The following is a 115,343-nucleotide window of genomic DNA, read 5'->3' on the forward strand; positions in this document are numbered from 1 at the left end:
CGCCGCTCCCGTTGTGGGCAATCGTTCCGCAGGGCGGAACGGGTGGGCACAACCCACGACGTACGGTGCCCTCGCGTCGTACCCGGACCCCGTCTCAGGGCGGCGCCCAACGCAGAAGGCCCACGGCCAGTCCCGTCAGGGACGTCTCCGGGTCCAACCCTGATGACCGGCGCCGCGAGGCATGTGACCATCGGTGGCATGCCGGAAGCCGCCGCCCCCACCACCGCCCCGCGCCCCCTCCGCAAGCTCTACCGCAGCAGCGACGGCCGCTGGCTCGGCGGAGTGGCGAGGGGCCTCGCCGGGCACCTCGGCCTGCCCGTCGGCTGGGTGCGGCTCGTCTTCGTCGGCCTGTTCATGGCGGACGGCCTGGGCGCCCTGCTCTACGCGGCGTTCTGGTTCTTCGTCCCGCTCGGCGTCGGCGGCGTCGACGCCGAGCGCCCCCCGGCGGTCACCACGGAGACGGCCCCCGACGGTCGCCGCAGACTCGTGGCCCGCAAACCGGACAAGGGCCAGATCGTCGCCCTCCTCGCCATGGTCGTCGTGGCCATGGTCTTCGTCGGCAACGTCGACCTGGGCGGCCCCGCCAAGGCGTACCTGTGGCCGGCCCTGCTGGTGGGCGCCGGTGTCGCCCTGGTCTGGCGGCAGGCGGACAACGCGCGGCGGGCCCGCTGGATGGAGGTCGGCCGGCGCCGCCGCACCCTGACCCTCCTGCGCTCGGCGGCGGGCGTCCTGCTCGTCGGCACCGGAGTCACCGGCATCTTCGTGCTGCAGGGCTCGGCCGAGCACCTCGGCTCCGTGCTCCAGGCGGCGCTCGCCGTCCTGGTCGGCATAGCCCTGCTCGCCGGTCCCTATCTCGTCCGCATGACCCAGGACCTGTCCGAGGAACGGCTGATGCGTATCCGCGCACAGGAGCGGGCGGAGGTCGCCGCACACGTGCACGACTCGGTCCTGCACACGCTGACGCTGATCCAGCGCAGCGCCGAGAACCCCGGCGAGGTCCGGCGCCTGGCCCGCGCACAGGAGCGCGACCTGCGCGCCTGGCTGTACAAACCGGAGGGTTACGGCAAGTCCGCGGAAGACGCAGCCGAGGAGCCGGACACGCTCGCCGAGGCGGTACGGCGCAACGCCGCCGAGGTCGAGGACAAGCACGGCGTCCCCATCGAGGTCGTGGTCGTCGGGGACTGCCCGCTCGACGAGAAACTGGGCGCACAGATGCAGGCCGCGCGGGAAGCAATGGTGAACGCCGCCAAGTACGGTGGCGAGGGCGGGGCGGTACAGGTCTATGCCGAGGTCGAGGACGGGACCGTCTTTGTGTCGGTCCGGGACCGGGGGCCGGGCTTCGATCTCGACTCCGTCCCCGAGGACCGGATGGGCGTACGAGAATCGATCATCGGCCGTATGCAGCGCAACGGCGGTACGGCGCGGTTGCGTGCCGTGCCGGGCGGCGGCACCGAGGTCGAGCTGACCATGGAGAGGGCGGAGAAGACGTCATGAGCGACGTGGCGGGGGCGAACGAGCCGATCGGGACGAACGATCCTGCGGAGCCTGCCGCGGGCGCGGCCGGGCGTCGCGTACGGGTCGTCCTGGTCGACGACCACCGTATGTTCCGCACGGGAGTCCAGGCCGAGATCGGCCAGACCGAGCAGACCGGGGTCGAGGTGGTCGGCGAGGCCGCCGACGTCGACCAGGCGGTCGCGGTCATCACCGCGACGCGCCCGGAGGTGGTGCTGCTCGACGTGCATCTGCCCGGTGGCGGAGGCGTCGAGGTGCTGCGGCGCTGTGCCTCCCTGATGGCCGACGCGGAGCGGCCCGTCCGGTTCCTGGCGCTGTCCGTCTCGGACGCCGCCGAGGACGTCATCGGCGTCATCCGCGGCGGCGCACGCGGCTATGTCACCAAGACCATCACCGGCAGCGATCTGGTCGATTCGATCTTCCGCGTGCAGGAGGGCGACGCGGTCTTCTCACCGCGTCTGGCCGGCTTCGTCCTCGACGCGTTCGCGTCCACCGACGCTCCGCCGGTCGACGAGGACCTGGACCGCCTCACCCAGCGCGAACGCGAGGTGCTGCGGCTCATCGCCCGCGGCTATGCGTACAAGGAGATCGCCAAGCAGTTGTTCATCTCCGTGAAGACGGTCGAGTCGCACGTCTCGGCGGTGCTGCGCAAACTCCAGCTCTCCAACCGCCACGAACTGACCCGCTGGGCCACAGCACGCCGCCTGGTCTGACCAGCCGCGCCCCTGAAGGGGCGCGGGGAACTGCGCGACCAGCCACGACGGCGCCGCAGATGATCGACGGCCCATCGCGGCAAACGGCACTCCCAGCGGAGCGTTCAGCTGCCGAGCGCCCTCTTCAGCTCCGCCTTGTTCATGCTGGAGCGCCCGTCGATGTTGCGCCGCTTCGCCTCCGCGTACAGCTGGTCGTACGTCGGTTCCTGCGAGCCGGAGCGGGACCGCTCTCCGCCGCGCTTGGACGGGGACTTGTCCTGCGTAGAACTGCGGCTGGCGGTGCGGGACTCGCCGGATTGCGCGCGTTCCTTGTTCACCGTGCGGGCCGCGATCTCCTTGGCTCGCTTCGTGCTCTCTCCGCGCTGTTCGGCACTCTCCTTGATGTGCTCGTACTGGCGCTCTCGTTTCTGGCTGGATCCTCTTGGCATGATCTTCACCTATCTGTCTCTCTCAGGCGGCTTTCTTCCGCCGAGTGGCCTTGCTCAAGGCGTCGATGAGTTCTTCGCGGTTCATCCGGGAACGGCCCGGAACCCCGATTTCCGTGGCCCGCTCGTAAAGCTCTTCCTTCTTCATTCTCCTCAGTTCCGGCCCCGCTTCCCGCTTCGCTTTCCGGACGGCCGACGGACTGCCGCCGGCAGCCTTCTTGCGTCCTTTACCGCCGGCCCTTTCCCCGGCCCGGTCGATGCTGGCCTGAAGGGCCTGCATGAGGTCTACGACATTGGTGGCCTCGGGAGGCGCCTGCGCGACCGCGGTCTCCTCGCCCTGGCGCTTGGCCTCGACGAGTTCCGCCACCTTCTCCTCGTACGTGTCCCGGTATTCCTCCGGATTCCAGTCGACCGAAAGACCGTCGATGAGGCGTAGCGCAAGGTCCACTTCCTTCCCGGATTCCTTGCCGGACAGATCCATACCTTCCGGCAGGCCGGGCACGGTCTCCTGCGGATCGCGTATTTCGTCGGCCCAGTGCATGGTCTGCAGGACGAGGACGCCGGGCTGGGCCCGCACGGCCGTCAGATACTGCTTGCTGCGCATCACGAACGTGGCGATCCCGGCACGGTTCGATCTCTCCAGGGCCGTGCGCAGCAGCTGGTAGACCTTCACGTACTCCTTGCCGCGCGGCCCCAGGTAGTAGGTCCTGTCGAAGTACACCGGCTCCACGTCGTTCAGGTCCACGAAGCCGCTGATCTCCACCAGCTGGGACTTTCCGGGGGCGATCCGGTCGAGCTCCTCGCGCTCGACGACGACGTACTCCGCGCCCTCCTCCTCGTCGCCGAGCGGGTACCCCTTGACGGTGTTCTCAAAGGGCACCTCCCGGCCCGTGCGCTCGTTGACCCGCTTGTTGCGGACCCGGTCGGAGGTGCCGCGCTGCAGCAGGCGGAAGTGCGTGGTGTGGTCCTCGATGGCCGTGTACAGCGATACGGGGACCGTCACCAGGCCGAAGCTGAGGACGCCCGACCAGATCGCTCGCGCCATCGCGGATCACCTCCGTTCCGCGTCGGGAGAACGAGAAGCGGTCAGCCCCCCGGAGTGATCCGGCCGCGCCAGGCGCCCGTTTCGTGGCCGCGCTCCTCGATGTAGTGCTTGAAGCGCTTCAGGTCACCCTTGGCCCGGCGGCTGATGATGCCCGCCATGTCGGCGGTCTTCTCCGCGACACCATGGGGCTCGACGTCAAGGGCGAGGTTGATCCGGGTGTGCGTGTCGTCGAGGCGCTGGAAGGTCACCACGCCCTTCTGCTTCACCTCGCCGGACGTGGTGCGCCAGGCGACCCTTTCGTCGGGGAGCTGGTCGACGATTTCCGTGTCGAACTCCCTGCGGGCCCCGGCGACATTCGTCACCCAGTGGTTGTGCCGGTCGTCGATCTGCCTGACCTGTTCCACGCCTTCCATGAAATTCGGGAACTCCTCGAACTGCGTCCACTGGTTGTACGCGGTGTGCAGCGGGACGTCCACGTCGACAGACTCCATGGTCGTGCTCATGGGGTGTCTCCTCCTTTCGGCGGGGACCGCTCCGGCGATCCTGGACCGCTCCGGCGATCCCCCTGAGCAACGGGAATCGTCGGTATTCGGCTTCCCCTAAGAGGAGGGCCTAACCAAGTGGGCTTGTCCTTGTTCGCGTCGATATGCGCCGGGGGGTATGGGGCGCGGATGCGCTTACGGCGGCTCTGCCGCAGTCGTCACCGGCGCCGCTCCGCCCCCCGGTGCCGTCGCGCTACGCCTCCGCGCCATCGCCGCTACGCCACCCGCGCCGTCGCGTCGCCACTACGCCACCCGCGTCGCCCCCGCGAACGGCATCTGGTCGATGGGTGCGATCCGTACCGGTGCGCTCGGGTTCGGGGCATGGATCATCCGGCCATTGCCCACGTAGATGCCGACATGGCTCACGCTCGAGTAGAAGAAGACCAGATCACCCGGGCGCAGTTCGGAGCGCGGGATGCGCCGGCCCGCGTCGATCTGGGCATACGTCGTGCGGGGCAGGGAGACGCCCGCCGAGCGGTACGCGGCCTGGGTGAGGCCGGAGCAGTCGAAGGCGTTCGGCCCTGTGGCGCCCCACACGTAGGGCCTGCCCAGCGCCCGGTACGCGTAGGAAATCGCCGCGCCCGCCCGGGAGTTGGGGGCGGCGACGGCCGATCCGTCGGGAAGGGCCCCCGGACCGCCGGAACCGGAGTCGCCGTACGCGCCCCCGGCCCCGAAGATTCCCTCGCGTTCGTCCGCCGAGAGGCGGTTGAGGAGCCGCTGCGCCTCGGACAGCTTCGCCGTCACCGTCTTCTTGTGCCGCTTCAGTTCCGCCTCACGGGCCTGAAGTTCGTCGAGCCGGCCGTCGGCCTCCTCGCGGAGCTGCTCGATCTGCCGGAGCTGCTTCTGGACTCCTGCGACGTCCGCGGCCTGGCGGTGCCCGGCGCGCTCTGCAAGCGCCGCGCGCTCCAGGTACTGGTCGGGGTCGGAGGAGAGCGCCAGCTCCACGCCCGGGTCGAGGGCGCCTGAACGATACTGCGCAGCGGCGGCCGAACCCAGCGCACCACGCGCGGAGTTCAGCCGCTCCATCCTGCGCGCCGCCTCGTCGCGCAGCTCGTCGACTGCCTTCTCGGCCTCACCGGCCTGCTCCTTGGCGCCGTTGTACTTCTCGGTGGCGACCTCGGCCTCGTGGTAGAGCTCGTCGACCTTGGCCTTGACCTGGGCGGGGGTGAGATCCGGCGCCGCGTGACCGGTGCCGTCCAAGGCCGTCGCGGTCGCCGCTCCGGCGAGCGCGAGGGTGGTGGCGGCGGTGCGGGCCGTATGGCCGCTGAGCGAGCGCTGTCGGGGCTTGCGGTGCGCTGCCACGGGGCTCCACGTCCTTCCGGGGGCGTGCGGCCGCCGAGGGAACCGCGGTGGGGACGGGTGTCCGGCGGCGGCCCGCACAGGGGGAGCGCGCCGCCGCCGGACCTTCTCGGCGGAGGTGTCCGACTGCCGCCCCTGGCCCGGGCGGCGGTGGGGAGCCGGGCACCTGGGGAAGCACGCTAAACCCGCCCGTCGCCGACTGGTGACGCGATGTGCGCAACTGGCCGGAGTGGACTGTCCAGTGTCTGTATGTGACCGCGGGCCCGACAGGCCGCCGCCCCCTTGCCGTACGCCTGTGACCGTTGCGCCGCAAGGGGCACCCCTGCCCGGAGGACGGTGCTACCGGCCCGGTTAGGCTCCGGCCTCATGGACGTACTCATCCATCTCTTCGTCGGCCTGCACATCATCGGTATCGCCTCGCTCCTGGGAGGTTTTCTCACCCAGATGAAGGCGATGGGCGAGGGCACCGCCCGGTTCGGCCCGGCGATGCTGCACGGCGCGCTCACGATGCTCGTCACGGGCGTGATCCTGGTCGGCCTCAACCAGGCCGACGACCAGCCGGTCAACAACATAAAGATCGGCGTGAAGCTGGCGCTGCTGATCGTGATCCTCGGGCTCGTGTACGTGAAGCGCGACGAGGAGACGGTGGACAAGAGGGCGTTCGGCCTGGTGGGTCTGGCGACCATGGCGAACGTGTTCATCGCGGTTCTGTGGACCTGACGGACCAGACGGACCTGACGCATCCTGTGGATCTGACGGACGCGACGCATCCCGTGGACCCGACGCAGCAGGGGGTCTGGGGCCGAAGCCCCAGACCCCCTGCTCCATGCTGCCGCGGCGGCTACACCGGCCGCACCACGCTGTGGATCGGCATGTAGTAGATCGACTCGACCCGCACGTTCGCCCCCGGCTTCGGCGCGTGGATCATCTCGCCGTTGCCGATGTAGATCCCGACGTGGCTGATGTCGTCGTAGAAGAACACCAGGTCACCGGGCTGGGCGTTGTCGACGGAGACGGTCGTGCCGACCTTCACCTGGTCCCAGGTGGTGCGCGGCAGCGACACCCCGGCGGCCTTCCACGCGGCCTGCGTGAGCCCGGAGCAGTCGTACGAGCCGGGACCCGTGGCCCCCCAGACGTACGGCTTCCCTATCTGGGCCTCGGCGAAGTCGATGACCTTGGCGGCCAGCGCGGCGTAGCTGGAGGACCCGGTGCTGGAGCCGGCGCTGCCGGAGTCACTCCCGCTGTCGGTCCCGGAACCGGCGGTGGCCTCCTGCTCGGCCTGCTCCTGCGCCTCCTGGCGCTGCCGCTCCTCCTCGGCCTGCTGCCGTGCCAGCTCCTCCGCCTTGCGCCGGGCCTCTTCCTCCTTCTTTCGCTCGATCGCCGCGAGCCGCGCCTTCTCCTCGGCGGTCAGCTTCGACAGCAGCTCGCGCGCCTCGCTGAGCTTCTGCTGGACGTCCTGCTTGCTCGCCTTCAGGTCCGCCTGCGACTCGGTCAGCGTCTCGAGGGACTCCGTCGCCTCCTCGCGCTTCTTCGTCGTCTCGATCTGCTGCGTCTGGTAGTCGTCGACCGCTTCCTTCTGCCGGCTGGTGAGCCGGTTCATCAGCTGGCTCTGGTCGAAGTACTCCTGGGGGTCCTCGGCGAGGAGCAGCGTGGCGGTGCCGGAGACGGCCGACCCGGTCCGGTACTGCGCGGCGGCGAACGAGCCGAGCTCCTGGCGTGCCTCGTTCAGCTTCTCGGTGCGCTCGGCCACGTCGTCGAGCAGCCCGTCGACGCGCGTGCGCTGCTGGTCGGTGCGTTCCTTGGCCGCGTTGTACTTCTGGGTGGCGACCCCCGCCTGACGGTAGAGGTCGTCCACCTTCTTCTGGACCTCTTCGAGGCTGGGCTTCGGCGCGGCGGTCGCGGCGGTCGCGGTCTGTGACATGAGCGCCACGGAGGTGAGGGCGGCGGCGGTGAAGCCGACCGCGGGGGACGTACGGAGGCCGGGGATGAGCTGGCCGGTGTTCCGCGGCTTGCGGTGCGACGCCAAGGGAGGCGACTCCTTCCGTGGACCGCCTACCGGGTTAGCTGTCGGGTTCGGGCGGGTGGTTCGGAAGGACTGCCCTACGGTCCGTCGCCTTCTGCGCGCGGCCTGCCGCGCGCATTCGGTACCGGACCGATTCACCCCAAGATCAGAGTGGGTCCCCGGCTCCGGCTGCCGTGCGGGCGCACCGGACTCGGCGCAGGCGACCCGTCCCGGCGTCGTTCGCCGGCGGGGTACGGGCAGCCCGCCGGGCACGCTAGCCAACCCGTGTGGCCCCTGTGAAGGTTGATGTTCGATATGCCCGATACATTTTCGTGACCTTGACTCTTCGGCGGGGACATAGGAGAAATTGCTGAGCAAAACGGAAGACCCACGCCACGTTGTGGGCAGTCGTTCCGCATGGCTGGGGGCACCTCCCAGCGGTAGCTGGGGGAGGGTGGGCACAACGCCACGACGGCGGGTCCCTCGCGTTCATACCCGGGCCTCGTGCCGAAGGCGGCGGGGGCCCGACTTCCCAAGGCGGCAGTGGGTGTCGGTGCGGCGGCCTAGACTCGAGAAGCGATGAGCAGCCTCTTTGATGACAGCTTCCTGGCCGCCCTCCAGCCCGCACCGCGGGACGTGGACGAGGAGCCCCCGCCGCCGCCCGAGGACAGTGCCCCGGAAGACATCCCGGACGACCTGTTCGAGGGCCGGTTCGACGTGCCTCCGCCGCCCCGGGACGCGTACTACCGGGACGGCGCGCCCCGCCCTGCCATCGACCCGGCCGCGCTGCTCCACGGGCTGAACGACGAGCAGCGCGCCGCCGTCGTGCACGCCGGCTCGCCGCTGCTCATCGTGGCCGGCGCCGGCTCCGGCAAGACCCGCGTGCTGACGCACCGCATCGCGTATCTGCTCGCGGAGCGGGGGGTGCACCCCGGACAGATCCTGGCGATCACCTTCACGAACAAGGCCGCCGGCGAGATGAAGGAGCGCGTCGAGCACCTCGTCGGCCCACGCGCGGGCGCGATGTGGGTGATGACCTTCCACAGCGCCTGCGTGCGCATCCTGCGCCGCGAGTCGAAGAAGCTGGGCTTCACCTCGAGCTTCTCGATCTACGACGCCGCCGACTCCAAGCGCCTCATGGCCCTGGTCTGCCGCGACCTCGATCTCGACCCGAAGCGCTATCCGCCCAAGTCCTTCAGCGCCAAGATCTCCAACCTCAAGAACGAGCTCATCGACGAGGAGACCTTCGCCGCGCAGGCCGCCGACGGCTTCGAGAAGACCCTCGCGCAGGCCTACGCCCTGTATCAGTCGCGGCTGCGCGAGGCGAACGCGCTGGACTTCGACGACCTGATCATGACGACGGTCCATCTGCTCCAGGCCTTCCCGGACGTCGCCGAGCACTACCGTCGGCGCTTCCGGCACGTCCTGGTCGACGAGTACCAGGACACCAACCACGCCCAGTACGCGCTCGTGCGCGAACTGGTGGGCCAGCCGGGCGGGGACGACGACCCGGACCCGGCCGAGCTGTGCGTCGTCGGTGACGCGGACCAGTCGATCTACGCCTTCCGCGGCGCCACCATCCGCAACATCCTCCAGTTCGAGGAGGACTACCCGGACGCGACCACGATCCTCCTCGAGCAGAACTACCGCTCCACGCAGACGATCCTGAGCGCCGCCAACGCCGTCATCGAGCGCAACGAGAGCCGCCGCCCCAAGAACCTGTGGACGAACGCCGGCGCGGGCGCGATGATCACCGGCTATGTCGCCGACACCGAGCACGACGAGGCACAGTTCGTCGCCGACGAGATCGACCGGCTGACGGACGCGGGCGAGGCGAAGTCGGGCGACGTCGCCGTCTTCTACCGCACCAACGCCCAGTCCCGTGTGTTCGAGGAAGTCTTCATCCGCGTCGGCCTGCCGTACAAGGTCGTCGGCGGCGTCCGCTTCTACGAGCGCAAGGAAGTCCGGGACGTCCTCGCGTATCTGCGCGTGCTGTCGAACCCGGAGGACTCCGTCCCGCTGCGCCGCATCCTCAACGTCCCCAAGCGCGGCATCGGCGAGCGCGCCGAGGCGATGATCGACGCCCTCGCCCAGCGCGAGAAGATCAGCTTCGCGCAGGCGCTGCGCCGCGTCGACGAGGCATACGGCATGGCTGCCCGCTCCACCAACGCCGTCAAGCGGTTCAACACGCTGATGGAGGAGCTGCACACCATCGTGGAATCGGGCGCGGGCCCGGCGACCGTCCTCGAAGCCGTACTCGAACGGACCGGCTACCTCGCCGAGCTGCAGGCCTCCACCGACCCCCAGGACGAGACGCGCATCGAGAACCTCCAGGAACTCGCCGCCGTGGCCCTGGAGTTCGAGCAGGAGCGTGCCGAAGGCGAGGCAGGCTCCCTGTCCGACTTCCTGGAGCAGGTGGCGCTCGTCGCCGACTCCGACCAGATCCCGGACGAGGACGAGGAGGGCAGCGGCGTCATCACCCTCATGACCCTGCACACCGCCAAGGGCCTCGAATTCCCCGTCGTCTTCCTGACGGGCATGGAGGACGGCGTCTTCCCGCACATGCGCTCGCTCGGCCAGACCAAGGAGCTCGAGGAGGAGCGGCGCCTGGCGTACGTCGGGATCACGCGCGCGCAGGAGCGCCTCTATCTGACGCGGTCCACGCTGCGCAGCGCCTGGGGTCAGCCGGCGTACAACCCGCCGTCGCGCTTCCTGGAGGAGATCCCCGCCCACCACATGGAATGGAAACGGACGGGATCAGCCGCCCCCGTCTCCTCCGGCCCGGCCTCCGGCGTCGCCGCCTCACTGTCCTCGTCGCGCTCGCGCAGCGCGGCCTCCGGGGCCTCCGGGTTCGCCACACGCCGGGCGTCCGAGAAGCCGGTGGTCTCTCTCGCGGTCGGGGACCGGGTCACACACGACCAGTTCGGCCTCGGCACAGTGGTCGCGGTGAAGGGCACGGGCGCGAACGCAGAAGCGACGATCGATTTCGGCGACCCCAAGCCGAAGCGCCTGCTGCTGCGGTACGCACCGGTGGAGAAGCTGTAGCGGCGGGCAATTGCAGCCCGGCCGGGGGCGTCTCAGCCCGGCCGGGGGCGTCTCTCAGCCCGGCCGGCGTTTGAGGCCAAGGGACGCGGGGGTCTGGGGGCGGAGCCCCCAGAGAAGACTTTCGCCGACGAGCCCACCAGGGCTAAGTCGGATTGATCCCGTGGCTCCGAAGCCAAGGCAGCGGATCTATCGCCGCACCACCACCGGGCCGCACCTCGAAGTGCAGATGCGGCCCGGTGGAGTTGCCCGAGTTCCCGGAGTACGCGATCACGTCACCGGCCTTGACCGGCCCGCTCGAGATCTTGTGGCTGGAGAGGTGGCAGTACCACGTCTCGGTGCCGTCCTTGGCGGTCACGATCGCCATGTTTCCGTACGCGCTGTTCCACTGCACGCGTACGGTGCCGTCCGTCGCGGCCATCACGGGCGTGCCGTAGGAGACGGGGAAGTCGATGCCGGTGTGCACGGACATCCAGTTGATGCCGGACTGGCCGTAGTAGGCGCTGAGCCCATGCTGCGCCACCGGCAGCGCGAACTTCGGCCGCAGCCGCTCCTTGCGCGCCGCTTCCTCGGCCGCCCTCTTGCGCTCGGCCTGCTGCTGGGCCTTGAGGTCGATGCGTTCCTGGGTCCGGCTCGCCCGGTCGGCGAAGTCGCCCGCGTCAGCGGAGAGGTTCTGCAGCTGGGTGTCCAGCTTGTTGTTGGCGACGGACGGCTTCACGGAGCTGGTGTCCGGGGCCGCGGCCGTTGCGCTGTCGTCGTCGCCCAAGTTGCTCACGGAGGCGGCCGCGATGCCCGCGACACCCATCACGCACGCGGACGGCACAGCCACAGTGAGCAGCGCCGAACGTTTGGCGGGGGAGCGCCGGCGGGACCGTGCGCGCGGCACGCGGCCCTCTGAGCGAACCGTGCGCACCGGCGGTGCAGCCGCCGTTTCGCCGGAAGGCGCCTCGTCGAGCGGCAGACCGCGATCGCTGTCGCTGTCGCCGTCGCCGTGGTCGGATTCGTGGCCCCGGAGGCCCTCCTCGGGGGCCGACCCGCCTTCGGCGGAGTCGTGTCGCTCGTACTCGTACGTCGTCGAGCCGCCGTCGGAGTTCCACGCGGTGGCGTCGTACGCGCCCGTGTCGAAGCTCTGGTCGCCGAAGGCGCCTGTTGCGAAGGCCTGCGTATCGAACGTGAGTTGGCCGGAACCATGCTGTTCGGAGGACTGCTGGCCGAGGTCCGGCTGGTCGAAGGCCTGGTTCGCCTGCGTCTCCCACTGACCGGTCTGGCCGTCGACGGCCCACGCACCCGAGTCCCACTGGCCCGTACCGTCGGCGTCCGGCCTGGTGGCCTGCGCGGGAATGTGGGCTGCAAGCTGCTCATATCCGGCGGACGCCCACACCCCGGTCGTGTCGTAACTGCCGGTCTCGTACCCGGCATGGTGCTGCGCCGCATACGGGTCGTAGTTCAGCGTCTCCTGCGTGGCGACCGTCTGCGTCTGATACGCGCCGGTGGCGTCGCCGCCGGCCGCGGCTCCCATGCCCGACCACTGGCCGCTGTCGTACGAGCCGCCTGGGAAGTCACCGAAGAGTGGATCGGTCTCGTAGCCGGGGCTGGTGTAGGAGCCGGTGTTGTAGGAGTCCGTGGCGTAGGAGCCCGTGGAGAACGTGTCGGTCGAATAGCCGTCGTACCCGGTGTAGCCGCCGTGCTGTGCGCTCTGCCCGTCGTAGGAGGCGTAGTCGTAGCGCGCATAGTCGGCGTCTGTTGCCGGTGCCGGGGGAGTTGCGGTCCCCGACGGGTGACGGTCGTTCACCAACTTCTCTTTCGCCTCGACAGCAGGAGCTGGGGTCTGAACCCGCGGCGCTGGCCGCTGAAGTCACACAGTCCCAGGGGCAGAGCAGTGCGGTGACTGTACCCGGCGGTACGCGGACGCGACAATCTTCGGCAGGTTTCGCCCACGCAGGAAACGGGCAATCAGTGGCCTTTCGGCGAACTGCGGGCAGAGCTTTGGCTCTGCGTTCGACTGGCGTTCGACATCAGGCCACCGTCAGACCATCGGCTCGGCTGGCCGGCCGGGGCTCCGTGGCTCCGTCTGCCGCATCCGCGTCGAGCGCCTGCCGGATGCCGTTGGCCACTGCGGGATGCACCGGCAGGGCGAGATGCCCGATCCCGCTCACCTGTACGTTGTGCGCCGTCAGGTCGGGGTGGTCGAGGCAGGCGGTGTCGAGCGGGTCCATCATCTGGTCGAGATCGCTCCAGAAGCTCACGAACCGCGTACGGCAGTCAGGTGCAGGCTGCCTCAGCTCTTCGATGACCTCGGAACCCGGCCGCATCTGCCGGACGATCGGATGCGCGTCCAGCAGCGGCGCGATACGGGTGCCCGAGTGCGGCGTACCGAGAGTGACCAGCGTGCGGACCCGTACGTCGCCGCCGAGCCGCTGCACGTAGTAGCGGGCGATCAGTCCGCCGAGGCTGTGCCCCACGATGTCGACCTCGCGGTGGCCGGTGCGCTCGCAGATCTCCTCTATGTGGCGGCCGAGCAGTTCGGCCGCGGTGCGGATGTCGCAGGTCAGAGGCGAGTAGTTCAGCGATTCCACATGCTGCCTGCCGTGCTGGGCCAGCGAGCGCCGCAGCAGTACGAACACCGAGCGGTTGTCGATGAAACCGTGCAGCAGAACGACGGGGGGTTTCCTCTCCGCCGGCAACTTGGGCGCGTCCGGCCGGGGCAGCTGCGGGGTGACTCTGCGCTCTTGCGTGATGCCCGAGGGGTACAGCAGGAGGTGGCCGGCGAGTATCGCGATTTCGAGGGCGGTCGCCTTCAGCAGGGTGATGGAGAGCCCCGCCAGTCTCCAGGGAAAGAGGCGCTGGCAGAGCGGAAGAATGGGCAGAACCGTCGTGGCCTTCATGGTCGACCGACCTCCCGTCGGCACACGAAGGACGGCTCTGTCCCCCATATGCCCTCGTGGGCAGCCGCGGTGGAGGAGGTCGGCAGTGCACAGGCTGCGTCGTGCTTTTGTCCCGTCTGCGGTGCGTGTAATTCCATTTTTCTCGACGGATGCGGCTCTTGCAGTTGCTGTGAGTAGTGCTTCTGTGGCTCCCTGTGCGAGGGCCGATGCGCTGCCTCGTCGCGCCGTGCGGCCGGGCGGCTGACGGCGTCGAGGCCGCGACCTCTCAGGCGGCTCCCCTGACGCCTGCCCCGGTTACGGCCTGTGTCCCGCCGGATGCGGAGCAGTGCGCGGCGAACGTGTCCCATGGTGTGATTTCCCCCTCTGTCACCGCTGTAAAACTGCCTGTTGCGGGATGCTGGCGATAACGTTCGTTCACTTCCTCGCACCCGCTCGGGTGAGGGCGGTGCCGGGCGAGGCGGCAGCAACCGTGCTTTTGCTCGTTCCCGAGTGCTCGAGTGCTCGAGCACTCGGCCGCGGGGGAGCGGGGGCATGGGTGGTCCGGTGGGCGGTGGCAATCGGCGCCGCCGGTGCAGTCGGTGGTGCAGTGGGTACATGCCGGATGGCATGTCGGTACATGGAGGCAGTGATGGGTGTGGCAACGGGGCCGATCCGCGTGGTGGTCGCCAAGCCGGGGCTCGACGGCCATGATCGAGGGGCCAAGGTGATCGCGCGGGCGCTGCGTGACGCCGGTATGGAGGTCATCTACACCGGTCTGCACCAGACGCCCGAGCAGATCGTCGACACCGCGATCCAGGAGGATGCCGACGCGATCGGTCTGTCCATCCTGTCCGGCGCGCACAACACGCTCTTCGCGCGCGTGCTGGAACTGCTCAAGGAGCGCGACGCGGAGGACATCAAGGTCTTCGGCGGCGGCATCATCCCCGAGGCGGACATCCCCCCGCTCAAGGAGAAGGGCGTCGCTGAGATCTTCACCCCCGGTGCCACGACGGCCTCGATCGTGGACTGGGTTCACGCGAACGTACGACAGCCGGCCTAGCGACATGGCCGTCATGGAGGGCCTGGTCACCAGGGCCCTCCACGACGTCCGTTCACCAGGGCCCTCCACGACGTCCGTTCACCAGGCCGTCCATGACGGCCTGCGGCGCAATGCGACGCCTGTGTGGGTGAGCCTCCCTGGATGCGGCGCTCAGCGACGACGCTCCGCGTGGGCTGTTCGGGTGAAATGTGCCCGTCGCAGCCCGAACGCGGTCGCAGCGGAACCACTGCATGCCGTGTTGCGCCGCAGGCCGACGGGGTGACCGGCTGTGCGCGAGCTCAACGGGCCATGAGCTCCGCCCGCATGGTTGCTCGCAGGCGAAGGGTCCCCACGAGGCGTTGGAATGCCTCCGTCCAGTAGCCCACCGCGCCCGGCGATGCGTCCTCCGGCTCGTCGGGTATGGACGTGAGGCCGTCCAGGCCGGTTGCCGTCGCCGGGTCCAGGCAGCGCTCCGCGAGCCCCATCACACCGCTGAAGCTCCACGGGTAACTTCCCGCATCCCGTGCGATGTTCAGGGCGTCCACGACCGCGCGGCCCAGCGGCTCGGCCCACGGAGTCGCGCACACCCCCAGCAGCTGGAACGCCTCCGACAGGCCGTGCGCCGAGATGAACCCCGCGACCCACTCGGCCCGTTCGCCGGCCGGCAGGGCGGCCAGCAGCTTCGCGCGCTCGGCGAGCGACACTGCGCCGGGGCCCGCGGCGGCCGGCGACGCCGGAGCGCCGAGCAGCGCCCGGGACCAGGCCGCATCCCGCTGCCGTACCGCGGCCCTGCACCACGCGCCGTGCAGCTCGCTCTGCCAGTCGTCGGCGACCGGCAACGCGACTATCTCCTCCGGCGTACGCCCCCCGAGCCGCTCCGGCCAGACGGCGAGCGGTGCCGCCTCGACGAGCTGGCCCAGCCACCAGGACCGTTCGCCCCTGCCCGCGGGCGGCTTGGGCACCACACCGTCGCGCTCCATGTCCGCATCGCACTCGTGAGGCGCCTCGACCACGACGGTCGTTTGCCCCTGCGTACGGTCGAGGGACACGCAGGAGGCCGCGCGTGCCGCCATACGTGCGGCGAGCGCCGAGCCCGGCAGCGCGGACAGCAACTCGGCCGCCGTGGCCCGGACGTTGCGGCTGCGGTCGGCCAGAGCCCTCTCCAGGAACGGCTCGTCCTCGTCGCACAGACCCGTACGCAGTGAGTCGAGAAACATCAGCCTGTCCTCGGCGCGCTCTGTGGACCAGGTCGTGGCCAGAAGCTCGCGAGCCGCAGAGGGATCACGCGCCCGCAACGCGGCCAGCAGCGTGACCCGTTCGGCGAACAGCCCCTCCTGCCAGAGCTGTTCGACCTCCGCCGAGTCCCCGAGGGCGGGCAGTGCGGAGCCGCCGCCCGGAGCGGAGCGCAGCGCGAACCTCCAGTCCGGGTTCAGACGTGCGAGCCATGTCGCACGCGGTCCGGCGAAGGCGAGCGCCTGCGGACGCAGATCCGTTCGCCCCCTGGCCGCGTCGAGGAGCGCGGGCAGGAGCTCCGGCGGGGCCGCGTACCCGTGCTCGTTCGCTGTGGCGAGCCACTGGGGCAGCAGCTCCATGAGGTCGGGGGCCGTTCCACGGCGGCCACCGCTGCCGGCGCCCGGGCGGTCGGCGAGCAGCATCGCGAGCCGTCGCCTGGCCGCGGGCGGCAACGGGGGCCGGGGATCCTGGCCCGCGGGCTCGGGCGGCGTGGCGGCGGCCGCCGGCCGGAGTCCCGCTCTGCGTCGGACGGTCTGCACGGCAGCCGCGTCCAACAGGGCGGTCGGCGCATCTCTTCCGGCGTAGACGACCGGTGGCGTGCGCCGTTCAGTACCGAGCAGCGCTGCCGTGACGAGCTCCTCCCAGGAGGAGCAGGAGGACTCCGTCATGCCGGGGATTCTGTTCACAGGCGTCTCCTTTCGTTGGGAACGAGCCGGACTGGTGTAGGCGTAAGTGCTGGTGCGGGCGGGGTGTAGGCGCTGGTGCGGGCCGGGTGTCGGCTCAGCACAGCGGCACCGGCTCTCCCCGTTCCTCCGGCCATACCGCGAGTGGGATGAAACCGCGGTGACCGCACTCTCCGAAGACCGTGACGGGAGCGCCGCCCGACACGGCGACAAGGCGCCACAGCCGGGAGCCGGACAGCGCGGAGGCGCCGAGAGGCAGCGCGGACTTGCCGTCGGCGTCGGCCAGTTGCCAGCCGTCTCCGTCCGGGGTCGGTATCACGCCGGCCAGCGTCACCGGCCAGGACTCCAGCCAGGGATCGTCCCGCAGCGCCTCGCCGTACCGCGCCACCGCCTGCGCTGTGCTCACGGCCTCCGGCCGCACTGCCGTCGGCGCCGGCGGTGCGAACTGCTCACCGAGGTCCGCCCTCAGCCGGTCGGCGCCCGGATGCGGGGACACCTCGGCGTCGAGCGCCAGACCTACGGGCAGTGCGAGTGCGGGTGCCCGCCCCGCCGCCCCGTACGACAGCAGCTGCACCGTGCGTCCGGACTCCTCGCCGTACAGCCATATCCGGCGGGTCGTCAGATGGCCGTCCGCCGTGTCGTACTGCGCGAGGACCAGCCAGCGGTCACGCACTGCCGGGCCGGCCGCCGCAGTGGGCAGGCCGATGCGTGAACGGACCGTGGCCGCGAGGGACTCCGGCAGCCGCTCGCGGCGCAGCCAGCCCTGGTCGAGGAGGTGGATGAGCGCACACTCCTCCAGCAGCCGCACCGGCCAGCCGGATCCGGAGGACGGTATGGCCCCCAACTCCCGCACCCGTGCGGCCAGCCCGGGCGCCTGGGCGTCGACCATGCGGGCCGCTGTCTCCTCCCACAGCGCATAGCCGCCCTGCTCAGCCGAGGCGAGCCCGGACCGCAGCAGATCGGCCAGGCGCTGCTCCAGCTCCACCGCTCCCGCGGTGATCCGCTCCGCCCGCTTCTCCGCACGGCGCCGGGCCGCCTCCGGATCAGCGGACCGGGCAGGTGCCGTCCCGGACGTGCGTTTCTGCTCGGCCCGCTGCCTGCGGCTCGTTATCCACTGCTCCGCCCACTCCGGCGCCTGCGCATCCGGCACGCTGCCGTCCCCGCCCGCCCAGAGCAGCAGCAGCCCCAGCGCGTGCTTGCACGGGAACTTGCGGCTCGGACAACTGCACTTGTACGCCGGGCCGGCCGTGTCCGCGATGTCCACGACCGTCTGATACGGCTTGCTCCCGCTGCCCTTGCACAGCCCCCACACCGTCCCCTCGCCGGAACTGCCCGTCTCCGACCACGGCCCGGCCGCGCCGAGCCTGCTTCCCGCCTTGCGTGACGCGGCGTCAGGTGCCAGCGCAAGCACCTGGTCCGCCGTCCAGCGCACCCCCTGCTGAGTCATGTCGTCGAAGGTAGGTCCCCCCACTGACAATCGACCTCCGCCGGGGTGTCTGCGCAGGTCAGAGCCGATTGTCAGTGGCGTGGTGCACGGTGGGGACCAGATCCGAGCAGGCCGAGCTGGAGGGGGACCGCGCCATGTCCGTGTCCGTTGAACCGACGTCCGTCGACCCGAGCGGGAAGGCCGACCCGAGCGGGAAGCAGTCCGCGACGGCAACCACGACCGCATCCGCAACGGCGACCGAGGAGCTCCGGCCGCACGCGGAAACCGCGTTCGCCGATGAGCTCGCCGCGCTCGCCGCGCAAGATGACCGGCCGCGGCCGGCTCGCTGGCGCATGTCGCCGTGGGCGGTCGCCACGTATCTGCTCGGCGGCACTCTCGCCGACGGCACGGTGATCACGCCGAAGTACGTGGGGCCGCGCCGCATCGTCGAGGTCGCCGTCACCACGCTCGCCACCGACCGCGCTCTGCTGCTGCTCGGCGTGCCGGGCACGGCGAAGACCTGGGTGTCCGAGCACCTGGCCGCCGCGATCAGCGGCGACTCGACACTGCTGGTGCAGGGCACGGCCGGGACGCCGGAGGAGGCCATCCGCTACGGCTGGAACTACGCGCAGCTGCTTGCGCACGGGCCCAGCCGGGATGCGCTCGTACCGAGCCCCGTCATGCGGGCCATGGCCGAGGGCATGACGGCGCGGGTCGAGGAACTGACCCGTATTCCGGCGGACGTACAGGACACGCTGATCACGATCCTTTCGGAGAAGACCCTGCCGATACCGGAGTTGGGCCAGGAGGTGCAGGCCGTCCGCGGCTTCAACCTGATCGCCACGGCCAACGACCGCGACCGCGGCGTCAACGACCTGTCCAGCGCGCTGCGTCGACGCTTCAACACGGTCGTGCTGCCCCTGCCGGAGAGCGCCGACGCCGAGGTCGACATCGTGGCCCGCCGCGTCGACCAGATCGGACGCTCGCTCGATCTGCCGTCCGCGCCCGACGGCATCGACGAGATCCGCCGGGTCGTCACGGTCTTCCGCGAGCTGCGCGACGGCGTCACGGCCGACGGGCGTACGAAGGTGAAGTCGCCCAGCGGCACGCTGTCGACCGCCGAGGCGATCTCGGTGGTGACGAACGGTCTCGCGCTGGCGGCGCACTTCGGCGACGGAGTGCTGCGGCCGTCGGACGTCGCCGCCGGAATCCTGGGCGCCGTCGTCCGCGACCCGGCCGCGGACCGCGTGATCTGGCAGGAGTACCTGGAGGCCGTGGTGCGTGAGCGGGACGGCTGGAAGGACTTCTACCGCGCGTGCCGGGAGGTGAGCGTATGACCGCGCCCGACACGTCCCGCATCAGGCGGAGAGCGGGCGGCGATGGGCCTCTGCTGCTGGGCGTGCGGCACCACGGGCCCGGTTCCGCCCGGTCCGTGCGGGCCGCTCTGGAGGCGGCCAGGCCCCGGACGGTGCTGATCGAGGGCCCGCCGGAAGCGGACGCACTGATCGCCCTGGCAGCCGACGAGGACATGCGGCCACCGGTCGCGCTCCTCGCCCACGTCGTGGACGAGCCCGGCCGCTCGGCGTTCTGGCCGTTCGCCGAGTTCTCCCCGGAATGGGTCGCCATCCAATGGGCCCTGGAACACGACGTTCCGGCGCGCTTCATCGACCTTCCGGCGACGCACACGCTGGCCTGGCACGGGACGCAGGCCGGTTCCCCGCCGCCGGGGCCGGCCGCGCCACCGGAACCCGCCGGGCCGCCCGGGCCGTCGGAAAGCCCCGAGGCCGTCGCGGCGGAGGAGGCGATGCGGATCGATCCGCTCGCCGTGCTCGCCGACGCCGCGGGCTACGACGACCCGGAGCGGTGGTGGGAGGACGTCATCGAGCACCGGCCCGGGGGAACCTCCCAGGCCTCCAAGGCACTGCGGGGCGACGGCGACGCCTTCGCGCCGTTCGAGGCGCTGGCGGAGGCCATGGGGGCGTTGCGCGACGAGTACGGGCCCGGCGGGCACGACCGTGACCTGATCCGTGAGGCGTACATGCGGATCCAACTGCGTGCCGCGCAGCGCGAGGTCGGCGACGATGTGGCGGTCGTCTGCGGAGCCTGGCACGTGCCCGCGCTGCGGCAGCGGACCACGGTGAGCGCCGACCGGGCGCTGCTCAAGGGACTGCCCAAGGTGAAGGCCGACATGACCTGGGTGCCCTGGACGCACAGGCGGCTGTCCCGCACCAGTGGGTACGGCGCGGGGATCGAATCCCCGGGGTGGTACGGGCATCTGTTCAGCGCCCCTGACCGGCCCGTCGAGCGCTGGATGACACGGGTCGCGGGACTGCTCCGGGGTGAGGACAGGATCGTGTCGTCCGCGCACGTCATCGAGGCGGTCAGGCTCGCCGACACGCTCGCGGTGATGCGCGGCCGCCCGCTGCCAGGCCTGTCGGAGACCACGGACGCGATACGGGCGGTGATGTGCGAGGGCTCGGACGTACCCCTCGCGTTGGTCCACGACAAGCTGGTCGTCGGGGACGTCCTGGGGGAGGTGCCCGCTTCGGCGCCGGCCGTCCCGTTGCAACGCGACCTCACCCAACTGCAGCGGAGGCTGCGGCTCAAGCCGGAGCCGCTGGAGCGGGAGCTGGAGCTGGACCTGCGCAAGGAGACGGACGCGGCGCGCAGCACGCTGCTGCACCGGCTCCGGCTGCTCGGCGTCGACTGGGGCGAGCCCGCCAGACCGACGCGCGGCAGCACCGGCACCTTCCGCGAGACCTGGCGGCTGCGCTGGGAACCGGAGGTGTCGGTGCGGGTCGCCGAGGCCGGGATATGGGGCACCACCGTGCTCGCCGCGGCCACGGCGAAGGCCGAGTCGGACGCCGTCGCCGCCGAAGCGCTGGCCGACGTCACGGCGCTCGCGGAGCGGTGCCTCCTCGCGGAACTTCCCGATGCGCTCCCCGTGGTGATGCGTGTCCTCGCCGACCGCGCGGCTCTCGACACGGACGTCGGCCACCTCGCGCAGGCGCTCCCGGCGCTGGTCCGCTCCCTGCGCTACGGCGACGTACGCGGCACGGACACCCATGCGCTGGCCGAGGTCGCCGCGGGCCTCGCCGAGCGCGTCTTCGTCGGCCTCCCGCCCGCCTGCGCGTCCCTCGACGCGGATGCGGCAGCGGAGATGCGCCGCCACGTCGACGCCGTGCACGGCGCCGTCGGACTCCTCGACGAGCCCGGCGCAGGCGAGGCACCGCCCGGCGCAGCCGAGACCGCGCATGGCGGAGCTGAGGCCGCGCATGGCGCAGCCGAGGCGGTGTCCGGCGGAGCCGAGGCGGTACATGCCGAAGCCGAGGCGGTGCGCGGCGGAATACGGACGCGTTGGCACTCGGTGCTCCGCGTGCTCGCCGGGCGGGACACCGTGCCCGGAGTGATCCGCGGCCGCAGCACGCGACTGCTGCTCGACGACGCGGAGTTGGACGGCGACGAGGCCGGGCGCCTCATGGGGCTCGCCCTCTCGCCGGGCACACCGCCGGCGGATGCGGCGGCATGGATCGAGGGTTTCGTCGGAGGCGGCTCCGGCGGCGGCATGCTGCTCGTGCACGACGAGCAGCTGCTGGCCCTGGTCGACGCGTGGCTCACCGGAGTCTCCGCAGAGGCCTTCACCGACGTACTGCCGCTGCTGCGCCGCACGTTCTCGGCCTACCAACCGGGAGTGCGCCGCACCCTGGGCGAGCTGGTGCGCCGTGGGCCGGCGGGCGCGTCCGGTCCGGCCCACGGCGGCGGTGCGGCACCGCCCGGCTTCGCGCCGGAGCTGGACGGGCTGCGCGCGGACGCCGTGCTCCCCGTGCTGTCCCTGCTGCTCGGGCTGGACGACCCGTCAGGGCGCGGGCTGGACAATCCAGCGCAAACAGCCGCGCCGATACCCGCGCCCGGACACAACGACCTTGCGCTCGCGGAGGCATCGAGGTGAGTACGGCTCTGAACACCGACCCGGCCGCAGAGCGGACCGACGAGCGGCTGCGGCGCTGGCGGCTCGTCCTGGGCGGGGACGCCGCGGACGGCACCGGCTGTGTGCTCACCGGACAGGACGCGGCGATGGACGGCGCCCTGGCCGCGCTGTACGGGAACGGCGAGCACCGTAACGGAAGCAAGGCGCAGCGTGGCAGGGACCGTTCGGCCGGGCTCGGGGCGTCCGCGCCGTCCGTGGCGCGCTGGCTCGGCGACATCCGGACGTACTTCCCGTCCTCCGTGGTCCAGGTCATGCAGCGCGACGCGATCGACCGGCTCGGCCTGTCCACCCTGCTGCTCGAGCCGGAGATGCTGGAGGCCGTGGAGGCCGACGTCCATCTCGTCGGGACCCTGCTCTCGCTCAACAAAGCCATGCCCGAGACGACGAAGGAGACGGCACGGGCCGTGGTGCGCAAGGTCGTCGATGACCTCGAGAAGCGGCTGGCCACCCGCACCCGCGCCACCCTCACCGGGGCTCTCGACCGCAGCGCCCGGATAAGCAGGCCGCGCCATCACGACATCGACTGGAACCGCACCATCGCGGCCAACCTGAAGCACTATCTGCCGGAGTACCGGACGGTCGTGCCCGAGCGGCTGATCGGGTATGGGCGGGCCTCGCAGTCGGTCAAGAAGGAGGTGATCCTCTGCATCGACCAGTCGGGATCGATGGCGGCGTCCGTCGTCTACGCCTCGGTGTTCGGCGCGGTGCTGGCATCCATGCGGTCCATAGCGACCCGGCTTGTGGTCTTCGACACGGCCGTGGTCGACCTGACGGACCAGCTCGACGACCCCGTCGACGTCCTCTTCGGCACCCAGCTGGGCGGCGGGACGGACATCAACAGGGCTCTTGCGTACTGCCAGTCGCAGATCACCCGGCCTCAGGACACGGTCGTCGTGCTCATCTCGGACCTCTACGAAGGCGGAATACGGAACGAGATGCTGAAGCGCGTCGCGGCGATGAAGGCGTCGGGAGTGCAGTTCGTCACACTGCTCGCACTGTCCGACGAGGGGGCACCGGCGTACGACCGTGAGCATGCGGCCGCGCTCGCAGCGCTGGACGCGCCCGCCTTCGCCTGCACGCCCGATCTCTTCCCGGACGTGATGGCCGCGGCGATCGAAAGGCGCCCTCTTCCCATACCGGACATGAGTACCCATCGGTAACGGGGGGCTTGCGTAACCTCGGGCGTCCCATGCGAGGATCGGCATATCGCCCTGACGGAGCGTCGCGTTCCGGCCCGTCCCCTCGCACCGGAGGACCCTCCCCGATCTTGACTTCCCCAGCAGTTCTGCCCGTTGCCGCCCTGCGCGTTGTGCGCACGGCGGCTGGGCGGCGTGTGCTGCAAGTGGCGCTGCTGCTGGGCGGGTTGTTCGTGCTGGGAATGTTCTGCGGCGAGCGGGCGCATGCGGCGGAGAGTGCAGGAGCTCTCGGCGATGCTGCTGCGACCCGCGAAGTCCAGTCGCCGGTCACCGGCCTTGGGACGTCCGAGCAGACGCCCGGCCCGGTCCATCGGGTCGTGCGCCCGGCCGTCGAGCCGGCCGCGGAGCCGGCCGTCACGGCGACCGCGAAGCCGACCGAGCAGCCGACCGCCCAGCCGTCCGTCAAGCCGACTGCGAACCCGGCCGTCAGGCCGACCGCGCAGCCGACCGCGAAGCCGGTCGATGAGGTAGTCGGCAGGGCAGCCGAAGAGCAGGCCGGTGAACGGGTCGACGAGTCGGCCGTGCGACCGGTGCGTCAGCTGGTGGACAGGGCCGTCGGGGCGCTGTCCGACGTGGCGCCGTCGGCGGATCCCGATTGGCAGGACCTGTCCGAGCTGCCCGGACTTCCCGGATTCCCCGGGGCGCCGTCCCTGCCGGGCGGGATACTGCCGGGAGGCGACGGGGTGCAGCCGCCGCAGGGTACGACCGGTGACCAGCCCGGCGGCGAGGCAATGGTGGAGGACGGCGCGCGGACGTCGCCCGATGCCGAGTACGGGTCGGCGTACGGCCCGTGTACGCAGATCGCCCTTGCCGACCGGGACCTGATGGACCGCCACCACGGCGGTGCCGTGCGTCCCGTGCATGTCCCCGCCCGTACGCCGGGTGGGGTGCCGACCGGGGCGATCGTCAACCAGTCGCTGGTCGACACGACTTCGCTGCGGCACGGCGATCTGCATGCCGCGTCGTTCGCGGAAGGCGCCCCGTTCCGGCTCATGCTGTGCGGCACTGCGGCGACGGACGACGCGGGTGTCCGCGACCGGCACCGCGACATCAACGAATTCCCCGGCTAGGGCAGCCCTTTCCCCGCTCGAGACCTGCCGCGCGGGGGCGGGACAGGTCTGCCCGCCGTCCGGACACCCCTCCCATCACCGGACGGACGCCTTCGGCCCGGCCCATCTCACCGGGCCGGCCGGAAACAGAATTCGACCTTCCGAAGGATCTGACGCAAGCATGCACAAGAACATCCGCCGTTCCATCGTGATCGCCGCCGGCGTCACGGGCGCGTGGGCACTCGGCTCCGCCGTCGCCAGCGCCGACGAGCTGCCCGCGCCCTCCCTCTCCGTGCCGGACGCGGCCACCGACACGGTCACCGACACGGTCACGGACACGATCGGGGAGGTCCAGGGCGAGGTCGCCGGTGTGCAGGACACGATCTCGGGCGTCACATCGGGCACCGTCGCCAAGGTGAAGTCGACCGCCGGTACGGTCACCGGTAAGGCGGCCGCCGCCCAGTCGGGCGCAACCGGTGCCGCGACCGGTACGGCCGCCAAGGTCAAGTCCGCGGCCGCCGACACCGTCTCCCAGGCCGAGGCGAGCGCTCACGCCAAGGCCAAGGTGAAGGCCAAGGCCGCCCACGCGGCGACGCAGGCCGCTGACCGCGCCGAGCAGGCACGTGCGTACATCGACGCGCAGATCCCCGAGTACGGCTCGTACGCCTCGGCCGTCTCGCAGCAGGCGACCGCCGCGCAGGCCTCCGCGCACGCGGCCGCGGAGACCGCGACATCCGGGGTCGACAGCCCGCAGGACGCCATCGACTACCTGTTCGGCCCGCTCTCCGCGTTCGCGCCGGAGCTCGAGAAGGCCCTCGCCCAGGCCCAGGGCAAGGCGGGCCAGGTGGTCTCCGCTGCGCGGAGCGCGGTCGGTCACGTCGCCCAGGACGTGCAGGGCAGGTTCGGCCGCCTGACGGAGGACGTCAAGGGTGCGGCGGGTCAGGCCGCCTACCAGGCGCATGCCGCCGTGGGTCAGGTCGCCCAGGAGGCGCAGGCAGCCTACGAGGCGCAGGCCGCGGCAGGTCAGCTGGCCTACCAGGCCCAGGCCAACGCCGGGCACGCCGCGTACGAGGCACGGGGCGCGGCCGGTCAGGCGGTCACCGGCGCGCAGGCCGCGGCAGGTCAGCTCGCCTACCAGGCCCAGACCACCGCCGGCCACGCGGCCTACACGGCCCAGACCACCGCCGGCCACGCGGCCTACACGGCCCAGACCGCCGCTGGCCAGGCGGCCCGCACGGCACAGGCCACCGCCGGTCAGGTGACCTACGGCGCCCAGGCCACCGCTGGCCAGGCGGCCTACACGGCCCAGGCCACCGCCGGTCATGCCGCCTACACGGCCCAGGCCACCGCTGGCCAGGCGGCCTACACGGTCCAGGCCACCGCCGCCCAGGCGGCCCGTACCGCACAGAGCACGGCGGCCCAGTTCCCCGGCGATGTCCAGGACCGCGTCGACGGTGCTGTGGCGGCCGCCCCGGGCTACGTCCACGGTGCGGCGGCGACCGCGGTGGCGGCTGCGACGCCGATCGCCGACGAGACCGCCGCGTCCGTGCTGCCGCCCGTCGCGGCCACCGCGGTGGACGGCGTGCTCCCGGTCGCCGGGCAGGCCGTCGGGGACGCGACCGTGCTGGCGTATGGCGTCGTCGGCGACGTCCAGCCGTTCGCGGGCGGGGTCGTGGCCGAGGTGTCGCCGTTCGCCCAGGGTGTCGCGGGCGAGGTCGCGCCCTTCGCGCAGGGGGTTGTGAGCGACGACGTGCAGCCGTTCGCCGGCGGAGCTGTCGGCGCCGTGCGGCCGTTCGTGGAGACCGTCGTCGACCAGGTGCAGCCCGTCGTGCACGGTGTCGGCAGCAGCGCCGACCACCTCGCGTGGGGCGTCACGGGCGACGTTCAGCCGTTCGCCGCCGGCGTGGTCGACCAGGTGGAGCCGCTCGCCGGCGCCGTGGCCGGGCAGGTCCAGCCGTTCGCGCAGGACCTGGCGGCGACCGTCACCGCCGACGCGCAGCCGCTCGCCGGGAACGCGGCGACAGGCGCCCACGGCGTCGCCGAGTCGGTCACCCCGGGCTGGGCGCAGTCCGCGTCCGAGGCCACCTCGGACTACTCGCACTACTCGATGTGACATCCCGGCCGTGTGCCCGACCGTGCGACGTCCCAGAGCGGAGCGGCGCCGCACGGTCGGCCACCGGAGTACGGCACCGAAGTACACGTCTGACGCCTCACGGAGCACTCGTCTGACGCCTCACAATGCGTGACACGCGCACACTGACCAGGAATTTACGTCCACGAAACCAGCCTCGATGGGCTGCGGGCGGTCCCCCGCGACACCGGAACGACACCGGAACGACGCGGGGGACCGCCCTTTTTCCTGTCCCTGGGTTGCCTGACGGGCGCGGTCTGTGACCGGTATCACCGCCTGGTTGTGATCTGCGATTTATGGACACGAGGTCTGCGGCGATAACCTGCGAGACGGACATGCCGCGTGCCCGGACACCGTGTACGCCTCCCTAGTGACCCCTAGTGACAGCGGAAGTCACGTTGCCCTTCGCGGCACGCCCACGCAGACAACGAACCGCGAGATCACTGATAGGGACGGACGCGCGTGGACCTGTTCGAGTACCAGGCGAGGGACCTCTTCGCCAAGCACGGTGTACCGGTGCTGGCCGGTGAAGTCATCGACACGCCTGAGGCGGCGCGCGCGGCGACTGAGCGCCTGGGCGGCAAGTCGGTTGTAAAGGCCCAGGTCAAGGTCGGTGGCCGTGGCAAGGCCGGCGGCGTGAAGCTGGCCGCAACGCCGGACGAGGCCGTCGCCCGCGCGACGGACATCCTCGGCATGGACATCAAGGGCCACACGGTCCACAAGGTGATGATCGCCGAGACGGCTCCGGAGATCCTTGAGGAGTACTACGTCTCCTTCCTCCTCGACCGTGCCAACCGCACCTTCCTCTCCATCGCCTCCGTCGAGGGCGGCATGGAGATCGAGGAGGTGGCGGCCACCCGCCCCGAGGCCGTCGCCAAGACCCCGATCGACGCCAACAAGGGTGTGACCCCCGAGGTCGCCCGCCAGATCGTCGAGGCCGCCAACTTCCCGGCCGAGGTCGCCGACAAGGTGGCCGACGTGCTGGTGACGCTGTGGGACGTCTTCGTCAAGGAGGACGCCCTCCTGGTCGAGGTCAACCCGCTGGCCAAGGTCGCCTCCGGCGACGTCATCGCCCTCGACGGCAAGGTGTCCCTGGACGCCAACGCCGAGTTCCGTCACACGGAGCAGCACGCCGAGCTCGAGGACAAGGCCGCGGCCAACCCGCTCGAGGCTGCCGCCAAGGCCAAGGGCCTCAACTACGTCAAGCTGGACGGCGAGGTCGGCATCATCGGCAACGGCGCCGGCCTGGTCATGTCGACCCTGGACGTCGTCGCGTACGCCGGTGAGAACCACTCCGGCGTGAAGCCCGCCAACTTCCTCGACATCGGTGGCGGCGCCTCCGCCGAGGTCATGGCGAACGGCCTCGAGATCATCCTCGGCGACCCGGACGTCAAGTCCGTGTTCGTCAACGTCTTCGGTGGCATCACCGCGTGCGACGCGGTCGCCAACGGCATCGTGCAGGCCCTGGAGCTCCTCGAGTCCAAGGGCGAAGAGGTCACCAAGCCGCTGGTCGTGCGCCTCGACGGCAACAACGCCGAGCTGGGTCGCCAGATCCTGGACGACCGCAACCACCCGCTCGTTCAGCGTGTGGACACCATGGACGGCGCGGCCGACAAGGCCGCCGAGCTGGCTGCGAAGTAAGGGACGAGGGAAACCGACACCATGGCTATCTTCCTCACCAAGGAATCCAAGGTCATCGTCCAGGGCATGACCGGCTCCGAGGGTCAGAAGCACACCAAGCGCATGCTGGCTTCCGGCACGAACATCGTCGGTGGCGTGAACCCGCGCAAGGCGGGCACCACCGTCGACTTCGACGGCACCGAGATCCCGGTCTTCGGTTCCGTCGCCGAGGCGATCGAGAAGACCGGCGCCGACGTCACGGTCATCTTCGTCCCGGAGAAGTTCACCAAGGACGCGGTCGTCGAGGCCATCGACGCCGAGATCCCGCTCGCGGTCGTCATCACCGAGGGCATCGCGGTCCACGACACGGCCTCCTTCTGGGCGTACGCGCAGGAGAAGGGCAACAAGACCCGCATCATCGGCCCGAACTGCCCCGGCCTGATCACGCCGGGCCAGTCGAACGCCGGCATCATCCCGGCCGACATCACCAAGCCCGGCCGCATCGGTCTCGTGTCCAAGTCCGGCACGCTGACCTACCAGATGATGTACGAGCTGCGTGACCTCGGCTTCTCGACCTGCGTCGGCATCGGCGGCGACCCGATCATCGGCACCACGCACATCGACGCGCTGAAGGCGTTCCAGGACGACCCCGACACCGACCTGATCGTCATGATCGGCGAGATCGGCGGCGACGCCGAGGAGCGTGCGGCGGAGTTCATCAAGGCCAACGTGACGAAGCCGGTCGTCGGCTACGTCGCCGGCTTCACCGCGCCCGAGGGCAAGACCATGGGTCACGCCGGCGCGATCGTCTCCGGTTCGTCGGGCACCGCCCAGGCGAAGAAGGAGGCGCTCGAGGCGGCCGGCGTCAAGGTCGGCAAGACGCCGACCGAGACGGCGAAGCTGGCTCGGGAGATCCTGGCGTAACACTGGGCGCTTTGCCTGAGCGGTTTTTGGCGGGCCCGTACCCCTTTGGGGTGCGGGCCCGCCTGCGTACTGGGTCACCAGGTGCGTCGTTGGGGTGCTGTACGAGTGGGCTGTGCCCACCCTCCCCCAGCTACCGCTGGGAGGTGCCCCCAGCCCTGCGGAACGATTGCCCACAGCGGAAGGGGCGCGCTGCCCACAGTCGGCGGAAGCGGTGAGCTGCCCGCGGCGGTCTGGGCGCCGGGTGTGGGGTCAGGTTGGTTCTGGGTGCAGGCGGTGGGGGATGTTTGCTGGGTTGGACTGGAGGTGAGCTCGTAGGGTCTTCTGGGCCTTTGTGAGGGGGCCTGGGCCCATGCGTGGGGGTACGCCGGTCACGGTGCTGCCGGGGGCCTGTGGGGGCTCGTAGCGCGTCGGTGCGGTCCATGCCGCGAGGGCCGTTGCGGCCACGAGGAGTGCCGTGGACGCGATCGCCGCTCTCGTCCAGAGGCGGGCTCGTCGCTCGCTGTCGGCGCGTACCTGAGCCGCCTTGGGCGTCTGCAGTTTCTCCGCGTCAGCCAGTTCGTCGAGGCGCCGGTGGAGTTCGGCGGGCGAGGCGAGCTCGGGCAGTTGTGCGGCGATCGCCTCGCGGGCGTGCAGCAGCCGGTTGGCCGTCGCCGGGGTGGTCGCCTCCGTCTCGGCAGCGGTCTCCGGCAGGCCGAGCCCGAGGCCGTCGTAGAGCAGCAGCGTGCGGCGGTACGGCGGCGGCAGCTCCAGGAGCGCGGCGAGCAGTCTGCGGTGGTCCGGGTCGGCGGGCGGTTCTTCGGGCCGGCGGTGGGACCGGCGCAGCTGATGCCACGGCGACATGGCGTACTCGTATGCCGCAGCCCGCACCCATCCCGCGGGATCCCGGTCGACGGCGACCTCCGGCCAGCGGTGCCAGGCCTGCTGGAAGGCCCGCTCGACGGACTCCTGCGCGAGGGCACGCCGCCCGGTGAGCAGGTACGTCTGACGTACGAGGGAGGGGGCGCCGGACTCGTACAGGGCGTCGAAGGCGTCGGCGGGCGTCAGCCGCCCGTCCTTCGCCGGAGCGGTGGCCGACGGGCGGATGCCGCTCGGCTCGGGGCCGGGCTCCGGCCTGTTTTCGATCATGTGGGGCGTCGCGGCTCCGCCTCTGCGGACATGTCCGGACGGGCGCGGGGTGTCAGGGTTCTGGCTCACCGGGCACACCCCTCCGTCCGTCCATAAAAGTACATAAACGTATCTTGAGCGACACATCCGGTATTCGCCTGTTACGCCGGGAAAGTGCGTGTCGTTGGCACGATGGGGCCCGTGCCCCGTGTGACCGATCGCAGCCCGTCGCCGTCCCGGCCGCCCTCTCCGTCCTCGTCCTCGTCCTCCTCTTCGCCTCCTTCCTCGCCGTCGCGGTCCTTGTCGTCGGCCGCGGCGCTCTCCCGGGTGCTCGAGCGCCTCCCCGCCGGGCTGGGTGGGGCTCTTCTCGGGGGCGCCGTTGCGGCGGGGCTGGGGCTCGGCGCGCTCGCCGTGCTCGTCACGCTGTTGTGGATCACCTCGCCGTACCCGGACAGCGGGCCCGGTGGGGCGCTGCATGTGGCGGCCGCGCTGTGGCTGCTTGCGCACGGTGTGGAGCTGGTCAGGACCGACACGCTCTCCGGGGTGCCAGCGCCGGTGGGCGTCACGCCGTTGTTGCTGCTCGTCGTGCCGGTGTGGCTGGTGCACCGGGCGGCGCGGGATGCGGTGGAGAGCGGGCCGGTGCGGCAGCCCGTGAGGGTGCCGGTGGGGGTGCGGGTGGGGGTGCGGGTCGCGTGGTGGGGTGTCGTTGTCGGATACCTGTTGGTCGGTGCGGGTGCCACGGTGTATGCGGCCGGTGGTGAACTGCGCCCCTCGTGGCTCAGTGTCGCCCTCCGCCTTCCTGCGCTGGTCGCGGTGGCGAGCGCGGCGGGCGTCTGGACGGCGTGTGGGCGCCCTCGCGGTCCTCTGAGGGCCGCTGCGTACCGGGCGCTGGGCGCGCTCGGGCTGCCGGCGGATGCGGTACGGCGGGCCGTGGAGGGTGCGCTTCCCGACCGCGGTGCTCTTCGCGGCGGCGACATCGGTGCGGGTGCCGTCGGCGAGGGTGGCCCGGCGGCCAATCGGTCAGGGATCGCGGTCGCCGGGCGGGCCGCGGTCGCCGGGACCGTCGTGCTGGTCGGCGGTGGTGCGCTCGTCGTCGCGTTGTCGCTGGGATGGCACGCTGGTGCGACCCGGGACTCGTTCCTGCAGCTCACGGACGTGTGGTCAGGGCGGTTCGCGGTGCTGTTGCTGGTGCTCGCGCTGATGCCGAACGCCGCTGTGTGGGGGGCGGCATACGGGCTGGGGCCCGGATTCGCCCTCGGCGCCGGGAACGTCGTGGCTCCGCTGTGGGTGGGCTGGGTGGGTTCGGTGGGCTCTGCGGAGTCCGGCTCCGCGGGTTCAGCTGGTTCCGCCGGTTCTGCCAGGGCCGGTTTGCGGGCGTTGCTGCCGCCGTTTCCGCTGCTGGCCGCCGTGCCGGAGGGTTCGCCGGGGGGAGGGGCCGGGCTCGTCGGGATTGCCGGAACCCTGTTGACCTGGGCGGTCCTGCTGGTGCCGGTGGCCGCGGGGGTGACGGTCGCCTGGCTCATCGTGAGCGTGGCTGCGCCCGCCGACGGGGAACGGCAGGACGCGTGGCCGTTCGGGCGGACCGTGCTGACCGTCGCGGCTGCTGCGGGGCTGTGCGGCGTCGCGATGGCCGGGCTCGCCGCCCTGGCCGCAGGGCCGATGGGGGTGGCTGTGCTGTCCCGGTTCGGGCCCGTGTGGTGGCAGGTCGGCGCGGCGGCGGTGGCGTGGACGGCCGGAGTGGGAGTGCCGGTCGCGGTGGGGCTGCGGGCGTGGCGAACGCGGACGCCGAGGACGGCCTCGGATGGGAGCCGGTGGCGGCGGGTCTGGCGAGCGCCGTGGGGTTGGGTTGCGCGGGTGCGGATGCCTCGGTGGCGGCGGGGGGCGGCGGCGAAGGTGGAGGTCGCCGCGGACGGCGCGGAGTTCGAGCCGTACGACTTTCTGCCGGTGGAGGAGGGGGTGCCGGCCTGGTACGACGATGCCGCGTGGGGCTCTGGGGCGCCGCCCCCGTCGCCGCCGCCTCCTCCGTCGGACGCGTCCGGCTGACGGCCGCCTTCCGGCCGGTGGTCGGCTGGTGCGCCTTCGGCCGGTGACTGGGTCGGGGCCGCGCCGGGATGTACGTCCTCGGTCTGGCGCCGAACCGTAGTTGTCAGGGGTCACCCGGAGTTTGCGCCAGCCGCTGCGGGCGCACATCCCGCCACGTCCCCTTCGGCCGTCAGGCGGCTAGAGGCCGGTGGCCGGTCCCGTACCGTTGTGGGCAATCGTTCCGCAGGGCTGGGGGCACCTCCCAGCGGTAGCTGGGGGAGGGTGGGCACAACCCACGACGTACGGTGCCTCGCGTACGACCCCCGCGGGGATTCGGGTGGGCGCAGCCCTGCCCGAGGGCGGGGCTCAGCCCCGCGTCCCCAGCAGTGGCCGGACCTCCTCCGGCAAAAGCCGCTCGCACGACTGCTTCGCGGAGTTCGTGAGGGCGTCACTCACACACGTGTAGTAATCCCGGTACACGAGCTGCGCCGCGAACGTCGCCGCCACCATGGCCAGCGCCAGCGACGCCGTCACCAGACCGCTGATCGCCGCCGTGGTCTGCGGCTTCGCGCCGCCGCCTGCGGGCGCCTGTGCCGGTGCCGGAGCCGTCGGGTCCGGCGTGCGCGGCTTGGCCCGCAGCGAGCTGATCCCCCAGTACAGCGCCAGCGCGCCGAGCAGCAGCGCCACGTACGGCCAGCTGAAGAGCGCGAAGAAGAAGGCCCACATGCCGGAGAGCAGCGCGTAGCGCGCGCGGCGCTGTACCGGGTCGGTGGGGTCCCAGCGCATTCCGGGCGGGCCGTCCTTGGGCCCGCCGCCCTGCCCGCCGGGCCGCTCGCCGAAGCCGCCGGGGGAGCGGCCCGGCTGCTGGTCGCTCCACTGGCGGCCCCACGGGGAACGCCCGGAGTCCTGGCCGGAGTCCTGTCCGTTCGGGTGGCGGCGGGGCTGCCACGGGCGGTCCGGCGTCCCCTCCGGCGGCGGCGCGAAGGGGTTGTCGTCCTGCGCGGAATCCCGGCCGCCGGCCCCCGACCCGTCCCCGCCCTCCGGCGAGGCCGGCGGCGGGGCGGGCTTGCGGTCCCGCAGCAGCGTCGAGCCGCGCTCCCCTCCCGGCGCGAACCCGTACGCAGAGGGTTCCTGCGTGAGCCCGTACGCGATGGACAGCGGGAGGCGGAGGCTTCGGCCCGGCATCAGGTCCGGCATCAGGTGTGCGTCTTCCCCTTGGTCGATCTGGCGTCGGTCTGGCGTCGATCTGGTGTCAGTTCTTCCGGGCGTCGTACCCGGTCCCTTGGGCGCCTTGCGGCGTGTCGGGGCGGATCCTCCCCAGACGCTACCTTCCGGCCACGCCCCCGTCCCCCGGGGGCCGCCCCATGTGCCGGTATCGTTGCTGACGGTCGGCCGCTTCGTAGAGTTCCCCGTATCGAGGCACACGAAGCTTTCGTACGACCGTACAAAGACAGCTCCTGTGAGAAAGGGCCCCGCCGTGGCCGCCAAGCGCCTCGTCGTGCTGGTCTCCGGATCAGGTACGAATCTGCAGGCTCTGCTCGATGCCATCGCGGCGCAGGGAGCGGAGGCTTATGGGGCGGCGGTCGTCGCCGTCGGCGCCGACCGCGACTCCATCGCCGGGCTCGAACGCGCCGAACGCGTCGGTCTGCCGACCTTCGTGTGCAAGGTGAAGGACTACGAGAGCCGGGAGGCGTGGGACGCGGCGCTCACCGAGGCCGTCGCCGCGTACGAGCCGGATCTCGTCGTCTCGGCCGGATTCATGAAGATCGTGGGGAAGGAATTCCTCGCGCGGTTCGGCGGGCGGTTCGTGAACACCCATCCCGCGCTGCTGCCCAGTTTTCCCGGAGCCCACGGTGTGCGCGACGCCCTCGCGCACGGTGTGAAGGTCACCGGATGCACCGTCCACTTCGTCGACGACGGCGTCGACACCGGGCCGATCATCGCTCAGGGCGTGGTCGAGGTCCGGGACGAGGACGACGAGAGCGCTCTGCACGAGCGCATCAAGGAAGTCGAGCGAAAGCTGCTCGTCGAGGCCGTGGGGCGTCTGGCCCGCGACGGCTTTCGCATTGAGGGACGAAAGGTAGTTATCCCGTGACCGCCGAAGGTACGCAGGGGACTCAGGACACGAAGCGGGCCATCCGCCGGGCGCTGGTCAGCGTCTACGACAAGACCGGGCTCGAGGAGCTCGCGCGCGGGCTGCACGAGGCGGGTGTCGAGCTCGTCTCGACCGGGTCGACCGCCGCGAAGATCGCCGCGGCCGGGGTTCCGGTCACCAAGGTCGAGGAGCTCACCGGCTTCCCCGAGTGCCTCGACGGCCGGGTCAAGACGCTGCACCCGCGCGTGCACGCCGGGATCCTCGCCGATCTGCGGCTCGAGGACCACCAGCGGCAGCTCGCCGAGCTGGGCGTGGAGCCGTTCCAGCTGGTGATCGTCAACCTCTACCCGTTCCGGGAGACCGTCGCCTCCGGCGCCTCGCCCGACGAGTGCGTCGAGCAGATCGACATCGGCGGCCCGTCGATGGTCCGCGCCGCCGCCAAGAACCACCCGTCCGTGGCCGTGGTCACCAGCCCGGAGCGGTACGGCGACGTGCTCGCCGCCGTGCGGGACGGCGGTTTCGACCTGGGCGCCCGCAAGCGGCTCGCCGCCGAAGCGTTCCAGCACACTGCTTCGTACGACGTGGCGGTCGCCTCCTGGTTCGCGAGCGAGTACGCCCCGGTCGACGAGTCGCGTTTCCCCGACTTCCTCGGCGCCACCTTCGAGCGCAAGAACACCCTGCGCTACGGCGAGAACCCGCACCAGGACGCCGCCCTGTACGTGGACGGCACCGGCGGTCTGGCCGAGGCCGAGCAGCTGCACGGCAAGGAGATGTCGTACAACAACTACACGGACACGGACGCCGCGCGCCGTGCCGCGTACGACCACGACGAGCCCTGCGTCGCGATCATCAAGCACGCCAACCCGTGCGGCATCGCGATCGGCGCTGACGTCGCCGAGGCGCACCGCAAGGCGCACGCCTGCGACCCGCTGTCCGCGTTCGGTGGCGTCATCGCCGTCAACCGGCCCGTGTCCAAGGAGATGGCCGAGCAGGTCGCCGAGATCTTCACCGAGGTCATCGTCGCGCCCGGTTACGAGGAGGGCGCGCTCGATGCCCTGACCAAGAAGAAGAACATCCGCGTGCTGCGCGCGGAGGGCGCCCCGGCCAACCCGGTCGAGGTCAAGCCCGTCGACGGCGGCGCGCTGCTCCAGGTCACCGACCGGCTGCAGGCCGACGGCGACGACCCGGCCACCTGGACCCTCGCCACCGGCGAGCCGCTGTCCGAGGCCGAGCTCGCCGAACTGGCCTTCGCCTGGCGGGCCTGCCGCGCCGTCAAGTCCAACGCGATCCTGCTCGCCAAGGACGGCGCATCGGTCGGCGTCGGCATGGGCCAGGTCAACCGCGTCGACTCCGCCAAGCTCGCCGTCGAGCGGGCCGGTGAGGAGCGGGCCCGGGGCTCGTACGCCGCGTCGGACGCGTTCTTCCCGTTCCCCGACGGCCTGGAGATCCTCACCAACGCCGGCGTCAAGGCCGTGGTCCAGCCGGGCGGTTCGGTCCGCGACGAGCAGGTCGTCGAGGCCGCGCAGAAGGCGGGCGTGACGATGTACTTCACGGGGACGCGGCACTTCTTCCACTGAGCCACGGCGCTTCTTCCACTGAGCCACGTCTTCGACTGAGCCACGGCGGACGGCCGAGTCACGGCATACGGCGAAGGGGCCCCGCGTCACGCGACGCGGGGCCCCTTTCCGGTGCCGAAGGCGCTCAGGCGAGCCGGCTCAGTAGCGCGGGCGCTTGAACCAGGCGGCGCCGTCGGACTTGGCGACGAACACGACGATCAGGATTCCGGCGATCAGAGTCAGGACGCCGATCGGCAGCTGGAACAGGCCGCCCACGATGACGAACGATCCGTAGACGATGGTGCACACGCGCGTGGCGTTGGCGCCGTTCGCGAACTTGATCGCCAGTACGGCACCGAGCGCGGCGAAGATGAAGGCGAGGACCGCGATGAACACCACGACGCCCTTGCCGATGCTGGCGATGGCGTCGGTGTCGGAGCTGGACAGGCCCGAGGTGTCCACCGAGTTCACTGCGTCGTCGACGGCGCCGAGCTGCGTGAGTGCGTAGATGGCGCTGGCGATCTGGAGAGCGACCAGCACCCACAGGATGATGCGGGCGGCCTTGACTCCGCCGGGCATGGTCATGGGCGCTGCGGCGTATCCACCGCCGTACGGCTGCTGCACCGGCGGGGCCGCCGGATAGCCGTAGCCCTGCTGGGGCGGGACGCCCTGCGGCGCCTGCTGGGGGTACCCGTAGCCGGGCTGCTGCTGCGGCTGCTGGGGCGGGGTCCCGTAGGGGTTGTTCGGGTCGCCGAAACTCATGGCGGTCTTTCCTCCGTTGCTAGCGCGGGGACGACGCGGCCCGCTCGGAGGAAAGTTCTACAGATGCGGTCCGTCCCCCCGGCGCTGTCCGCGGCACTGTGGCGCTCATCGTTCTTCAGGCGTCGCGTAGTTGTCCAGCCGCATTCCGTATGTGTTGTGCAAGTGCAATCTGGCTGATCATGGTGAATCGCGCGGCCTGGGAACGTCCGATGGCGCCGGGCCGTACGGCAGACCGATACGGCAGACCGATACGGCAGACCGGTACGGCGGGGCCCGGATTGGAACCAGGACCGTGTCATCCGCGAGGATGGGGGCATGACTGCCCAGATTCTCGATGGCAAGGCCACCGCTGCCGCGATCAAGTCCGACCTGGCCGCCCGTGTCGCGGCCCTGAAGGAGAAGGGCGTCACGCCCGGCCTCGGTACGCTGCTGGTCGGGGACGACCCGGGCAGCCAGAAGTACGTCGCCGGCAAGCACCGCGACTGCGCCCAGGTCGGTATCGCCTCCATCCAGCGCGAACTGCCCCCCACCGCCACGCAGGAGGAGATCGAGGCGGTCGTACGCGAGCTCAACGACGACCCGGCCTGCACCGGGTACATCGTCCAGCTGCCGCTGCCCAAGGGCATCGACGAGAACCGCGTCCTCGAGCTCATGGACCCGTCCAAGGACGCCGACGGGCTGCACCCGATGAACCTCGGCCGCCTCGTCCTGAACGAGCCGGCCCCGCTGCCCTGCACCCCGTACGGCATCATCCGGCTGCTGCGACAGCACGGCGTGGAGATCAAGGGCGCCGAGGTGGTCGTCGTCGGCCGTGGTGTCACGATCGGCCGCCCCATGCCGCTGCTGCTCACGCGCCGCTCGGAGAACGCGACGGTCACGCAGTGCCACACGGGTACGCGGGATCTGTCCGCCCACCTCAGGCGGGCCGACATCATCGTCGCCGCGGCCGGGGTGCCGCACCTGATCAAGCCCGAGGACGTGAAGCCCGGGGCGGCCGTCCTGGACGTCGGCGTCTCGCGCGACGAGAGCGGCAAGATCGTCGGGGACGTCCACCCTGGCGTCGCCGAGGTCGCCGGCTGGCTCTCGCCCAACCCCGGCGGCGTCGGCCCGATGACCCGGGCCCAGCTTCTCGTCAACGTCGTCGAGGCCGCGGAACGCTCCGTCGCCTGACCCGTCCCGGACGGGTCGAACGCATGGGGCGGCAGTCGGCAACGGAACGCAGGTCGAGCGGACGAGCGCAGAGGCAGACAGACGCATGAACGCAGAGGCGAGCGACGAGTCCGGGCCCTCCGCGGGCACCGGCACCGGATCCGGGCACCCGGAGCGGGACGCCCAGCACCGGGACGCCCGGCGCCCGGCGCGAGACGCCGGGCGGTCCGCTGAGGGCACCCGGTCGGTACGCGATGCCGGGCAGCCGGAGGCGACGGAGTCCACGTCGGCCGAGGGCCGGCTGCAGGGTGCGGAGCCCGCGTCATCTGCGGAGCCGGGGTCGACCGGGGGCCGGTCGCGGGACGTGGAGTCCCCAGCCGCTTCCGCTGGGGACGGGACGCTGGCGGCGGGGGCGGAGGAGGCTGGACGGGCCGCGGAGACGGCGCCCACCGACGAACACGCGTCTGGCCGGGAGCGGGTGTCTGGCACGGAGCGCGCGTCTGGCGCGGAGAGGGTCTCTGGCGCGGAGCGCGCGTCCGGCGGGGAGCGGGTGTCTGGCGCGGAGCGCGCGTCTGGCGCGGAGAGGGTGTCTGGCGCGGAGCGCGCGTCCGGCGGGGAGCGGGTGTCTGGCGCGGAGCGGGCGTTTGGCGCGGAGCGCGCGTCCGGCGGGGAGCGGGTGTCTGGCACGGAGCGCGCGTCTGGCGCGGAGAGGGTGTCTGGCGCGGAGCGCGCGTCCGGCGCGGAGCGGGCGTCGGCGGCGGAGGCCGGGCGCGTCGCCGAGGGGGCGTCGGACGGAGAGCACCCGAAGGACGCGGAGCGGGCTGTGCGCGGTGAGCGGTCGCGGGGCGGTGAGCGGGGCCGTAACGCGGAATCCGGGGCGGGTGCCCAGTCCGGCTCCTTCGCCCAGCCCGCGGCACCGGGCGACGAGCCGGGTGCCCCGGCGGTGGTCGGTGCCGCCGGGCCGGGCGGCCGGCCGCAGCGCGCATCGCGGCGGTTCCCCCTGCTGACGCACGACACGGCCAGGCCGGAGGGCGGGGGCCGGGCGGCCTCCAGCGACGCCCCGGCCCCCGCCCGGCAGTGGCCGATGCTCGCCGTGCTCGCGGTGGTCGGACTCGGCCTGCTGCTGACCGCGTTCGACGCGTTCCGCATCGGCACCATGGTGATCGGCGTCGCGCTGATCGCGGGCGCCGTCATGCGCTGGACGCTGCCCTCCGTGGGAATGCTCGCGGTGCGCTCACGCTTCACGGACATGATCACGTACGGCGTCCTGGGCGTGGCCATCGTGCTGCTCGCGATGATGGTGCAGCCGTCTCCGTGGCTGAAGATCCCGTTCCTCGACGACGCGCTGCACTTCACGATCAGCTGAGCGGCCAGGGAGCGGCCGGGTACGCCCTTCGCGCGAACAGCACATGACGGTGGCTCGTCCTCTCCGCCGGGGAGGACGAGCCACCGTCGTCCGCGAGTCAGCGGCGCGTCGTTGTCGCGGGCCGATCAGCCCTAGACGTTCTTGAGCAGCACCTTCACGTCGTGCCCCTTGTGCCAGCCCGTATCGACCAGCGGGCTGTGGCGGCTGGGGGGCCCGGGAGTGCGTCGCGTCCTGAGCACCGCCGGTGCGCGGGCCAGCGCGGGCCCGGGCGTCAGCCATGTGAACACGTCCGTAACGCACGGATCCAGACGCGGCATCACATGCATTCTGTGTGACGATGTGACGACAAGTTCAAGGATTTACGACCATCGCTCGCGACCCCGGCGCTAACGTGAGTAATCGGACGCCTGTGGAGCCCTCGGGATGCCTCAGGACGTCCCCGACTTCGAACAGGGACAGGGATTTTGTCCAGTAGTTCGGGGTACCGATGGAAAATTGGACCGAAGACCGTCGGGCGTGCAACGGTGCATGCCGGTGGCTCGAATGCTCCTGTGCGCCCCCATTCCAGGATCTGGGATCCTGGCTCGGCGCATCCCTCTGGGTAGTGAGACCGAGGGCCGGGCAGAGGCACCGCCGGCGGGGGGAAGCGCGGGGGAACAGGGCACATCTCGGGGGTAAGAGGGGGAAGCAATGCCTCGTTGGAGGGAGCTGCCGCAGGAGCTCGATCCGCAGGTCAGGGAGTTTGCCAGCCAGCTGCGCAGGCTCGTCGACCGGAGTGGTTTGAGCATCGCCGCGGTGGCGGACCGCACCGGCTACAGCAAGACGTCGTGGGAGCGCTATCTGAACGGCCGGCTGCTCGCGCCCAAGGGCGCGATCGTCGCGCTGGCCGAGGTGACCGGCACCAACCCCATCCATCTGACGACCATGTGGGAGCTCGCGGAGCGTGCCTGGAGCCGCTCCGAGATGCGCCACGACATGACCATGGAAGCGATCCGGATATCCCAGGCGCGCGCGGCGCTGGGGGAGTTCGGGCCGACCCCGGTCAAGAGCAAGAACGGCCGTACGGCGCAGAAGAGCGCCGCTGTCGGGACGGCGGGCGCGGTCGCGGGCGTGGCCGGCCCCGCCGGGGTGGCCCCCAGCGTCCCGCTGCAGCCCTCCGCGCCGCACGTGGAGGGTGTCGCGGCCGGAGACGGCCGGGGTTCCGTCGTCGCGCCGCCCGGTCGCCCCGGCGGCCCGGCGGGTCCGGGGTCCGGCCCCGGCGCCTCGCCCGACCGGCAGCGGCGGGGGCGCAGGCTGACGATGTTCCTCGCGGGCGTCGTCGGCGCGCTCATCGTGATCGCCGCCGCCGTCCTGCTCACCAACCCCGGCGGCGACGGCGAGGGCGGCAACGAGGCCAAGGCACCCTCGGCGGCGCCGACCACCAGCAACGCCAACCTGCCGGAAGGCGTCCAGTGCAGCGGCAAGGACTGCACGGGCAAGGACCCGGAGATCATGGGCTGCGGCGGCGAACTGGCGAGGACCACCACCAGCGTCACGGTGGGCACGGCCCTCGTCGAGGTCCGCTACAGCAAGACCTGCGGCGCCGCCTGGGCGCGCATCACCCAGGCGACGGCCGGCGACACGGTCCAGATCACCTCCGGATCCACGGAGCAGAACGGCACGGTCGACGACGACGCCGACGCGTACACACCGATGGTGGCCGTCAAGGACGCCACCGACGCGACGGCCTGCGCCACGCTGAAGGCGGGTCAGAAGGGCTGCACCGAGTAGGGTTTCGCAACTTCGTACGGAATGCTCACTCGAACGAGTTCGGGAAAGGGGGGAATGCCTGCCCCGGTCCGGGGCAGGCGGACAGTACCCCCACGGGAGTGCGGTGCTGTTCAGGGGAACACCCCTCGCACCCCCGGCACCCCACGGCGGCCGCCGTGGCCCCGGCTCTGCCGGGCAGGCGGCCGCCGCTTCTGTGTGCGGTCGGTGGGCGTCAGCGGACCCTGTCCCCACCGACCCGTATCAGCGGCATGTGGGCCGGGCCACAGGGGTGTGGGGGGCCAGCGCCCCCGGGGCGCGATAGCCTGACGGATGGATCTCTTGATGCCAAGAGATCGATCAAAGACCGCTGTCCTACGGAGATCGCCATGACCCGCACTCCCGTGAATGTCACCGTCACCGGCGCGGCCGGGCAGATCGGCTACGCGCTGCTCTTCCGCATCGCGTCCGGTCAGCTGCTCGGCGCGGACGTGCCGGTCAAGCTGCGTCTGCTCGAGATCACCCCGGCGCTGACGGCCGCCGAGGGCACCGCCATGGAGCTGGACGACTGTGCGTTCCCGCTGCTCCAGGGCATCGAGATCACCGACGACCCGAACGTCGCCTTCGACGGTGCGAACGTCGCGCTGCTGGTCGGCGCCCGCCCCCGCACCAAGGGCATGGAGCGCGGTGACCTCCTCGAGGCCAACGGCGGCATCTTCAAGCCGCAGGGCAAGGCCATCAACGACCACGCCGCGGACGACATCAAGGTCCTCGTCGTCGGCAACCCGGCCAACACGAACGCCCTGATCGCCCAGGCCGCCGCGCCGGACGTACCGGCCGAGCGCTTCACCGCGATGACCCGCCTCGACCACAACCGCGCGCTCACCCAGCTCGCGAAGAAGACGGGCAGCACGGTCGCCGACATCAAGCGCCTGACCATCTGGGGCAACCACTCCGCCACCCAATACCCGGACATCTTCCACGCCACGGTCGCCGGCAAGAACGCCGCCGAGGTCGTGAACGACGAGAAGTGGCTGGCCGAGGACTTCATCCCGACCGTCGCCAAGCGCGGCGCCGCGATCATCGAGGCCCGTGGCGCGTCGTCGGCCGCCTCCGCCGCCAACGCCGCCATCGACCACGTCCACACCTGGGTGAACGGCACCGCCGAGGGCAACTGGACCTCCATGGGCATCCCGTCGGACGGTTCGTACGGCGTCCCGGAGGGCCTGATCTCGTCCTTCCCGGTCACCTGCAAGGACGGCAAGTACGAGATCGTCCAGGGCCTGGACATCAACGAGTTCTCCCGCACCCGTATCGACGTCTCCGTCAAGGAGCTCGAGGAGGAGCGCGAGGCGGTCCGCTCGCTCGGCCTCATCTGAGCCGCGCTCGCCGACCAGCACCGACGGAAGGCCTCGGTCCGTTACTGGACCGAGGCCTTCCGCGTACAGGGTCGTCACAGGACTGCAATGCGGTGTGCATGGATGTAACGGCACAGAACCGTGCATGATCAAGAACATGACCGATCGCCGCAGATTTCTCGCCGGTTCGGCCGCGACCCTCGGTCTCGCCACACTGGCCGGTTGCTCATCGGATGACGCCGGCGGGGAGTCCGGGACCGGTCCCGGCCCCGCCTCCGCGAAGCCCGCCGTCGCACGCCGTGAGGACCGCCCGAACCTCGTCGTCATCCTCGCCGACGATCTCGGATACGGCGAGGTCGGGGCATACGGTCAGAAGATCATCAGCACCCCGCGGATCGACCGGCTGGCCGCGGAGGGGCTGCGTTTCACCTCGGCCTACTCGCCCGCACCGGTCTGCGCCCCCTCGCGCTGCTCGCTGCTCACCGGGCTGCACAGCGGCCACGCGACCGTACGCCAGAACCCCTTCCACGCGCCTCAGGGCTCCCTCACCGGGAACGACACCACCTTCGCCGAGGTGCTGCGCGCCCGCGGCTACCGCACCGCCGTCATCGGCAAGTGGGGGTTCGGCCCGGAGCGGGCCGGCCAGCCAAGCCACCCTAACTCCCGCGGTTTCGAGGAGTTCTACGGCTACATCGGCCACCGCCAGGCCCACAGCTACTACCCGCCGTATCTCTGGCACAACGGAGAGAAGGTGGCCCTGGACGGGAAGACGTACGCACCCGACCTCATCAAGGCGCGCGCGCTCGAATTCATCGCCCGCCACAAGGACGAGCCGTTCCTGCTGTATCTCGCACCCACCGTGCCGCACGCGCCCAGCAGGGTCCCCGACTTCGGGGAGTACGCCGGCAAGCCCTGGCCGGACGCGGACAAGGGGCACGCCGAGCAGGTCACCTCCTTCGACACCCTCGTCGGCGACGTCGTCGACAAGCTCACCGCGCTCGGTATCGCCCGCGACACCGTCGTGCTCGTGGCCAGCGACAACGGCCCGCACGAGGAAGGCGGCGTCGACCCCGACCTGTTCGACGCCAACGGCCCGCTGCGCGGCTACAAGCGGAATCTGTACGAGGGCGGCATCCGCACGCCGCTGATCGCCTGGGGCCCCGGCCGGATCGCCGCGGGGACGACGGACCGGCCGACCCCGCTCACCGACCTCCTCCCCACGCTCGCCGATCTGGCGGGTGCGCCCGCCCCGACCGATGTCGACGGGCTGTCGGTCGCCCCGCTGCTGACCGGCGACGCCGGGGCCGCCGCCCGCCACGACGCGCTGTACTTCTACCGCCATGACCCCGCAGCGACGCCCCGCGCCGACGCGCAGGACAAGGGCCGCATCCGCCGGGTCGCCGAGGCCGTGCGCCAGGACGAATGGAAGCTGGTCCGCTTCGCGCCATCCGGCCAGGGCAGGACGGCTCCCGACGCCCAGTGGAGCGCCGAGCTGTACCGCCTCTCCACGGACATCGGCGAGACCCAGGACCTGGCGGCGACCCACCCCCGTAAGGTCGCGGAGCTGGTCGCCGCAGCCCGGGCCGCGTGGGTCGACGACTACCGCCGCAAGCCCTTCGGCGTACGGATCGGCCACGTGCCGGAACGGGCCGTCTCCGGCGAGGAGTTCACCCTGGAAGCCGTCCTCGGCAACGGCTCGGCCCGCGTCTGGACGGACGCACGCCTGACCCTGACCGCGCCCGAAGGCTGGCAGGTGCACGCCCTGACGGAGTCCCGGGCCGCCCGCCTGCCCGCCGGCACGTCCCTCACCACACGCTGGCGCATCACACCCACCACCACGCCCGCCGGCACCTGGCAACTGACGGCGGTGGGCACGGCCCGCACGACGGCAAACGCGTCGCTGCGCTACGAGAGGACACGGACGCTGGGGATGCCGCGGACGGCGGGTTCTGTGTAAGGGGCCGCAGCGATGGGCATCCCGGAGCCCGACCCGGCCTCGTGAGCGAGCTAGGCGTCGCAGCGGCGAGTCCGGAGAAGTCGCCGGCGGTTCCGTCCTTGGGCGTAGGTCCGGGGCAGGGTCAGGCCTCGTTCCCCGGCCCGATTCGGAGTCGTATCACGGCTCACTAGCGTGCCTGCATGAACTCGGCGGGAGATACGAGCGGTGTGCTCGAGGAAGCGCTGGAGCGGTTGCATGCCGCGGGGCCCGAGCGGCTCGGGCGGCTCACCAACCACGCTCCCATGGTGGTCGAGGCACTGGCTGCGCACGGACAGACGGGGGCTGTGCACCGCTGGCTGGATCTGTACGAGGTGAAACTCGAGGATTTCCCGAGCCCTGTGGAGCCGGTGACCGACGCCGACTGGGCTGCCGCGCTCGGCGATCCGCGCAGGGTCGCCGACTGGATCGCGTACTTCATGCGAGCCGTCGGTGAAGGCTCGTGGAAGAGCGTTCTCGCTGAGTGGTGGCCGCGTCTGCTGCCCGGGATGTACGGAGGGTCCACCCACCCCGTGATCCGGGTGGGCCACGCCGTGCGTTCCCTCATCGAGGGCGGGGAGAGCCCGCCGCGTCTCGCCGAACTGGCCCATGGGCTCGGCTACTGGGCCGCCAGGCATCATCCGGTCACCGGCATCGCGCTGGTGGCGGGTGATCACGAGAACGGTGAGGCCGGCGAGGCTCTGGACGCCGTGGGCCCGATCCGTGATCCACACGGCGGCTTCCCTGCCCGGCTGGCTCTCGTCGAACGGCTGCCCGCCTGGGCCCCTGGGGTGACCGACCCCGAGACGGCCAGGCAGCGGCTCGCCGAGCTGGTGCGTGCCACAACCCATCGCTATGCCACCCACGGCCATGGCGACGAAATCATGCTGGTCCACGCGGCGACGGCACCCAACGCCGTGCTGCGCACCCTTCCCGCTCTGCCTCGCGAACTGTGGGCACCGAGCCTGCACGCGGCATGGCTGGCGTCGGCTGCCGTGACGGCGATGTACGCGCCGAGCGAGCCCGTCTCCTCCGCACCCCCCGGCCGCATCGCCGCCGAGGAGGTCTTCGAGCGCGCCCTGGCGCACGGCGACGAACACGTCATCAAGCTGACCGACACCGCCCTGGACGTCGGTGACGAACAGGCGCTCGCCGCCGCGCTGTGCGCCATCGCGCTCTGCGAGCCTTTGTCATGAACCCTTTGGCCTGTCCCCACACGAACTCTGCTTGCGTGTCCCGGTCCGCGCGACAGGACCCCCGCGAAATAGGGCGATTCGTGTGCATCGTGTCACCTTCGGGGATACTTTGTCACTGAGCGTATGTTTCGGCTGAATGGCCCGCGGCTGCGGTGACACGCTGCACTTTTGCCGACGGGAACGGCACGCTTTCCGGCCCGCTGGGCGGGATTCGCGATTGCGAGGAGTGACGGCGGGCTCCAGTGCAGCTATTACGGTCGAATGAGGCGTAGAGCTGCATGAGCTGCATGTGCAGTGACCTGACGCACTTTCGCGATCGAATACGCATGTTTCTTGCTTTTCAGGGCAGGCCCCTCGGTCGCCGAGAGTGACGGCGTCAGTCACGGCTGCGGAGAGTCCGAACGGAAGGCAAGCACGACGTGTCAGTGTCAGCACACAACACCATTCACGTGGACGGGGAGTGGCGCAGCGCCCTCTCCGCTGCCACACGGGAGATCCTCGACCCCGCGGACGCGAAGCCGTTCGCGGTGGTCGCCGAGGGTGGTGCTGAGGACGCGGACGCCGCCATCGCCGCCGCCCGGGCCGCATTCGACCGGGGCCGGTGGCCCACGACGCCCGTCGCCGAGCGGGCCGCGCTGCTGCGCCGCGTCGCCGGGCTGCTGCGCCGCGACCGCGAGGAGCTCGGCCTGCTGGAGAGCCGCGACGCGGGCAAGACCGTAGAGGAAGGCCGCGCCGACATCGACTGCGTCGCCGACGCCTTTACCTACTTCGCCGACCTCGTGGCCGCGGAGGGCCCGGGCCGTGTCGTCGACGCCGGGACGGACACCGTCCACAGCGTCGTCGTGCACGAGCCCGTCGGCGTCTGTGCGCTGATCACGCCCTGGAACTACCCGCTGCTGCAGGCCAGTTGGAAGATCGCCCCTGCGCTGGCCGCCGGCAACACCTTCGTCATCAAGCCGAGCGAGATCACGCCGATGACAACCATCGCGCTGATCGACCTGCTCGTCGAGGCCGGGCTGCCCGCCGGGGTGGCCAACATCGTGACCGGCCCGGGCCATTCGGTCGGCGCGCGGTTCGCCGAGCACCCGGAGGTCGACCTCGTGTCGTTCACGGGCGGGCTCGTCAGCGGTACGAAGGTGGCGCAGGCCGCGGCCGTCGGCGTCAAGAAGGTCGCCCTGGAGCTGGGCGGCAAGAACCCCAACGTCGTGTTCGCCGACGCCTGCGCGACCGACGAAGGCTTCGACACCGCCGTCGACCAGGCCCTCAACGCCGCGTTCATCCACAGCGGCCAGGTCTGCTCCGCGGGCTCCCGGCTCATCATCGAGGAGTCCGTGCGCGAGCGCTTCGTCGCCGAACTCGCCCGCCGGGCCGCGAAGATCCGCCTCGGCCGCGGCACCGAGGACGGCGTCGAGTGCGGACCCCTCGTATCCGAGCAGCAGCGTGAGAAGACGGAAGGCTATGTCGCCTCCGCGCTCGAGGAGGGCGCGGTGCTGCGGACCGGCGGCAAGCGGCCCGAGCCGTCCGGCATCCGGCCCGCCACCGGCTACTTCTACGAGCCCACCGTCCTCGACCACTGCCACCGCGAGATGCGGGTCGTGCGGGAGGAGGTCTTCGGTCCTGTACTCACCGTCGAGACCTTCCGCACCGAGGACGAGGCCGTCGCCCTCGCCAACGACACCGAGTACGGGCTCGCGGGCGCCGTGTGGACGGCCGACGCAGGCCGCGCCCGGCGCGTCGCCGGACGGCTGCGGCACGGCACCGTGTGGATCAACGACTTCCACCCCTACCTCCCGCAGGCCGAGTGGGGCGGCTTCGGCAAGAGCGGAGTCGGGCGCGAACTCGGGCCCTCCGGGCTCGCCGAGTACCGCGAGACCAAGCACGTCTACCAGAACCTGGACCCCAAGCCGGTGCGGTGGTTCGCGGGTTGAGCGGAGGCCGCTGAACCCGCCGTCGTACCCCTCGGTACGACCACCTACGCGACGACCACATACGCGCAGCACCTTGCACCACAGAGGAGCAACACGAACATGTCTGAGTACGACTACGTCGTCATCGGCGGCGGCACCGCGGGATCCGTGATCGCGTCCCGGCTGACCGAGAACCCCGACGTCCGCGTCGCCGTCATCGAGGGCGGCCCCAGCGACGTCGACCGCGAGGACGTCCTGACCCTGCGCCGCTGGATGGGCCTGCTCGGTGGCGAGCTGGACTACGACTACCCGACGACCGAGCAGCCGCGCGGCAACTCGCACATCCGGCACAGCCGCGCCCGCGTCCTCGGCGGCTGTTCCTCGCACAACACCCTGATCTCCTTCAAGCCGCTGCCGTCCGACTGGGACGAGTGGGAGCAGGCCGGCGCCAAGGGCTGGGGCGCCGTGCAGATGGAGGCCTACTACGCGCGGCTGCTCAACAACATCGTCGCCGTGGACGAGGCCGACAGGAACGCCATCGCCCGCGACTTCGTCGACGCCGCTCAGGCCGCGCTCGGCGTGCCGCGCATCGAGGGCTTCAACAAGAAGCCGTTCGACGAGGGCGTCGGCTTCTTCGACCTCGCGTACCACCCGGAGAACAACAAGCGCTCCAGCGCCTCGGTCGCGTATCTGCACCCGTTCCTCGACCGGCCGAACCTCGACATCTGGCTGGAGACCTGGGCGCACAAGCTGGAGTTCGACGGCTCGCGCGTGAAGGGCGTGCACGTTCGCACCAAGGAGGGCGAGGAGGTGCTCGTCAAGGCGAAGTGCGAAGTGCTGCTGTGCGCGGGCGCGGTGGACTCGCCGCGGCTGCTCATGCACTCCGGCGTCGGCCCGAAGGCGGACCTGGAGAAGCTCGGGATACCCGTCGTGCACGACCTGCCAGGCGTCGGCGAGAACCTGCTCGACCACCCCGAGTCGGTCATCGTGTGGGAGACGAACGGGCCCATTCCGGAGAACTCCGCGATGGACTCCGACGCCGGTCTTTTCGTGCGGCGCGATCCCGAACACCAGGGCCCTGACCTGATGTTCCACTTCTACCAGGTCCCGTTCACGGACAACCCGGAGCGGCTCGGCTACGAACGGCCCGAGCACGGGGTCTCGATGACCCCGAACATCCCCAAGCCGAAGAGCCGCGGCCGGATCTACCTGACCAGCGCCGACCCCGAGGTCAAGCCCGCCCTCGACTTCCGCTACTTCACGGACGAGGACGACTACGACGGCCGCACCCTCGTCGACGGCATCAAGATCGCCCGCGAGATCGCCAAGACCGAGCCGCTCGCGAACTGGCTGAAGCGCGAGGTCTGCCCGGGGCCGGACATCACCGGCGACGATGAGCTCAGCGAGTACGCGCGCAAGGTCGCGCACACCGTGTACCACCCGGCGGGCACCTGCCGCATGGGTGCCGTCGACGACGAACTCGCCGTCGTCGACCCGGAGCTGCGGATCCGCGGCCTCGACGGCATCCGGATCGCCGACGCGTCCGTCTTCCCGACGATGCCCGCGGTCAACCCGATGATCGGGGTGCTGATGGTCGGGGAGAAGGCCGCCGAGCTGCTGCGGGGTGATGCGTGATGAGTACGACCGTCGCTGCCCCCGTCGCGACCCAGACGCCCGCCGACGCCCCCGTCTTCTCCGTCGACGGCCTGTGGAAGGTCTTCGGCCCCAAGGCGGAGCGCGTGCCCGCCGACCCGGAGCTTGCCGCGCTCTCCCCGGCCGAACTGCGGCAGCGCACCGGCTGCAACGCCGCTGTCCGGGACGTGAGTTTCGACGTCCGCAAGGGCGAGGTCTTCGTCGTCATGGGCCTGTCCGGCTCCGGCAAGTCCACGCTCGTACGCTGCCTGACCCGGCTGATCGAGCCGACATACGGGAAGATCGCCATCGAGGGTGAGGACGTCCTCGGCATGGACAAGTCCCGGCTGCGTGAACTGCGCAGGCGCCGGGCGGCCATGGTCTTCCAGCACTTCGGGCTGCTGCCGCACCGGTCCGTCCTCGACAACGTCGCGTACGGCCTGGAGATCCAGGGCGTCGGGAAGGCCGAGCGCCGCGCGAAGGCCGAGGAGGTCGTCGCCAAGGTCGGCCTCGAGGGCATGGAGCAGCGGCGGCCCGGGCAGCTGTCGGGCGGCCAGCAGCAGCGTGTCGGCCTGGCGCGGGCGCTCGCGGTCGATCCCGAAGTGCTGCTCTTCGACGAGCCGTTCAGCGCGCTCGACCCGCTGATCCGGCGCGACATGCAGGAGGAGGTCATCCGCCTGCACCGCGAAGAGGGCCGCACCATGGTCTTCATCACCCACGACCTCAACGAGGCGCTGCGCCTCGGCGACCGCATCGCGCTGATGCGCGACGGCCGTATCGTGCAGCTCGGCACGCCCGAGGAGATCGTCGGGTCGCCCGCCGACGACTACGTACGCGAGTTCGTCCGGGACGTGCCGCGCGAGCAGGTCATGACCGTGCGGACCGCGATGCGGCCCGCGGCCGCGGACGAGGCGGGCCACGGCCCGGCCGTCGCGCCGGAGGCGACCGTGTCGGAGGCCATCGAGGCCGTCGCGCGCTCGGGATGCCCGGCGCGCGTGATGGACGACGGGCGGTGCGTCGGGGTCGTCGACTCCGAGGCGCTGCTCGAGGTGGTGGCCGGGACGGGCGAGCACGGCGAGGGGCAGGTGGATGAGCCCGGCCGTCCGGCCGCCCCCGCCCCCGGCGAGGGGGTGGCCTGACATGGCTACCGCCTCCGCGCCCGTACCCCATACGGGAATCGCGGGCCTCATCAGAGGCCTGCAGCGCCGTCCGGCCGTCGGCAAGCTCCTGCTGCTCGCCGTCGTCGCGGCCGTCCTCGTGCCGATCGTCCACGCCCGCTGGGCGAGCGGAGCCTGGCCCGACGCACTGACCGTCGACCTGTCGGGGCCGCTCGGCAGCGCCAGCGAATGGATCATCGACAACCGCGACAGCCACCCGCTGTTCCTGTACTTCTTCGGGCACATCTCGAACGCCGTCACGCTGTCCGTGCGCGCGGTCTATCTCGCCCTCCTTGCCGTCGGCTGGGCGGGTGTCACGGCCGCCGCCGGGCTCATCGCCTGGCGCGTGGCCGGGGTGCGGCTCGCCCTCACCACCGCCGTCGCCTTCCTCGTCTGCGGGCTGCTCGGCATGTGGGTGCCCACCATGCAGACGCTGGCGCTCATGGTGGTGGCGGTCGTCGCCTCCGTCGTGCTCGGCGCGCTGCTCGGGCTGGCCGCGGGGCTGTCCGACCGTATGTACCGCGCGTTGCGGCCCGTCCTCGACACCATGCAGGTCCTGCCGGCCTTCGCGTATCTGCTGCCGGTCGTCCTGGTCTTCGGCATCGGTGTCCCCGCGGCCGTCCTCGCCACCGTCGTGTACGCCGCGCCGCCGATGGCCCGGCTCACCGCGCTCGGGCTGCGCGGCGCCGACGAGGGCGTGATGGAGGCCGTGGACTCCCTCGGCGCCACCGCCCGCCAGCGACTGCTGACCGCCCGGCTGCCGCTGGCCCGCAAGGAGCTGCTGCTCGGCCTCAACCAGACGATCATGATGGCGCTGTCCATGGCCGTGATCGCCTCGGTGATCGGCGCGGGCGGTCTCGGTGACCGCGTGTACCAGGCCCTCGCCTCGGTCGACGTGGGTGCCGCGCTCGCCGCGGGCATCCCGATCGTGCTGCTCGCGGTGGTCCTGGACCGTACGACGGGTGCGGCAGGCGAGCGCATCGGCGCGTCCGAGCCGGACCAGGGCGCCCTCCCAGGCGGGCGCGGCTGGACGGCCGCCGCCGCGGTCACCGTCGTCGTCGCCCTCGCCGGGCGCTTCGCGGACCGTCTCGAGTGGCCCGACGCCTGGACCGTCGCCATCGCCGAGCCGGTCAACAACGCCGTCGGCTGGATGACCGACCACCTCTACACCGGCGTGCCCCTCGTGGGCGGCACCGCCGACTGGGCCGGCCACTTCACCACCTGGGTCCTGGACCCGGTCCGCGACGGACTGCAGTGGCTGCCCTGGTGGTCCGTCTTGCTGATCGTCGCCGCGCTGGCCTGGCTGATCGGCACCTGGCGCACCGCGCTCACCGCGGTCCTCGCCATGGCCGCGATCGGCGTGCTCGGCGTGTGGAAGCCGTCGTTGGACACGCTGTCGCAGGTCCTCGCGGCCGTCGCGGTCACCCTGGTCCTGGGCGTGGCGACGGGTATCGCGGCCGCGCGCAGCGCTCGCGTGGACCGGATGCTCCGGCCCGTACTGGACGTGTTCCAGACGATGCCGCAGTTCGTGTACCTGATCCCGGTGGTGGCGCTGTTCGGCGTGGGCCGCGCGCCCGCCGTCGCCGCGGCCGTCGTGTACGCGCTGCCCGCCGTCGTCCGCATCACCGCGCAGGGCCTGCGCCAGGTCGACCCGGGCGCACTGGAGTCCGCCCGCTCGCTGGGTGCCACCAGCGGGCAGCAACTGCGCCAGGTGCAGCTCCCGTTGGCCCGCAGCGCGCTGCTGCTCGCGGTCAACCAGGGCGTCGTCCTCGTCCTCGCCGTCGTCATCATCGGCGGCCTGGTCGGCGGCGGAGCGCTCGGTTACGACGTCGTGTTCGGGCTCGCCCAGGGCGACCTGGCGACCGGTCTGGTGGCCGGTGCCGCGATCGTCTGCCTGGGCCTGATGCTCGACCGGGTGACCCAGCCGACCGAGCGGCACGCGAAGAAGGGAGCGTGACATGCGCGTACGCAAGCGTGTGATGGGCGCTGTCGCCGCCGGATGCGCCCTGGTGGTGCTCTCCGGCTGCGGCGCCGCCGACATGACCAAGGAGGCGTCGCCCTTCGCCAACGCGCAGGGTGCCAAGACCGTGACGCTTTCCATGCAGTCCTGGGTGGGCGCCCAGGCCAACGTGGCCGTGGCCAAGTACCTGCTGGAGCACGAGCTCGGCTACCGCGTCGACACCGTCCAGGTCGACGAGGTCCCCGCGTGGGACGCGCTCAGCCAGGGCCGGGTCGACGCGATCCTGGAGGACTGGGGCCACCCGGAGCAGGAGAAGCGGTACGTCGAGGAGAAGAAGACCATCACGAACGGCGGCGACCTCGGGGTCACCGGCCACATCGGCTGGTTCGTCCCCACGTACTTCGCCGAGCAGCACCCGGACGTCACGGACTGGAAGAACCTGAACAAGTACGCGGACGAGCTGCGCACTCCCGAGAGCGGCGGCAAGGGCCAGCTGCTCGACGGCTCGCCGTCGTACGTCACCAACGACAAGGCGCTGGTGGAGAACCTGGACCTGGACTTCCAGGTGGTGTTCGCCGGTTCGGAGGCGGCGCAGATCACGCAGATCAAGCAGTTCGCCAAGCAGCAGAAGCCGTTCCTCACCTACTGGTACGAGCCACAGTGGCTCTTCGAGAAGGTGCCGATGACAGAGGTGAAGCTGCCCGCGTACAAGGAGGGCTGCGACGCCGACCCGGAGAAGGTCGCGTGCGCCTACCCGCACACGCCGCTGCAGAAGTACCTCAACACGGACTTTGCGAAGACCGGCGGCGAGGCGGCGGAGTTCCTGAAGAACTTCAAGTGGACCACCGAGGACCAGAACGAGGTCTCCCTGATGATCGCCGACCAGAAGATGTCGGCTGAGGAGGCGGCCAAGAAGTGGGTCGAGGGCCACGAGTCCACATGGAAGGCGTGGCTGCCGAAGTGACGCGGTGAGCGGAGTGGATGCGATACCCCGTGCCGGGCGACCCCCCTCGCAGGGCGCCCGGCACGGGGACTCTCCGACGCCCGTGCGGGTGGGGACGGGTCACGGGCTGGGACGGTGACGGGTCAGGACGGTGACGGGCTGGGCGACTCCTCGTACAGCTTCGAGATGTCCACCGAGTCCTCCGCTGACGGCGTTTCCGCCGGCACGGGCTTGTTGTAGTCCTTGAACGTCGCCGTCACATCCTTGCCGTCGCCCTTCTTGGTCGACATCGCCGGGTAGGGGCGGCCCTCGGTGGCGACGTACACGGTGTGCGTCTCGCCGTCCTTCGTGCCCGTCACCGGAATGGTCGGGGTGCCGTCGACCGTCGTCGGCTGGCCCTTCCGCAGGCCCTCGACCTCGCGGGACTCCTCGGCGGCCTTCTGCTGGATCTCCTTGAGGTCGCAGACGGTGGCGAGCTCCGCCAGCAGACGGTCGTTTGTGGAACCCCGCATGTAGCGGTTCCTGAAGAGTTCGGCCGCGCTCTCGCCCTGGGAGCCGGGGAGCTGTGTCTTCCAGAACTGGTCGTCCGCTTTCAGCCAGATCCGGTCGCCGCGCTTGACGATCACTAGGCCGCCGGCGTCCTTGAACTGCATGGAGCCGGTGCAGTTGCCGTCGCGATCGAGGGTGAGGTCCGCGGCGGTGGGGTCGCCCCGGCCGACGTCGGTGCCCTTGCTGGCGGCTGTCGCACGGACGGACTGCGCGCTCATGAAGGCGTCGCGTGCTCTGTCAGTGATCTCTTGTGCGCTCAGGTCCTCGATACCGTCCTGGGCGCTCGCCGGTGCAATGGACGAGCAGAGGGGGACGGCGGCCAGCACCGTGGTGCATCCGGTGACCGCCAGCCGACGGCGGATCCGGGAAGCCCTGGGTTGGTCCGCGTACATCTTCGGGTACATCGCGTACACCTCCAAATGCGGCATGTCACTACATCAGCCTACTTTTGGGGCACGAGTGGCGCATGGGGAGTCGCGAGGACCGGCCCCGCCCGGGGTTGTGGGGTTGTGGTCATGCTCACAATTGTAGTAGTTCTTATACATGAGCGAGCAGGTGCACAACAGATTGGCGATGGTGCGTGCGGAGCGGAAAGTGTCGCGCCAGCGCCTGGCCGAGGCAGTGGGAGCCCACTACCAGACCATCGGCTACATCGAGCGGGGGCAGTACAACCCGAGCCTCGACCTGGCCTTGAAGATCGCGAGGTTTTTCGAGCTGCCGGTCGAAGCACTGTTCTCCCTCGAACCGTTCCGCCCGCTCACGGACGAGATCTACGGGAGGAAGCAGTGATGACCGAGCAGATGACACGCTACGACCGCCGCATGTTCGAGCTGATGAACCGTCCTGAGGCCGCAGTGCTGTACGCCACAGCGCGGCGCCGCCGCCTGGTGGTCGCCGCGCACATCGTGCTGACCTTAGCTTCCCTCGCGGCCTGGCTCGGCACGGTGCTCGGCGAGAGCGCCTGGGTCATGTACGCACTGCTGGCGCTGCTGCTCCCTTGGTGCGTGGCGACCGGTGTCATCAACGCCGCCACGCGCGGCCTGCTCGAACTGCGCCACCGCGCCCTCGACGAGCGCCAGATCGCCGACAAGCGCCGGGTGGTGACCCGCGCCCACCGGCTCACCACGTGGGTGCTGCTGGCCGCGGCGGCCGGCGTCGGCGCCCTCACCTGGCTCGGCGAGGTGGACACCGAGGCGCTGGCCTTTCCCGTGCTGTTCGCGGTGTTCGTCGTTCACTGGATCGCGCCGCTGTGGGTGGCCGGTCTGACGGTCGCCGATGGGCCCGTGGATGACGAGGTGGTGGGCGACGAGGCCGCGGCATCGCCGCCGCCAGCGGCCTGAGCCCGGCCGGACTGCCGGGGCGGCCGGTGCGCTCCTGCTGGAGAGCAGGCACCGTCCGCACCGGCAGGACGACTGCACACGCACCGCTCAACGGGTCTGGTCGAGCCAGGCTCCGCGGAGCTCTCCCGCCACGCGGGACAGTGCGGCGGCCGCCTGGCGCTGCAAACCGGGACCGAAGGTCACGCGTGTGGCGCCGAGTCCGCCAAGTTCGCGCACGGATTCCCCGTCCGGCTTCGCCACCATGTTGATCGGCCCCTCGATCCCCGCCCGCAACAGCGGCAGTACGTCGACGGGCGCACCGATCGGGTACACGCAGTCCGCGCCCGCGGCGACGTACAGAGCGGCCCGCTCGATCGCCCGGTCCGGGTCGGGGAGGCCTCGGATGAACGTGTCCACGCGGGCGTTGAGGAAGATCCGGTCGCCGGCGGCCTGGCGCACCTCCGCGAGCCAGTCGGCGTGCTCCCGCGGGTCCTTGAGGACGCCGCGGTGGGAGTCCTCGAGGTTGCAGCCGACCGCGCCGGTCTCCAGGAGCCGCTCCACCAGTTCCTTGGGCGGGAGACCGTAGCCGCCCTCGATGTCCGCGGAGACGGGGACGTCGACTGCCCGTACGATCCGGGCGACCGCCGCGAACATCTCGTCGGCGGGCGTCGCCCCGTCCTCGTAGCCGAGCGAGGCGGCGACGCCTGCGCTGGGTGTCGCGAGGGCCGGGAAGCCGGCCTCCTCGAACGCGTGGGCGCTGGCCGCGTCCCAGGGGCCGGGGAGGACCAGGGGGGCGCCGGGCGGGCGCCCGTGGTGCAGGGAACGGAATGTCTCGACAGGGCTCACCATGCGGTTCTCCAGCTGCTGTGTGTACAGGTACGACGCGAGGGCGCCGCCCTGGTCACCCGTGATCGCCCGGTCGGTAATGCCCCGGCACCATCCGCGTGGTCACGGCGAACCGGTTCCACGCGTTGATCACGTTGATCGCCGCGATCAGCTGCGCCAGCTCGGCCCCTTCGAAGTGCTTGGCGGCCTTCTCGTACACCTCGTCCGGGACGAATCCGTCCGTGAGGACGGTGACCGCCTCGGTCAGCTCGATCGCCGCGAGCTCCTTCTCGGTGTAGAAGTGCTTCGACTCCTCCCAGGCGCTGAGCTGGATGATGCGCTCCACCGACTCGCCCGCCGCGAGCGCGTCCTTCGTGTGCATGTCCAGGCAGAACGCGCAGTGGTTGAGCTGCGAGGCACGGATCTTCACCAGCTCCAGCAGCGTCGGGTCCATTCCCTTACGGGCCGCGGCGTCCAGCCGGACCATGGCCTTGTAGACGTCGGGCGCGTGCTTGGCCCATTCGAGCCGGGGGCTGTGCTCGGGGGCGTACTCGGCGTCCCGGGACGTGGTGGCGGCGGTGTTCTCGTTCGTCGTCATGCCCTCGACCCTAGAAGCCGAGTAGCCCAGGAGTATGGTCCATTTCCATGGCAGAATCATGGGCCACTCTCGGCGTGGACTTGCATCTCGACCCGAGTGGCAGCGGCACGGGCACCGGCTCCGGCCTGCGGAAAGGCCTGACCGACGCCCTGCGCGACGCGGTCCGCACCGGACGGCTCGCGCCGGGCACGCGCCTGCCGTCGTCCCGCTCGCTCGCCGCCGACCTGGGCATCGCCCGCAACACGGTCGCCGACGCCTACGCGGATCTGGTGGCCGAGGGCTGGCTGACCGCCCGGCAGGGCTCGGGCACCCGGGTCGCCGAGCGGCCCGTCCCGGTGCCGAGCGGCCCGGCGCCCCGGCGCAGGGCGGCGGGCCGCCCGACGTACGACCTGACGCCCGGCACCCCCGACCTGAGCGCCTTCCCGCGCACCGAGTGGCTCAAGGCCGCCCGCCGCGCACTGGCCGCCGCACCGAACGACGCGTTCGGCTACGGCGACCCGCGTGGCCGCGTCGAACTGCGCACCGCCCTCGCCGGCTATCTTGCACGCGCGCGTGGCGTGCACGCCGATCCCGAACGGATCATGGTCTGCGCGGGGTTCGCGCACGGCCTGATGCTGCTCGGCGCCGTACTGCGCAGACGCGGCGCCCGCGACGTGGCCGTCGAGTCGTACGGCCTGGACGTCCACTGGACGCTGCTGAGCCGGGCCGGACTGCGCACCACGCCGCTGCCGTTCGACGAACTGGGCACGAACACACAGCCGTTGGAAGAGCTGAGCCCGGCCGCGGTGCTGATGACGCCCGCGCATCAGTTCCCCATGGGCGTGCCCCTGCACCCCGACCGGCGCGCGGCCGCCGTCGACTGGGCGCGGCGCAGCGGCGGGCTGATCCTGGAGGACGACTACGACGGAGAGTTCCGCTACGACAGGCAGCCGATCGGCGCACTCCAGGGACTCGATCCGGACCGCGTCGTCTACCTCGGCACCGCCAGCAAGTCCCTCGCACCGGGGTTGCGCCTGGGCTGGCTGGTGCTGCCGTCCGCGCTGGTCGCCGAGGCCGTCGATGCGAAGGGCATCAGCGACTGGTCGTGCGGCACGCTCGACCAGCTGACCCTCGCGGAGTTCATCGAATCCGGGGCGTACGACCGGCATGTGCGGTCCATGCGGCTGCGCTACCGGCGCCGCCGGGACCAGCTCGTGGCGGCGCTGGCGGAGCGGGCACCGGATGTGCGCGCGACAGGCATCGCGGCCGGGATGCACGCCGTCCTCGAACTCCCGCCCGGCACCGAGCAGTCCGTGGCCCGCGCCGCCGCCTGGCACGGCCTCGGCGTCCACGGCCTGAGCCGCTTCCGCCACGAGAGCGCCGTCGCGGAGCCCCGGGACGCACTCGTCGTCGGATACGGGACGCCCCCGGACCACGCCTGGTCGGGGGCACTGGACGCACTGTGCAGGGCACTTCCCTAGGCCCGAGCAGGGCACTTCCACAGCCTGTTCACCACACGAGCCGGCCGACGCGCCGTTCACCGCTCCTTCCGGATCCCTTCGCTCGTCGGTACCGGCCCGTCCCTCGAAGGTGGCTGGAATTGCCCTGCCTGCGGACCAGCGTGACCAGTGAGGCTTGCTGGCCGTCCGGTCCCGGTCGTCGGAGCCCTGGGGGAATGCCATGCACAGCGAGAGCGGTACACGTCCCGGCAGAACGGCGACGGCGGCCCGCCGCCGTAGGCGTACGCGTGTCGCGCTGGGCGCCGCCGTCGCCCTCGCGGCCATCAACCCGTTGACGTTCTCCGGGGTCGCAGGGGCCACCCCTGCCGCCACGGCAGCGGAACCGGTCGCGTACCCGGCCCAGGACACGCCCCCGGCGTCGGAGCACTGGACGACACAGACCGTCGCCCCGGGCGTCCAGGTGCGCACCGGCGTCATCGAGCGCGCAGACGCGGCCCCGTCCTGGACGGTCACCGTCCAGGCCCCCGCCGTCAACCGCCTGACCGGGGCCGCAACCTGGTCGGACGTCGGAAGCCGGACCTGGGCGGAGACCACCGCCCAGCAGCTGCGCGACGCCGGTTTCCAGCCGGTCGTACAGCAGGTGCCGTGGCCGGACTACGCGGACACCCCGCACGGCACGATGGGCTGGCGGGTACGCGTCGGCTCGTACACGGCGCAGGCCGAGGCGCAGAGCGCGAGCCACAAGGTCGGTGCGGCGGGCTTCCGCTCGGTGGCGGCGTGGAGCGGCTACGACGCCGACCAGCCGGCCGACCGCGAGAGCGTCCACGTGGCGGTGATCGACCCCCGCACCTTCGACGGCACCGTGGAGAGCACCCACAACGGCGACGTCGCGGAACGCGAGAAGACGTCGGCGGTCGCCGCGCAGCTCGGCTCCCTGGTCGCCGTCAACGGCGGCTTCTTCATCACCTCCGACGCCGACGGCGTGCAGGGCACCCCGGCCGCAGCCGCGGCCTACGACGGGGCGCTGGAGTCGATGGCCGCCGGCACCCGGGCCGCGCTCCTTCTGGAAGACGGCGGGCGGCACATCCGTATCACCGACGTGAGCACCGAGGTGACCGCCCGCGCCGGGTCGTCCACGTATGCGGTCGAGGGCATCAACCGGGTGCCGGGCAAGGTGCGCAACTGCGGCCGCCCAGGTGCCGTGCCCACCGAACAGCCCCGCCAGGACCTCACCTGCAGCAAGACGGACGACCTGGTGCGGTTCACCTCCCGGTTCGGGGCCGGTCTGCCGACCGGACCCGGCACCCAGGCCGTACTGGACGCCACCGGCCGCGTGCTCTCCGCCGGCGCCCGCGGCGGCACGGTCCGGCCCGGCGGCTCGGTGCTGCAGGGCATCGGCTCGGCCGCCGACTGGCTGGCGGACCACGCCCGGCCGGGCGAGCGGATCACCGTGAAGGAGGCCGTCCGCGACGCCGAGGGCCGGCGGGTCGAACTCGGCCCCGGCGACAGCATGGTCAGCGCCGCCCCGACCCTGGTGAAAGACGGCCGTATCGACATCGACGCGGCCGGCGAGGGCACCCTCGATCCGCAGGACCTCTCCTTCGGCTACGCCTGGTCGAACGTACGGCAGCCGCGCACCATGGCCGGGATCGACAAACGGGGACGGCTGCTCCTGGTCACGGTCGACGGACGGCAGCCGGGCGTCAGCGAGGGCTTCACGCTGGCCGAGGCCGCGTCCTTCATGCGCTCGCTCGGTGCCGTCGACGCCCTGAACCTCGACGGCGGCGGATCGACCGCCATGGCCGTCGGCGGCACACTCGTCAACACCACGTCGGACGCGACCGGGGAGCGCCCCGTGGGCGACACCGTCCAGGTGCTGCCCGCAGGCCGCGACTGACGCTCGCTCGTCGTGCCCGTCCGGGGGCCCGGTTGCGCGACCGGGCGGGCACGCCCGTACCCTGACCTCCGTTCGTCATCGGCCAGTTGGCCGCTCAGCTGACGGACGGCAGAGACAGGAACGCTACGGGGGAGCAGAACATGGCAGACGCACGACGGCAGTTGAGGTCCGGCACGGTCGTACTCGGCGGGGTGGGACTTCTCGCCGCGGCACTCACCTCCTGCTCGTCCGACCCGGACAAGCGGTGCGTGGACAGCGACAGCTACCAGGCCGCGAAGGGCTACAAGCTCGTCGCCGACAAGAACTGCAAGACCACCACAGGCGGCTCCGCCAGCCGCAAGAGCCGTAAGACCGGCAAGGCCGGCGTCGACGGCGACTGGTACTACGGCGGCAAGGAGAAGAACGGCTGGGTCGACGGCGGCTCGTTCACCAGCAAGTCGAGCGGTTCCGGCAGCTCCGGCGGTTCGAGCGGCGGCAGCGACGTGGACCGCGGCGGCTTCGGCAGCGGCGACGGCAGCTCCGGCGGCTGAGCGCCGGACACCTGGATCGGACACCTGGACCGCATACCTGGATCGGCCGAACCCACCATGGAACGACGCACCATCGAGCCCCGCGACGGCTGGCAGCAGACCGTCGAGAAGCAGGGGCTGATCTATCCGCTCACCCGTTTCCCGGACGGCTCGCTGCGCCCGTACTGGGACGAGAGCGCGTACTACGTCTTCTCGCTGCCCGAGGTCGAGGCGCTGGAGGAGGTCGTCGAGGAGCTGCACCGGATGTGCCTGGCGGCGGCGCAGTACATCGTGGACGAGGGCCGGTTCGCGGATCTCGGTATCACCGACCCGCGGCTGGCCGAGCTGGTCGCGGAGGCCTGGCGGCGCCGGGCCGAACTGCCGTCCGTCTACGGCCGCTTCGACCTCCGCTACGACGGCAGCGGCCCGGCGAAACTGCTGGAGTACAACGCCGACACGCCGACGTCCCTGGTCGAGGCCGCGAGCCCGCAGTGGTTCTGGATGGAGGAGCGCTTCCCCGGCGCCGACCAGTGGAACTCCCTGCACGAACGCCTCGTCGACGCCTGGAAGAAGCAGGCCGCCCTGCTGCCGCCGGGCAGCCCCCTGTACTTCGCGCACTCCTCGGCCGACGAGCTCGGCGAGGACCTCATGACCGTCGCGTATCTGCAGGAGACGGCGCAGCAGGCCGGCCTTGACACCGAGTGGATCTCCATGGAGGAGATCGGCTGGGACCGGCTCTCCGGCCGCTTCGTGGACAAGCAGCTCCGCTTCATCCGCAGCTGCTTCAAGCTCTACCCCTGGGAGTGGCTGACCACGGACCGCTTCGGCGAGCACGTCCTCGACACGCTCGACAACGGCGGCGGCACGGGCAGCACTCTGTGGATCGAGCCCGCCTGGAAGATGCTGCTGTCCAACAAGGCGCTCCTCGCCATCCTCTGGGAGCTGTTCCCAGGCCATCCGAACCTCCTTCCCGCCTACCTCGACGGCCCGCGCGAGCTGGCGACCACGACGGGATACGTCGCCAAGCCGCTGCTCGGCCGCGAGGGCGCGGGCGTCACGGTGCACGAGCCGGGTCCGGGCGAGCCACTCGTACGGGAAGAGCCCTGCTGCTACCAGGAGCTGGCGCCGCTGCCGTCGTTCGACGGCAACCGGGTGGTGCTCGGCGCCTGGGTCGTCGAGGACGAGTCGGCGGGGCTCGGCATCCGCGAGTCGTCGGGACTGGTCACGGACGAGTACGCGCGCTTCGTGCCCCACGTGATCCTCTAGGCCCTAGGGCCTCTGAGGACGGGGCGGGGCGGCCAGGACCGCCCGCAGCTGATCCAGTCCCCAGTCCAGGTCCTCCTTGCTGATGACCAGCGGCGGGGCGATCCGGATGGTGGAGCCGTGGGTGTCCTTGACCAGGACGCCCCGCTCCATCAGCCGCTCCGAGATGTGCCGTCCCGTGCCGTACGACGGGGCGATGTCGACGCCCGCCCACAGGCCGCGGCCGCGCACCTCCCGCACGGGGCCACCGCTCCCGGCGAGCAGCCGCAGCTCGTCGTGCAGATGCGCACCGAGCTCCGCGGCGCGCTGCTGGTACTCGCCCGAGCGCAGCATGTCGATGACCTCCAGCGCCACGGCGCAGGCCAGCGGATTCCCGCCGAACGTCGAACCGTGCTCACCGGGCCTGAAGATGCCCAGCACGGCGCTGGACGACACGACCGCCGACACCGGCACGATGCCGCCGCCGAGCGCCTTGCCGAGCACATACACGTCCGGCACGACGCCCTCGTGCTCGCACGCGAACGTCTTCCCCGTACGGCCCAGGCCCGACTGGATCTCATCCGCGATGAACAGCACATTGCGCTCGCGCGTCAGCTCCCGCACGGCCCGCAGATAGCCCTCCGGCGGCATCAGCACCCCGGCCTCGCCCTGGATGGGCTCCAGCAGCACCGCGACCGCGTTCTCCGTGAGCGCGTCGCGCATCGCGGTCAGGTCGCCGTACGGGACGATCTCGAAGCCGGGCGTGTAGGGACCGAAGTCCGCCCGCGCCTCCGGGTCCGTGGAGAAGCTGATGATCGTCGTCGTGCGGCCGTGGAAGTTGCCCGCCGCCACGACGACCTTGGCCATGCCGTCGGGCACGCCCTTGACCCGGTAGCCCCACTTCCGTGCGGTCTTCACGGCGGTCTCCACCGCCTCCGCACCCGTGTTCATCGGCAGCACCATCTCCATGCCGCACAGCTCGGCCAGGCGCTCGCAGAACTCGGCGAACCGGTCGTGGTGGAACGCCCGCGAGGTCAGCGTCACCCGCTCGAGCTGCGCCTGCGCGGCCTCGATCAGTCGCCGGTTGCGGTGCCCGAAGTTCAGCGCCGAGTACCCGGCGAGCAGATCGAGGTACCGGCGCCCCTCGACGTCCGTCATCCACGCCCCGTCGGCGGTCGCGATGACGACGGGCAACGGGTGATAGGTATGCGCACTGTGCGCCTCGGCAGAGGCGATGAGCGCATCGCCAGCACTCACGGGACCTCCGTCCGTACGAAGAGAGGGCCAGGTGTGCCCTTTGTACCCGATTTGCCCGCACGGCGCGGAGCTGTGGGCAGCCGCCCCGCCCGCCTGTGGGCGTGCGTTCCGCCAGGGGCGGAACGGGCGGGCACAGGCGGACCCCCAGCCCAGCGGCAGCGCTCCCGCATCGTGGACCGGCAAGGCCAGCACCTGGCCTTGCCGGTAGGCTGGCCGCGGGCCGTGACTGGCGCGCTGGGATGGGACCGACCATCGGGGAGCGGCCCGCGCAAAACCGTGTGCCGTGCGCCTGGGCCGACCCGTGCATCCCGTGTCCGCGTCCGTCCGGAGGTCCGACGACATGCCAGAGCCCCTCTCCACCGAGTCCACCGCCTTCCGCAGCGCCCTCGATGTGATCCGGGGCGTGGAGCCCCGCGTCGCCGACGCCATCGGCCAGGAGGTCGAGGACCAGCGCGCCTCGCTGAAGCTCATCGCCAGCGAGAACTACGCCTCGCCCGCCGTCCTGCTCGCCATGGGCAACTGGTTCAGCGACAAGTACGCCGAGGGCACCATCGGCCGCCGCTTCTACGCCGGCTGCCGCAACGTCGACACCGTCGAGTCGCTGGCCGCCGAGCACGCCAAGGAGCTCTTCGGCGCCCGCCACGCCTACGTCCAGCCGCACTCCGGCATCGACGCCAACCTGGTCGCCTTCTGGGCCGTCCTCGCCGCGCGCGTCGAGGCCCCGGCGCTGCAGCGTGCCGGTGCCCGCCAGGTCAACGACCTCTCCGAGAAGGACTGGGCCGAGCTCCGCCGCGAGCTGGGCAACCAGCGCATGCTCGGCATGTCGCTGGACGCCGGCGGCCACCTCACGCACGGCTTCCGGCCCAACATCTCCGGCAAGATGTTCGACCAGCGCAGCTACGGCACCGACCCGGCGACCGGCCTCCTCGACTACGACGCGCTGCGCGCCACCGCCCGCGAGTTCAAGCCGCTGATCATCGTCGCGGGCTACTCGGCGTACCCGCGCCTGGTGAACTTCCGCATCATGCGCGAGATCGCCGACGAGGTCGGCGCGACCCTCATGGTCGACATGGCGCACTTCGCGGGCCTCGTCGCGGGCAAGGTGCTCACCGGCGACTTCGACCCCGTACCGCACGCGCAGATCGTCACCACGACCACCCACAAGTCCCTGCGCGGCCCGCGCGGCGGCATGGTCCTGTGCGACGACTCGCTCGTCGAGCAGGTCGACCGCGGCTGCCCGATGGTGCTCGGCGGCCCGCTCCCGCACGTCATGGCCGCCAAGGCCGTCGCCCTCGCCGAGGCCCGGCAGCCGTCCTTCCAGGACTACGCCCAGCGCATCGTCGACAACTCCCGCGCCCTCGCCGACGGCCTGATGCGCCGCGGCGCGACCCTGGTCACCGGCGGTACGGACAACCACCTCAACCTGATCGACGTCGCGACCTCCTACGGGCTCACCGGCCGCCAGGCCGAGTCCGCGCTCCTCGACTCGGGCGTCGTGACCAACCGCAACGCCATCCCGCAGGACCCGAACGGCGCCTGGTACACGTCCGGCATCCGGATCGGTACGCCGGCCCTCACCACCCGCGGGCTCGGCACCGGCGAGATGGACGAGATCGCTGCGCTGATCGACCGCGTGCTGACCTCTGCCGAGGCGGGCACGACCAGCAAGGGTGCGCCCTCCAAGGCGCAGCACGTTCTGGACGAGAAGGTTGCGGACGAGGTGTCGCGGCGGGCCGCGGAGCTGTTGGACGGGTTTCCGCTGTACCCGGGGATCGACCTCAGCTGAACTGTGCATCCCCGTCCGGAGGGCTCACGGAGCCCTCCGGGCGGCGACTCTTCGTCTGCCCCCACCGGCCGTCCGTCGGGTGCGGGCCGCTTTGTGCCCACCCGTTCCGCCCTGCGGAACGCCTGCCCACAAAGCGGCTGACGGGCGGGGGCGCACTGTGTTCCACGTCTCACCGGGAGCCGCTCGGATGTGGCCGCCGTCGACCGCATCCTGGACCTGAGCCGTCGCGCTCCCAGTCGCTGGAGAAACGGTTCCCGAGCTGTCGCGGATCGGTTCCCAAGCTTTCGCGCGCACCTGAGAGAATGTGGAGCATGGTCTCTGATCACCCACCCGTCGCCCCGGGGCCCGAGACGCCCCGCACCGTGCCCGGCGCCCGCCCGCGTGTCCTCTCCGGAATCCAGCCCACCGCAGGCTCGTTCCACCTCGGCAACTACCTGGGAGCGGTGCGCCAGTGGGTGGCGCTGCAGGAGACCCACGACGCGTTCTACATGGTCGTCGACCTGCACGCGATCACCATCCCGCAGGACCCGGCCGAGCTGCGCGCCAACACCCGGCTCGCCGCCGCCCAGCTCCTCGCGGCGGGTCTCGACCCGGAGCGCTGCACCCTCTTCGTGCAGAGCCACGTCCCGGAGCACGCGCAGCTCGCCTGGGTGATGAATTGCCTGACCGGCTTCGGTGAGGCGTCCCGTATGACGCAGTTCAAGGACAAGTCGGCCAAGCAGGGCGCCGAGCGGGCCTCCGTCGGCCTCTTCACGTACCCGATCCTGCAGGTCGCCGACATCCTCCTCTACCAGGCCAACGAGGTGCCGGTGGGCGAGGACCAGCGCCAGCACATCGAGCTCACCCGCGACCTCGCCGAGCGGTTCAACGGCCGGTTCGGCGGGACCTTCACGGTCCCGAAGCCGTACATCCTCAAGGAGACGGCGAAGATCTACGACCTGCAGGACCCCGCGGTCAAGATGAGCAAGTCGGCGTCCACGCCGAAGGGCCTGATCAACCTCCTCGACGAGCCGAAGGCCACGGCCAAGAAAGTCAAGAGCGCCGTCACCGACACCGACACGGTGATCAGGTACGACGCGGAGAACAAGCCGGGCGTCAGCAACCTGCTCACCATCTACTCGACCCTCACGGGCACGGGTATCGCCGAACTGGAGCAGAAGTACGCCGGCAAGGGCTACGGTGCGCTCAAGACGGACCTCGCCGAGGTCATGGTCGAGTTCGTGACGCCGTTCCGCGAGCGCACCCAGCAGTACCTGGACGACCCGGAGACGCTCGACTCGATCCTGGCCAAGGGTGCCGAGAAGGCGCGCGCCGTCGCCGCGGAGACGCTCTCCCAGGCGTACGCGAAGGTGGGCTTCCTGCCCGCCAAGCACTGAGGCGACAGGGCGGACCGGCCGGACACGAGACGGCCGGTCCGCCCGTACCCGACTGTCCACCACCCGACGCGACGAACGGAGTAAGACGTGGGGACCGTAACGATCGGTGTGTCGATCGCGGTCCCGGAGCCACACGGCAGCCTGCTCCAGGAGCGGCGCGCGGGCTTCGGTGACCCCGCGGCGTACGGCATCCCCACCCACGTCACGCTGCTGCCGCCCACAGAGGTCGACGACTCCGAGCTGCCCGCGATCGAGGCGCATCTGCTGGAGGTCGCGGCGGCGGGCCGGCCCTTCCGTATGCGGCTGTCCGGCACGGGGACGTTCCGGCCGCTGTCGCCCGTCGTGTACGTGCAGGTGGTGGACGGCGTCGAGGCCTGCACCTGGCTGCAGAAACAGGTCCGGGACGCATCGGGCCCCGTGGCACGCGAACTGCAGTTCCCGTACCACCCGCATGTCACGGTCGCGCACGCCATCGACGACGAGGCGATGGACCGGGCGTACGAGGAGCTCGCGGGGTTCGAGGCGCAGTGGCCGTGCACCGGGTTCGCGCTCTACGAGCAGGGCGCCGACGCGGTCTGGCGCAAGCTCCGCGACTACGTCTTCGGGGGCGGCGGTCACGTCGTGCCGCTCCAGGCGTCGGCACCCGTGGTCCGGCGGACACTGCCCGCGCACTGACCTTCGCGCGAGGGGGGAGGGGAAGGCGTGGCCAGGGTCAACGCGGCACTCGCCGTGATCGTGCTCGTGTTCGCCGCCGTGGTGGCCTTCTGCACCGTGGTCGAAACCGGCATGAACTGGAAGTACGACAAGGTCTACAAGGACCTCGGCAGGCTCTCCGACGTGATCGCGACCGCCGACGACGACATCTGGGTGGTCGGCAACGCCACCAGCACCGTCAGCTACGCCGGGGACGAGACGGCCGACGACGGCTTCCTCCTGCACTACGACGGCACCCGCTGGCAGCGCCGTCCCATGCCGGAGGCGTTCGGCGACAGCGTCTACGAGGCCCGCTTCGACGCGATGGGCTCCCGCGGATTCCTGCTGACGGCGAGCCTGAAGAGTCTCGAGACGCCGCGGATGGCCCGCTGGGACGGCACGCGCTGGACCGCGGTGCCCGAGATCCCCGATACCGGCCGGGTCGTCGACGTGCGGGCCTTCGCCGCGGACGACATCTGGGCCGTGGCCGGGACGTCCCGGGTGTGGCACTGGGACGGCACCCGCTGGACCGCCACGGACCTGCCCGCCACGGTCAGCGCGCTCGACGGCGTCGCGCCCGACGATCTGTGGGCGGTCGGCCACCAGGGCAGCGGTGAGTCCGAGGAGAGCGGCCACGAGACCATCCAGCCCGCCGCGGTCCACTGGGACGGCCGCTCCTGGACGCCGACCAGGACCCCGGAGTACCGCTTCCCGGACCCGGTGCCCGCCGAGCCCGAGGCCTTCCTCAGCACGGTCCGCGCACTGGCCGGGGACGACGTGCGCGCGTACGGCTCGCACACCTTCAACCACGGCGAACAAGACGACGAGCCCCTGGACGAGGCGATACGGCTGCGCTGGGACGGCACCCGCTGGACCAAGCAGCCCTCAGTGGAGGACGACTGCGCCACCCGTGTCCCCGTGGCCGTCGACGGTGAGCGCGGGGTGTTCCTCAACGGCAACCGGTACCTCACCGCGGACGGCGACTGCGAAAGGATCAAGCGCCCGCGGCTGCCGAGCACAGACGGCATCAGGTCAAGCTCGCGGCAGCAGCTCTGGCTGAACGGCATCGCGCCGATACCCGGCACGGACGAAGTCCTCGGCGTCGGCTACGTCGGCGTCAGCCAGGCCGGCAACCCCACGAGCAGATCCGTGATCGTGCGGCTGACCCGCTAAGCGCTCCGCTCGAAGTGCCGCGATGTGCCGTCGGTTCGCTGCGGCGCCGTCGTGGCTGGTCGCGCAGTTCCCCGCGCCCCTTCGGGGCGCTGCCGAACCGCAGCCGAGTTCATCCGACCTGCTCAGAGCACAGTCAGCAGTGGCTACACCGGCAACCGCCGGAACACCGCCCGCGGCGCATGCCGCAGCGCCGACATCACCAGCCGTAGCGCGCCCGGCACCCACACCACCTCGGAGCGGCGCCGCAGCCCCGTCTCGATGGCCGTGGCCACCGCCTCCGGGGTCGTGGCCATCGGTGCCTCCTCCAGGCCTGCGGTCATCTTCGAACGGACGAACCCGGGGCGTACGACCATGACGTGGACGCCCGTGCCGTGCAGGGCGTCGCCCAGGCCCTGCGTGAAGGCGTCGAGGCCCGCCTTGCTCGAGCCGTAGATGAAGTTGGAACGGCGGGCCCGCTCGCCCGCGACCGACGACAGCACCACCAGCGAGCCGTGGCCCTGCGCCTGCAGGGCCCTGGCGCAGACCAGGCCCGCGGACACCGCACCCGTGTAGTTGGTCTGCGCGACGCGCACCGCGGCCACCGGGTCGCCCTCGTCGCGCGCCTGGTCGCCGAGGATGCCGAAGGCCAGCAGCACCATGTCGATGTCGCCCTCGGCGAAGACCTTGCCGAGCACCTCCTCGTGGGACCCGGGCTCCAGCGCGTCGAAGGCGAGGGTACGGGCGTCCGCGCCCAGTGCGCGCAGCTGTTCGGCGGCGGCCTCCAGCGCGGGCGAGGGGCGGCCAGCCAGCCACACCGTACGGGTGCGCCGCGCGATGAGCCGGCGTGCCGTGGCGAGCGCGATCTCCGACGTGCCGCCGAGGACGAGCAGGGACTGGGGGGTACCGAAGGCGTCCTTCATGACAACCAACTCCTGGGGGTGGTCCGGCCCCTGGGCATGGCCGGACGGAGGGTCAGAGGTTCAGCCGGCGGGACAGGTCCGACACGAACACCCCCCGCGGGTCGAGGTCCGCGCGCAGCGCGCGGAAGTCCCCGAGGCGGGGGTACATCCCGGCGAGGAGTTCCGGCCGGAGCCGGGCGTCCTTGGCGAGGTAGACGCGCCCGTCGGCCGCCGCGACCTCCTCGTCGAGCTCGTCGAGGAAGCCGCCGAGGCCCGGCAGGTTCGCCGGGATGTCCAGCGCGAGCGTCCAGCCCGGCATCGGGAAGGAGAGCCAGCCCGGGTCGGCGTCGCCGAACCGCTTGAGCACCGCCAGGAAGGAGGGGCAGCCGCGCCCGGAGATGCGCTGCACGATCCGGCGCAGGGCGTCCTCCTTTCCGTATCCGATGACGAACTGGTACTGGACGAAGCCGCTGCGCCCGTAGACGCGGTTCCAGTGCGGGACGCCGTCGAGGGGGTGGAAGAACGTCGAGATCTTCTGCAGCTCGCCGGTGAGGGACCTGGGGGCCTTGCGGTACCAGAGCTCGTTGAACAGCCCGACCGTGCGCCGGCCGAGCAGTCCCTCGGGGATGTGGGCGGGTGCGGCCGGCAGCCGCCCGGGGCGGAACGTCAGGGGCTCCCTGCGGGCGCGGGCGGGCAGGGCGTCCAGGGGCGCGTGGTCGCCGCGCGTGAGCACCGAGCGGCCCGTCGACGCCCCGCGGGCGAGCAGGTCGATCCAGGCGACCGAGTAGCGGTAGCGGTGGTCGGTGGCGGTCAGACGGGCCATCAGGTCGTCGAGGTCCATGGCGCGTTCGGTGTCCACGGTCATCAGGGACGTCTCGACGGGGTGCAGCTGCACGGCCGCGGAGAGGATGACGCCGGTCAGGCCCATACCGCCAGCGGTGGCGTCGAACAGCGGGGTGCCGCGCTCGACGGTCCGGATCTGCCCGTCGGCCGTCAGCAGTTCCAGGGACAGGACGTGCCGCGAGAACGCCCCCGACACATGGTGGTTCTTGCCGTGGATGTCGGCCCCGATCGCGCCGCCCACCGTCACATAGCGGGTCCCAGGAGTCACCGGCACGAACCAGCCGAGCGGCAGCAGCACCTCCATCAGCCGGTGCAGACTGACGCCCGCGTCGCACATCACCGTTCCGGCCGCACCGCCGGTGCTGGACGAGCCGGTCGTGTCGATGATGTGGATCCGGTCGAGCCCTGTCATGTCGAGCACGGCTCCGCCCGCGTTCTGCGCGGCGTCCCCGTAGGCGCGGCCGAGCCCCCGGGCGATCCCGCCGCGCCTGCCGCAGCCGCGGACGGCCTCCACCGCCTCCTCGTACGAGCGCGGGCGCACCACGCGGGCGACGCTCGGGGCGGTACGGCCCCAGCCGGTGACGGAAACGGTCTCTGCTGGCATGTCGGCGACCGTATCGCCCGACATGGACGGTCATCCCCGGTTTGCCGATGATGTGGCCACCCGTCACCTCAATGGGTGATTCAGGGAGTGTCGTCCAATACGGCCATGATTAAGGGCTGTTGCGTAGAGAGTGGAAATTCCGGACGGCCAGGACGGTGAGTCCAGCGCCAGCCGGATGGATCGAGCACCAAGGGGCCACATGCACGACATGGACCACCGGTTGCTGTCCGCGCTCCGCGGCTGCGGCAGGGACCCGCGGGTGGCGGCGGCCGCGCGCGCACTGTCCTGGACCGGCGAGCACGGCGCGGTATGGCTGGCCGCGGGGCTCGTGGGCGCCGCAGCCGACCGTGAGCGGCGCGGCGCATGGCTGCGCGGCACCGCGCTGACCGCCGCCGCGCACCTGGCCAGCATGGGCGTCAAGCGCGTGGTGCGGCGCCCGCGCCCCGGCCACGTCGAGCCGCTGGTGCGCACCGCGAGCCGGCACTCCTTCCCCAGCTCGCACGCCACGTCCGCGGCCGCCGCCGTGGTCGCCTACGGCGCGCTGTTCCCCGGGGGCGCCCGCCTGCTGCGACCGGTCGCCGCAGCGATGTGCGTCTCCCGCCTCGTCGCCGGGGTCCACTACCCGTCGGACGTCGCCGCGGGCGCGGCCCTCGGGGCGCTGACGGCCCGGCTGGGGGCCCGGTGGATGACCCGCCCGATGGACGCCGGAGGGCCGGGCCGATGACCGAGCGCACCGCCGTACTCGAGCAGGAACACCCGCGCCGCCGCACCCCCGTCGACCAACCTGGGGGCGGCCGGCTCGATCTCACGCTGGGCCTGCTGAGGACCGCACGCCCCCGCCAGTGGGTGAAGAACGTGCTGGTCGTGGCGGCTCCGGCGGCCGCGGGCGAACTGTTCTCGCCCTCGGCGTTCCTTCAACTCCTCATCGTCTTCGTGCTGTTCACGGCCGCCGCATCGGCCGTCTACCTGATCAACGACGCACGGGACGCCGAAGCCGACCGCGCCCACCCCGTCAAGTGCCGCCGGCCCGTCGCCGCCGGACACGTCCCCGTCCCCGTCGCCTACGCCGCCGGCAGCATCCTCGCCGGTCTCGCCCCGGCCGCGGCCGTGGTGCTGTGCAACCCGCTGACGGCGGCGCTGCTGGCCGTGTACGTCGCGATGCAACTGGCGTACTGCATCAGCCTCAAGCACGTCCTCGTCGTCGATCTCGCCGTCGTCACCGCGGGCTTTCTGATGCGTGCCATGATCGGCGGCCTCGCGCTGGAGATCCCGCTGTCGCGCTGGTTCCTGATCACCACGGGATTCGGCGCGCTGTTCATGGTCTCGGCCAAGCGGTACTCCGAAGCCGTCCAGATGGCCGGAAAAGCGGGCGCCACGCGCGCGTTGCTGAACGAGTACACCACCGGCTACCTGCGGTTCGTCTGGCAGCTCGCGGCCGGCGTCGCCGTCCTCGCGTACTGCCTGTGGGCCCTGGAGGAGGGCGGCATCGCCGGCACGAGCCTGCTGCCCTGGCGGCAGCTGTCGATGGTCGCCTTCATCCTCGCGGTGCTGCGGTACGCGGTCTTCGCCGATCGCGGCACCGCGGGCGAGCCGGAGGACGTCGTGCTGCGCGACCGGCCGCTCGCCCTCATCGGCCTGGTGTGGCTGGCGATGTACGGTCTCGCGGTCGCAGACTGGTGAGCGAGGCACGCCGGGCACAGGGCCGCGCGGAACCCGGCGGACTGCGGGCCCTCGCGCCCGAGGTGCTGCGCTTCGCGGCCGCCGGCTTCTGCGCCTACGGCGCCGACCTCGGGCTGTTCCTCTGGCTGCGCGGCCCCGCGGGCGTCGACCCGCTGACCGCAAAGGCCCTGTCGTTCGTGGCGGGCTGCACGGTCGCCTACGCCGGCAACGCGCTCGGCACCTACCGCCACCGCGCGGCGGACGTCTCACGGCTACGGCAGTACGGCGTCTTCTTCGCGGTGAACGTCGCGGGCGCCCTCGTCCAGCTGCTGTGCCTCGCGGTGTCGCACTACGGCCTCGGGTTCACCTCGGCGGCGGCGGACACCGTCTCGGGAGCGGGTGTCGGCATGGCGCTGGCCACGGCCCTGCGCTTCTGGGGTACGCGGACGCTGGTGTTCCGCGCCGGCACGGTGGGACCGGCAGCGGCCACACAGGACTCCGCGCGGCCCGCGGAAGGCTCCGCACGGGGCACACAGGACTCCGCGCGGCCCGCGGAAGGCTCCGCACGGGGCACACAGGACTCCGCCCGGTGCACGGACAGCTCCGTACGGGGCACACAGAGATCATGGACTGGCTGAAGAGACTCCCCGGCATCGGGCCCCTCGTCGAACGTCTGATGACCACGCACGCGTGGCGCTCCTACGAGCGGCTCGACCGCGTGAAGTGGACCCGCCTCGCGGCGGCGATGACCTTCGTCAGCTTCATCGCGCTCTTTCCGCTGATCACCGTGGCCGCCGCCATCGCCGTGTCGGCGCTGAGCCCCGAGCGGGTGCGGCAACTCGAGGACAGGATCGCCGACCAGGTACCGGGCATCGCCGACCAGCTGAACATCGGCGCGCTCGTGGCGAACGCCGGCACCGTCGGGATCATCGCCGGCGCCCTGCTGCTGGTCACCGGCATCAGCTGGATCGGCCAGATGCGGGACTGCCTGCGGGCCGTGTGGGAGCTGCCCGACAGCGAGGAGAACCCCGTCCTGCGCAAGGCCAAGGACGCCGTGGTGCTCCTCGGCCTCGGCGGCGCCGGGCTCGCCTCGCTCATCGCCTCCGCCGTCGCGTCGACCGCGGTCGGCTGGACGGCCCGGCTGCTCGGCATCGACGAGGGCGGCGTAGGCGGGGTCCTGCTGCAGACGGCCGCCTTCGCCGTCGCCGTGCTCGCCGGCTTCCTGGTGCTCCTCTACGTCCTGACCCTGCTCCCCGGCGTCCGCCCGGAGAGGCGCCGTCTGATCACCGCGGCGCTGGTCGGCGCTGTGGGGTTCGAGCTGCTGAAGCTGCTGATCGGCAGCTATATGAGGGGGGTGGCGGCGAAGAGCATGTACGGCGCCTTCGGTGTCCCTGTGGCGCTGCTGCTGTGGATCAACTTCACCGCGAAGCTGCTGCTGATCTGCGCCGCCTGGACGGCGACGCAGCACAGGGAGCCGGCGGCGGACGGGGACGACGGCGGCGAGGGCGAAGGCGGCCTCGGGGGCAGGGGCGCGGCCGACGGCTCCCGGGTCAGGGGCGCGGCCGGCGGCGCACCAGGTCCGGAAGCGGCCAGCGGCGCCTGACCACGACCATGCCGGCGGCCAGCACCACTAGAAGCCCGCCCACGATCGCCAGCGCGGTCGCGATGCCGCTCGACCCCTCCTTGGCGGCTACCGCTGGCGCGGCCTTCGTGTCCGATGTGTCCTTGCCGGGGCCGGCGGCTCCATCCTGGCTGCCCGCGGCGCCGCCGCTGCGCGTCTCCGCGCTCTTCGGCGGCACGAGCTCGCCGACCGGCCGCACCTTCCCCGCGGCCTGGAAGCCCCAGTCGAACAGGGCGGCCGTCTCCTTGTAGACCTCGTTGCTCGCCTTCTTGTCCGGGTTCATGACGGTGACGAGCAGGACCCTGCCGTTGCGTTCGGCGACCCCGGTGAAGGTCGAGCCCGCGTTCGTGGTGTTGCCGTTCTTGACGCCCGCGATGCCCTTGTAGGGGTTCAGGCCGTAGTCGCCCGTCAGCAGCCGGTTGGTGTTCTGGATCTCGAAGGACCCGCGCTTCGTGCCCTTCTTCGTCGTCGTGGTCGCGCCCGGGAACTGGGCCCGCACGGTCGAGCAGTACTCGCGGAAGTCCGCCTTCTGCAGCCCCGAACGCGCGAACAGCGTCAGGTCGTACGCGGACGAGACCTGGCCGGGGGCGTCGTAGCCGTCCGGGCTGACGACGTGCGTGTCGAGCGCCTGCAGTTCCTCGGCGTGCTCCTGCATCTCCTTGACGGTCTGCTCGACGCCGCCGTTGATCGCGGACAGCACGTGCACCGCGTCGTTGCCCGAGCGGAGGAAGACGCCCAGCCACAGGTCGTGGACCGTGTACGTCTCGTCCTCCTTGATGCCCACCAGGCTGGAGCCCGCGCCCATGCCCGCGAGGTCGGAGGGCTTGACCGTGTGCTTCTGCGTCTTGGGGAACTTCGGCAGGACCGTGTCGGCGAAGAGCATCTTCAGGGTGCTCGCCGGGGCCAGCCGCCAGTGCGCGTTGTGCGAGGCCAGGACCTCGCCGGACTCGGCGTCCGCGACGATCCAGGAACGGGCCGTCACATCCTTGGGCAGCACCGGCGCACCGTTCGCCAGGTCCACCTGCGTGCCCGCCTGGCCCAGCCGGACCCCGCCGACAGTCGACATGTCGGCCGGTGGCTTCGCCTGACTGCCCACCGGTTTGTCGTCCGCGAAGGCGGGCGGGGCACAGGGAATTCCGGCAGAAATGGTCAGAAATGCAGCGGAAGTGACCAGCAGAGTGGTCTTCTTGAAGGCAGGCACGGTCGAGAACGTACAGGGCGCCGACGGAGAAGTCGCCGCTGCGGGAGGACGTGTCCGGCCCGTGGCACCCCGGGCGAGCGGACCGGGCACGAGCCGCGATACTGAACATATGAAGCTCAGCCGTCCGGTTTCCTGGTTCCTGCTCGCCTTCGGAGTGTGGAGCTGGGTCATCTGGATCACTTTCGTCCGGAATCTATGGAAGGACGCCAGCGGGCTCGCCTTCGACGACGCGGGCGACCCGACCGGGTACTTCTGGGTGCACCTACTGCTGGCCGTCGTCTCCTTCGTTCTTGGGACGATCATCGGGGTCATCGGGTTGCGCGGACTGCGGGCGTTGCGCCGCAAGTCGTAGAGGAGGGCCCGGAGCCGCGTCGCCAACGAGTGGATCGGCGGTCCGCCACGGTACGTACGATGGCCGGACCGCCGTCGTAACGAACAGGGCGCCACGACGGCCATCGCAGAGGGAGGGGCGGCGTGGTCGTCGTCTTCGCAGTGGTCGCACTCGCCGTGCTGGCGGCTTTCGCCGCGCTGCACTGGTACGCGTGGCGCCGCATGGTCCGCGACACGGCGGCCCGGGGCTCGGTCGCCCGGCGGGTGGGCACGGTCGTCTTCGTCGCCGGGCCGCTGGTCATGGTCGGGGCGTTCGTGGGCGGGCGCGCGGGAGCGCCGTTCTGGCTGGAGCGGGTGCTGGCCTGGCCGGGCTATCTGTGGCTGGCGCTCTTCCTCTACCTCGTACTGGCGCTGGCGGCGGGCGAGTTCGTACGGCCCCTGCTGCGACGGTGGCTCGCGCGCGGGGACGCTGAAGTGCCGGCGGAGCGGGCGGACGTACGTGCGGCCGAGCCCGTCGCCGAGGCCGTGGGGGCGCGTACGGCGGAATCCGCCGGTACCAGGGAACCGGTGCTCGTACAGGGGCCGGAGCCGCAGCCCACGCGCACCGCAGTGGGCCCCTCCCGCCGGCTCTTCGTCTCCCGCGTCGTGGGAGGCGCGGCAGCCGCCGTCGCCGCCGGAACCGTGGGCTACGGGGCATACGGCGTGCTCAGCGGCCCCAAGGTGAAGCGCCTGACCGTGCCGCTGGCCAAACTCCCGCGTGCCGCGCACGGCTTCCGGATCGCCGTGGTCAGCGACATCCACCTCGGACCGATCCTCGGCCGCGGCTTCACGCAGCGCGTCGTGGACACGATCAACGCGACCCAGCCCGACCTCGTCGCGGTCGTCGGCGACCTGGTGGACGGCAGCGTCGAGGACCTCGGTCCCGCCGCCGAGCCTCTCGCTCAGCTGCGGACGCGGCATGGTTCCTACTTCGTCACCGGCAACCACGAGTACTTCTCGGGCGCCGAGCAGTGGGTCGACCACGTACGGGAACTCGGGCTGACCCCGCTCGAGAACGCCCGCGTCGAGATCGACGGCTTCGACCTCGCCGGCGTCAACGACATCTCCGGCGACAGCTACGGGGACGGCCCCGACTACGCCAAGGCCCTCGGCGACCGGGACACCGCCCGCGCCGCCGTGCTCCTCGCCCACCAGCCCGTGATGATCCACGAGGCCGTCGAGCACGGCGTCGACCTCCAGCTGTCCGGGCACACCCACGGCGGACAGATGTGGCCCGGCACCTTGATCGCCGACATGGCGAACCCGACGCTCGCCGGTCTGGAACGCTACGGCGACACGCAGCTGTACGTGACCCGGGGCGCGGGCGCGTGGGGGCCGCCGGTGCGAGTCGGTGCACCGTCGGACATCACCGTTGTGGAACTCGCCTCGAAACAAGCCTGATGACGGGCGTTCAGCTCCGGCCCAGCTCCGGTCGCTTGCTGTAGTCCGTGAACCCGACGACGTTCCCCCATGGGTCCGCGATCTCCACGGTCCAGCCCGTGGCCACCGCGAACGGCTCTTCCAGGAGCGGGACCCCCGCTTCCGCGAGCGACCGCGCCGTGGCCCGCGCATCGCGGACCTCCAGCCAGACCCGGGGACCGGGCCACGGCGACGGACGGTAGCCGAGGTCCTCCTCCAGCCGCAGCAGCACACCGGGCGCCTCGTCCCCGACCTTCAGCAGCGCGATCCCGGCCTCGTCGAGCCGGAACGCCACCGGAAAACCGGCCCGGCGGTAGAACGCCACCGCCTCATCGAGATCGCCGACGGGCAGCAGCACGTTGTCGAAGCCGAGCAGTTCGTACGACGCCTCCAGTGACATGGCGTCAGAGTAAGCCGCTGCGCACGGCTCTTACGGGAGCGCTCTTGTGCCGTGCCCGGAGCGCTCCTGGCCTCGCCCGCCTTCAGGATCTCCGATCGTGGCCCCGCACGCCCGTGGGCCCCGCTCCCACCCGGGAACGGGGCCCACGACGACGTACGACCGCGACCGCGGAAACCGTCGGAAACGTCAGAAGCGGCGCGTGATCAGCGCTCGCTTCACCTCCTGGATCGCCTTCGTCACCTCGATACCGCGCGGGCACGCGTCCGTGCAGTTGAACGTCGTGCGGCAGCGCCACACGCCGTCCTTGTCGTTGAGGATCTCCAGCCGCTGCTCGCCGGCCTCGTCGCGCGAGTCGAAGATGAAGCGGTGGGCGTTGACGATGGCGGCCGGGCCGAAGTACTGGCCGTCGTTCCAGAAGACCGGGCAGGACGACGTGCAGGCAGCGCAGAGGATGCACTTCGTCGTGTCGTCGAAGCGCTCGCGGTCCTCGGGGGACTGCAGGCGCTCACGCGTCGGCTCGTTGCCCGTGGTGACCAGGAACGGCATGACGTCCCGGTACGCCTGGAAGAACGGCTCCATGTCCACGACCAGGTCCTTGAGGACCGTGAGGCCCTTGATGGGCTCGATCGTGATCGGCTTCTCCGGGTTGATGTCCTTGATCAGCGTCTTGCACGCCAGCCGGTTGCGGCCGTTGATGCGCATCGCGTCGGAGCCGCAGATGCCGTGCGCACAGGAGCGGCGGAACGTCAGCGTGCCGTCGAGCTCCCACTTGATCTTGTGGAGGCCGTCGAGCACACGCTCCTTCGGGTCGATCTCCAGCTGGAAGTCTTCCCAGGTCGCCTCGGCCGAGACCTCCGGGTTGAACCGGCGGACGCGGAAGGTGACGGTGATGTAGGGGGAGGCGGCGGACTCCGCCTCGACCTTGTCCAGAACAGGGGTAGCCATCAGTACTTACGCTCCATCGGCTGGTAGCGGGTCTGGACGACCGGCTTGTAGTCGAGGCGGACGGTCTCGGTGCCGTCGTCGCCGACCTCGCGGTACGCCATGGTGTGGCGCATGAAGTTGACGTCGTCGCGGTTCGGGTAGTCCTCGCGGTAGTGACCGCCGCGGGACTCCTTGCGGGCCAGGGCGGAGACGGCCATGACCTCGGCGAGGTCGAGCAGGTTGCCCAGCTCGATGGCCTCGAGCAGGTCGGTGTTGAACCGCTTGCCCTTGTCCTGGATGGCGACGTTCTTGTAGCGCGCGCGCAGCTCGCCGATCTTCTCGACCGCGGTCTTGATCGTCTGCTCGGTGCGGAACACCATGACGTTGGCGTCCATGGTCTCCTGCAGCTCACGGCGGATCTGGGCGACCCGCTCGGTGCCGGTGGAGTTGCGCAGCCGCTCGACCTGCTCGACGACGAGCGCCTCGGGGTTCTCGGGGAGATCCACGTAGTCGTTCTTCGCCGAGTACTCGGCGGCCGCGATGCCCGCGCGCCGGCCGAACACGTTGATGTCGAGCAGGGAGTTGGTGCCCAGGCGGTTGGCGCCGTGGACGGACACGCAGGCGACCTCGCCGGCGGCGTACAGGCCGGGGACCACCGTGGTGTTGTCGGCCAGCACCTCGCCCTCGACGTTGGTCGGGATGCCGCCCATCGCGTAGTGCGCCGTCGGCTGGATCGGGATCGGGTCCGTGTACGGCTCGATGCCCAGGTAGGTGCGGGCGAACTCCGTGATGTCCGGGAGCTTCGCGTCCAGCTGCTCCGGCGGGAGGTGCGTGAGGTCCAGGTACACGTGGTCGCCCTCGGGACCGCAGCCGCGGCCCTCGCGGATCTCCGTGTAGATGGAGCGGGACACGACGTCGCGGGACGCCAGGTCCTTCATGACCGGCGCGTACTTCTCCATGAAGCGCTCGCCGTCCTTGTTGCGGAGGATGCCGCCCTCACCGCGCGCGCCCTCGGTCAGGAGGATGCCCATGCGCCAGATGCCGGTCGGGTGGAACTGGAAGAACTCCATGTCCTCCAGCGGCAGCCCGCGCCGGTAGACGGCCGCCTGGCCGTCACCGGTCAGCGTGTGCGCGTTCGACGTCACGCGGAAGAACTTGCCGCAGCCGCCGGACGCGTAGATCACGGCCTTCGCCTGGAAGATGTGGATTTCGCCGGTGGCCAGCTCGTACGCGACGACACCCGCCGACTTCTTGACGCCGTCGACCTCGGTGATCAGCTGGTCCAGGACGTAGAACTCGTTGAAGAACTCCACGCCCTCCTTGACGCAGTTCTGGTACAGCGTCTGGAGGATCATGTGGCCGGTGCGGTCCGCGGCGTAGCAGGACCGGCGGACCGGGGCCTCGCCGTGGTTGCGCGAGTGGCCGCCGAAGCGGCGCTGGTCGATCTGGCCGGCCGGGGTGCGGTTGAACGGCAGGCCCATCTTCTCCAGGTCGAGGACGGCGTCGATGGCCTCCTTCGCCAGGATCTCGGCGGCGTCCTGGTCGACCAGGTAGTCACCGCCCTTGACCGTGTCGAAGGTGTGCCACTCCCAGTTGTCCTCCTCCACGTTGGCCAGCGCGGCGGCCATGCCGCCCTGCGCGGCGCCCGTGTGGGAGCGGGTGGGGTAGAGCTTGGTCAGCACGGCGGTACGGCTGCGCTTCGTCGCCTCGATGGCGGCGCGCATGCCGGCGCCGCCGGCGCCGACGATGACGGTGTCGTACTTGTGGATCTTCATGAGTGGTTACCTCAGCCCCGTGGCCTAGCGGATGTTCGGGTCGAAGGTGAAGATCACCAGCGTGCCCAGCAGGACGGTGAACACCGTGGCGGTGTACAGCAGCATCTTCAGCCAGAAGCGGGTGGTGTCCCGCTCCGCGTAGTCGTTGATGACGGTACGCAGACCGTTGCCGCCGTGCAGCATGGCGAGCCACAGCATCAGCAGGTCCCAGATCTGCCAGAACGGGGACGCCCAGCGGCCGGCCACGAAGGCGAAGCCGATCTTGCTCACGCCGCCGTCGAGGACGAGCTGGATCAGCAGGTGGCCGAGGACCAGGACGACCAGCACGATGCCGGACAGGCGCATGAACAGCCAGGCGGCCATCTCGAAGTTGCCGCGGGTCGAGCGCGGGGTCTTCGCGGTGCGCTTGCGGGGCGCCTCGATGACGGGGGCGGGGTTGTCCACGCCGTACGCGGTGCCGGCGCCGCCCTCGACGGGGCCGATGCCGGAGGTTGCGGTGGTGGTGTCAGCAGACATCGGCCTCAGCTCCCGAAGAGTTCACGGACGGCGTGGCCGAGGACCGGGTACAGCGCCCCGACCATCAGGACGACCCAGATGCCCATGACGGTCCACAGCATCTGCTTCTGGTAGCGCGGGCCCTTCGACCAGAAGTCGACGGCGATGACGCGCAGGCCGTTCAGCGCGTGGAAGAGGATGGCGGCGACGAGGCCGTACTCCAGAAGCGCGACGATCGGCGTCTTGTAGGTGGCAACGACCTTGTCGTACGCCTCGGGTGAGACGCGGACGAGAGCGGTGTCCAGCACGTGTACGAACAGGAAGAAGAAGATGAGGACGCCGGTGACTCGGTGAGCCACCCACGACCACATGCCTTCCCGGCCGCGGTACAGCGTTCCAGCCGGCACGGAAGAACCCTCCGGGAGCGGGGATTGGGGCCGCGCCGGCTTGTCTGTCGGTCGGGCCCGGCCGGGTACGGTCCACCGGCCCCGGCCATCGTAGCGACGACTTGTCGGAACGCTTACGCGGGGCCTAGCGATGTGATCAAACCGGCAATCAAACTGGTACGTACGGGCTATCGGGCCGGCCTGAATCCGCTGATTCCGGTGAATCCGGGCGGCCGACGCCCTCTGCCGGCCGGTCCTGCGGGAACGGGGAAGTTCCGAGGGCGCCTACGAGGCGCGCGATCCGGCCACGGACGAGGCCTCGGAGCTCCTCGGCGGCCTGCACCCGCTCGTCCTCCGGCTCGTTGTTCAGTCGTGACCGGATTCCGGCGAGCAGCTGGTCGAGCGTTTCTTCAGGAGCGACGTCGTCCAGGCAGATCACGAAGGCATGGCCGAAGCGGCTCTCGTACGCGGCGTGGGCGGCCCGCAGGGCGGTCTGCGCGGTGCGCAGCGCGGTGGGCGGGATGTGCGAGTCGGTCTCCGGCTGGTGCGCGGACTCGGCCGCGAGGGCCTGGAGCACCTCGTCGGGCGTCAGGTCGTATGCCGCCTCCTCGGCGGCCGCGAGCAGCGACTCGAGGTCCGGGAAGGGCCGGTGGGCGGCGAGGCGCCGGGCCCAGCGGAGGCTGCCGCAGCAGGTGAGGAGCGCGCTCTCGGCGACGTCGGCGGGCGCGGTGTTGAACCGCTCGAGCCCCGGCAGGCGCGGTGTCTCCGGGACACCTCCCGGGCCCTTGAGGCACTTCGGGAGGTTCTGGTCCGGGATCGCGGCACGGCCGGGGCGGCGAGGGAAACGGTGCGAAGGCAGCGTGCGCTCCTCGTAGGCGGGGCGGGGCACTGTCAGGCGTGGCACCGGGGTGGTGATGCCGTGCCGTGCGGTGCAGCGTGATGCGGTGCAGGCTGGTTGTAGTGCAGGCGGTGCAGTGCATGTGATGCGTGCAGCGCTCTCATGGTTCCCGACGTGATGTGGTTTCGGTGAATGACTCGTGCTTCTGCTGTGGATGAAGTGATGAATGTGTCGTCACGCTATCGGCCTATGACGGGACCTGTCCGTTCGGTGTCCGAAATTCACCCGGACGGCAGAGTTTCGTCGCCGAAGGGTGACATTGGCGAGCACCACTCCGGCCATACGGTCACAGGGTGTGTCCGGCACCTCCCGCAGAGCACCACAGGAGGCGCGGCGTGGTGAGGCGAGTCTGGGGGTGGAGCGGTGCGGGAGCGGCCACGGCGGCCACCGCGGCCCTGACGGTGACGCTCTGGGCGGGAGGCGGAGCGGGCGGCCCCGCCGCGAGCCGGCAGCCCACCGGAACACCATCGGGTCCAGGGATGGTGAGTCCCTCGGCGCCCCCGGCGGCGCCCGTGTCGACGCCGTCGCCGGATCGCACGTATCCGCTGTCGACGGCACCGGACACGATCCCCGCGGTCCGGGACTTCACGGCGGCCCGCGGCCCCGGCTGGCAGCCGGGAGACGGCCGGGTGGTCGTCGCCGACGATGCCCTCGCGGACGAGGGGCAGCTGATCGCTAGTGAGCTGAAGCTGCGGTACGCGGGCAAGGTCGCCGCGGGAGCCGGGGACGTCGAACTGGCGCTCACCCCGGGCGCGGGCGGCGGCGCCGAGTCGTACACCATGACCGTCAAGGACCAGCGCGTACGCATCACCGGGCCCGGCGAGGCCGGGGTCTTCTACGGAACGCGCACCCTCAAGCAGGAGGTGCGCGCCCAGGGGTCCGCGCCCGAGGGTGTCGTACGGGACGCGCCCGCGAAGCCGCAGCGCGGGTTCAACCTCGACATCGCGCGCAAGCACTTCACGGCCGACTGGATCGAGGACCGCATCCGCGAGCTCGGCGACCTGAAGTACAACCAGCTCGGTCTGCACTTCTCCGACGACCAGGCCTTCCGCATCGAGTCGGACTCGCACCCGGAGATCGTGTCCAGGGAGCATCTGACGAAGGCCGAGGTGCGGGACATCATCGCGCTGGCCGCGTCCCGGCACATCACCGTCGTGCCGGAGATCGACTCGCCCGGCCACCTCGGGGCCGTCCTCGCCGCGCACCCCGATCTGCAGCTGCGCAACGCCCAGGGCACGGTCGCGTCCGGGGCGATCGACATCTCCAAGAAGGAGTCCGGCCAGCTCGTCGACGACCTGCTGAACGAGTACGCGGGGCTGTTCCCCGGGCCGCTCTGGCACCTGGGCGGCGATGAGTACCGCGCCCTGATGGCCAGCAACCCGGAGGCGTCGTACCCCCAGCTCGCCCAAGCAGCCCGGCAGGCGCACGGCGCGAACGGCCGCATCCAGGACCTGGCGACGGACTGGCTGAACGACCGGGCGGCGACGATGCGCGGACACGGCCGGACGGTCAAGGCCTGGAACGACGGGTTCTATACGGGCGGTGTCGTCCAGGCCGACAAGGACATCCAGGTCGCGTACTGGACGGGCAAGGAGATCGGGGCGCGGCAGCCGCTGTCGTATCTGCAGGAGGGACGGGACGTCGTCAACTACAACGACGAGTTCCTCTACTACGTCCTCGGCCAGCCCAACCAGTTCTTCTACCCCACCGGGCAGCGCATCTTCGAGCAGTGGACTCCGCTCGTCCTGCGCGGCACCACGCCGGTCCCGGAGAGGTACAACGACCAGATCCTGGGCGCCGTCTTCTCCGTATGGTGCGACCTCGCCGACGCGCAGACGCAGGATCAGGTCGCCCAGGGCATCCGGATGCCGCTGAACGCCATGATCCAGAAGGTGTGGGACCCGGGGAAGCCGGACATGACGTGGGAGCAGTTCAGAGCGCTGGCGGAGAAGGTGGGCTGAACGGGCCGAACCGCTGGAATCGCCTTATCGGTAGCGAACTCATGTGCTCCTGTGGTGTATTCGGCCGATGAGTCCTGAGGAGCCGAGCGCCACAGCAGGACGGAAGAGCACGGCAGAACAGCAGGACAGCAGGGCAGACACGACAGAGCCGTCGAACGCAGCGGGGGGCCAACGGGATGGGCTACTGGGGTTACTTCGTCGTGGCCAGGAGTGAGCGGCCGCTCGCCGAACTGACCGCGCTGCAGGGCGTACGGGACCAGCTGACCCTGCACGAGCAGCGCGCCGGAGGCTGGCAGGTGTGGGAGTGCCCCGGCGGCGGCGATGCCACCCAGGACGTGGGGAGCATGAACGCGCTGGCGCTGGAGACCGGGGCGCCCGCGCTGTTCGGGTACGTCATGGACAGCGACTGCGTGGTCGTCGAGGCGGCCGGCCCGGAGAGCGGGGCGTGGACCACGTGTCTGGCCCGCGGCGCGATGGCCGCGTACATGGGCGGCGACGACCTGACGCTGGAGGACTACTTCCTCGAGCCACGCGACGCCGCCGAGCGGGCGGTCGCGTGGGCGGCGGAGGCGGGCCGCGACGTACCGGACGAGCCGCTGATCGAGGTGCTCACGGCGGACCCTGACCCGTTCGCGGAGGCACTGTTCTTCCGGCTCCTCGACGGGCTGGGGGTCGAGCAGCCGCCGCAGTGAGCGTGCGCGGCAAACGGCCCGCGTGAGCAGGGAAGTTGAGCGTCGCCGCCACGGCGGTGACGTCTGGGGGTCGTCACGTTCCGAGACCGCGGGGTTCGGGTGCAGTGACGTTCCCGGCGCTTTGCACGCAGTAAGGGGAGGTTTCGAGTCCGGAAAGGGAGGCGCAGAGATGAGCCTGGTGGAGCTGATCGCTCAGGCCGACGAGCGAGGTCTGGCGGTGAGCGGTCTCGCCTGTCTGGACCGTTGCGTGCCCCTGCTGGGCGGTGACGACGACGTGCTGCGCCCGCTGTGGGCGAGCCTCACGGACGGCGAGGAGTGGGGCGAGCGGCTGGCCACGGCGCGGTCCGCCCTCGATACGGCGGAAGTGGACGACGACGAGGCCTGCGTGCTGGCGCGCCGCATGCTCGGCGCCGCGCCCCTGGTCCTCCCGCACAGCCGTGAGTCCCTGGCCCGTACGCCCGAGGCGGCGCAGCTGCGCGAATGGGCCGACGCGTGTTCCGTGGCCGCGCTGCAGATCCACCGGATGCTGGACGCCAAGGACGACGGCGACCAGTCGGTGACGGCCCGCCGCGAGGGCAGTACGGACGCCATGTCCCCGCTCGTCGCCGCCGAACTGCGGCGCCAGATCACCATCCTCGAACTCCTCTCGGTCCACGGCACGAGTGGGCTGCGCAAGGCCCTCGACGTGTCGACCGAGGGCCGCCGCGTCCTGCGCGCAGTGGTCTCCCGCAGAGCGCGCGGGCGAGTCTGAGTGTTCCGGAACGGCCGGCTCTCGCCGCGGTCGTGGCTGCTGCTCAGCCTGCCGCCGCTGCTGCTGCTCGCCCTGCTGTACCCCCACCCGTATCCGACCCCCTGGCCGGATTCCGGACAGGGCCGCTGGCGCGGCGCACTCGGCGAACGGAAGGACACCGCGCTGCCCGGCGGGGCCACCGCGGCGCTCTCGGGGTGCGGCGAGACCGGCCCCGTACGGCCCGAGCCGCGTGGCGCGGGTGAACGGGACGCACTTCCGCAGCTGGTCATCTCGAGCTACGGCTACGTCGACCCGGGGCCGCACACGTCCGGGCGCCCCCGTTACACCATCACCGCGCACATCGCCCCGGGCGACCGGACGCTCACCCTCCCCGCGCCAGTCGGCGAACACCGCGTGACGGTGGACATGTACGGGCCGCACGGCGAGGGACGCACCGCTTCCGCCCGCGGACTGACGGCCGACGTCGTCGTCGGCATCACGGGCAAACGCGTCAGAACCCCGAAGTCGGGACAGTTCCGCTTCACCCCGGACAACGACCTGACCCTGCAGGTGGAACTCCCTGCCGGGGCCCTGTGCCCGGGCTACACCTTCACGAAAATCACCCGGTGCACGCCCGATGGGACCAACAATGTCGAGGACTGCCCGGTGATGGTCCTCACCCTCTCCGACCCGGCGATCCGTGCACACCGCGCCGAGGAGAAGTCCGAGAGCCCCGCGGCGATCAGCGACCGCCTGGTGGCCGTGACGTACGAGCCGAACGCGACGGATGTGTAGCGGCAAGGGGCCGCTGTCAGTGGGGAGATGTAGCGTGCTCTCCTGATCGGCTGACGGTCCAACAACCAAGGGGGAGACATGACCACACTCGAGAACCGCCCGAACACCGCACTCCTGGTCGTCGACGTGCAGAACGGCGTCGTCGCGGGGGCGCACGAGCGCGACGCCGTCGTCGCGAACATCGGCAGCCTCGTCGAGAAGGCGCGGCAGGAGCGGGTCCCGGTCGTCTGGGTCCAGCACTCCGACGAGGACCTTGCGCGGGGCAGCGACGACTGGCGGATCGTCCCCGAGCTGACTCCGGACGACGCCGAGCCGCTCGTCGAGAAGCGCTACGGCGACTCCTTCGAGGCCACCACGCTCGAGACCGTGCTGTCGGACCTCGGAGTCGGGCGACTGGTCGTCGTCGGCGCACAGACCGACGCGTGCATCCGCTCGACGCTCCACGGCGCGTTCGTGAGGGGGTACGACGCGACCCTCGTCAGCGACGCCCACACGACGGAGGACCACACGGCATGGGGCGCACCGGCCCCCGGCCAGGTCATCGCGCACACCAACCTGTACTGGACCTACCAGGCGGCGCCCGGGCGGACGGCAGGGACGGTCGAGACGAAGGCCGTCGACTTCGGCGGCACGTCCTGAGAGAGCTGGGGTTCCGCCACACAAGCTGGTGTTCCGCCACATACGGGAGCCGGGAGGACACTGATGGCTGACGGACCGATCGACCTGATCCGGCTGGAGGGCGCGGGCAACAGCGTCGTCGTCCGGATCACCGGGATACGCGAAGCAGGACCGGCTGCGGTCGACGTACTGGCCGGTGAGATCCTCGTCGACACCCCCTTCGTACGGGGAGGCATCGGGATCTCGGTCTTCCCGGAGGACCTGCAGCAGTGGCAGGAGGCTCTGGACGCGCTGGACGCAGGGCAGGACATCGCGTGGCGGGAGGGAGGACGCGGGCCCGAGATGTTCGTCGAACGCGACGTGGACGAGGAACGGGCCCACGTCACGATCAAGGACGGCTCGATGTCCCTGACGACGGTGACGGTGACCGTCCCGCTGGACGACGCCTGGTTCGACGATGCGTACAGCCGCCTGGAGCTGACCTGGGAGACCTGGCCCCTGGCCGAAGACTGAAGACTGAAGACGACTGACACACAACGGCGCGTCTGCCTGACGACGACGAACGGCCGGGCCCCCAAGCGGGAGCCCGGCCGTCCTGTCACCGTCTGTGCGAGCGGCGGTCGCTATGCCGTCATCACATATGCCCTCATCACGGCGTCAGCGTCTGGCCCAGATACGCGCCCGTCGGCGTCCCCAGCTTGTCGCGGCCGATGTAGTAGGCCTGCGACGTGGAGATGCCGCTGCTGCCGCTGGGCACGTAGAGGAGCGTGCCCTCGTACGCGTTCTCGCCCTCGACACCGAACGTCAGGTCCGCCCGGCCGTAGCCGGAGAGGTCCGTCAGGGAGACGGCGGAGCCCAGCTTGTCGTTGGACTCCGTGTAGCCCGAGATGCCGCTGGTGTCCTGCGAGAAGGAGAGCGAGCCCGAGCCGGTCAGGCCGGACGACGTGCCCTTCAGCAGCCAGGCCGAGCCCGCGTTGGTGCGGTTGCCGCTGCGGGTGATGTCCTCGTTCGGGGCGCCCGCGAGGACGTCCGCGTATCCGTCGCCGTTGTAGTCGCCGACCGACACCGACCAGCCGAGCGCGTCCCCGGACTCGGCGGCGCCCGGGACACTGGCGGTGTCCTGGTGGATCGTCGTCATGCCGGTCGTGGTGAAGCCGGTGGACGTACCCGGGACCATCGTCACCTGGCCGCCCGCCTTGGCGCCGGACTCGGCGGTGTACGGCTGGCCGATGACGATGTCGTCGTAGCCGTTGCCGTTGACGTCGCCCGCCGCGATGGAGCGGCCGCCCTTGACGGAGAGCGTGGACACCTTGGTCAGGCCGGTCGACTTGGAGCCCCTGAACCAGGTGACCCGGCCGATGCCGGACGAGTCGCGGTAGTTGAGCGCCACGTCCGCGTAGCCGTCCCGGTTGAAGTCGCCGGTCGTGGCGTCGGCGTAGGCGAGGCCGCCGGAGCCGGACGTGACCTGACCGGCCACCTCGTGGCCGTCGGCGAACCGGGCCGCCCAGCTGCCGCCCGTACCGGTGGACGCGGCGAACACGTCCGCCTTGCCGTCGCCGTTGAAGTCGCCGACGGTGACGGCCGCGCCGAACTTGGCGCCGGTGGGCGTGTAGTCGTCGCCGAGCTGGATGGAGGAGGCGTTCTTGTCGAACGTCGGGCCGTACAGGATGGTGACCGCGCCGCGGTCCGCGTGACCCGTCGTGTCGTCCTCGCCGGGCGCGCCGATCGCGAGGTCCGCGTACCCGTCGCCGTTGATGTCGCCCCACGCCGTGGCCGCGCCCCACTGGTCGCCCGACTCGGAGGAACCGGGGACGCCCGCGCTGGACTGGGTGAGCCTCAGCTTCGAGCCGGCCGCGGGGCCGTTGACGCTGCCGGGCACGATGACGACGTTCCCGACGCTGCCGGACGCCTTCGGCACACCGGCGACCAGGTCGCTGACGCCGTCACGGTTGAAGTCCGAGGTCGGCAGGGCGTGCGAGACGCCGGGGAGGGACGCCAGGGTGCGGATGGTGGAGAGCTTCGGGTAGAGGTTCGCGCCAGGGCACGCGGTGGCGTTGGTGTCGCGGTGGCCGAAGATCGTCGGCAGCGTGATCGTCGAGCCCTCCGGGACCTTGTTCCCGCTGTAGTTCAGCGGGGCGCGCGACGTCAGCGTGACGTTGGCCTTCGGGTCGACGCCGTACTGGCCGAACTTCCAGGCGATGACGCGCGAGATGGCGTCCAGCGCGGCCTTCGTCGGCTTCGCGGTCTCGAAGTTGCCGATGTACGAGATGCCGACCGTGTTCGTGTTGAAGCCCGCGTCGTGGGCGCCGACCACCGGCAGGTCCATGCCGCCGCTGCGGCCCTCGAAGATCTGCCCGCAGCGGTCGACGAGGAAGTTGTAGCCGATGTCGTACCAGCCCTGCGAGATGTGCGACATCTGGATGCTGCGCACGCGGGCCCGCGACTCGGCGCAGGACAGCGTGTTGTCGCTGCTCACGCCCGTGTGGTGGACGACGGCCGCCTCGATCTTGTCGCCGTACGAGGGCGTGCCGTTGTAGTCCGTCGAGGCGCCCCACTCGGCCTGCGTGATGATGGGCGGCTTGACGACGGTGGACGGGCGGGCGGTCGGCACGGTCTCCGAGGGCTCGGGCGACGCCGAGGCCGATGCGGAGGCGGACTCGGAGGGGGACTCCGAGGTGGTCGCCGACTCGGTCGTGGCGGGCTCGGTGCTCGCCGCCGGAACCGTCGACTCGGAGCCTGACGGGGCCGGGGACTCCGTCGCGGTGGCGTCGGCCGTCGCGGTCGCCGTCTCGGCCGCGAAGGCGGCGGGTTCCACGGCGCTCGTGGTGGCGCGGGCGCCGCTGTCGGTGCCGGGATCGATCAGCTTCACGTCCAGACCGGCCGGCAGCTCCGACGCGGTGCCGTCCTCGGCCACCACGCGCACCTCGACACCGTCCGACTGACCGGTCCACACCGACTCGGTGCCGCCGCGCAGTCCGGCCCGCTCGGCCTCCTTGCCCTCGCCCTGGCCCGGGTCCTCCGGCAGCTTCTGCCACGCGGACCACTCACCGGTCTCCAGGCTGCGGGTGCGCACCTCGGCCGTGCCGTCGAGCTCGGCCTTCTCGTTGTTCCAGGTCAGCACCACGGCACTGAACTGCTCGGTGGACTTCTTGGGCAGTCCCTTGCGGTCCGTGCTCTGCGTCTCCAGCTTCATGCTGCGGACGGAAGGCTTACGGGATTCGGCATCCTTGTCCGCCGGCGCGGAAGGACTCGCCACGGCGTACGTGACCACGCCGGCCCCACCCAGTACGACCGCCCCGATCGTCAGCCATGCTCTCCGCTTCAGACTCAGCGGCTTGTACGCATGGGTCTTTCCTGGACTCAAATGCCCCACCCCTAGAGATTCTTCACAAAATGACCACCCGTCACAGAGTGGCTCTTCATTTCAGCTCACATCTACCGGCAAACATCACCACCGAAAGATGTGGCGTATATCACTTGGACGTTGACGACTCCGCAGCCGGAGGCAATTCGCCCCGACATGTCGCGCGCCCGAACTCGCCATACGCCGTCGCGGTCTGCACATGCTTTCCGCGAACGGCGAGCGCACAGCTCGCCCGCCCGCCCTTCTCGCCGAGCGTGATGGTCACCGTGGGCGTCCTGCCGAGCGGCACGTCGACGGTCTTCCGCCAGGGCAGCTCGACACCGGTCGCCTCCGCGGCCTCACCGGACCGGCTGCGCCCCTGGTACGTGATGTCGGCCGTGCCGTCGCCAGTCACCTCGTACGTCACCGAGGCGCGCGGAACGTCCTGCTCCGGCTTCTTCTCCCCGGTGTCGAGCACCCCGTACAGAACGAGCCCGCCGCAGGCGGCGAGCAGGACGGCGGCGACGGCGAGGGCACGCCGGTCGGGGCCTTTGGACTCCTTGGGCCCGGCTGTTTCGGTGGATTCCGTCGATTCGGTCGAATCCGTCGATGGCATACGGCTCCGCTTTCCGTTCTGCTTTCCGTCGGTCTGCGTTCGCTTTTCCGTTTCCGGTGCATTCATCGGACGCTGGGAATGCACGGAGGCGCAGAGCCGAGGGTTATACCGCATTGCCGGAGCGCCGGGCCACCGCCCGGAAGAAGCGGACATATCGCGGGGGCTGCGATGCCCGGATGACACCATCCGGACCATGGGAAACCTCTACGACTACTTCAGCGCGCCCGACGACGACACCGCACTGACGGCATTCGATGAAGGTCCGGCGGCCGTGGGTCTGCAGGTGCTCGACGCCAAGGGGATAGACCCGTACCTGCTGATCGGAGCCGCCGAAGCGCTGCTCACCGGCACGACCTTCGACGAGGTGGCCGCCCAACCACGCTTCAACCACCTCTTGAGCGCCCCCGAGGCCGACAGCCGCTGGATCGTCACGCTGACCGACCAGCTACGCGACGTGCTGGCTGAGGCGTCCACCGAGAGGCTCGCTGCCGTCGCCGTCCCCTGGTCCAGGACCGAGGAGTTCCACGGGTCGGCCGATCCCGGGATACTCGCCGACTTCCTCGGCCGACTGGCAGACATCGCCCGACAAGCGCGAACGCAGGGTCACGGGCTCTATTGCCGGGTGTCGCTCTGAGGGGTGGCGGCGGCCCCAGCCCGGTCAGGGTCCTCAGATGTCGCCGAGGCCGCTGTTCTTGACCGCAGTGACGAAGGAGGTCCAGGCGGGGGAGGAGAACACGACGGCCGGACCGTGGGGGTTCTTGCTGTCGCGGACGGGGACGCAGGCGGGGCGGGCGGTGTCGTTGACTTCGAGGCAGTCGCCGCTGCTGCCCCCGCTGTAGCTGGACTTGCGCCACGTCGACAGCACAGAGGCGTCCGAAATGCTGAGTTGCTGCTTACTGCTGCTCTCCATGCTCGTAATCCTCCGCGATGGACTTGATCAGCGCCAGGGAGTTGCGGTGAGACAGCGCGTCGCCCATGGCGTGATCGTAGGCCACCTGGCACTCGCCTACGACGGACGGGACTTCCAGCACCCGGCCCGTCTTCAGGCCTTCCGCGTAGGCGACTGGTGGCAGGTCCTCGAACCACATCAGCGAGATGAAGCCCTCCAGTAGTGCGTGAAAGCCCACTGAGAAGGGGAGCACATGCACACGGATGCGGTGGCTCTCGCCCAGCTTCACGATGTGACGGAGCTGTTCGCACATCACTGCCGGACCGCCGACCGGTCGCCGCAGCACCGCTTCGTCGAGCAGATACCAGACCACTGGGGACTTGAAGTCTTCGAGGATGCGGGCACGTTGGAGACGGGTGACGAGGAGCCTGTCACGTTCCTCGTCGGTCTTGGGTGGGAAGCCAGACTGGAGCACCTCACGTGCGTACGCGGGTGTCTGCAGCATGCCGGGGACCAGCTTCGGGGCGTACTCCCTGATCACAGTCGCCTGTCGCTCCAACTCCAGCGCCTCCGCGAAATGCTGGGCGACCGTGCCCTCGCCCTGTGTCGGCAGGAACCGGACGAAGACCCCGCCCGTCTGCAGCACCTCGTCGAGCCGCCGCGCATCCTCCACCGACGGCCGCCGCCGCCCCGCCTCGATATGGGCGATGTGCGTGCGCGACATGATCGCCCGCACGCTCAGTTCCTCCTGTGTGAGCCCGGCCGCCTCGCGTCGGCGGCGTAGCTCCTCTCCGTAACTGGAGCGGGATCCGGGATTGTCCTCGATTGCCATACGCAACTCCCGAATGTGACATCGCAGTTGTCACGCTGAGTCCACTGGTGAGCGTACCTGCGGTGACGCCAATCTGTGAGCGGTTCGGTACACAGAGCGAAAGGCGGTGCGATGGCAATGGTGACGCCGCACATGGAGTTCGAAGAGGGTGCATACGTCGCCCACACCGGCACGGACGTTTACGGCCCCGGAAGGGTGATCGGCGTCGACGGCGATCTGCGTCGCGTGCGGTTCGTGCACTTCGTGGCCACCATCGCGGCGCGCGACCTGCGTACTGCCACTCCCGACGAGGAGGCGCAGATGAGGGCGTGGCTGAGACAGAAGGTGAAGCGCTACGGGGGCCGCTGGTAAGTGACCGTGCGTGCACGTGAGTCCGTACGAATGCTGGCCTGGCAGTTGTCGCTGCCGGAAGGCGCCGACGAGCCGCTGTCGCGTACCGCCGAGCGGGCCCGGATCGGAAAGTGCGCCTTCTTGCGCGCCAAGCGGGAGTTGAAGAAGCGGCCCGACCTGGTGGACGGGCTGGTCGCGCTCACGGCGCTGGAGATCGGCGCGGCGCTTGTCGCGACGTCCGATCCCGACGACATCCGGGCCTATCTGGGGCAACTGCCGGGAGCGGAGTCCGTCATCCCGCTGCGAGTCTGACCTCTGCTCTGCAGTTTTCGCCTGTGTTTTCCGTGTGTGCACTGACCCGCGCTCCAGTGTCAGTGTCCCCCCCCTAAGGTGGCGCCGATCTCACGGATCTCACATGGGGAGGGGCAGCGCGATGGGCGCGAGCGGCTGGCAGTACGTCACTCCGTACAAGGGCAGTGTCGAGGAGTCTCTGGAGGCTCTGCATACGGAGGTTTTCGAGGAGCTCTACGGCTACGACGACACGTACGGGTCGCTTGAGGAGCTGTGGGAGGACGAGGAGTTCATGGAGGAGGAGGGGACCCACTCGATCCTCGACATCCAACGCGTCGTCCACACGAACGCCGCCCCGTCCGAGCACAACGTCGAGGACTACGGCACACTGCGCCCGCTGGCACACGACCGCATCGTGCACCATTTCGGTACGGATCGACCGTCGCTCAGCCGGTTCGCGGAGCTGATCGACGAGGCCTACGAGGTCATCCGGACAGTCGCGCCCGCCGCCCGGCAGCACAGCGAGACGCTGCTCGACGAGTGCCGCATGCGGTGGACCGGCGTGTACGTCGTCCTGTACACCGACGAGGAGCCGAGCCACGTGGGCATATTCGGGTACTCGGGCGACTGAGCCCTTAGGGGCGTCGGGAGTTGCCCAGGCTCGGGTGCGGTCGGCATGCCGTAGCTGAGTGTCTGGAATGTCCGGAGGCTTGATTCCGTCGTGACGCGGCGGCTAGAACCTCGGCCGTCCGCGACCCGCGCCCCAGCAAGGAGCACACCGTGCACGTCCGGCCGCGCCACATTCCGATCGCCATCGCCGTAGTCGGCGCGCTGGCGGCGACGTCCGCTTGCGGTGGAGGCGGCGATGGCGGAAGCTCCGCCTCGGGCCCGGGCCCGGTCGCCTCGGCGAAAGCGACCGCCGGCGCGGCGCAGGCGAAGAAGAAGCAGTCGCCGAAGCCGCCGGGGACCCCACAGGAATTCCTTGACCGGGCCGAGGAAGCGATGGCCGCCGAGAAGGGCTGGACGTTCGCCGTGCGGGGTCAAGAGAGCCTCGTACTGCAGGGGCAGGCGAGCGGCGCTTCCTATGCATCCACGGTGCGGCGCACCCTGGCCCCCGACGCCTTCCAGTCGACGGGGACGATCACGACCAGCAAGGGCGTGCGCAAACCCGAAGAGATCTTCGTGCTCGACGGCACGGGATATGTGAAAGAGGGAACCGCGGGCTGGAAGGAGCAACCCGCCTCCGATCCGGACATGCAGAACAAGGTCGAAGATCCCATGGCCGCCATCGAGGAGTTCAGGAGCTACGTCAAGGAATCCGGCGGCGATGTCACGCTGACCCGGAAGGGCGGCGAGGTCAGGCTTCAGGTGAGCGTGTCCTCACGGAAACTCCCGCAGGTCCGCGACCGGGCCTACGTCAAGGCCGCGGTACGAGAGCTGAACCCGACCCTGAAGCAACTCCGCAGCGCCGGAGTCTCGGCGACCGAGGATCAGCTCACCCTTTCCAGTCTCAAGCAGACACTGGTCGTGGACGCCGACACGTACCGCATCACATCCCACCGGTTCCAGTTCGGCTTCCTCATTCCCTATGGCGGCCAGAACATCACGTACAGGCAGGATGTCAGGGAGGAGAACAAGGGAGTGTTCGAGGGGAGCATCGAGCTTCCCACTGGGCTGAGTTAGCGGGCGGCCGAAAGCCTCGAGCCGCGCTCACTCGTCCTGCACATTCCTGTCCCACGCCTGGAACGGGCCACTCGTCCGGGTCTCCGATGTCGAGGTGTCCCAGAACAGGTTGCTCGTCGCGCGCGTCGTGCCCCAGACGCAGGGTGCCTGCAGCCAGATGAACTCGCCTATGTCCAGCGGGCCGTACGCCGACACCACCGCCTTGTAATCGGCGGGCAGGCGCAGGCCCAGCCAGGACTCGACCACGTCCCAGTCGACCGGCACGGTGACGGCTTCGGGCGACGGCGGTCCGAAGAGCGCCGCGAAGCGGCTGTTGTGCGGCGAGTCCGGGCCGGATGGCGGGCTCATGGCGTTCCTGTCCATGCGCGTCATGGTGACAGGCGGGTCTGACAACCGGCTCGGCCCGCTGCCCAACGGGCGGGTGGCGTGGAGCGGTTGAGGACGCCTCGGAGAGGCGTGCAGACCAACGAGAAGTCCAAATGGTTGTGCGGAACGGGTGAATCCGCCTTGTGAGAATCGGCACTTCTGTGGCGCGTGATGTTCACGAGGCGACATCCGCTTGGTCAAGCAGACGATCAAGCAGACGATCGAGAGCCGCGGAGGGCGGGGGACCGCATGGATGAGGGCCAGAGACACGTGCCGAAGGCGCGGGACATGCGGCGGCATGCCGCCGGGTTCGTCGCGCATGCGACGGCCACGGGCGCCACGCGCCGCTTTCCGCTGCCGCTCGACTACTCCGTCGCGAGCCTGCGCCTCGTGGACTTCCTCGTCGACGGCCTGCGCAAGGGCGGCCGGGAGCGGGCACGCGTGGCGGGGACGCTGTTCGGCCTGGGGGCGTACGTGGGTGAGGTGCTGGTGCGCCGGACGGGCGCCGAGTGGGTGGACCTGGACGAGAGCCAGCGCGTCTACTTTGGGCAGCCGGTGGGCGTGCGGATGCCCGACGGGCGGGTGTGGAGCCCGCTGAGCCGCGTGGTGAACCGTTTCGAGGTGGGGCCGGAGGAATCGTTGCAGACCTTCTATCTGACCCTCCACGGGCGGGTCCGGAAAGCAGGCTGACCCGACGGCGCCGCCTGTGACGGCACATGGTGCCCGCGGCACTCACTCGCCGCGGACCTCGGGGAACAAGACCGTTTCTGTCGGACTTTCGCGCCGGAAGCACCCGCCCGCACCCGACACGCCAGCAGCTGTGACATTTCTGTGAGTCGGCACGCTGATCATCGTGGGGGCATGGGCACGGTGATCTGTGTCGCGTCGGCGCGAAGAGGAAAGCGGTTGGGCCACGGAGGGGAACCCCGTCGCGCGCAGGGGCCCGACGGGGAGCTGGGCACTGCCGTCGCACGGGCGCAGCAGGGCGACGAGATCGCCTTCGCCGTCGCGTACCGTCTCGTGCAGCCGGGGCTCCTCGGCTATCTGCGCGGGCTCGTGGGCGACGACGCCGAGGACGTGGCTGCCGAGGCCTGGCTGGAGATCGCCCGCGACCTGGGGCGGTTCCGCGGGGACGGTGCGGGGTTCCGCGGCTGGACCGCCACCATCGCGCGGCACCGGGCGTTGGACCATCTGCGGCGGCAGAAGGCGCGGCCGCGTGCGGCGGCCCTCGAGCAGGACCTGCTCGAACTGCCCAGCGCGTACAGCACCCCCGAGCAGGCCCTGGAGTCCATCTCGACCGAAGCCGCGCTCTCCCTGATCGCCGACCTGCCGCGCGACCAGGCGGAAGCTGTGCTGCTGCGCGTTGTCGTCGGCCTCGACGGCCCGGCGGCCGCGCGGGTGCTGGGCAAGCGGCCGGGCGCTGTCCGTACGTCCGCGTACCGCGGCCTCAGGCGCCTCGCCGAGCGGCTCGGTGCCCGTGGCGCGACGGATGCGACAGTGGATGGTGTGACGGATGAGGGTCCGGGGACGCTGGGAGATTCGAGATGAACGAGAACTCCTCTTCGGGCATGTTGGGTTAAGTGAGGCGAGTTGGACAAGGGTGGCGGCGGGGACGGGGCGCAGAGGGCCGTGAACGGCTCGCCGGGTGCCTCTGCTTCGCAGGGCGGCGCGTCTGAGGCGTCGGCCTCTGGGCGCGCATCGGGTGCGTCGGTCGCCCCGAGGGTGCCGCGGGCACGGCAAGCGTCGGACGCGCCGGCCGTGCCGGGAGCGTCCCCTACGTCGGATCCGCAGCCCGCGGATCCGCAACCCGCGGATCCGCAGTCGGCGCGGGGTGCTGCGGACGACCCACTGACGAGGCTGGAGTCTCTCCTGGCCACGGCCGTACGGGCCGACCGGATCGACGTCGAAGCGGAGGAGCGGGCCATCGCCGCCTTCCGTGCGGCGCGTGACGGCGCCGGGCGCAGCTCCTCGCGCACCCGCGCCCGCGACGACTGGCGGCCGCGCGGCTGGCGCAGGCCCGGGCGGTCGCTGCGCGCGGTGGTCGGGGCGCTGCTGGCCAGCGTGACGCTGGGCGGTGTGGCGGTGGCGTCGATGGGTGTGCTCGGTACGTCGTCGGACGACGGCCACCGCGAGCGTCCGCGTACGCAGCAGACGGCCCAGGAGCCGACCGCCGGCGCTGAGTCGGCTGCCGCGCCCTCGCGTGGCGGCACCACGCCGCCGGAGTCCTCCCCGGCGGCCGGCGACCGCGGCCGGGACAAGGCCGCCGGGCCCGGGAACGGCAAGGCCCTGTGCCGCGCCTACGCTTCCGCGCAGGGCCGGGGCCGCGCGCTCGATGCGACGGCCTGGCGGCGTCTCGTCGACGCGGCGGGTGGCGAGGCATCCGTGAAGGCGTACTGCGACAAGCGGTTGGCGCCCGGGAAAGGCGCGAAGAAGAAGCGAACCGGGAGCGCCGCGGCGGACAGCGCGACCGGAAGCACCGCCGGCGCGACCGGAAGCAGCGGGAAGACGACGCAGAAGACCGCGGAAGCCGCCAGGAAAAGCACGGTGGCCGAAAAGAAGTCCCGGGGAAAGAGCGGCGCCAGCGCCAAGGCGGAATCCGGGGCGGCGACCGCCGCGGGCGCCGGAGGTTAGGCCCTGTCGTTCGACGACAGGGCCTGGAGCAGGCCGCCGAGTCCGGGCCTCGATTCGCGCGCGCAAGCGCGGATGGGAGGCACCCGCGCCGGACGGCTCTCAGCGGACCCGCTCGCTTCCGGGCCCCTTGCTGCCAGGCGCCGCCGGCTCCTCCCTGAGAGGTTTGCCGCCGGGCGCCTCCAGCCTGTCTGCCGCCTGAGTCCCCGAGAGCCGCCGCCTGTGTCCGGCCTGCCAATTCAGCCCGTCCGGCGTTTGAGGACGAGCCCGTCAGGGCGATACGGGGGGTCTGGGGGCGAAGTTCGTGTGTGGCCTGGGGTCCGTTGCCGGATGACGCGTCCTGTTCGGCAGGCGTCCCGCCACGGGGGCGCCTGGCCTGTCCGGTGGCGGCGTACGGCCGGATGCGCCGGGCGACCGGCAACCGGCCCCATGCGACGCGCCGTCAGGCGAGCCGTTGGCAACGGCCGGGGCCGCCACCCCCCACAGGAGAGGCCCCGGCCGTCGCGCGGCACGGGCCGCGCGGCGGCCCGTACTTGGTTCAGCGCCGTGCGTGCGTTTTCTGTCACACCCCGTTCCGGCCGCCGATCGGCGGAGAGATAGTTGCATGTTGTACGGACATGGACGAAGGCCGGTTTCAGGCCGTAGCGTGCCTTTCGCGCCGGACTGCGAGGCAGGACCGCAACCAACAATCGAGGAACCACGACGGCGAAGAACCAGGTCCGCGAAAGCGGCGCCGGTTGAGGCGCAAAAGGGGCGTAGTGCTGGGGGACGACGCGGAGCTGACCGCCGCGGTGCTTGCGGCACAGGACGGAGACGAGACCGCTTTCCGGACTGTGTACCGCGCCGTGCATCCACGGCTCCTGGGGTACGTACGGACGCTGGTGGGTGATCCGGACGCCGAGGACGTCACGTCGGAGGCGTGGCTGCAGATCGCCCGCGACATCGACCGCTTCAGCGGGGACGCGGACCGGTTCCGGGGCTGGGCGGCGCGCATAGCGCGCAACCGCGCCCTGGACCACATTCGGATGCGGGGGCGCCGCCCGGCGATAGGCGGGGACGAGACCGAGCTCGCCGGCAAGGCGGCCGAGTCCGACACCGCCGGCGAGGCCATGGAGGCCCTCGCCACAGGCAACGCCTTCTCGCTCATCGCGCAACTACCGCAGGACCAGGCCGAGGCCGTCGTCCTGCGCGTCGTCGTCGGGCTCGACGCCAAGAGCGCGGCCGAGACGCTGGGCAAGCGCCCCGGCGCCGTCCGGACCGCCGCACACCGCGGTCTGAAACGGCTCGCGGAGCTGCTCGGAGACGACCCGGACAACACGGGCGCGCTCAGCGCCGTACCACCCCAAAGAGAGTCGCTCACGCGCGCGGTGACGTCCTCCGGTGTGACGCATTCGCGTTTGCGGACGCAGAAGGACATGTGATGGCCGACGAGCGCAGTCAGTTTCCGGGGGGCGAGGACGCAGGCGGTTCCGCCGCGGGTGACCCCCGGACGCCCGGAGGCCGAACGCCGGGTCATACGCCCGGCCGAACGCCTTCCTTCACGCCTGACCGCCCGGCGGGCAGCCCGCACGACAGCACCCACGGCGCCTGGCTGGACGGCGACGCGGCGGAGCGTCTGCTGCGCGGCGAGCCCGTCGACGAGCAGGCGCGGCCCCAGGCCCACCGCCTCGCCGCGACGCTACGCGCGCTGACCGACGAGGGCCGTTTCCCCGCCGCTGCCGAACTCCCGGGCGAATCCGCGGCGTTGGCGGCCTTCCGGCAGGCGCGTGCCGAGCGGCGCGCGGAGCACTCGGCGTACGCGGGGACCGCCGGGCGCCTCGAGCACCCCGAGCGCCTCGGGCACCCCGGGCGCCCGGTCTATGCCGAGCACCCCGAGACGAGGCGGGGCCGCGGGCCTGGTCGCGTCGCGGACCACCTCGACGGCGGTTCGGTGCGCCTCGGCGTGCACCTCGGCCGCGCAGGCGCCGATCGCGCCGGTGTGCACCGCGCCGCCCCCGCCCGCGGCTTGGGCCGGCCTGTTCGGTTCGCACTCGCAGCGTTGCTGGCCGGCTGCATGATCGGCGGGGTCGCCGTGGCGGCCGGCTCCGGGGTGCTGCCGTCGCTGTTCGGCGGCGAAGGCGAGCCGGGTCCCGGCGTGTCCGTCTCCGCCGCGGCCACCCCGGAGCACCCGGCGGCGTCCCCGGCGCCCGACGCCCCGGAGGCCGACGGCGGCACCGGCACGCCCGAGTCCGGCAGCTCCTCGAGCGGGCCCGGCGATGACGCGTCGTCCCCGGGCGCCGCCGGGCAGGGCGAGGACAGCACCCAGCAGCCTGGCAACGGCGACGCCGGGCGCAGCGAAGAAGCCGAGCAGTGGAGGCGCACGGTCGCCCTCTGCCGCGAGTACAGCGCCGGCAAGAAGCTGGACGACGAGAAGTGGCGCTATCTCGAGGACTCCGCGGAGGGGAACGGCGCCGGTCGCGTCGACCGCTACTGCGAGGGAGTCCTGAACAAGGCCGATGCCGAAGGCGGTACCAAGGGCTCGAACGAGGACGGCGGCGACGGCGACAACGGTGGCAACGGCGGCGACAGCTCCGAGAAGGGCAACAGCAGCGACAAGGGCGCCGACGAGGACGACGTGAGCGACACGGGCAACTCCGTCGAGAAGAGCGGATCCGATGCCGCCGACTCCTCCGTGGACACCGACGCGCCCACCGCCACACCGACGGTTCTCACGTCGGGCAGCGCCCCGGAGCCGACCGCCACGGCGTCGTACAGCGCGCTGCCCGCCCAGTAGCAGCGGCGCCCGCCCAGTCGCAGCGCCCCGCCCAGCAGCAGCGCCTGCCCAGTAGCGGCGTAGCGGCGCCCGGCCGTCCGCCGACGCAGTGCCTCTGACCTGCGGAAACGCTCGCACTTGCGACTGTTCGAAAAGTGGGTGTGACATTTCTGAGCGCTCTGGCGCTGTAAGAAACGAGCCGACTGGTCATCGGCCAGGCCCGAGCCAGGGTTCCCCCCGTACCCACGGCTCGGCGCTATTGGCGCGGGTGGGGCACGTTCCCCCGGTCCCACCCGCGCCCTCTCTCACCTCGGCGCCCTCTCCGGCCTCGGCCTCTCCACTCGCCAGACGGCCTCAGCCCCGTGCGGGCGGCCTCGCAGACCGCCTCGCCGGACGGCCTCACCAGTAGATGACCACCCGGTCGCCCGTCCGCACCTGCGCGAACACGTTCGCGATCTTCGCCTCGTCCCGTACGTTCACACAGCCGTGCGACGCGCCGCTGTAGCCGCGGGCCGCGAAGTCGGCGGAGTAGTGGACGGCCTGGCCGCCGCTGAAGAACATCGCGTACGGCATCGGGGTGTCGTAGATCGTCGAGACGTGGTGCCGGGACTTCCAGTACACGCTGAACGTGCCCTCGCGCGTCGGCGTGTACTGCGAGCCGAACCGCACGTCCATCGACGACAGCACCTTGCCGTCCACCATCCACGACAGCGTCCGGCTCTTCTTGCTGATGCACAGGACCCGGCCCGTCAGGCAGCGGGGATCGGGCTTCGCGACCGGCAGCGTCGTCGGCGGGTAGAGCTCGTCGCGGGTGGGCGCGTCGGTCAGGCTCCGCAGCTTCCGCCAGGTCGCGGTGTCCGCCTTTCCCGTACGCGGCAGGCCGTGCGCGCCCTGGAAGGCGGAGACGGCGGCGGCCGTGACGGAGCCGTAGTAGCCCGTGGGGGCGCGGCCGAAGTGCTTCAGCGCGCGCAGCCGGGCCTGGAGCTCGCGGACCTTCCGTCCCGTGTCACCCCGCGTCATGAGGACCCTGGGCTTCTTCGGCGTCGCAGACGCGGTGGGCGACTCGCTCGGCTTGGCGTCACCAGCGTCCTCGGACGGCTTGTGCGGTCCCGGGGACGTCGGCGATATGCGCACCGGCGGCACCTTCTCCTCCGAGCCGGCGGCCTGCGCGGTGCAGCCTGCCGTCACGCCGATCAGGGCGAGCGCGGCGGCCGCGGCCAGTGAGGCTCGTGCGACGGGTGTATGTGTGACGGACGCGCGCATCGGATCCCCCCGTGGATTCCACCGTTCCCGTACGTTGCCGTATGCACCTTTCAGATGCTTCCCGGGCCTGGACGGTTGCGAACGCGGAGGCATGGTTGCGGCGAAGCCGGAGAGAGGGCGTGTGAGAGGTCGTGTCGAAGACGTGTGAGAGGTCGTGTCGGAGAGCGTGTGAGAGGCCGGGTCGGAGGCATACGGGAGGCGTGTGAGGAGCCCCTCGGAGAGTCTGTGAGGAAGGTCCCAGCGTGGGCCTCTCCACTGGCCGCACGCCCCCCACTACAGTCCGTCGCGAGGGTCGGTAGTTAACAGTGGGTAACTCAGCGGGAGGCACAACCATGGCGCGGGAGTCGGAGTCGGGACTGCCCATCGAGCCGGTGTACGGGCCGGACGCCCTCGAGGGCTGGGATCCGGCGGAGAAGCTGGGTGAGCCGGGTTCGTACCCCTTCACGCGCGGTGTGTACCCGACGATGTACACGGGCCGTCCCTGGACGATGCGCCAGTACGCGGGCTTCGGTACCGCCGTCGAGTCCAACGCCCGCTACAAGCAGCTGATCGCCAACGGCACGATGGGCCTGTCGGTCGCCTTCGACCTGCCCACCCAGATGGGCCACGACAGCGACGCGCCGATCGCGCACGGCGAGGTCGGCAAGGTGGGCGTGGCGATCGACTCGATCGACGACATGCGGGTGCTGTTCGGCGGGATCCCGCTCGACAAGGTGTCGACGTCGATGACGATCAACGCCCCCGCCGCGCTGCTCCTCCTCATGTACCAGCTGGTCGGCGAGGAGCAGGGCGTGCCCGCGGACAAGCTCACGGGCACGATCCAGAACGACGTGCTGAAGGAGTACATCGCGCGCGGGACGTACATCTTCCCGCCCAAGCCGTCGCTGCGGCTGATCGCGGACATCTTCAAGTACTGCAGGACCGAGATCCCGAAGTGGAACACGATCTCGATCTCCGGGTACCACATGGCCGAGGCCGGTGCCTCGCCCGCGCAGGAGATCGCGTTCACGCTCGCGGACGGCATCGAGTACGTGCGCACGGCCGTCGCGGCCGGCATGGACGTGGACGATTTCGCGCCGCGTCTGTCGTTCTTCTTCGTGGCGCGTACGACGATCCTCGAGGAGGTCGCGAAGTTCCGTGCCGCGCGCCGTATCTGGGCGAAGGTGATGCGGGACGAGTTCGGCGCGAAGAACCCGAAGTCGCTGATGCTCCGCTTCCACACGCAGACGGCCGGCGTGCAGCTCACGGCGCAGCAGCCCGAGGTGAACCTGGTCCGCGTGGCCGTCCAGGGACTGGCGGCGGTGCTCGGCGGCACCCAGTCCCTGCACACCAACTCCTTCGACGAGGCCATCGCGCTGCCGACCGACAAGTCCGCGCGCCTCGCCCTGCGGACGCAGCAGGTCCTGGCCTACGAAACGGACGTGACCGCGACCGTCGACCCCTTCGCGGGCTCCTACGTCATAGAGAAGATGACGGACGAGGTGGAGGCCGCCGCCCTGGAGCTCATGGGCAAGGTCGAGGACCTGGGCGGCGCGGTCAACGCCATCGAGCGCGGCTTCCAGAAGAACGAGATCGAGCGCTCCGCCTACCGCATCGCCCAGGAGACCGACTCCGGCGAGCGCGTCGTGGTCGGCGTGAACCGCTTCCAGCTCGACGAGGAGGAGCCGTACGAGCCGCTCCGCGTCGACCCGGCGATCGAGGCCCAGCAGGCCGAGCGCCTGGCCAAGCTGCGCGCCGAGCGCGACCAGGCGGCCGTGGACACGGCCCTCGCCGAGCTGAAGAAGGCGGCCGAGGGCACGGACAACGTCCTGTACCCGATGAAGGACGCCCTGCGCGCCCGCGCGACGGTGGGCGAGGTGTGCAACGCGCTACGGGAGGTGTGGGGGACCTACGTGCCGTCGGATGCCTTCTGACCTGGTCGGTTCCTTCGTGGACACCCTGCTCGACGGCGGCGGCTGACGTCCCGTCGTCCCACCCCGCGATATCCGAAGGCGGAGTGGCGTACCCGCATGCGACACTCCGCCCATGCTTGGCGTTACGAACCTTCCGACCTATCTCGCGGGGCTTGTCCTCATCATCCTGCTGCCGGGGCCCAACTCGCTCTACGTGCTGTCCGTCGCCGCGCGGCGCGGCATTCGCAGCGGATACACGGCGGCCGCCGGGGTGTTCCTCGGGGACACGGTCCTGATGACCCTGTCGGCGGCCGGTGTCGCCTCGCTGCTGCAGGGCAACGCCGTGCTGTTCGGGATCGTGAAGTACGCCGGCGCGGGCTATCTGAGCTGGCTCGCGATCGGGATGCTGCGGGCCGCGTGGGGCATGTGGCGTACGCGGCGGGAGAGGAGCGTCGCCGACGAGGCGCCCACGGCGGCCGCCGCCGATGAGCGGCCCTTCCGCCGAGCTCTCGTGATCAGCCTGCTGAACCCCAAGGCGATCCTGTTCTTCGTCGCCTTCTTCGTGCAGTTCGTGGACCCGGCCTACGCCTATCCGGCCCTCTCGTTCGTCGTGCTCGGCGCTTTCGCTCAGCTGGCGAGCTTCCTCTACCTCAGCGCGCTGATCTTCAGCGGGACACGGCTCGCCGATGCCTTCCGGCGTCGTAGGCGGCTGTCGGCGGGGGCGACGTCGGCGGCGGGCGCGCTGTTCCTCGGGTTCGCGGTGAAGCTGTCGCTGGCCAGCGCGTAAAGACTGGCTCAAAACTTCCTGTTTAAAAGGGAATTGGTGCCCTTCAGGTACTCAATGCCCTGTATAGGCGCGATGTCTCGACACTTGACATGGTCACGCGCTTCTTCTGTACAACTCGCTGTCGGCGACCGCCCTCGGGCGGCCGCCGATCCCTGTCCGCTCCCGAAAGGATCCGGGGCAAGCAGCGATGTACGGATTCGGACCACGCGTACGACGCGTTCTGGCGACGACCGGCATGGTGTCGGTCCTTGCCGCTGGTCTGCCGCAGCCAGCCTTCGCGGCGCCCGCCGACGGCAAGGCGCTGCTCGGCGGCATCAAGGACTGGCTGGGCGTCGACGACGACGAGCAAGAGCCCGCGAAGCCCCCGGAGCTGTCCGACGCGGGGGTGCCCAGCAACGAGCACCTGCCACGGGGCAGCGTCAGACCCAAACCCAAGCGGGTCAAGGAACTCAAGGACAGACGCACGCCCAGCGCCCGCTACTGGCAGCTGTCCGACGGCAGAATCCAGTCCGAGGTCTCCTCCGTGCCCACGCACTACGAGGCCGGCAAGGACTGGAAGCCCATCGACACCGCCGTGCGCGGCACGGAACGCGACGGCTACCGGTACGCCAACACCACCAACCTCGCCAAGACGTACTTCGGCGAGCGCCCCGGCGAACTCGTCCGGTTCGAACTGGACAAGGGCCACTGGGTGGTCATCGGCCTCAAGGGCGCCGCGGACAAGAAGCTCAGCCCGAAGACCGAGGGTGACACGGTCATCTACGAGGACGCCCTGAGCGAGGGCGCCGACCTGACGTACACGGTCGGGCACGGCACCGTGAAGGAGGGCATCGTCCTCGACGGGCCCCCGAAGGGCACGCCGTCCTACGCGTTCACGCTCACCACCAAGGGCTTGACCGCCAAGCGGCTGAAGAGCGGCGCCATCGCCCTCTACACCGACGCCTCCGGCCCGAACCGCCCCGATCTGGTCATTCCCGCGCCGTTCATGACGGACGCGAAGAAGAAGGCCGACTCACCGTACGGCACCGCCGGCACCGACGCGGTCCGGCAGACCCTCAAGGCGTCCGGCCGCGACGGGAGTTACGAGCTCACCCTCCGCCCGGACGCCAAGTGGCTCGCCTCCGACAAGCGCAGCTACCCCGTCGTCATCGACCCGACCATCTCGATCTCGCCGACGGTCAGCCAGTCGCAGGACGTGATGATCTCCTCCGACGGGCCGACCAGCAACTACGACGGGGTGTGGCGGCTCTCCGTCGGCAACACCTCCACTGGCAGCTCCCGCGCCCTGCTGAAGTTCCCCCTCGGCAGCGTGCCGGCCGGGACGAAGCTGGACTCCGCCGACCTGCGCCTCTACTACGACCAGACGCACACCGTGAGCGACACGGAGGTGCTGCTCGAGGCGCACCGGGCCACCCAGGCCTGGGACGAGACCACCGCGACCTGGAACAGCGCCAGCGGCATCACGGGCGAGCTGTCCGGCACCTCGGTCCTGGTGGACGACCGCGACTCCGGCACCACCGCGGCCAAGGGCGCCTGGCCGGCCTCGACCAACACGGCGTACACGCAGTACGCGGTCAACCAGGACTACCTGTACAACAAGGACCTGCTGCCCGGGGACACCTACACCTGGCAGCCGAACCTCCCCGAGGACGGCGACTACCGGGTCGACGTGCACTACGTCCCCGCGTCCGACCGGGCCACCAACGCGCCGTACACGGTGACGTACAACGGCGGCAGCAAGACGTACACGGTCGACCAGAGCAGCGGCACCGGCGGTCAGTGGAAGACGCTCGGCACGCACCCGTTCAAGGCGGGCACCGCGGGCAAGGTCGTCCTCGGCGACGGCCCCGCGTCGACCTCCACCGCCGTCCTCGCCGACGCCGTACGCCTCACCAAGGGCGGAGTCGCCGTCAAGGAGCCGAACAAGAGCAACACCTGGAACTCCTTCAGCGTCACCAAGACCGTCCAGTCCTGGATCGACGGCACCAACCCGAACCACGGCTTCGTCATCAAGGCCGCCGACGAGCGCAGCACCGCTCCCAAGGGCGGACCGCGCTACGAGGCCGCCGAGTACGCGTACAAGGGCGAGGTCGCCAACTACCCCCGGCTCGTGCTCACCTACGGCCGCCCAGGCGTCACGCTCGACGCGCCCCAGGTGATCCACGCCACCGGCGCCGAGCTCGACTGGTCCGCGTACAACGACCCGTCGGCCGACCTCGGTGACGACATCGTCGAGTACCAGGTGCACCGCAGCGTCTACCAGACGTTCACGCCGTCCCCCCAGACGCTGGTCGCCCCCGTCGCCAAGGACAAGACGAGCTTCACGGACACCACGGCGACGCCGACCCCGGCGGACTCCGCGGACTCGTTCGGGAACGTCTTCTACTACATGGTCGCGGTGAAGACGCGCGACGGACAGGTCATCCCCGCCGCGACACAGATCGTCAAACTCCCCAAGGCGGGCCGCACGACGCTGGTGCTCCAGTCCGGGCAGGCCGACACCACGCTGTCCTCCGCCCAGCCCACTACCGGCCACGACACGCTCTCCGACGCGGGCCTGAACCGGAACTGGCTGTCGGTGGGCAACAACTCGTCCACCTACGGCACGACGCGTGCGCTGCTGAAGTTCCCCGGCGTGAGCGCGATCCCGGCCAACTCGCGTGTGACGGAGGCGCAGCTGGACCTGTGGGGCTTCACCACCACCACGGGGACCCCGGGCGCGATCTATGAGGCCCGCGGGCTGACCAGGGACTTCGACGAGACCACAGCGTCCTGGAACAACTCCGCGACCGGCACCGCGTGGACGACGGCGGGCGGTGACATGGACGCCGCGGTCGCCGACACGGTGGGCACCGTCACCAACGACCCGGCGCGCCAGTCCTGGTACCTCACCTCGCTCGCCCAGTCCTGGGTCAGCGACCCGGCAAAGAACAAGGGCGTCGCGATCCGGCTCAAGGACGAGTCGGCAGCCGGCCCGCAGGAGCGGACGATCTTCCTCTCCTCGGAGGCCGAGGAGCCCCAGCTGCGCCCGCAGCTGGTCGTGACCTACATCGACAAGAGCACCGACTCGACGTACTTCGCGCCCGACACCCCGGCGCGCATGATCCCCGGCGACCAGTACACGGTCGACGTCACGCTGACCAACACCACCACCTCGGTGTGGAAGGCCGCCGACCAGGTGCTGTCCTACACCTGGTCGCTGCCGGACGGCACGGACGCCACCACCGGCGGCAACCAGCTCGAGACCGCCCTGCCCGAGGACCTCTACCCGGGTGAGACGGTCACCGTGAAGGCGCAGCTCAAGGCGCCCATCAACAGCGACTCCGGCAACAAGCGGCTCGACTACGTCCTCAAGTGGGACCTGCGCGACAAGACCGCGGGCACCTGGCTGTCGGCCACCGAGAACATCCCGCCGCTCGCCCAGAACGTCCGCGTCGAGGACCCGACCTCCGACCAGCTCGGCCTGGAGAAGTTCTACTCGTACGCGGGCAAGAACACGGGTGCGGGTTCGACGCTGATGACGAACCTGTACGCGGGCAACTCCGTCTGGCAGTACAACGCCTTCTCCAACCCCGGCCGCGGCCTGTCGACCTTCGTCCGCTTCGCGTACAACTCGCAGGACACCTCGGACACCGTCCTCGGCCACGGCTGGTCGGCCCAGGCCGCGATGCCGCTGCGGCTCGGCGCGGCCCTGGACTTCCACCCCAACCCCAACCCGACCGAGGTGACGCTGCCCGACGGTGATGGCACCGCGCACGTCTTCCGCAAGCAGGACGACGGGACCTGGAAGGCCCCGGCCGGTGTGCACTACCTGCTGCAGCAGGGCTCCGGCGTGGACTGCACCCCGGACAAGGACGGCGACCCGAAGGCCTGGTCGCTGACGCGCCCGGACCGCACCCAGTTCTTCTTCGACTGCGACGGCTACCTCACGTCGATCACCGACAAGAACGGCAACACGCAGACGTACACGTACGAGGAGCGCAAGTCCAACAACAAGCCGGTCAAGTTCCTGCGGTACATCACCGACCCGGCCGGGCGTCAGACCCTGACGGTGGACTACTACGCCAAGGGCGACTCGTACGCGTACATCAACGACGCCGGCACGAAGGTCACCGGCACCAACCTCACCAGCCCGAAGATCATCGACCACGTCAAGTCGATGACCGACATCTCGGGCCGCAAGCTCGAGTTCGTCTACAGCGACAAGGGTCTGCTGGGTGAGCTGACCGACGGCGCGGGCTCGTCCCAGCCGAAGGTCTTCACGTTCACCTACGACGCCACGCAGGGCAACAAGAACGCCAAGCTGGTCAAGGTCACCGACCCGCGCTCCAACTCCACCTCGCTCGACTACTACTACCCGAGCGAGGGCGACGACCCGAAGTTCCACTGGAACACGCAGACCATCACCGACCGTCTCGGCGGCGACACCGGCTACGTCTACCGGGACACGGACGGCACCGCGGGCTCGTTCATCGAGACGAAGGTGACGGACGCGGAGAACCACACGACGACCCAGCTGCTGGACGGCTACGGCCGCTCCACGCAGATCACCAACGCCAAGTCCGAGACGACCAAGCTGAACTGGGACGCGGACAACAACGTCACGCGCCTGGAGGAGGCCAACGGGGCCGTCACCACCTGGGTCTACGACCAGAAGACCGGCTACCCGCTGGAGCAGAAGGACGCCGAGGCCAACAAGAACGGCACCGCAGCCCAGACCTTCACCTACTCCTACGGCCTCAACGGCCACATCGCGGACCTCTTCCAGAAGAAGTCCCCGGAGGGCCGCACCTGGCAGTTCGGCTACGACAGCCGGGGCAACCTGACCTCGGTGGCGGACCCGAAGGGCGTGGCGTCCGCGACCGAGGGCGACTACACGTCGCGCACGGAGTACGACGCGTACGGCCAGGTGACGAAGGCGATCGACGCCAACGGTCACGCCACCGGCTACAGCGGCTTCCAGCCCAGCGGTTACCCGGCGACCATCACCGACGCGCTGAACAACCTGTCGAAGTTCGAGTACGACGTGCGCGGCAATGTCACCAAGGTGACGAACGCCAAGGACGCGCAGGTCACCCAGACCTACGACGTCTTCGGCCGGCCGCTGGAGAAGAAGGAGCCGAAGGACCAGGCGGGCGGCGAGTTCATCACCACGCCGGCGCCTGTGTACGACGCCAACGACAACATCACCAGGGCCACCGCACCCAACGGAGCCGTGTCGACATCGGTGTACGACAAGGCGGACCAGCTCGTCGAGTCGACGATGCCCGGTGACGAGGCGACTGACCCCGCCCGCAAGACCACCACGACGTACGACAAGGTCGGCAATGTCCTGACGATCATCGAGCCGAAGGGCAACGAGACCGCCACGGTCGGCGACTACACCACGACCACCACGTACGACGCGATCTACCAGCCCATCGAGGTCAAGGACGCGAACGGCGGCAAGGTCTCCACGTCGTACGACAACGTCGGCAACGTGATCAAGGTGGTCGACCCCCGCAAGAACGCCTCCGCGGCCCCGGACGACTACACCACCAAGTACGAGTACGACCTGAACCACCGGGTCGTGAAGACAATCGACGCCATCGGCAAGTTCACCTCCGCCCGCTACGACAAGGACGGGCTGACCGTCGGTCAGACGGACGCCGAGGGCAATGAGGCGCTCGCCACGTACGACGAGCGCGGCGCACTCGTCGAGTCCAAGCTCCCGGTGAGCAAGGACGGCTCCGGGAACATCACCTACCGGACCACCAAGTATGAGTACGACCAGGTCGGCAACCGGACGAAGACGATCACCCCGCGCGGTGTCGCCACCACCGACGACACCACGGACTACACGGCGGAGACCGTCTACGACGAGCTGAACCGGGTGAAGGAGGAGCGCTCGCCCTTCGAGAAGGACGACGCTCGCTACAACACCCCCGACTCGACGTTCTACTTCTACGACGAGGTCGGCAACCTCAGCTCGGTGTCCGCGCCGCCGTCGGACGGCCAGACCGTCCGCAACGTCACCGAGTACACCTACTACGACAACGGCTGGACGAGGACTGCGAAGGACCCGTGGGACATCACCACGTCCTACGACTACAACCAACTCGGCCAGCAGACGAAGAACACCCTCACCTCGGCCGGTGGCTCCCAGCAGCGCACCATGACCTGGGACTACTACCAGTCGGGTAACCAGAAGGCCCGCTCCGACGACGGTGTCCCCGTCGGCAAGCAGGTCGTCCTGGTCGACAGCTCGGACTTCAACAACACCGCGATCCAGGGCAACTGGTCGCGTACGCAGGCCGAGCAGCAGTACGGCTATGACACCTACTCGCATCCGGCGGGCACCGGCGCCGATAAGTTCGTCTGGCAGCTCAACATCCCGCAGGACGGCACGTACGAGGTCTTCGTACGTCACCCGAAGATGACGGGCGCGGCGAGCGACGCCAAGTTCACGGTCGACCACAACGGCGGCAGCGTCACCAAGACGGTCGACCAGACCCAGAACACCGGCAACTGGATCTCGCTGGGCAGCTACTCCTTCGTCGAGGACGGCCCCCAGAAGGTCAGCCTCACCGATCAGGCCAACGGCACCGTCGTCGCTGACGCGGTGAAGCTTGTCCGCTCCAACACGGGTGAGACTGACAACGAGAAGAAGGACTTCACCTACAAGTACGACGCCAACGGCGCGATGGTGGAGGTCAAGGACAACTCGTCGGGCGCCAAGACGGACACATATCGGATCGCCTACGACGGCCTCAACCGGATCTCCAAGGTCGAGGAAATCGCGTCCGGCACGGTGAAGAACACCACCGCGCTGACCTACAACGAGAACGGCAACCCCGTCACGTCGACCCATGACCTGACGTGGTCCAAGATCGAGTACGACGAGCGTGACCTGGTTTCCAAGGTCACCAACGCGGACTCACCGACAGCCGGCAACCAGCAGATCACCACGCTGGCGTACACGGCCCGCGGGCAGTTGCTGAAGCAGACCAAGCCCAACGGCAACACGCTCGACATGACGTACTACCTCGACGGGTCGGTCAAGCAGTCCGTCGAGAAGACGTCCAGCGGCACGGTGGTGGCGCAGCACGACCTGGAGTACTCGCTCAACGGCCACCGCTCCAAGGACGTGCTGAAGCTGATGAACGCCGACGACAACTCGGCGTACATCAACAACACGTACACCTTCGACTACGACCCGCAGGACCGCATCACCAACGTCACCAAGAGCGGTGACTCCCCGGCCACCGAGTCCTACGTCTACGACCGCAACAGCAACGTCATAGAACAGACGGTCGACAACATCCGTACGACCATGCGCTATGACCGCAACCGGCTGCTGTCGGCGAGCGCAGACGGCGTCTCCTCCACCTACAACTACGACCCGCTCGGCCGACTCGATACCGTCAGCATCGGCGGCAAGACCTCGCAGAAGTACTACTACGACGGCTTCGACCGCACCGTGAAGGTCCGGGCCGGCTCCGGTACGGCCGCGGTGACCACGTCGTACGTCTTCGACCCCTTCGACCGGACGGTTTCCCAGACAGCGTCCGGGAGCGAGTCCAAGACCACCGCGTTCACCTACCTCGGCCTGGACAACCAGGTTCTGCGTGAGGAACTGAACGGCAAGCCCGACAAGTCGTACCAGTACCTGCCCTCCGGCCAGCAGGCCACTCAGATCAAGCACAAGGACGACGGCAGCAAGGAGTACTCGCAGTACACGAACAGCCCGCGCGGTGACATCGAAGCGATCACCAAGGAGGACGGCAAGACCCGGGCCACCTACGGCTACACCGCATACGGCAAGGACGACGAGTCGCAGTTCACCGGTGCTGACAAGCCGGACGCAGCGAATCCCGACAAGGAGTCGTACAACGCCTTCCGCTTCAACGCGTCCCGCTGGGACGGGGCGTCCGGCACCTACGACATGGGATTCCGCAACTACGACCCGGGCCTGAACCGCTTCCTGACCCGTGACCTGTACGGCGGCGCACTCGCGGATATGTCACTGGCCACGGATCCCTTCACCGGCAACCGCTACGCCTTCGCCGGCGGCAACCCGATCAGCTTCGTGGAGTTGGACGGCCACCTGTTCGGCCTGTCGCTCTCCGACATCGGTCATGCCGCACTCGACGTCGTCGGCATGGTTCCGGTCGTGGGCGAGGTCGCGGACGTCGCCAACGGCATCTGGTACGCGGCGGAGGGCAACTACGCCGATGCCGCGCTCTCCATGGCCTCGGCCATTCCGCTCGTCGGTTACGGAGCCACGGCGGTCAAGGCGGGCAAGTACGCCAAGAAGGGTGTCGACGCCCTCGACACCGCCAATGACGTGCGAAAGGCGGAGAACAAGGCCGAGGCGGCCGCGGATGCGGGCAATACCGCTCGCAAGACCGATCCCGAAACGCCCGGTGGCCCCAAGAACGGGACCAAGGAGCCGGAAGCGCCCAAGTGCACGAACAGTTTCGTGCCCGGAACCCGGGTGGTGATGGCCGACGGCTCGACCAAGGCCATCGAGGAGCTGCGCGAGGGTGACCACGTCCTGGCCACGGACGTCGAGTCCGGTGACACCCGAGGCCGCGAGGTGATCGACACCTTCAGCAGCAAGGGCGGCAAGGACCTCGTGACGCTCACCGTCGACGTCGACGGCCGTGACGGGGACAGAACCGCCAAGATCACCTCCACCGAGGCGCACACCTACTGGCTCCCTGATGCCGGCCGGTGGGTCGAAGCGGGCGACCTCGACCCCGGCGCCTGGCTCCGCACGTCGAGCGGTACGTGGGTCCAGATCACCGCCGTCGACCACCAGCACCGCACTGAGCGTGTCCACAACCTCACCGTCGCCAGCGTTCACACGTACTACGTGGTGGCCGGCGGGGAGACCCTTCTCGTCCACAACGCGAACTGCGAACCGGTCGAGATCACGGTCCGGTACCAGGAGGGGATGTCGCGGACGGAGTTCGCCAAGAAAGCCGCGGCGCTGCAGAAGCTGAGCGACGAAGGCAAGCTGTTCAAGGCCCCCAACCCGGTCGCCCGCAATTCCGCTGTCACCAAGAACTACAAGGGTGACCTGATCCGGCGGGTGTACGACCAGTACGGGGGGACGAACCCCGCCTTCGCCGACAAGCTGAAGGACAGGATCCTCAACCGCATGGACCCTGACCACGTGCACGAGCTCCAACTGGGCGGCCCGGACACCGCTGGTAACCTCAAGATGCTGGACCGCTTCACCAACTGGCACATAGGTACCCAGCAGATCTGGCCCCAGATCAAGAATCTGGACGACTACACGCCGATCAAGATCAATATCGAATGGTAGGTGCGTTGTGACTGCCGAACTTCAGCGGGTGGTGGATGAGTTGCGCGCCGCGATGAGCGGTCAAAGCGAGTGGCGCATGATGAATTCGCTGCCCGCTGGGGCTCGGCGGGACGAGCTGGGCAGCGCGCTGCCCGCCTCGTACCGTGAGTTCCTCGAGGTCGTGAACGGCGCCACGTGCGGTGACGTGACCGTCTTCGGAGTCCCCACGGTGGACGGTATGCAGTTCCATGCCGATCCGGTTCCCGGAGCGGCGGTCGTCCTGGGCCGCGACGAGTGGTTCTGTTGCGGTGTCATCGCGGATGAACCGTTCTTCGTGAACCGTGCGACCGGGGAGGTCTGGTACTTCCCGGACACCGGGGTCCAGTGGTGGATGTCCTCCTCCTTCGAGAGGGCCGCGGACGACTTCACCTCGTTCTTCCTGCGGTGGGTGGCGGGGCCTGAGTATGTGCGCCTCTCCGCGACTGGGCGGGACGACCAGTGGGCCGACCTGCTCAGCCATGTGGGACGGCTGGAGCAAGGCCCCGCCGAGTGAACGGCGAGGAGGTCGAGCTTGACGCCATCTGACGTCGGGCAGGTGATGTGACGCACGGCAGAGGGGTGCTCCAGCCGGCAAGCCAGTCGGGCCGGGGCACCCCTCTTCACGTGTCTGTCTTGGTGCATTTTCCAGGCATGCCATGGAAAGGCGCCTATTACCGTTGGGATGGCGGGGCGCCCCCAGGGATTTGACGCCCTTGACGCACCAGGGTGTACAAACCTCAATTCTGGCCACCGAGTCCATGGGTGAGGCGGATCGGCATGTGCTCGAACCCGTCCGGGTATCGCGCCACCTTTCTTCGGTGGCTCCCGGTAGAGTCCGTGCCATGATTCTCGAAGTAATTCCACCAGAGCGGGTAGGGCCAGTCAGGATAGGTATGAGCATTGATGACGCGGAGGTCGCGCTGCGTCACATCGAGGGCTTCCGCACCCCGGGGAATTCCGAGGTTCCCACCCGAGGGGTAGCGCACTACACAAGCCGTCTTTCCGTCCAGGCATATACCGGGACTGGCGGCATCGTCAATGCCATTGAGGTCTTCCGACCGGATTCTTCGGTCTCTGTTCAATATGAGGGAATTGATCTCTTCTCCCTTCCGGCGTCAGAGGTCATCGCCCTGCTCCGCAGCCGGACTGCGATCGAAGTGGAGGAGCGCGGCAGCTCCGTGACAGCTCCGGATCTGCTGCTGGCGTTGTGGCGCCCCTTCGCGGCAGACAGTGTGAGCGACGCCCAGGGGTACTACTTCCAGTCCGCTCTCATTGCGGAACCCGGCTATTACGACTGATAAAGGCCCGCGCATGCTCGAGAAGTTCCTGACCCGGTACCGCGTGACGGACCGGCTTCCGGCGGAGCCGGCGGACGCAGCAGCAGGACCCGTGCCGGAGGCGGTGGGCGAACTCTTCGCCGCCCTGTCCGGTGCCTCCGTCGAGCACGGTCTGTACCGCGTCCACACACCGCGCACCGCCGCGGCGGCCAACGCCGTCTGCGGGCGGCTGCTCCGCGGGTTCGAACAGCGCATGTACTGCTTCGGCTTCGACTGGCTCGGCCGCAATCTCGCCGTCGACCTGGCGACTGGTGAACCCGCCGACCCTCATGTCGTCCTGGTGGAGCCGGGTGCGGGAGAGCTGATGGAGAGCGGCATCGGCCTGCACCCCTTCCACGACGAGGTCCTCGTCACGGACACCTCGCCGCTGGCCGCGGACTTCTTCGACCAGTGGCGGGCCACCCAGCCCGGCTTCGAACGGCTCGCGTTCGACGAGTGCGTCGGCTACAAGGTGCCCCTGTTCCTGGGAGGGGAGGACGAGGTCCACAACCTGGAACGGGTGCCGTACGACGTGTACTGGGACCTGTGCGTCCAGCTCAGGACCGGCACCCGGCGCATGACGCCCGGCACGACGATCGGCCGCATCGTCGTCGATGAGGAGGGCTGAGACCGGTACTTCGGGAGGACAGGCGTGACGCCGGTCCTCAGCGTGCATCCTGCAGACGCCACAGGTGGAGGGTGGTCTGGTCCTTCGAGACCGTGTACCAGATGCCCTGCCCCGCCGAACGCGGCGATCCCGAGACAGGGAAGGGGTAGGCGATCCGGCCGCCCAGGGCCATCGTGCGTGGGTGGACGAGCCAGTGGCGGGGGACCTCCGCGTAGTACTCGGTGCCGACCACGGCGGTGTCCTCGTACGGGAACGCCGCCTCGTAGTCCCAGAAAACGCGGTCGTCCTCGCTCGAGGGAGGGGGCACGGCGTCCTCGGCGTTCAGACGCCGCAGTTCCATGCCGTCCTCCGCCCGGTGCAGGTAGAGGGCCCACTGCCCCGGATCCGTGGTCAGGAAGTGCTCCCCGGACGGGCTCACGGCGAGGAGGACCTGCTCGTCGAACCGCTGGACAGTGAGCTTCGCGCCATCCCAGTGTCCCCATAGCACGGGCGAGTCCTCCTCGCCCTCGCCGACAGTCAGCCCCATGAACGCCGGGTCCGGATGCGGGAAGTGGAAGGAGCCCGATCCCACGGTCATCGTTGCGGCGCGGGTCAGCACCGTGCCGTCGACGGGGTCGAGGATCAGCCACTCCTCCGTGATGTCGCGCCCCTCGTAGCTGCGGATGTGGGCCCAGAGGAGCTTGCCGTCCGAGGAGAAGGCCGCTGAGCCGGTGTCCGCCTGGCCGTGGTGGTAGTCGTCGGCGTACTCGGAGAACGAGGCATGGGCCTCGGTGCACACGGCGGAGGACCAGCAACCGTGCCGGATCT

96 protein-coding genes, 1 pseudogene and 2 riboswitches (1 of these 99 running past the window's edge) are annotated in these 115,343 nt (G+C 70.5%); of the genes and pseudogenes, 64 read left to right on the plus strand and 33 right to left on the minus strand.

Annotated features, from left to right (window positions below; genetic code table 11):
• The first annotated feature begins 198 nt into the window (after positions 1-198).
• Both STSP_RS16815 and STSP_RS16820 read left to right on the plus strand, forming a co-directional pair.
• Complete coding sequence (locus STSP_RS16815; RefSeq protein ID WP_198547365.1) at positions 199-1,494, plus strand: ATP-binding protein; 1,296 nt, start codon at positions 199-201, stop codon at positions 1,492-1,494.
• Positions 1,491-2,225, plus strand: a complete 735-nt coding sequence (locus STSP_RS16820) for a LuxR C-terminal-related transcriptional regulator (RefSeq protein ID WP_067278304.1) — start codon at positions 1,491-1,493, stop codon at positions 2,223-2,225. Before STSP_RS16815 ends, STSP_RS16820 begins: the two co-directional genes overlap by 4 nt.
• 104 nt (positions 2,226-2,329) lie before the next feature.
• On the opposite strand, the gene STSP_RS16825 is transcribed toward STSP_RS16820, so the two are convergent.
• The 4 genes from STSP_RS16825 to STSP_RS16840 all read right to left on the minus strand — a co-directional run bounded on the left by STSP_RS16825 (position 2,330) and on the right by STSP_RS16840 (position 5,539).
• Entirely contained in the window at positions 2,330-2,653 is a 324-nt protein-coding gene (locus STSP_RS16825) for a plasmid stabilization protein (protein WP_067278557.1), read from the minus strand.
• A 22-nt stretch (positions 2,654-2,675) separates the two neighbouring features.
• The gene (gene ku / locus STSP_RS16830; RefSeq protein WP_067278307.1) at positions 2,676-3,695 is read right to left on the minus strand and encodes a non-homologous end joining protein Ku; all 1,020 of its coding nucleotides are present in this window, start codon (positions 3,693-3,695) and stop codon (positions 2,676-2,678) included.
• Between the two features lie 41 nt (positions 3,696-3,736).
• Positions 3,737-4,198: an SRPBCC family protein gene (locus tag STSP_RS16835; protein WP_067278310.1), complete on the minus strand. Its 462-nt coding sequence runs from the start codon at positions 4,196-4,198 to the stop codon at positions 3,737-3,739.
• A 282-nt stretch (positions 4,199-4,480) separates the two neighbouring features.
• Positions 4,481-5,539 (minus strand): C40 family peptidase, encoded by a 1,059-nt coding sequence (locus STSP_RS16840; protein ID WP_067278313.1) that lies wholly within the window; start codon positions 5,537-5,539, stop codon positions 4,481-4,483.
• Positions 5,540-5,902: 363 nt separating this feature from the next.
• On the opposite strand from STSP_RS16840, the gene STSP_RS16845 reads away from it, so the two are divergent.
• Positions 5,903-6,256 (plus strand): hypothetical protein, encoded by a 354-nt coding sequence (locus STSP_RS16845; protein WP_067278316.1) that lies wholly within the window; start codon positions 5,903-5,905, stop codon positions 6,254-6,256.
• 121 nt (positions 6,257-6,377) lie between these two features.
• On the opposite strand, the gene STSP_RS16850 is transcribed toward STSP_RS16845, so the two are convergent.
• Positions 6,378-7,562: a C40 family peptidase gene (locus tag STSP_RS16850; protein ID WP_067278317.1), complete on the minus strand. Its 1,185-nt coding sequence runs from the start codon at positions 7,560-7,562 to the stop codon at positions 6,378-6,380.
• A gap of 8 nt (positions 7,563-7,570) precedes the next feature.
• Positions 7,571-7,765: riboswitch (cyclic di-AMP (ydaO/yuaA leader) on the minus strand.
• A 352-nt stretch (positions 7,766-8,117) separates the two neighbouring features.
• On the opposite strand from STSP_RS16850, the gene pcrA reads away from it, so the two are divergent.
• On the plus strand, positions 8,118-10,583 hold the full coding sequence (pcrA, locus tag STSP_RS16855) for a DNA helicase PcrA (protein ID WP_067278320.1): 2,466 nt from the start codon (positions 8,118-8,120) through the stop codon (positions 10,581-10,583).
• A gap of 142 nt (positions 10,584-10,725) precedes the next feature.
• Here the strand turns inward: pcrA and STSP_RS16860 are convergent, their stop codons facing one another.
• Together STSP_RS16860 and STSP_RS16865 are read right to left on the minus strand one after the other, a co-directional pair.
• On the minus strand, positions 10,726-12,372 hold the full coding sequence (locus tag STSP_RS16860) for a M23 family metallopeptidase (protein WP_067278329.1): 1,647 nt from the start codon (positions 12,370-12,372) through the stop codon (positions 10,726-10,728).
• 223 nt (positions 12,373-12,595) lie between these two features.
• The gene (locus STSP_RS16865; protein WP_067278331.1) at positions 12,596-13,465 is read right to left on the minus strand and encodes a lipase family alpha/beta hydrolase; all 870 of its coding nucleotides are present in this window, start codon (positions 13,463-13,465) and stop codon (positions 12,596-12,598) included.
• A gap of 628 nt (positions 13,466-14,093) precedes the next feature.
• On the opposite strand from STSP_RS16865, the gene STSP_RS16870 reads away from it, so the two are divergent.
• Positions 14,094-14,504: a cobalamin B12-binding domain-containing protein gene (locus STSP_RS16870; protein WP_067278333.1), complete on the plus strand. Its 411-nt coding sequence runs from the start codon at positions 14,094-14,096 to the stop codon at positions 14,502-14,504.
• Between the two features lie 278 nt (positions 14,505-14,782).
• Here the strand turns inward: STSP_RS16870 and STSP_RS16875 are convergent, their stop codons facing one another.
• Complete coding sequence (locus tag STSP_RS16875) at positions 14,783-16,384, minus strand: DUF5691 domain-containing protein (RefSeq protein WP_067278334.1); 1,602 nt, start codon at positions 16,382-16,384, stop codon at positions 14,783-14,785.
• A gap of 112 nt (positions 16,385-16,496) precedes the next feature.
• Positions 16,497-17,846, minus strand: a complete 1,350-nt coding sequence (locus tag STSP_RS16880; protein WP_067278560.1) for an SWIM zinc finger family protein — start codon at positions 17,844-17,846, stop codon at positions 16,497-16,499.
• Positions 17,847-17,980: 134 nt separating this feature from the next.
• On the opposite strand from STSP_RS16880, the gene STSP_RS16885 reads away from it, so the two are divergent.
• From STSP_RS16885 to sucD, 7 genes are all read left to right on the plus strand, one after another.
• Positions 17,981-19,162, plus strand: coding sequence for an ATP-binding protein (locus STSP_RS16885; protein ID WP_067278336.1), 1,182 nt, complete (start codon positions 17,981-17,983; stop codon positions 19,160-19,162).
• Positions 19,159-21,774: a DUF5682 family protein gene (locus STSP_RS16890; RefSeq protein ID WP_078067248.1), complete on the plus strand. Its 2,616-nt coding sequence runs from the start codon at positions 19,159-19,161 to the stop codon at positions 21,772-21,774. Before STSP_RS16885 ends, STSP_RS16890 begins: the two co-directional genes overlap by 4 nt.
• The gene (locus STSP_RS16895; protein ID WP_232789674.1) at positions 21,771-22,973 is read left to right on the plus strand and encodes a VWA domain-containing protein; all 1,203 of its coding nucleotides are present in this window, start codon (positions 21,771-21,773) and stop codon (positions 22,971-22,973) included. The genes STSP_RS16890 and STSP_RS16895 overlap by 4 nt, the downstream gene beginning before the upstream one ends.
• Positions 22,974-23,080: 107 nt before the next feature.
• Positions 23,081-24,079, plus strand: a complete 999-nt coding sequence (locus STSP_RS38450; protein ID WP_157902844.1) for a PT domain-containing protein — start codon at positions 23,081-23,083, stop codon at positions 24,077-24,079.
• Positions 24,080-24,239: 160 nt separating this feature from the next.
• Positions 24,240-26,171: a hypothetical protein gene (locus STSP_RS16905; RefSeq protein WP_067278339.1), complete on the plus strand. Its 1,932-nt coding sequence runs from the start codon at positions 24,240-24,242 to the stop codon at positions 26,169-26,171.
• A gap of 480 nt (positions 26,172-26,651) precedes the next feature.
• Positions 26,652-27,830: an ADP-forming succinate--CoA ligase subunit beta gene (gene sucC, locus STSP_RS16910; protein ID WP_067278341.1), complete on the plus strand. Its 1,179-nt coding sequence runs from the start codon at positions 26,652-26,654 to the stop codon at positions 27,828-27,830.
• Positions 27,831-27,851: 21 nt separating this feature from the next.
• A complete protein-coding gene (gene sucD, locus STSP_RS16915) occupies positions 27,852-28,733 on the plus strand; it encodes a succinate--CoA ligase subunit alpha (RefSeq protein ID WP_067278343.1) in 882 nt (293 codons plus the stop codon).
• A gap of 249 nt (positions 28,734-28,982) precedes the next feature.
• On the opposite strand, the gene STSP_RS16920 is transcribed toward sucD, so the two are convergent.
• Positions 28,983-30,056, minus strand: a complete 1,074-nt coding sequence (locus tag STSP_RS16920; protein WP_408646316.1) for a sigma factor-like helix-turn-helix DNA-binding protein — start codon at positions 30,054-30,056, stop codon at positions 28,983-28,985.
• Between the two features lie 108 nt (positions 30,057-30,164).
• On the opposite strand from STSP_RS16920, the gene STSP_RS16925 reads away from it, so the two are divergent.
• Positions 30,165-31,880, plus strand: coding sequence for a cell division protein PerM (locus tag STSP_RS16925; protein ID WP_232789675.1), 1,716 nt, complete (start codon positions 30,165-30,167; stop codon positions 31,878-31,880).
• Positions 31,881-32,225: 345 nt separating this feature from the next.
• On the opposite strand, the gene STSP_RS16930 is transcribed toward STSP_RS16925, so the two are convergent.
• The gene (locus STSP_RS16930) at positions 32,226-33,044 is read right to left on the minus strand and encodes a hypothetical protein (protein WP_067278565.1); all 819 of its coding nucleotides are present in this window, start codon (positions 33,042-33,044) and stop codon (positions 32,226-32,228) included.
• Between the two features lie 292 nt (positions 33,045-33,336).
• Between STSP_RS16930 and purN the strand changes: the two genes are divergently transcribed.
• Both purN and purH read left to right on the plus strand, forming a co-directional pair.
• On the plus strand, positions 33,337-33,954 hold the full coding sequence (gene purN / locus STSP_RS16935) for a phosphoribosylglycinamide formyltransferase (protein WP_232789677.1): 618 nt from the start codon (positions 33,337-33,339) through the stop codon (positions 33,952-33,954).
• Entirely contained in the window at positions 33,951-35,531 is a 1,581-nt protein-coding gene (gene purH / locus STSP_RS16940) for a bifunctional phosphoribosylaminoimidazolecarboxamide formyltransferase/IMP cyclohydrolase (RefSeq protein WP_067278352.1), read from the plus strand. Before purN ends, purH begins: the two co-directional genes overlap by 4 nt.
• 138 nt (positions 35,532-35,669) lie before the next feature.
• On the opposite strand, the gene STSP_RS16945 is transcribed toward purH, so the two are convergent.
• Positions 35,670-36,272: a hypothetical protein gene (locus tag STSP_RS16945; protein WP_067278355.1), complete on the minus strand. Its 603-nt coding sequence runs from the start codon at positions 36,270-36,272 to the stop codon at positions 35,670-35,672.
• A gap of 315 nt (positions 36,273-36,587) precedes the next feature.
• Between STSP_RS16945 and STSP_RS16950 the strand changes: the two genes are divergently transcribed.
• Together STSP_RS16950 and STSP_RS16955 are read left to right on the plus strand one after the other, a co-directional pair.
• Positions 36,588-37,442 (plus strand): bifunctional methylenetetrahydrofolate dehydrogenase/methenyltetrahydrofolate cyclohydrolase, encoded by an 855-nt coding sequence (locus STSP_RS16950; RefSeq protein WP_067278356.1) that lies wholly within the window; start codon positions 36,588-36,590, stop codon positions 37,440-37,442.
• A gap of 691 nt (positions 37,443-38,133) precedes the next feature.
• Entirely contained in the window at positions 38,134-38,787 is a 654-nt protein-coding gene (locus STSP_RS16955; RefSeq protein ID WP_232789678.1) for a DUF3017 domain-containing protein, read from the plus strand.
• A 131-nt stretch (positions 38,788-38,918) separates the two neighbouring features.
• On the opposite strand, the gene STSP_RS16960 is transcribed toward STSP_RS16955, so the two are convergent.
• On the minus strand, positions 38,919-39,074 hold the full coding sequence (locus tag STSP_RS16960) for a hypothetical protein (protein WP_157902845.1): 156 nt from the start codon (positions 39,072-39,074) through the stop codon (positions 38,919-38,921).
• A 403-nt stretch (positions 39,075-39,477) separates the two neighbouring features.
• On the opposite strand from STSP_RS16960, the gene STSP_RS16965 reads away from it, so the two are divergent.
• The 9 genes from STSP_RS16965 to STSP_RS17005 all read left to right on the plus strand — a co-directional run bounded on the left by STSP_RS16965 (position 39,478) and on the right by STSP_RS17005 (position 52,679).
• Complete coding sequence (locus STSP_RS16965) at positions 39,478-40,557, plus strand: XRE family transcriptional regulator (protein ID WP_067278361.1); 1,080 nt, start codon at positions 39,478-39,480, stop codon at positions 40,555-40,557.
• Positions 40,558-40,922: 365 nt separating this feature from the next.
• Positions 40,923-41,912 (plus strand): malate dehydrogenase, encoded by a 990-nt coding sequence (locus STSP_RS16970; protein WP_067278363.1) that lies wholly within the window; start codon positions 40,923-40,925, stop codon positions 41,910-41,912.
• 136 nt (positions 41,913-42,048) lie between these two features.
• Positions 42,049-43,848 carry a sulfatase-like hydrolase/transferase gene (locus STSP_RS16975; RefSeq protein WP_067278567.1) on the plus strand — a complete coding sequence of 600 codons (1,800 nt, stop codon included), beginning with the start codon at positions 42,049-42,051 and terminating at the stop codon, positions 43,846-43,848.
• 179 nt (positions 43,849-44,027) lie between these two features.
• Positions 44,028-45,059: a questin oxidase family protein gene (locus tag STSP_RS16980; RefSeq protein ID WP_067278366.1), complete on the plus strand. Its 1,032-nt coding sequence runs from the start codon at positions 44,028-44,030 to the stop codon at positions 45,057-45,059.
• Positions 45,060-45,478: 419 nt separating this feature from the next.
• A complete protein-coding gene (locus STSP_RS16985; protein WP_078067250.1) occupies positions 45,479-46,987 on the plus strand; it encodes an aldehyde dehydrogenase family protein in 1,509 nt (502 codons plus the stop codon).
• A gap of 99 nt (positions 46,988-47,086) precedes the next feature.
• The gene (locus STSP_RS16990) at positions 47,087-48,601 is read left to right on the plus strand and encodes a GMC family oxidoreductase (protein ID WP_067278371.1); all 1,515 of its coding nucleotides are present in this window, start codon (positions 47,087-47,089) and stop codon (positions 48,599-48,601) included.
• On the plus strand, positions 48,601-49,737 hold the full coding sequence (locus tag STSP_RS16995; RefSeq protein WP_078067251.1) for a quaternary amine ABC transporter ATP-binding protein: 1,137 nt from the start codon (positions 48,601-48,603) through the stop codon (positions 49,735-49,737). The genes STSP_RS16990 and STSP_RS16995 overlap by 1 nt, the downstream gene beginning before the upstream one ends.
• Before the next feature lies 1 nt (position 49,738).
• Complete coding sequence (locus STSP_RS17000) at positions 49,739-51,712, plus strand: ABC transporter permease (RefSeq protein WP_067278570.1); 1,974 nt, start codon at positions 49,739-49,741, stop codon at positions 51,710-51,712.
• A gap of 1 nt (position 51,713) precedes the next feature.
• A complete protein-coding gene (locus STSP_RS17005) occupies positions 51,714-52,679 on the plus strand; it encodes an ABC transporter substrate-binding protein (protein WP_067278374.1) in 966 nt (321 codons plus the stop codon).
• 122 nt (positions 52,680-52,801) lie between these two features.
• Here STSP_RS17005 and STSP_RS17010 read toward each other — a convergent pair whose 3' ends face one another.
• Complete coding sequence (locus STSP_RS17010) at positions 52,802-53,635, minus strand: hypothetical protein (protein WP_157902846.1); 834 nt, start codon at positions 53,633-53,635, stop codon at positions 52,802-52,804.
• A gap of 115 nt (positions 53,636-53,750) precedes the next feature.
• Here STSP_RS17010 and STSP_RS17015 point away from each other — a divergent pair, with 115 nt between their 5' ends.
• A complete protein-coding gene (locus STSP_RS17015) occupies positions 53,751-53,996 on the plus strand; it encodes a helix-turn-helix transcriptional regulator (RefSeq protein WP_067278376.1) in 246 nt (81 codons plus the stop codon).
• A complete protein-coding gene (locus STSP_RS17020) occupies positions 53,996-54,547 on the plus strand; it encodes a hypothetical protein (protein WP_067278379.1) in 552 nt (183 codons plus the stop codon). Before STSP_RS17015 ends, STSP_RS17020 begins: the two co-directional genes overlap by 1 nt.
• A gap of 87 nt (positions 54,548-54,634) precedes the next feature.
• On the opposite strand, the gene STSP_RS17025 is transcribed toward STSP_RS17020, so the two are convergent.
• Both STSP_RS17025 and STSP_RS17030 read right to left on the minus strand, forming a co-directional pair.
• Entirely contained in the window at positions 54,635-55,375 is a 741-nt protein-coding gene (locus STSP_RS17025; protein ID WP_198547367.1) for an isocitrate lyase/PEP mutase family protein, read from the minus strand.
• Between the two features lie 52 nt (positions 55,376-55,427).
• Positions 55,428-55,949, minus strand: coding sequence for a carboxymuconolactone decarboxylase family protein (locus tag STSP_RS17030; RefSeq protein ID WP_067278381.1), 522 nt, complete (start codon positions 55,947-55,949; stop codon positions 55,428-55,430).
• 47 nt (positions 55,950-55,996) lie between these two features.
• Between STSP_RS17030 and pdxR the strand changes: the two genes are divergently transcribed.
• The 4 genes from pdxR (at position 55,997) to STSP_RS17050 (ending at position 61,060) form a co-directional block, all read left to right on the plus strand.
• The gene (gene pdxR, locus STSP_RS17035) at positions 55,997-57,409 is read left to right on the plus strand and encodes a MocR-like pyridoxine biosynthesis transcription factor PdxR (RefSeq protein WP_067278384.1); all 1,413 of its coding nucleotides are present in this window, start codon (positions 55,997-55,999) and stop codon (positions 57,407-57,409) included.
• A 199-nt stretch (positions 57,410-57,608) separates the two neighbouring features.
• A complete protein-coding gene (locus STSP_RS17040) occupies positions 57,609-59,285 on the plus strand; it encodes a phosphodiester glycosidase family protein (protein ID WP_067278386.1) in 1,677 nt (558 codons plus the stop codon).
• 140 nt (positions 59,286-59,425) lie between these two features.
• On the plus strand, positions 59,426-59,815 hold the full coding sequence (locus STSP_RS17045) for a hypothetical protein (protein ID WP_067278388.1): 390 nt from the start codon (positions 59,426-59,428) through the stop codon (positions 59,813-59,815).
• Between the two features lie 57 nt (positions 59,816-59,872).
• Positions 59,873-61,060 (plus strand): glutathionylspermidine synthase family protein, encoded by a 1,188-nt coding sequence (locus STSP_RS17050; RefSeq protein WP_067278391.1) that lies wholly within the window; start codon positions 59,873-59,875, stop codon positions 61,058-61,060.
• Between the two features lie 3 nt (positions 61,061-61,063).
• Here the strand turns inward: STSP_RS17050 and rocD are convergent, their stop codons facing one another.
• A complete protein-coding gene (gene rocD / locus STSP_RS17055) occupies positions 61,064-62,293 on the minus strand; it encodes an ornithine--oxo-acid transaminase (protein WP_067278394.1) in 1,230 nt (409 codons plus the stop codon).
• A 212-nt stretch (positions 62,294-62,505) separates the two neighbouring features.
• A riboswitch (ZMP/ZTP riboswitch) is annotated at positions 62,506-62,595 on the plus strand.
• A 38-nt stretch (positions 62,596-62,633) separates the two neighbouring features.
• On the opposite strand from rocD, the gene STSP_RS17060 reads away from it, so the two are divergent.
• The 4 genes from STSP_RS17060 (at position 62,634) to STSP_RS17075 (ending at position 67,321) form a co-directional block, all read left to right on the plus strand.
• Positions 62,634-64,079 (plus strand): glycine hydroxymethyltransferase, encoded by a 1,446-nt coding sequence (locus tag STSP_RS17060; RefSeq protein WP_067278396.1) that lies wholly within the window; start codon positions 62,634-62,636, stop codon positions 64,077-64,079.
• A 311-nt stretch (positions 64,080-64,390) separates the two neighbouring features.
• Entirely contained in the window at positions 64,391-65,455 is a 1,065-nt protein-coding gene (gene trpS / locus STSP_RS17065) for a tryptophan--tRNA ligase (RefSeq protein ID WP_232789679.1), read from the plus strand.
• A gap of 87 nt (positions 65,456-65,542) precedes the next feature.
• Positions 65,543-66,130, plus strand: a complete 588-nt coding sequence (locus STSP_RS17070; RefSeq protein WP_067278398.1) for a 2'-5' RNA ligase family protein — start codon at positions 65,543-65,545, stop codon at positions 66,128-66,130.
• A 27-nt stretch (positions 66,131-66,157) separates the two neighbouring features.
• Positions 66,158-67,321 (plus strand): beta propeller repeat protein, encoded by a 1,164-nt coding sequence (locus tag STSP_RS17075; RefSeq protein WP_067278401.1) that lies wholly within the window; start codon positions 66,158-66,160, stop codon positions 67,319-67,321.
• A gap of 143 nt (positions 67,322-67,464) precedes the next feature.
• Here the strand turns inward: STSP_RS17075 and STSP_RS17080 are convergent, their stop codons facing one another.
• Together STSP_RS17080 and STSP_RS17085 are read right to left on the minus strand one after the other, a co-directional pair.
• Positions 67,465-68,220, minus strand: coding sequence for a decaprenylphospho-beta-D-erythro-pentofuranosid-2-ulose 2-reductase (locus tag STSP_RS17080; protein WP_067278403.1), 756 nt, complete (start codon positions 68,218-68,220; stop codon positions 67,465-67,467).
• 52 nt (positions 68,221-68,272) lie between these two features.
• A complete protein-coding gene (locus tag STSP_RS17085) occupies positions 68,273-69,646 on the minus strand; it encodes an FAD-binding oxidoreductase (RefSeq protein WP_067278582.1) in 1,374 nt (457 codons plus the stop codon).
• A 199-nt stretch (positions 69,647-69,845) separates the two neighbouring features.
• On the opposite strand from STSP_RS17085, the gene STSP_RS17090 reads away from it, so the two are divergent.
• From STSP_RS17090 to STSP_RS17105, 4 genes and pseudogenes are all read left to right on the plus strand, one after another.
• Positions 69,846-70,370 (plus strand): phosphatase PAP2 family protein, encoded by a 525-nt coding sequence (locus STSP_RS17090; RefSeq protein WP_078067253.1) that lies wholly within the window; start codon positions 69,846-69,848, stop codon positions 70,368-70,370.
• On the plus strand, positions 70,367-71,326 hold the full coding sequence (locus STSP_RS17095; protein WP_067278407.1) for a decaprenyl-phosphate phosphoribosyltransferase: 960 nt from the start codon (positions 70,367-70,369) through the stop codon (positions 71,324-71,326). The genes STSP_RS17090 and STSP_RS17095 overlap by 4 nt, the downstream gene beginning before the upstream one ends.
• Before the next feature lie 41 nt (positions 71,327-71,367).
• Positions 71,368-71,781: pseudogene (locus STSP_RS17100) on the plus strand (GtrA family protein); the annotation flags it as partial.
• A gap of 149 nt (positions 71,782-71,930) precedes the next feature.
• Positions 71,931-72,908 carry a YihY/virulence factor BrkB family protein gene (locus STSP_RS17105; RefSeq protein ID WP_067278410.1) on the plus strand — a complete coding sequence of 326 codons (978 nt, stop codon included), beginning with the start codon at positions 71,931-71,933 and terminating at the stop codon, positions 72,906-72,908.
• On the opposite strand, the gene STSP_RS17110 is transcribed toward STSP_RS17105, so the two are convergent.
• Complete coding sequence (locus tag STSP_RS17110; RefSeq protein ID WP_067278412.1) at positions 72,856-74,127, minus strand: D-alanyl-D-alanine carboxypeptidase family protein; 1,272 nt, start codon at positions 74,125-74,127, stop codon at positions 72,856-72,858. The genes STSP_RS17105 and STSP_RS17110 overlap by 53 nt on opposite strands.
• Positions 74,128-74,236: 109 nt before the next feature.
• Here STSP_RS17110 and STSP_RS40235 point away from each other — a divergent pair, with 109 nt between their 5' ends.
• Both STSP_RS40235 and STSP_RS17120 read left to right on the plus strand, forming a co-directional pair.
• Complete coding sequence (locus STSP_RS40235) at positions 74,237-74,479, plus strand: SCO4848 family membrane protein (protein ID WP_067278415.1); 243 nt, start codon at positions 74,237-74,239, stop codon at positions 74,477-74,479.
• Between the two features lie 122 nt (positions 74,480-74,601).
• Entirely contained in the window at positions 74,602-75,897 is a 1,296-nt protein-coding gene (locus tag STSP_RS17120) for a metallophosphoesterase (RefSeq protein WP_067278418.1), read from the plus strand.
• Positions 75,898-75,907: 10 nt separating this feature from the next.
• On the opposite strand, the gene STSP_RS17125 is transcribed toward STSP_RS17120, so the two are convergent.
• The 6 genes from STSP_RS17125 to STSP_RS17150 all read right to left on the minus strand — a co-directional run bounded on the left by STSP_RS17125 (position 75,908) and on the right by STSP_RS17150 (position 80,790).
• Positions 75,908-76,315, minus strand: coding sequence for a VOC family protein (locus STSP_RS17125; protein WP_067278421.1), 408 nt, complete (start codon positions 76,313-76,315; stop codon positions 75,908-75,910).
• A gap of 186 nt (positions 76,316-76,501) precedes the next feature.
• Positions 76,502-77,260, minus strand: coding sequence for a succinate dehydrogenase iron-sulfur subunit (locus tag STSP_RS17130; protein ID WP_067278423.1), 759 nt, complete (start codon positions 77,258-77,260; stop codon positions 76,502-76,504).
• Positions 77,260-79,014, minus strand: a complete 1,755-nt coding sequence (sdhA, locus tag STSP_RS17135) for a succinate dehydrogenase flavoprotein subunit (RefSeq protein WP_067278426.1) — start codon at positions 79,012-79,014, stop codon at positions 77,260-77,262. The genes STSP_RS17130 and sdhA overlap by 1 nt, the downstream gene beginning before the upstream one ends.
• A 24-nt stretch (positions 79,015-79,038) precedes the next feature.
• Complete coding sequence (locus STSP_RS17140; RefSeq protein ID WP_067278427.1) at positions 79,039-79,530, minus strand: succinate dehydrogenase hydrophobic membrane anchor subunit; 492 nt, start codon at positions 79,528-79,530, stop codon at positions 79,039-79,041.
• 5 nt (positions 79,531-79,535) lie between these two features.
• Positions 79,536-79,916 carry a succinate dehydrogenase, cytochrome b556 subunit gene (gene sdhC, locus STSP_RS17145; RefSeq protein ID WP_078067254.1) on the minus strand — a complete coding sequence of 127 codons (381 nt, stop codon included), beginning with the start codon at positions 79,914-79,916 and terminating at the stop codon, positions 79,536-79,538.
• 148 nt (positions 79,917-80,064) lie between these two features.
• Positions 80,065-80,790 carry a 2-oxo-4-hydroxy-4-carboxy-5-ureidoimidazoline decarboxylase gene (locus STSP_RS17150; protein WP_408646317.1) on the minus strand — a complete coding sequence of 242 codons (726 nt, stop codon included), beginning with the start codon at positions 80,788-80,790 and terminating at the stop codon, positions 80,065-80,067.
• A gap of 338 nt (positions 80,791-81,128) precedes the next feature.
• Between STSP_RS17150 and STSP_RS17155 the strand changes: the two genes are divergently transcribed.
• From STSP_RS17155 to STSP_RS17180, 6 genes are all read left to right on the plus strand, one after another.
• Positions 81,129-82,754: a family 20 glycosylhydrolase gene (locus tag STSP_RS17155; RefSeq protein WP_232789680.1), complete on the plus strand. Its 1,626-nt coding sequence runs from the start codon at positions 81,129-81,131 to the stop codon at positions 82,752-82,754.
• Positions 82,755-82,930: 176 nt separating this feature from the next.
• Entirely contained in the window at positions 82,931-83,446 is a 516-nt protein-coding gene (locus tag STSP_RS17160) for a hypothetical protein (RefSeq protein ID WP_067278435.1), read from the plus strand.
• 169 nt (positions 83,447-83,615) lie between these two features.
• The gene (locus STSP_RS17165; RefSeq protein ID WP_067278437.1) at positions 83,616-84,197 is read left to right on the plus strand and encodes a hypothetical protein; all 582 of its coding nucleotides are present in this window, start codon (positions 83,616-83,618) and stop codon (positions 84,195-84,197) included.
• Positions 84,198-84,971, plus strand: coding sequence for a hypothetical protein (locus STSP_RS17170; RefSeq protein ID WP_067278440.1), 774 nt, complete (start codon positions 84,198-84,200; stop codon positions 84,969-84,971).
• A 78-nt stretch (positions 84,972-85,049) separates the two neighbouring features.
• A complete protein-coding gene (locus STSP_RS17175) occupies positions 85,050-85,610 on the plus strand; it encodes an isochorismatase family protein (protein WP_067278442.1) in 561 nt (186 codons plus the stop codon).
• A gap of 63 nt (positions 85,611-85,673) precedes the next feature.
• Positions 85,674-86,102 carry a DUF5959 family protein gene (locus tag STSP_RS17180; RefSeq protein WP_067278447.1) on the plus strand — a complete coding sequence of 143 codons (429 nt, stop codon included), beginning with the start codon at positions 85,674-85,676 and terminating at the stop codon, positions 86,100-86,102.
• A gap of 136 nt (positions 86,103-86,238) precedes the next feature.
• Here STSP_RS17180 and STSP_RS17185 read toward each other — a convergent pair whose 3' ends face one another.
• Entirely contained in the window at positions 86,239-88,782 is a 2,544-nt protein-coding gene (locus STSP_RS17185) for an FG-GAP-like repeat-containing protein (RefSeq protein WP_232789681.1), read from the minus strand.
• A gap of 280 nt (positions 88,783-89,062) precedes the next feature.
• Entirely contained in the window at positions 89,063-89,548 is a 486-nt protein-coding gene (locus STSP_RS17190; protein WP_232789682.1) for a hypothetical protein, read from the minus strand.
• A gap of 193 nt (positions 89,549-89,741) precedes the next feature.
• On the opposite strand from STSP_RS17190, the gene STSP_RS17195 reads away from it, so the two are divergent.
• On the plus strand, positions 89,742-90,182 hold the full coding sequence (locus tag STSP_RS17195; RefSeq protein ID WP_067278452.1) for a hypothetical protein: 441 nt from the start codon (positions 89,742-89,744) through the stop codon (positions 90,180-90,182).
• A 33-nt stretch (positions 90,183-90,215) separates the two neighbouring features.
• Here STSP_RS17195 and STSP_RS17200 read toward each other — a convergent pair whose 3' ends face one another.
• Both STSP_RS17200 and STSP_RS17205 read right to left on the minus strand, forming a co-directional pair.
• On the minus strand, positions 90,216-90,458 hold the full coding sequence (locus STSP_RS17200; RefSeq protein WP_067278454.1) for a DUF397 domain-containing protein: 243 nt from the start codon (positions 90,456-90,458) through the stop codon (positions 90,216-90,218).
• Entirely contained in the window at positions 90,442-91,269 is an 828-nt protein-coding gene (locus STSP_RS17205) for a helix-turn-helix domain-containing protein (protein ID WP_067278456.1), read from the minus strand. Before STSP_RS17205 ends, STSP_RS17200 begins: the two co-directional genes overlap by 17 nt.
• A 111-nt stretch (positions 91,270-91,380) precedes the next feature.
• On the opposite strand from STSP_RS17205, the gene STSP_RS17210 reads away from it, so the two are divergent.
• The 4 genes from STSP_RS17210 to STSP_RS17225 all read left to right on the plus strand — a co-directional run bounded on the left by STSP_RS17210 (position 91,381) and on the right by STSP_RS17225 (position 93,573).
• Positions 91,381-91,620: a hypothetical protein gene (locus tag STSP_RS17210; protein ID WP_232789683.1), complete on the plus strand. Its 240-nt coding sequence runs from the start codon at positions 91,381-91,383 to the stop codon at positions 91,618-91,620.
• Positions 91,621-91,911: a hypothetical protein gene (locus STSP_RS17215; protein ID WP_078067255.1), complete on the plus strand. Its 291-nt coding sequence runs from the start codon at positions 91,621-91,623 to the stop codon at positions 91,909-91,911. It abuts the gene before it with no gap.
• A gap of 103 nt (positions 91,912-92,014) precedes the next feature.
• The gene (locus STSP_RS17220; RefSeq protein WP_232789684.1) at positions 92,015-92,521 is read left to right on the plus strand and encodes a hypothetical protein; all 507 of its coding nucleotides are present in this window, start codon (positions 92,015-92,017) and stop codon (positions 92,519-92,521) included.
• 371 nt (positions 92,522-92,892) lie between these two features.
• Positions 92,893-93,573: a hypothetical protein gene (locus tag STSP_RS17225; protein ID WP_232789685.1), complete on the plus strand. Its 681-nt coding sequence runs from the start codon at positions 92,893-92,895 to the stop codon at positions 93,571-93,573.
• Between the two features lie 27 nt (positions 93,574-93,600).
• Here the strand turns inward: STSP_RS17225 and STSP_RS17230 are convergent, their stop codons facing one another.
• Positions 93,601-93,936: a hypothetical protein gene (locus STSP_RS17230; RefSeq protein WP_157902847.1), complete on the minus strand. Its 336-nt coding sequence runs from the start codon at positions 93,934-93,936 to the stop codon at positions 93,601-93,603.
• A gap of 291 nt (positions 93,937-94,227) precedes the next feature.
• Here STSP_RS17230 and STSP_RS17235 point away from each other — a divergent pair, with 291 nt between their 5' ends.
• The 5 genes from STSP_RS17235 (at position 94,228) to STSP_RS17255 (ending at position 99,340) form a co-directional block, all read left to right on the plus strand.
• Entirely contained in the window at positions 94,228-94,629 is a 402-nt protein-coding gene (locus STSP_RS17235; RefSeq protein ID WP_107441323.1) for a hypothetical protein, read from the plus strand.
• Between the two features lie 216 nt (positions 94,630-94,845).
• The gene (locus STSP_RS17240; protein WP_067278473.1) at positions 94,846-95,487 is read left to right on the plus strand and encodes an RNA polymerase sigma factor; all 642 of its coding nucleotides are present in this window, start codon (positions 94,846-94,848) and stop codon (positions 95,485-95,487) included.
• Between the two features lie 210 nt (positions 95,488-95,697).
• The gene (locus STSP_RS17245; RefSeq protein ID WP_067278474.1) at positions 95,698-96,570 is read left to right on the plus strand and encodes a hypothetical protein; all 873 of its coding nucleotides are present in this window, start codon (positions 95,698-95,700) and stop codon (positions 96,568-96,570) included.
• A 755-nt stretch (positions 96,571-97,325) separates the two neighbouring features.
• Positions 97,326-97,988 carry an RNA polymerase sigma factor gene (locus STSP_RS17250; protein WP_067278477.1) on the plus strand — a complete coding sequence of 221 codons (663 nt, stop codon included), beginning with the start codon at positions 97,326-97,328 and terminating at the stop codon, positions 97,986-97,988.
• Entirely contained in the window at positions 97,988-99,340 is a 1,353-nt protein-coding gene (locus tag STSP_RS17255) for a hypothetical protein (RefSeq protein ID WP_067278479.1), read from the plus strand. Before STSP_RS17250 ends, STSP_RS17255 begins: the two co-directional genes overlap by 1 nt.
• Before the next feature lie 378 nt (positions 99,341-99,718).
• Here STSP_RS17255 and STSP_RS17260 read toward each other — a convergent pair whose 3' ends face one another.
• Entirely contained in the window at positions 99,719-100,582 is an 864-nt protein-coding gene (locus STSP_RS17260; protein ID WP_067278481.1) for a L,D-transpeptidase family protein, read from the minus strand.
• Between the two features lie 332 nt (positions 100,583-100,914).
• Here STSP_RS17260 and STSP_RS17265 point away from each other — a divergent pair, with 332 nt between their 5' ends.
• The 6 genes from STSP_RS17265 to STSP_RS17290 all read left to right on the plus strand — a co-directional run bounded on the left by STSP_RS17265 (position 100,915) and on the right by STSP_RS17290 (position 114,536).
• Entirely contained in the window at positions 100,915-102,495 is a 1,581-nt protein-coding gene (locus tag STSP_RS17265) for an acyl-CoA mutase large subunit family protein (RefSeq protein WP_067278484.1), read from the plus strand.
• 112 nt (positions 102,496-102,607) lie between these two features.
• Positions 102,608-103,261, plus strand: coding sequence for a leucine efflux protein LeuE (leuE, locus tag STSP_RS17270; RefSeq protein ID WP_067278486.1), 654 nt, complete (start codon positions 102,608-102,610; stop codon positions 103,259-103,261).
• A 187-nt stretch (positions 103,262-103,448) separates the two neighbouring features.
• Positions 103,449-112,574, plus strand: a complete 9,126-nt coding sequence (locus STSP_RS17275) for a golvesin C-terminal-like domain-containing protein (protein ID WP_078067256.1) — start codon at positions 103,449-103,451, stop codon at positions 112,572-112,574.
• A 7-nt stretch (positions 112,575-112,581) separates the two neighbouring features.
• The gene (locus tag STSP_RS17280; RefSeq protein ID WP_067278489.1) at positions 112,582-113,106 is read left to right on the plus strand and encodes an SMI1/KNR4 family protein; all 525 of its coding nucleotides are present in this window, start codon (positions 112,582-112,584) and stop codon (positions 113,104-113,106) included.
• 379 nt (positions 113,107-113,485) lie between these two features.
• Positions 113,486-113,890 carry a hypothetical protein gene (locus STSP_RS17285; RefSeq protein WP_078067257.1) on the plus strand — a complete coding sequence of 135 codons (405 nt, stop codon included), beginning with the start codon at positions 113,486-113,488 and terminating at the stop codon, positions 113,888-113,890.
• A gap of 13 nt (positions 113,891-113,903) precedes the next feature.
• A complete protein-coding gene (locus tag STSP_RS17290) occupies positions 113,904-114,536 on the plus strand; it encodes a T6SS immunity protein Tdi1 domain-containing protein (RefSeq protein ID WP_067278494.1) in 633 nt (210 codons plus the stop codon).
• Between the two features lie 37 nt (positions 114,537-114,573).
• Here STSP_RS17290 and STSP_RS17295 read toward each other — a convergent pair whose 3' ends face one another.
• Positions 114,574-115,343 carry the 3' portion of a hypothetical protein gene (locus tag STSP_RS17295; RefSeq protein ID WP_078067258.1) on the minus strand. The gene runs 301 nt beyond the window's last position, so only the last 770 of its 1,071 coding nucleotides appear in the window; its start codon lies off the right edge, out of view; its stop codon occupies positions 114,574-114,576.

The sequence above is a fragment of the Streptomyces jeddahensis genome (assembly GCF_001642995.1).
GTDB lineage: Bacteria > Actinomycetota > Actinomycetes > Streptomycetales > Streptomycetaceae > Streptomyces > Streptomyces jeddahensis.

Bases quoted from the DNA above. Each gene is read 5' to 3' on its own strand.
- STSP_RS17185 (WP_232789681.1), bottom strand. From the start codon at position 88,782: ATGAAGCTGGAGACGCAGAGCACGGACCGCAAGGGACTGCCCAAGAAG.
- STSP_RS17200 (WP_067278454.1), bottom strand. From the start codon at position 90,458: ATGGAGAGCAGCAGTAAGCAGCAACTCAGCATTTCGGACGCCTCTGTG.
- STSP_RS16870 (WP_067278333.1), top strand. From the start codon at position 14,094: ATGGGTGTGGCAACGGGGCCGATCCGCGTGGTGGTCGCCAAGCCGGGG.
- pcrA (WP_067278320.1), top strand. From the start codon at position 8,118: ATGAGCAGCCTCTTTGATGACAGCTTCCTGGCCGCCCTCCAGCCCGCA.
- STSP_RS17165 (WP_067278437.1), top strand. From the start codon at position 83,616: ATGAGCCTGGTGGAGCTGATCGCTCAGGCCGACGAGCGAGGTCTGGCG.
- STSP_RS17095 (WP_067278407.1), top strand. From the start codon at position 70,367: ATGACCGAGCGCACCGCCGTACTCGAGCAGGAACACCCGCGCCGCCGC.
- STSP_RS16875 (WP_067278334.1), bottom strand. From the start codon at position 16,384: ATGACGGAGTCCTCCTGCTCCTCCTGGGAGGAGCTCGTCACGGCAGCG.
- STSP_RS17000 (WP_067278570.1), top strand. From the start codon at position 49,739: ATGGCTACCGCCTCCGCGCCCGTACCCCATACGGGAATCGCGGGCCTC.
- STSP_RS17190 (WP_232789682.1), bottom strand. From the start codon at position 89,548: ATGCCATCGACGGATTCGACCGAATCGACGGAATCCACCGAAACAGCC.
- STSP_RS17140 (WP_067278427.1), bottom strand. From the start codon at position 79,530: ATGTCTGCTGACACCACCACCGCAACCTCCGGCATCGGCCCCGTCGAG.
- STSP_RS16980 (WP_067278366.1), top strand. From the start codon at position 44,028: ATGAACTCGGCGGGAGATACGAGCGGTGTGCTCGAGGAAGCGCTGGAG.
- STSP_RS16905 (WP_067278339.1), top strand. From the start codon at position 24,240: ATGCACAAGAACATCCGCCGTTCCATCGTGATCGCCGCCGGCGTCACG.
- STSP_RS17160 (WP_067278435.1), top strand. From the start codon at position 82,931: ATGGGCTACTGGGGTTACTTCGTCGTGGCCAGGAGTGAGCGGCCGCTC.
- STSP_RS17080 (WP_067278403.1), bottom strand. From the start codon at position 68,220: ATGAAGGACGCCTTCGGTACCCCCCAGTCCCTGCTCGTCCTCGGCGGC.
- STSP_RS17090 (WP_078067253.1), top strand. From the start codon at position 69,846: ATGCACGACATGGACCACCGGTTGCTGTCCGCGCTCCGCGGCTGCGGC.
- STSP_RS16890 (WP_078067248.1), top strand. From the start codon at position 19,159: ATGACCGCGCCCGACACGTCCCGCATCAGGCGGAGAGCGGGCGGCGAT.
- STSP_RS16930 (WP_067278565.1), bottom strand. From the start codon at position 33,044: ATGCCGGGCCGAAGCCTCCGCCTCCCGCTGTCCATCGCGTACGGGCTC.
- STSP_RS16825 (WP_067278557.1), bottom strand. From the start codon at position 2,653: ATGCCAAGAGGATCCAGCCAGAAACGAGAGCGCCAGTACGAGCACATC.
- STSP_RS40235 (WP_067278415.1), top strand. From the start codon at position 74,237: ATGAAGCTCAGCCGTCCGGTTTCCTGGTTCCTGCTCGCCTTCGGAGTG.
- STSP_RS17005 (WP_067278374.1), top strand. From the start codon at position 51,714: ATGCGCGTACGCAAGCGTGTGATGGGCGCTGTCGCCGCCGGATGCGCC.
- STSP_RS16970 (WP_067278363.1), top strand. From the start codon at position 40,923: ATGACCCGCACTCCCGTGAATGTCACCGTCACCGGCGCGGCCGGGCAG.
- pdxR (WP_067278384.1), top strand. From the start codon at position 55,997: ATGGCAGAATCATGGGCCACTCTCGGCGTGGACTTGCATCTCGACCCG.
- ku (WP_067278307.1), bottom strand. From the start codon at position 3,695: ATGGCGCGAGCGATCTGGTCGGGCGTCCTCAGCTTCGGCCTGGTGACG.
- STSP_RS17045 (WP_067278388.1), top strand. From the start codon at position 59,426: ATGGCAGACGCACGACGGCAGTTGAGGTCCGGCACGGTCGTACTCGGC.
- STSP_RS17105 (WP_067278410.1), top strand. From the start codon at position 71,931: ATGGACTGGCTGAAGAGACTCCCCGGCATCGGGCCCCTCGTCGAACGT.
- STSP_RS16880 (WP_067278560.1), bottom strand. From the start codon at position 17,846: ATGACTCAGCAGGGGGTGCGCTGGACGGCGGACCAGGTGCTTGCGCTG.
- STSP_RS17235 (WP_107441323.1), top strand. From the start codon at position 94,228: ATGCGGCGGCATGCCGCCGGGTTCGTCGCGCATGCGACGGCCACGGGC.
- STSP_RS17290 (WP_067278494.1), top strand. From the start codon at position 113,904: ATGCTCGAGAAGTTCCTGACCCGGTACCGCGTGACGGACCGGCTTCCG.
- STSP_RS17230 (WP_157902847.1), bottom strand. From the start codon at position 93,936: ATGGACAGGAACGCCATGAGCCCGCCATCCGGCCCGGACTCGCCGCAC.
- STSP_RS17195 (WP_067278452.1), top strand. From the start codon at position 89,742: ATGGGAAACCTCTACGACTACTTCAGCGCGCCCGACGACGACACCGCA.
- STSP_RS17175 (WP_067278442.1), top strand. From the start codon at position 85,050: ATGACCACACTCGAGAACCGCCCGAACACCGCACTCCTGGTCGTCGAC.
- STSP_RS17205 (WP_067278456.1), bottom strand. From the start codon at position 91,269: ATGGCAATCGAGGACAATCCCGGATCCCGCTCCAGTTACGGAGAGGAG.
- STSP_RS17285 (WP_078067257.1), top strand. From the start codon at position 113,486: ATGAGCATTGATGACGCGGAGGTCGCGCTGCGTCACATCGAGGGCTTC.
- STSP_RS17010 (WP_157902846.1), bottom strand. From the start codon at position 53,635: ATGCCGCATTTGGAGGTGTACGCGATGTACCCGAAGATGTACGCGGAC.
- STSP_RS17220 (WP_232789684.1), top strand. From the start codon at position 92,015: ATGGGGAGGGGCAGCGCGATGGGCGCGAGCGGCTGGCAGTACGTCACT.
- sdhA (WP_067278426.1), bottom strand. From the start codon at position 79,014: ATGAAGATCCACAAGTACGACACCGTCATCGTCGGCGCCGGCGGCGCC.
- STSP_RS17030 (WP_067278381.1), bottom strand. From the start codon at position 55,949: ATGACGACGAACGAGAACACCGCCGCCACCACGTCCCGGGACGCCGAG.
- trpS (WP_232789679.1), top strand. From the start codon at position 64,391: ATGGTCTCTGATCACCCACCCGTCGCCCCGGGGCCCGAGACGCCCCGC.
- STSP_RS17040 (WP_067278386.1), top strand. From the start codon at position 57,609: ATGCACAGCGAGAGCGGTACACGTCCCGGCAGAACGGCGACGGCGGCC.
- STSP_RS16835 (WP_067278310.1), bottom strand. From the start codon at position 4,198: ATGAGCACGACCATGGAGTCTGTCGACGTGGACGTCCCGCTGCACACC.
- STSP_RS17015 (WP_067278376.1), top strand. From the start codon at position 53,751: ATGAGCGAGCAGGTGCACAACAGATTGGCGATGGTGCGTGCGGAGCGG.
- STSP_RS16945 (WP_067278355.1), bottom strand. From the start codon at position 36,272: ATGAGTTTCGGCGACCCGAACAACCCCTACGGGACCCCGCCCCAGCAG.
- STSP_RS17255 (WP_067278479.1), top strand. From the start codon at position 97,988: ATGGCCGACGAGCGCAGTCAGTTTCCGGGGGGCGAGGACGCAGGCGGT.
- STSP_RS17025 (WP_198547367.1), bottom strand. From the start codon at position 55,375: ATGGTGAGCCCTGTCGAGACATTCCGTTCCCTGCACCACGGGCGCCCG.
- sucD (WP_067278343.1), top strand. From the start codon at position 27,852: ATGGCTATCTTCCTCACCAAGGAATCCAAGGTCATCGTCCAGGGCATG.
- STSP_RS16990 (WP_067278371.1), top strand. From the start codon at position 47,087: ATGTCTGAGTACGACTACGTCGTCATCGGCGGCGGCACCGCGGGATCC.
- STSP_RS16865 (WP_067278331.1), bottom strand. From the start codon at position 13,465: ATGAAGGCCACGACGGTTCTGCCCATTCTTCCGCTCTGCCAGCGCCTC.
- STSP_RS16820 (WP_067278304.1), top strand. From the start codon at position 1,491: ATGAGCGACGTGGCGGGGGCGAACGAGCCGATCGGGACGAACGATCCT.
- STSP_RS16815 (WP_198547365.1), top strand. From the start codon at position 199: ATGCCGGAAGCCGCCGCCCCCACCACCGCCCCGCGCCCCCTCCGCAAG.
- STSP_RS17260 (WP_067278481.1), bottom strand. From the start codon at position 100,582: ATGCGCGCGTCCGTCACACATACACCCGTCGCACGAGCCTCACTGGCC.
- STSP_RS17210 (WP_232789683.1), top strand. From the start codon at position 91,381: ATGGCAATGGTGACGCCGCACATGGAGTTCGAAGAGGGTGCATACGTC.
- STSP_RS16965 (WP_067278361.1), top strand. From the start codon at position 39,478: ATGCCTCGTTGGAGGGAGCTGCCGCAGGAGCTCGATCCGCAGGTCAGG.
- STSP_RS17020 (WP_067278379.1), top strand. From the start codon at position 53,996: ATGACCGAGCAGATGACACGCTACGACCGCCGCATGTTCGAGCTGATG.
- STSP_RS17125 (WP_067278421.1), bottom strand. From the start codon at position 76,315: ATGTCACTGGAGGCGTCGTACGAACTGCTCGGCTTCGACAACGTGCTG.
- STSP_RS17085 (WP_067278582.1), bottom strand. From the start codon at position 69,646: ATGCCAGCAGAGACCGTTTCCGTCACCGGCTGGGGCCGTACCGCCCCG.
- STSP_RS17050 (WP_067278391.1), top strand. From the start codon at position 59,873: ATGGAACGACGCACCATCGAGCCCCGCGACGGCTGGCAGCAGACCGTC.
- leuE (WP_067278486.1), top strand. From the start codon at position 102,608: ATGCTTGGCGTTACGAACCTTCCGACCTATCTCGCGGGGCTTGTCCTC.
- STSP_RS16950 (WP_067278356.1), top strand. From the start codon at position 36,588: ATGACTGCCCAGATTCTCGATGGCAAGGCCACCGCTGCCGCGATCAAG.
- STSP_RS16885 (WP_067278336.1), top strand. From the start codon at position 17,981: ATGTCCGTGTCCGTTGAACCGACGTCCGTCGACCCGAGCGGGAAGGCC.
- STSP_RS16995 (WP_078067251.1), top strand. From the start codon at position 48,601: ATGAGTACGACCGTCGCTGCCCCCGTCGCGACCCAGACGCCCGCCGAC.
- STSP_RS17265 (WP_067278484.1), top strand. From the start codon at position 100,915: ATGGCGCGGGAGTCGGAGTCGGGACTGCCCATCGAGCCGGTGTACGGG.
- STSP_RS17060 (WP_067278396.1), top strand. From the start codon at position 62,634: ATGCCAGAGCCCCTCTCCACCGAGTCCACCGCCTTCCGCAGCGCCCTC.
- STSP_RS16975 (WP_067278567.1), top strand. From the start codon at position 42,049: ATGACCGATCGCCGCAGATTTCTCGCCGGTTCGGCCGCGACCCTCGGT.
- STSP_RS17130 (WP_067278423.1), bottom strand. From the start codon at position 77,260: ATGGCTACCCCTGTTCTGGACAAGGTCGAGGCGGAGTCCGCCGCCTCC.
- STSP_RS16845 (WP_067278316.1), top strand. From the start codon at position 5,903: ATGGACGTACTCATCCATCTCTTCGTCGGCCTGCACATCATCGGTATC.
- STSP_RS17225 (WP_232789685.1), top strand. From the start codon at position 92,893: ATGGCCGCCGAGAAGGGCTGGACGTTCGCCGTGCGGGGTCAAGAGAGC.
- STSP_RS17180 (WP_067278447.1), top strand. From the start codon at position 85,674: ATGGCTGACGGACCGATCGACCTGATCCGGCTGGAGGGCGCGGGCAAC.
- STSP_RS17275 (WP_078067256.1), top strand. From the start codon at position 103,449: ATGTACGGATTCGGACCACGCGTACGACGCGTTCTGGCGACGACCGGC.